Annotated in this window: 92 protein-coding genes and 2 riboswitches (2 of these 94 only partly in view); of the genes, 39 read left to right on the top strand and 53 right to left on the bottom strand. The window is 64.1% G+C overall.

The features are described 5' to 3' along the window. Nucleotides 1-1,278: the 3' portion of a glucose-6-phosphate isomerase gene (pgi, locus tag HV753_RS14190; RefSeq protein ID WP_175175122.1), read on the top strand. It extends 276 nt beyond the left edge of the window; the window shows 1,278 of its 1,554 coding nt (coding positions 277-1,554); its start codon lies beyond the left edge, outside the window; it ends in the stop codon at nt 1,276-1,278. 10 nt (nt 1,279-1,288) lie between these two features. On the opposite strand, the gene HV753_RS14185 is transcribed toward pgi, so the two are convergent. The 10 genes from HV753_RS14185 to coq7 form a co-directional block, all read right to left on the bottom strand. Beyond that, nucleotides 1,289-2,425 (bottom strand): glycosyltransferase family 4 protein, encoded by a 1,137-nt coding sequence (locus tag HV753_RS14185; protein ID WP_175175121.1) that lies wholly within the window; start codon nt 2,423-2,425, stop codon nt 1,289-1,291. Beyond that, nucleotides 2,422-3,579 (bottom strand): glycosyltransferase family 4 protein, encoded by a 1,158-nt coding sequence (locus tag HV753_RS14180; protein WP_175175120.1) that lies wholly within the window; start codon nt 3,577-3,579, stop codon nt 2,422-2,424. The genes HV753_RS14185 and HV753_RS14180 overlap by 4 nt, the downstream gene beginning before the upstream one ends. Continuing rightward, complete coding sequence (locus tag HV753_RS14175; protein WP_175175119.1) at nt 3,576-4,691, bottom strand: glycosyltransferase family 4 protein; 1,116 nt, start codon at nt 4,689-4,691, stop codon at nt 3,576-3,578. Before HV753_RS14175 ends, HV753_RS14180 begins: the two co-directional genes overlap by 4 nt. A gap of 3 nt (nt 4,692-4,694) precedes the next feature. Beyond that, a complete protein-coding gene (asnB, locus tag HV753_RS14170) occupies nt 4,695-6,626 on the bottom strand; it encodes an asparagine synthase (glutamine-hydrolyzing) (RefSeq protein WP_175175118.1) in 1,932 nt (643 codons plus the stop codon). A gap of 45 nt (nt 6,627-6,671) precedes the next feature. Beyond that, nucleotides 6,672-7,814, bottom strand: coding sequence for a glycosyltransferase family 4 protein (locus tag HV753_RS14165; RefSeq protein WP_175175117.1), 1,143 nt, complete (start codon nt 7,812-7,814; stop codon nt 6,672-6,674). Next, the gene (gene murJ / locus HV753_RS14160; protein WP_175175116.1) at nt 7,815-9,164 is read right to left on the bottom strand and encodes a murein biosynthesis integral membrane protein MurJ; all 1,350 of its coding nucleotides are present in this window, start codon (nt 9,162-9,164) and stop codon (nt 7,815-7,817) included. A gap of 1 nt (nt 9,165) precedes the next feature. Then, entirely contained in the window at nt 9,166-10,191 is a 1,026-nt protein-coding gene (locus HV753_RS14155; protein ID WP_175175115.1) for an SDR family oxidoreductase, read from the bottom strand. A 12-nt stretch (nt 10,192-10,203) separates the two neighbouring features. Beyond that, complete coding sequence (gene tviB, locus HV753_RS14150) at nt 10,204-11,481, bottom strand: Vi polysaccharide biosynthesis UDP-N-acetylglucosamine C-6 dehydrogenase TviB (RefSeq protein WP_175175114.1); 1,278 nt, start codon at nt 11,479-11,481, stop codon at nt 10,204-10,206. A 98-nt stretch (nt 11,482-11,579) separates the two neighbouring features. Continuing rightward, nucleotides 11,580-12,686 (bottom strand): MraY family glycosyltransferase, encoded by a 1,107-nt coding sequence (locus HV753_RS14145; RefSeq protein ID WP_175175113.1) that lies wholly within the window; start codon nt 12,684-12,686, stop codon nt 11,580-11,582. Between the two features lie 780 nt (nt 12,687-13,466). Next, nucleotides 13,467-14,144: a 2-polyprenyl-3-methyl-6-methoxy-1,4-benzoquinone monooxygenase gene (coq7, locus tag HV753_RS14140; RefSeq protein WP_175175112.1), complete on the bottom strand. Its 678-nt coding sequence runs from the start codon at nt 14,142-14,144 to the stop codon at nt 13,467-13,469. A gap of 123 nt (nt 14,145-14,267) precedes the next feature. On the opposite strand from coq7, the gene HV753_RS14135 reads away from it, so the two are divergent. From HV753_RS14135 to HV753_RS14120, 4 genes are all read left to right on the top strand, one after another. Beyond that, entirely contained in the window at nt 14,268-14,711 is a 444-nt protein-coding gene (locus HV753_RS14135; protein WP_175175111.1) for an OsmC family protein, read from the top strand. A 117-nt stretch (nt 14,712-14,828) separates the two neighbouring features. After that, complete coding sequence (locus HV753_RS14130; RefSeq protein ID WP_175175110.1) at nt 14,829-15,800, top strand: thymidylate synthase; 972 nt, start codon at nt 14,829-14,831, stop codon at nt 15,798-15,800. A 425-nt stretch (nt 15,801-16,225) separates the two neighbouring features. Then, the gene (locus HV753_RS14125; protein WP_175175109.1) at nt 16,226-18,289 is read left to right on the top strand and encodes a putative bifunctional diguanylate cyclase/phosphodiesterase; all 2,064 of its coding nucleotides are present in this window, start codon (nt 16,226-16,228) and stop codon (nt 18,287-18,289) included. Nucleotides 18,290-18,364: 75 nt separating this feature from the next. Beyond that, nucleotides 18,365-18,850 carry a dihydrofolate reductase gene (locus HV753_RS14120; RefSeq protein ID WP_175175108.1) on the top strand — a complete coding sequence of 162 codons (486 nt, stop codon included), beginning with the start codon at nt 18,365-18,367 and terminating at the stop codon, nt 18,848-18,850. 4 nt (nt 18,851-18,854) lie between these two features. On the opposite strand, the gene HV753_RS14115 is transcribed toward HV753_RS14120, so the two are convergent. Next, nucleotides 18,855-20,273 (bottom strand): aminotransferase-like domain-containing protein, encoded by a 1,419-nt coding sequence (locus HV753_RS14115; RefSeq protein WP_175175107.1) that lies wholly within the window; start codon nt 20,271-20,273, stop codon nt 18,855-18,857. Between the two features lie 159 nt (nt 20,274-20,432). Between HV753_RS14115 and aptA the strand changes: the two genes are divergently transcribed. The 10 genes from aptA to HV753_RS14065 all read left to right on the top strand — a co-directional run bounded on the left by aptA (nt 20,433) and on the right by HV753_RS14065 (nt 35,458). Next, nucleotides 20,433-21,758 carry an omega-aminotransferase AptA gene (gene aptA / locus HV753_RS14110; RefSeq protein ID WP_175175106.1) on the top strand — a complete coding sequence of 442 codons (1,326 nt, stop codon included), beginning with the start codon at nt 20,433-20,435 and terminating at the stop codon, nt 21,756-21,758. A gap of 117 nt (nt 21,759-21,875) precedes the next feature. Next, complete coding sequence (locus HV753_RS14105) at nt 21,876-23,369, top strand: CoA-acylating methylmalonate-semialdehyde dehydrogenase (RefSeq protein WP_175175105.1); 1,494 nt, start codon at nt 21,876-21,878, stop codon at nt 23,367-23,369. A 192-nt stretch (nt 23,370-23,561) separates the two neighbouring features. Then, entirely contained in the window at nt 23,562-25,070 is a 1,509-nt protein-coding gene (locus tag HV753_RS14100) for a M81 family metallopeptidase (protein WP_175175104.1), read from the top strand. An 81-nt stretch (nt 25,071-25,151) separates the two neighbouring features. Beyond that, nucleotides 25,152-26,717, top strand: a complete 1,566-nt coding sequence (locus HV753_RS14095) for an ABC transporter substrate-binding protein (RefSeq protein WP_175175103.1) — start codon at nt 25,152-25,154, stop codon at nt 26,715-26,717. 26 nt (nt 26,718-26,743) lie between these two features. Further along, nucleotides 26,744-27,685: an ABC transporter permease gene (locus HV753_RS14090; RefSeq protein WP_175175102.1), complete on the top strand. Its 942-nt coding sequence runs from the start codon at nt 26,744-26,746 to the stop codon at nt 27,683-27,685. 11 nt (nt 27,686-27,696) lie between these two features. Then, nucleotides 27,697-28,602, top strand: coding sequence for an ABC transporter permease (locus tag HV753_RS14085; RefSeq protein ID WP_175175101.1), 906 nt, complete (start codon nt 27,697-27,699; stop codon nt 28,600-28,602). Continuing rightward, complete coding sequence (locus tag HV753_RS14080; RefSeq protein ID WP_175175100.1) at nt 28,602-30,299, top strand: ABC transporter ATP-binding protein; 1,698 nt, start codon at nt 28,602-28,604, stop codon at nt 30,297-30,299. The genes HV753_RS14085 and HV753_RS14080 overlap by 1 nt, the downstream gene beginning before the upstream one ends. Before the next feature lie 36 nt (nt 30,300-30,335). Continuing rightward, on the top strand, nt 30,336-31,745 hold the full coding sequence (locus HV753_RS14075) for an amidase (RefSeq protein ID WP_175175099.1): 1,410 nt from the start codon (nt 30,336-30,338) through the stop codon (nt 31,743-31,745). Nucleotides 31,746-31,773: 28 nt separating this feature from the next. Next, entirely contained in the window at nt 31,774-33,249 is a 1,476-nt protein-coding gene (locus tag HV753_RS14070; protein WP_175175098.1) for a M81 family metallopeptidase, read from the top strand. 244 nt (nt 33,250-33,493) lie between these two features. Further along, nucleotides 33,494-35,458, top strand: coding sequence for a DUF945 family protein (locus tag HV753_RS14065; RefSeq protein WP_175175097.1), 1,965 nt, complete (start codon nt 33,494-33,496; stop codon nt 35,456-35,458). Nucleotides 35,459-35,576: 118 nt separating this feature from the next. Here the strand turns inward: HV753_RS14065 and gcvP are convergent, their stop codons facing one another. From gcvP to HV753_RS14025, 8 genes are all read right to left on the bottom strand, one after another. After that, complete coding sequence (gcvP, locus tag HV753_RS14060) at nt 35,577-38,450, bottom strand: aminomethyl-transferring glycine dehydrogenase (RefSeq protein WP_175175096.1); 2,874 nt, start codon at nt 38,448-38,450, stop codon at nt 35,577-35,579. Between the two features lie 99 nt (nt 38,451-38,549). Continuing rightward, on the bottom strand, nt 38,550-38,927 hold the full coding sequence (gene gcvH, locus HV753_RS14055) for a glycine cleavage system protein GcvH (RefSeq protein WP_175175095.1): 378 nt from the start codon (nt 38,925-38,927) through the stop codon (nt 38,550-38,552). A gap of 99 nt (nt 38,928-39,026) precedes the next feature. Next, nucleotides 39,027-40,127 (bottom strand): glycine cleavage system aminomethyltransferase GcvT, encoded by a 1,101-nt coding sequence (gene gcvT, locus HV753_RS14050; protein WP_175175094.1) that lies wholly within the window; start codon nt 40,125-40,127, stop codon nt 39,027-39,029. Between the two features lie 90 nt (nt 40,128-40,217). Then, nucleotides 40,218-40,342: riboswitch (glycine riboswitch) on the bottom strand. A gap of 35 nt (nt 40,343-40,377) precedes the next feature. Beyond that, nucleotides 40,378-40,474: riboswitch (glycine riboswitch) on the bottom strand. Nucleotides 40,475-40,561: 87 nt separating this feature from the next. Next, on the bottom strand, nt 40,562-41,455 hold the full coding sequence (locus HV753_RS14045; RefSeq protein ID WP_175175093.1) for a ZIP family metal transporter: 894 nt from the start codon (nt 41,453-41,455) through the stop codon (nt 40,562-40,564). Nucleotides 41,456-41,486: 31 nt separating this feature from the next. After that, on the bottom strand, nt 41,487-42,101 hold the full coding sequence (locus tag HV753_RS14040) for a superoxide dismutase (protein WP_175175092.1): 615 nt from the start codon (nt 42,099-42,101) through the stop codon (nt 41,487-41,489). 142 nt (nt 42,102-42,243) lie between these two features. Beyond that, complete coding sequence (locus HV753_RS14035; protein WP_175175091.1) at nt 42,244-43,446, bottom strand: BaiN/RdsA family NAD(P)/FAD-dependent oxidoreductase; 1,203 nt, start codon at nt 43,444-43,446, stop codon at nt 42,244-42,246. Nucleotides 43,447-43,469: 23 nt separating this feature from the next. Further along, a complete protein-coding gene (locus tag HV753_RS14030; protein WP_175175090.1) occupies nt 43,470-45,731 on the bottom strand; it encodes an arginine/lysine/ornithine decarboxylase in 2,262 nt (753 codons plus the stop codon). 241 nt (nt 45,732-45,972) lie between these two features. Beyond that, nucleotides 45,973-46,425, bottom strand: coding sequence for a hypothetical protein (locus HV753_RS14025; protein ID WP_175175089.1), 453 nt, complete (start codon nt 46,423-46,425; stop codon nt 45,973-45,975). Between the two features lie 113 nt (nt 46,426-46,538). Between HV753_RS14025 and HV753_RS14020 the strand changes: the two genes are divergently transcribed. Next, the gene (locus tag HV753_RS14020; RefSeq protein WP_175175088.1) at nt 46,539-47,057 is read left to right on the top strand and encodes a GNAT family N-acetyltransferase; all 519 of its coding nucleotides are present in this window, start codon (nt 46,539-46,541) and stop codon (nt 47,055-47,057) included. A 7-nt stretch (nt 47,058-47,064) separates the two neighbouring features. On the opposite strand, the gene HV753_RS14015 is transcribed toward HV753_RS14020, so the two are convergent. Next, complete coding sequence (locus HV753_RS14015) at nt 47,065-48,309, bottom strand: GGDEF domain-containing protein (protein WP_175175087.1); 1,245 nt, start codon at nt 48,307-48,309, stop codon at nt 47,065-47,067. A 172-nt stretch (nt 48,310-48,481) separates the two neighbouring features. Between HV753_RS14015 and HV753_RS14010 the strand changes: the two genes are divergently transcribed. Beyond that, nucleotides 48,482-49,333, top strand: coding sequence for a GNAT family N-acetyltransferase (locus HV753_RS14010; RefSeq protein ID WP_175175086.1), 852 nt, complete (start codon nt 48,482-48,484; stop codon nt 49,331-49,333). Nucleotides 49,334-49,337: 4 nt separating this feature from the next. Here the strand turns inward: HV753_RS14010 and dcd are convergent, their stop codons facing one another. From dcd to apbC, 4 genes are all read right to left on the bottom strand, one after another. Continuing rightward, nucleotides 49,338-49,901, bottom strand: a complete 564-nt coding sequence (gene dcd / locus HV753_RS14005; protein ID WP_175175085.1) for a dCTP deaminase — start codon at nt 49,899-49,901, stop codon at nt 49,338-49,340. A gap of 113 nt (nt 49,902-50,014) precedes the next feature. Beyond that, nucleotides 50,015-53,689 (bottom strand): translocation/assembly module TamB domain-containing protein, encoded by a 3,675-nt coding sequence (locus HV753_RS14000; RefSeq protein ID WP_425485893.1) that lies wholly within the window; start codon nt 53,687-53,689, stop codon nt 50,015-50,017. Then, on the bottom strand, nt 53,686-55,581 hold the full coding sequence (locus tag HV753_RS13995; RefSeq protein WP_175175084.1) for an autotransporter assembly complex protein TamA: 1,896 nt from the start codon (nt 55,579-55,581) through the stop codon (nt 53,686-53,688). The genes HV753_RS14000 and HV753_RS13995 overlap by 4 nt, the downstream gene beginning before the upstream one ends. A gap of 3 nt (nt 55,582-55,584) precedes the next feature. Further along, nucleotides 55,585-56,673: an iron-sulfur cluster carrier protein ApbC gene (gene apbC, locus HV753_RS13990; RefSeq protein ID WP_175175083.1), complete on the bottom strand. Its 1,089-nt coding sequence runs from the start codon at nt 56,671-56,673 to the stop codon at nt 55,585-55,587. A gap of 101 nt (nt 56,674-56,774) precedes the next feature. Between apbC and HV753_RS13985 the strand changes: the two genes are divergently transcribed. Both HV753_RS13985 and metG read left to right on the top strand, forming a co-directional pair. Beyond that, nucleotides 56,775-57,050: a hypothetical protein gene (locus HV753_RS13985; protein WP_175175082.1), complete on the top strand. Its 276-nt coding sequence runs from the start codon at nt 56,775-56,777 to the stop codon at nt 57,048-57,050. A 256-nt stretch (nt 57,051-57,306) separates the two neighbouring features. Next, on the top strand, nt 57,307-59,373 hold the full coding sequence (gene metG, locus HV753_RS13980; RefSeq protein ID WP_175175081.1) for a methionine--tRNA ligase: 2,067 nt from the start codon (nt 57,307-57,309) through the stop codon (nt 59,371-59,373). A 68-nt stretch (nt 59,374-59,441) separates the two neighbouring features. On the opposite strand, the gene HV753_RS13975 is transcribed toward metG, so the two are convergent. The 3 genes from HV753_RS13975 to HV753_RS13965 form a co-directional block, all read right to left on the bottom strand. Beyond that, nucleotides 59,442-60,179 (bottom strand): sulfurtransferase, encoded by a 738-nt coding sequence (locus HV753_RS13975; protein WP_175175080.1) that lies wholly within the window; start codon nt 60,177-60,179, stop codon nt 59,442-59,444. A gap of 85 nt (nt 60,180-60,264) precedes the next feature. After that, the gene (locus HV753_RS13970) at nt 60,265-61,062 is read right to left on the bottom strand and encodes an META and DUF4377 domain-containing protein (RefSeq protein WP_175175079.1); all 798 of its coding nucleotides are present in this window, start codon (nt 61,060-61,062) and stop codon (nt 60,265-60,267) included. A 135-nt stretch (nt 61,063-61,197) separates the two neighbouring features. Then, nucleotides 61,198-61,728, bottom strand: a complete 531-nt coding sequence (locus HV753_RS13965; protein ID WP_175175078.1) for an META domain-containing protein — start codon at nt 61,726-61,728, stop codon at nt 61,198-61,200. A 312-nt stretch (nt 61,729-62,040) separates the two neighbouring features. Between HV753_RS13965 and HV753_RS13960 the strand changes: the two genes are divergently transcribed. Further along, the gene (locus tag HV753_RS13960) at nt 62,041-63,189 is read left to right on the top strand and encodes an acyltransferase family protein (protein ID WP_175175077.1); all 1,149 of its coding nucleotides are present in this window, start codon (nt 62,041-62,043) and stop codon (nt 63,187-63,189) included. Here the strand turns inward: HV753_RS13960 and HV753_RS13955 are convergent. Then, nucleotides 63,170-63,565, bottom strand: coding sequence for a helix-turn-helix domain-containing protein (locus tag HV753_RS13955; protein ID WP_175175076.1), 396 nt, complete (start codon nt 63,563-63,565; stop codon nt 63,170-63,172). The genes HV753_RS13960 and HV753_RS13955 overlap by 20 nt on opposite strands. A gap of 727 nt (nt 63,566-64,292) precedes the next feature. Between HV753_RS13955 and HV753_RS13950 the strand changes: the two genes are divergently transcribed. Further along, complete coding sequence (locus tag HV753_RS13950) at nt 64,293-65,105, top strand: response regulator transcription factor (RefSeq protein WP_175175075.1); 813 nt, start codon at nt 64,293-64,295, stop codon at nt 65,103-65,105. Between the two features lie 456 nt (nt 65,106-65,561). Next, a complete protein-coding gene (gene kch, locus HV753_RS13945) occupies nt 65,562-66,773 on the top strand; it encodes a voltage-gated potassium channel protein (RefSeq protein ID WP_175175074.1) in 1,212 nt (403 codons plus the stop codon). Between the two features lie 3 nt (nt 66,774-66,776). On the opposite strand, the gene HV753_RS13940 is transcribed toward kch, so the two are convergent. Beyond that, nucleotides 66,777-68,345 (bottom strand): EAL domain-containing protein, encoded by a 1,569-nt coding sequence (locus HV753_RS13940; protein ID WP_175175073.1) that lies wholly within the window; start codon nt 68,343-68,345, stop codon nt 66,777-66,779. An 88-nt stretch (nt 68,346-68,433) separates the two neighbouring features. Next, nucleotides 68,434-69,072: a TetR/AcrR family transcriptional regulator gene (locus tag HV753_RS13935; protein ID WP_175175072.1), complete on the bottom strand. Its 639-nt coding sequence runs from the start codon at nt 69,070-69,072 to the stop codon at nt 68,434-68,436. Between the two features lie 190 nt (nt 69,073-69,262). Here HV753_RS13935 and HV753_RS13930 point away from each other — a divergent pair, with 190 nt between their 5' ends. Genes HV753_RS13930 through phbB form a run of 6 tightly spaced genes read left to right on the top strand, consistent with a single transcriptional unit; the run spans nt 69,263 to nt 76,909 of the window. Continuing rightward, entirely contained in the window at nt 69,263-70,720 is a 1,458-nt protein-coding gene (locus HV753_RS13930) for an efflux transporter outer membrane subunit (protein WP_175175071.1), read from the top strand. Nucleotides 70,721-70,736: 16 nt separating this feature from the next. Next, nucleotides 70,737-71,804, top strand: a complete 1,068-nt coding sequence (locus HV753_RS13925) for an HlyD family secretion protein (RefSeq protein ID WP_175175070.1) — start codon at nt 70,737-70,739, stop codon at nt 71,802-71,804. Next, nucleotides 71,804-74,539 carry a ribosome-associated ATPase/putative transporter RbbA gene (gene rbbA, locus HV753_RS13920; protein ID WP_175175069.1) on the top strand — a complete coding sequence of 912 codons (2,736 nt, stop codon included), beginning with the start codon at nt 71,804-71,806 and terminating at the stop codon, nt 74,537-74,539. Before HV753_RS13925 ends, rbbA begins: the two co-directional genes overlap by 1 nt. Next, nucleotides 74,540-75,664, top strand: coding sequence for an ABC transporter permease (locus HV753_RS13915; RefSeq protein ID WP_175175068.1), 1,125 nt, complete (start codon nt 74,540-74,542; stop codon nt 75,662-75,664). Between the two features lie 44 nt (nt 75,665-75,708). After that, the gene (locus HV753_RS13910) at nt 75,709-76,176 is read left to right on the top strand and encodes a hypothetical protein (RefSeq protein WP_343056503.1); all 468 of its coding nucleotides are present in this window, start codon (nt 75,709-75,711) and stop codon (nt 76,174-76,176) included. Then, the gene (phbB, locus tag HV753_RS13905; protein ID WP_175175066.1) at nt 76,166-76,909 is read left to right on the top strand and encodes an acetoacetyl-CoA reductase; all 744 of its coding nucleotides are present in this window, start codon (nt 76,166-76,168) and stop codon (nt 76,907-76,909) included. The genes HV753_RS13910 and phbB overlap by 11 nt, the downstream gene beginning before the upstream one ends. Before the next feature lie 28 nt (nt 76,910-76,937). Here phbB and HV753_RS13900 read toward each other — a convergent pair whose 3' ends face one another. Then, a complete protein-coding gene (locus HV753_RS13900; RefSeq protein WP_175175065.1) occupies nt 76,938-77,834 on the bottom strand; it encodes a LysR family transcriptional regulator in 897 nt (298 codons plus the stop codon). Between the two features lie 141 nt (nt 77,835-77,975). On the opposite strand from HV753_RS13900, the gene HV753_RS13895 reads away from it, so the two are divergent. Then, entirely contained in the window at nt 77,976-78,593 is a 618-nt protein-coding gene (locus HV753_RS13895) for a nitroreductase family protein (protein ID WP_175175064.1), read from the top strand. A gap of 19 nt (nt 78,594-78,612) precedes the next feature. Continuing rightward, nucleotides 78,613-79,491 carry an EamA family transporter gene (locus HV753_RS13890; RefSeq protein WP_175175063.1) on the top strand — a complete coding sequence of 293 codons (879 nt, stop codon included), beginning with the start codon at nt 78,613-78,615 and terminating at the stop codon, nt 79,489-79,491. Nucleotides 79,492-79,576: 85 nt separating this feature from the next. Here HV753_RS13890 and HV753_RS13885 read toward each other — a convergent pair whose 3' ends face one another. After that, on the bottom strand, nt 79,577-80,251 hold the full coding sequence (locus HV753_RS13885) for a GntR family transcriptional regulator (RefSeq protein WP_175175062.1): 675 nt from the start codon (nt 80,249-80,251) through the stop codon (nt 79,577-79,579). A 207-nt stretch (nt 80,252-80,458) separates the two neighbouring features. Between HV753_RS13885 and HV753_RS13880 the strand changes: the two genes are divergently transcribed. The 6 genes from HV753_RS13880 (at nt 80,459) to HV753_RS13855 (ending at nt 86,385) form a co-directional block, all read left to right on the top strand. Continuing rightward, nucleotides 80,459-81,154: an alpha/beta hydrolase gene (locus HV753_RS13880; RefSeq protein WP_175175061.1), complete on the top strand. Its 696-nt coding sequence runs from the start codon at nt 80,459-80,461 to the stop codon at nt 81,152-81,154. A gap of 299 nt (nt 81,155-81,453) precedes the next feature. Next, nucleotides 81,454-82,890: a cytochrome ubiquinol oxidase subunit I gene (locus HV753_RS13875; protein ID WP_175175060.1), complete on the top strand. Its 1,437-nt coding sequence runs from the start codon at nt 81,454-81,456 to the stop codon at nt 82,888-82,890. Between the two features lie 4 nt (nt 82,891-82,894). Continuing rightward, the gene (gene cydB / locus HV753_RS13870) at nt 82,895-83,902 is read left to right on the top strand and encodes a cytochrome d ubiquinol oxidase subunit II (RefSeq protein WP_175175059.1); all 1,008 of its coding nucleotides are present in this window, start codon (nt 82,895-82,897) and stop codon (nt 83,900-83,902) included. Between the two features lie 8 nt (nt 83,903-83,910). Next, nucleotides 83,911-84,054 carry a DUF2474 domain-containing protein gene (locus HV753_RS13865; protein ID WP_175175450.1) on the top strand — a complete coding sequence of 48 codons (144 nt, stop codon included), beginning with the start codon at nt 83,911-83,913 and terminating at the stop codon, nt 84,052-84,054. A gap of 37 nt (nt 84,055-84,091) precedes the next feature. After that, nucleotides 84,092-85,504: an aminotransferase-like domain-containing protein gene (locus HV753_RS13860; protein ID WP_175175058.1), complete on the top strand. Its 1,413-nt coding sequence runs from the start codon at nt 84,092-84,094 to the stop codon at nt 85,502-85,504. Nucleotides 85,505-85,638: 134 nt separating this feature from the next. After that, complete coding sequence (locus HV753_RS13855; protein WP_246288271.1) at nt 85,639-86,385, top strand: lysozyme inhibitor LprI family protein; 747 nt, start codon at nt 85,639-85,641, stop codon at nt 86,383-86,385. Nucleotides 86,386-86,668: 283 nt separating this feature from the next. Here HV753_RS13855 and HV753_RS13850 read toward each other — a convergent pair whose 3' ends face one another. From HV753_RS13850 to HV753_RS13810, 9 genes are all read right to left on the bottom strand, one after another. Next, the gene (locus tag HV753_RS13850; protein ID WP_175175057.1) at nt 86,669-87,259 is read right to left on the bottom strand and encodes a WG repeat-containing protein; all 591 of its coding nucleotides are present in this window, start codon (nt 87,257-87,259) and stop codon (nt 86,669-86,671) included. A 33-nt stretch (nt 87,260-87,292) separates the two neighbouring features. Beyond that, nucleotides 87,293-88,270 carry a Bug family tripartite tricarboxylate transporter substrate binding protein gene (locus tag HV753_RS13845; protein ID WP_175175056.1) on the bottom strand — a complete coding sequence of 326 codons (978 nt, stop codon included), beginning with the start codon at nt 88,268-88,270 and terminating at the stop codon, nt 87,293-87,295. Nucleotides 88,271-88,344: 74 nt separating this feature from the next. Further along, entirely contained in the window at nt 88,345-89,574 is a 1,230-nt protein-coding gene (tcuB, locus tag HV753_RS13840; protein WP_281370979.1) for a tricarballylate utilization 4Fe-4S protein TcuB, read from the bottom strand. Further along, the gene (gene tcuA / locus HV753_RS13835) at nt 89,571-90,977 is read right to left on the bottom strand and encodes an FAD-dependent tricarballylate dehydrogenase TcuA (protein WP_175175055.1); all 1,407 of its coding nucleotides are present in this window, start codon (nt 90,975-90,977) and stop codon (nt 89,571-89,573) included. The genes tcuB and tcuA overlap by 4 nt, the downstream gene beginning before the upstream one ends. A gap of 77 nt (nt 90,978-91,054) precedes the next feature. Then, nucleotides 91,055-91,981: a LysR family transcriptional regulator gene (locus HV753_RS13830; protein ID WP_175175054.1), complete on the bottom strand. Its 927-nt coding sequence runs from the start codon at nt 91,979-91,981 to the stop codon at nt 91,055-91,057. 46 nt (nt 91,982-92,027) lie between these two features. After that, a complete protein-coding gene (locus tag HV753_RS13825; protein WP_175175053.1) occupies nt 92,028-92,948 on the bottom strand; it encodes a c-type cytochrome in 921 nt (306 codons plus the stop codon). Next, nucleotides 92,941-94,290, bottom strand: coding sequence for a c-type cytochrome (locus tag HV753_RS13820; RefSeq protein ID WP_175175052.1), 1,350 nt, complete (start codon nt 94,288-94,290; stop codon nt 92,941-92,943). Before HV753_RS13820 ends, HV753_RS13825 begins: the two co-directional genes overlap by 8 nt. Before the next feature lie 248 nt (nt 94,291-94,538). Further along, nucleotides 94,539-95,243: a glutathione S-transferase N-terminal domain-containing protein gene (locus tag HV753_RS13815; RefSeq protein ID WP_175175051.1), complete on the bottom strand. Its 705-nt coding sequence runs from the start codon at nt 95,241-95,243 to the stop codon at nt 94,539-94,541. 124 nt (nt 95,244-95,367) lie between these two features. Further along, nucleotides 95,368-95,811, bottom strand: a complete 444-nt coding sequence (locus HV753_RS13810; RefSeq protein WP_175175050.1) for a hypothetical protein — start codon at nt 95,809-95,811, stop codon at nt 95,368-95,370. Between the two features lie 134 nt (nt 95,812-95,945). On the opposite strand from HV753_RS13810, the gene HV753_RS13805 reads away from it, so the two are divergent. Then, entirely contained in the window at nt 95,946-96,773 is an 828-nt protein-coding gene (locus HV753_RS13805) for an alpha/beta hydrolase (protein ID WP_175175049.1), read from the top strand. On the opposite strand, the gene HV753_RS13800 is transcribed toward HV753_RS13805, so the two are convergent. The 12 genes from HV753_RS13800 to HV753_RS13745 all read right to left on the bottom strand — a co-directional run bounded on the left by HV753_RS13800 (nt 96,770) and on the right by HV753_RS13745 (nt 113,423). Next, nucleotides 96,770-97,699, bottom strand: a complete 930-nt coding sequence (locus tag HV753_RS13800) for a DUF6708 domain-containing protein (protein ID WP_175175048.1) — start codon at nt 97,697-97,699, stop codon at nt 96,770-96,772. The genes HV753_RS13805 and HV753_RS13800 overlap by 4 nt on opposite strands. After that, the gene (locus tag HV753_RS13795; protein WP_175175047.1) at nt 97,699-100,323 is read right to left on the bottom strand and encodes a T6SS effector BTH_I2691 family protein; all 2,625 of its coding nucleotides are present in this window, start codon (nt 100,321-100,323) and stop codon (nt 97,699-97,701) included. The genes HV753_RS13800 and HV753_RS13795 overlap by 1 nt, the downstream gene beginning before the upstream one ends. Continuing rightward, the gene (locus HV753_RS13790; RefSeq protein WP_175175046.1) at nt 100,316-101,158 is read right to left on the bottom strand and encodes a DUF4123 domain-containing protein; all 843 of its coding nucleotides are present in this window, start codon (nt 101,156-101,158) and stop codon (nt 100,316-100,318) included. The genes HV753_RS13795 and HV753_RS13790 overlap by 8 nt, the downstream gene beginning before the upstream one ends. A gap of 7 nt (nt 101,159-101,165) precedes the next feature. After that, nucleotides 101,166-103,850 carry a type VI secretion system Vgr family protein gene (locus HV753_RS13785; RefSeq protein WP_175175045.1) on the bottom strand — a complete coding sequence of 895 codons (2,685 nt, stop codon included), beginning with the start codon at nt 103,848-103,850 and terminating at the stop codon, nt 101,166-101,168. A 16-nt stretch (nt 103,851-103,866) separates the two neighbouring features. Beyond that, nucleotides 103,867-106,563 (bottom strand): type VI secretion system ATPase TssH, encoded by a 2,697-nt coding sequence (gene tssH / locus HV753_RS13780; protein WP_175175044.1) that lies wholly within the window; start codon nt 106,561-106,563, stop codon nt 103,867-103,869. A gap of 19 nt (nt 106,564-106,582) precedes the next feature. Then, on the bottom strand, nt 106,583-107,680 hold the full coding sequence (gene tssG, locus HV753_RS13775) for a type VI secretion system baseplate subunit TssG (protein WP_175175043.1): 1,098 nt from the start codon (nt 107,678-107,680) through the stop codon (nt 106,583-106,585). Beyond that, nucleotides 107,644-109,482 (bottom strand): type VI secretion system baseplate subunit TssF, encoded by a 1,839-nt coding sequence (gene tssF, locus HV753_RS13770; protein ID WP_175175042.1) that lies wholly within the window; start codon nt 109,480-109,482, stop codon nt 107,644-107,646. The genes tssG and tssF overlap by 37 nt, the downstream gene beginning before the upstream one ends. Before the next feature lie 54 nt (nt 109,483-109,536). Then, nucleotides 109,537-110,022, bottom strand: a complete 486-nt coding sequence (gene tssE / locus HV753_RS13765) for a type VI secretion system baseplate subunit TssE (protein WP_175175041.1) — start codon at nt 110,020-110,022, stop codon at nt 109,537-109,539. Between the two features lie 72 nt (nt 110,023-110,094). Beyond that, nucleotides 110,095-110,598 carry an Hcp family type VI secretion system effector gene (locus HV753_RS13760; RefSeq protein ID WP_006395404.1) on the bottom strand — a complete coding sequence of 168 codons (504 nt, stop codon included), beginning with the start codon at nt 110,596-110,598 and terminating at the stop codon, nt 110,095-110,097. A 41-nt stretch (nt 110,599-110,639) separates the two neighbouring features. Beyond that, a complete protein-coding gene (gene tssC, locus HV753_RS13755; RefSeq protein ID WP_175175040.1) occupies nt 110,640-112,133 on the bottom strand; it encodes a type VI secretion system contractile sheath large subunit in 1,494 nt (497 codons plus the stop codon). Then, complete coding sequence (tssB, locus tag HV753_RS13750; RefSeq protein ID WP_105557015.1) at nt 112,126-112,650, bottom strand: type VI secretion system contractile sheath small subunit; 525 nt, start codon at nt 112,648-112,650, stop codon at nt 112,126-112,128. The genes tssC and tssB overlap by 8 nt, the downstream gene beginning before the upstream one ends. 68 nt (nt 112,651-112,718) lie before the next feature. Then, a complete protein-coding gene (locus tag HV753_RS13745; RefSeq protein WP_246288270.1) occupies nt 112,719-113,423 on the bottom strand; it encodes a tetratricopeptide repeat protein in 705 nt (234 codons plus the stop codon). Between the two features lie 153 nt (nt 113,424-113,576). Between HV753_RS13745 and tssJ the strand changes: the two genes are divergently transcribed. After that, a complete protein-coding gene (tssJ, locus tag HV753_RS13740; RefSeq protein ID WP_246288269.1) occupies nt 113,577-114,194 on the top strand; it encodes a type VI secretion system lipoprotein TssJ in 618 nt (205 codons plus the stop codon). Between the two features lie 64 nt (nt 114,195-114,258). Then, a protein-coding gene (gene tssK / locus HV753_RS13735) for a type VI secretion system baseplate subunit TssK (RefSeq protein WP_175175039.1) crosses the window boundary here: on the top strand, nt 114,259-115,343 show its 5' portion. Its footprint extends 262 nt past the window's final position; the window shows 1,085 of its 1,347 coding nt (coding positions 1-1,085); it begins with the start codon at nt 114,259-114,261; the stop codon falls past the right edge of the window.

The raw sequence follows: 115,343 nt of genomic DNA, 5'->3' as shown, positions 1-115,343 counted from the left end.
GCAGCGGTCGCCGGCGCAGTGCTGGCCGAACGCGAACGCCTGCGAGAATTCGTGCGCGAGGCCGATGCAGCAGATCGCTACGGCTACGTACTGCACCTGGGCATCGGCGGCAGCGACTGGGGGCCACGCCTGGTGACGCGCGCCCTGCGGCACGGCGGCGCGCGGCGGGAAGTACGTTTTGCCTCCAATGTGGATTCGCATTCCGTCGCCGATGCCATGAGCCGGCTGGATCCGCACGACACGCTGGTCATCGTCGCCTCAAAATCATTCACCACGACCGAACCGCTGGCCAATGCGGAAGTCGCGATGAACTGGCTGCGCGAAGCGGGCGTGGCCGATCCCATCAAGCAGGTCGTGGCGATCACCTCCAACGTCGAGGCCGCGCTGAATCTGGGCATCTTGCCCGACCATATTTTCCAGATCTGGGATTGGGTGGGCGGCCGCTACTCGTTGTGGTCGGCGATCGGCCTGCCGATCGCGCTGGCGCTGGGCAATGACGCATTCGACCAGTTGCTGGCTGGCGCCGCCGCCATGGACGAGCATTTCCGTACCGCGCCGATCACCGAGAACGCGCCGGTGCAACTCGCACTTGCCGGCGTGGTCAACCGCAGCGTGCTGGGCTATGACTCGCTGGTGATCGCGCCCTACGATTCTCGGCTGTACCACATCGTGCCCTGGGCGCAGCAGCTGGAAATGGAATCGCTGGGCAAGGTTGCCACCGCCGACGGCAGCCCGGCGGGCGTGCCGACAGGAGCCGCGATCTGGGGCATGTCGGGCACCGACTGCCAACACACGTTCTTCCAATGGCTGCATCAGGACACCATGGGAGCGCCCGTGGACTTCATCCTGTGCGAACAGCCTGATCACGCCTATGCGCGCCACCATGAATTGCTGATCGCCAATTGTCTGGCGCAGCGTTCCGCGCTGCTGCGTGGCAAATCCTTTGATGAGGCACTGGCGGAGACCTCCGCCACCGAACGCGATCCGGCGCGCGCGCGCCTGTTGGCGCAGCATCGGGTGCATCCGGGCGGACGCCCGTCATCGCTGATCGTGCTGCCGCGCCTGGAAGCCTACACGCTGGGCGCGTTGCTGGCGCTGTATGAGCACAAAGTGTTCGTGCAAGGCGTGATCTGGGGCATCAACCCGTTTGACCAATGGGGCGTGGAGTTTGGCAAGGTGCTGGCCAAGAACATCATGCGCGAATTGGACTCCCCGCAGACCAGCCAGCAAGACCCCTCCACCCGTTTCTGGATCGACGCGATCGCGCGCCGCCACTAGACACTGGGCGCTAGGCAGCGCTCAGTGCGTCGTACAGCGCCACATGAATGCGGGCGACGCGGGCAATATCGAATTCGCGCTCGGCCAGCACCCGGCCAGCGTTGCCCATGGATAGCCGCAACGCCGTGTCGTCCACCAGGCGAGCGATGGCATCAGCCAACGCCTGGGCATCGCGCACGGGCACCAGCAGGCCTGTTTCATTGGGTTCGATCGCGTCACGGCAGCCCGGCACATCGGTCGTCACCACGGCCCTCCCGCATGCCGCTGCCTCGATCAGCGATTTGGGCAGGCCTTCGCGGTACGAGGGCAACACGGCGATGTGGCTGGCCGCGTACAGATCGGCGATATCGGAACGCTCGCCCAGCACCTGCACGGCGCCATCGCGCTTCCAGGCATCAACCTCATCCTGTGTGGCCGACGCCGGATTACCCGCATCCACGCCGCCCACTAATTGCATCGTCACCGGCACGTCGCGCTGGCGCAGCATTTGCGCGGCCTGCACGAATTCCTGCACGCCTTTGTCGCGCAGCAGCCGCGCCACCATGGTGACCACGACGGGTGGCGACGACGGTTCGGGCAGCGCGCGATAGGAGGTCAGGTCCACGCCCGAGCCGCGGATCATGACGACCTGCTCGTCACGCACCGCACCCAGCGATTTGAGCATGTCGCGGTCATTGGCGTTCTGAAAGATCACGCGGCTGTTGGGATGCCCCAGCGCAATCCGGTACAGCCGGGCCACAACCGAACGCACCAGCCGCATCTTCAGCGAATTGGACAGAAATACGAAGCCCAGCCCCGATATCGCAGCGACGACGCCTGGCACCCGGGCAAGGCGGGCGGCGATGCCGCCGTAAAGCACAGGCTTGATGGTGACCAGATGCACCACGTCCGGACGCACGCGGCGGAACAGGCGCAGCAGGGCCAACAACGTACCCAGTTCCTGCAAGGGATGCTTGCCGCTGCGCGTCATGGGAATCGCGTGATGCGTCATGCCCAAGGCCTGGATGTCGGCCACGGCGGGCCCGTCCATCGTGGCCACATGCACGTCGTAGCCCGCCTGTTGGGCAGCTTGCGCCACCGGCACGCGGTGCGACATGAAGAATGCCGGGTTATTGACGACAAACATCAAACGGCGGCCGGCGCTCATGCCTGGACTCCCGAAATGCGGCGCCAGACGGCGAGGTAGCGTTGCACCATCCGGGCAAGGTCAAAATGCTCCAGCACGCGGGCACGTCCGGCTTCGCCCGCACGGCCGCTGCCACGCGCGGCCACGTCGCACAACGCGGTCTCGATGCCTCGCGCCAGCGCCTCGGCTTGTTCTGGCGGCACCACGATGCCCGTATCCCCGACGATATAGGCCGCGTCGCCCACGTCCGTCACCACGCAATAGACGCCGCAAGCCATCGCTTCAGCGACCACATTGGGAAAGCCCTCCGCGCAACTGGACAGCACATGCAAGTCCAACCCGTTCATCACCGCAGGCACGTCGTCGCTAGGCCCCGCCAGGATCAGGCGGTCGCGCAGATTCAGCTTGTCGATCAAGGCTGCCAGCTCGGCATTGTCCGGCGTCATGCCGCGCCCCACCAATACGCAGCGCAGCCCGCCATCCCGGCCATCGCGCACCAGTGCGGCCACGGCGCGCATCAGGTTGGCGTGGTCCTTGAGCGGATCCCAGCGGGCCACGCACCCGATCACAGGCGCGTCTTCGGACAAGCCCCATTGCGCGCGAACGCGCGCGCGGGCTTGAGCGTCGGGCGCATAGCGCGACAAGTCGTAGCCGTTCGAGATCACCACCATGCGATCGCGCCGGTAGCCTTTTTCCGCATGGCGTTCAGCGGCGTTCTGCGCGGCGCATACGATCGCACGGGGAACCACGCCCGACAGCAACGCGCAAGCGCGCAGCACCAGACGCGCCGAACGGCTGCTGCGTTCCAGATGCGCACCGGAATTGCGGATGCCCCAGGCGATGGCGCGCACGCCCGCCAACCGGGCAGCCAGCCCGCCGATCAGGTCGGCGTGATACATCCAGGTCTGCACGGCATCGGGACGCGCGTCGGCGATCAACCGGCGCAAGGCCAGGAACCCGCCCAGGCTGACGCGCCCGCGCTTCATGCCCAGCGCCTGCACCGTTACGCCTGCGGCCCGCAGCCGTTCCCCATAGATACCTTCGTCGGTCAGCGACACAACGATGTGTTCCACGCCCGGTTCCGGATAAGTGGCCAGGCGCAGCAGCACGGATTCCGCGCCGCCCTGCCCCAGGCCGGTAATGACATGCAGGATGCGCAGCGCCGGAGTGCTCATCGCCCCTCCCGCACCGCTTCAAACAATTCGTCCCACTCCGACAACACGCTGGCCAGCGCATAGCGGTGGCGCACCGCCGTTGCGCCGCGCAGACCCAACTGCCGGCGCAGGGCCACGTCGCTCATCACACGCTGCAAGGCGTCCCGCAGGGCGTCACGATTGCCCGCGGGCACCAACAGGGCGTCCTGGCCATCGCGCGTCATCTCGCGCGGACCGCTGGGGCAATCAAACGCCACGCAGGGCAATCCCAGCGACATGGCTTCCAACAGGACATTGGGAAAACCTTCGACCAGCGAGCTCAGCACAAAGGCCTGACCGCGTGCCAACTCGTCCCACGGCGCTTCCGTGCGGCCAGGCAGGCTGACTCGCGATTGCAGACCCAGCCGGGCAACCTGCGCCTCCAGCGCGGCGCGCTCGGGACCTTCGCCCCAAATGCGCAAGTTCCAATCGGGATGCAACGGCGCCAATTGCGCAAACACGTCGATCAGCAGATCGAACTGTTTATCGGTCACCAGCCGGCCCATTGCCAGCAATTCGCGCGGGCCGTCCTCGTCGCGCTGCGGCACGCGCGGCGCGTCCAGCAACGGGGCGGGCAAGGGATTGGGAATGACGGCCAGACGCTTGATGCCAGGCACCTGACGAGAGAACGGGCCAGCGGTGTCTTCCGCCTGCACCGTCACCATGTCGGCGCGCGGATACAGCAGACGCCGCAGACGGCGCCACACCGTTCCCGTGGTCGTCTCGGCCACCGGATTGGTGCGTTCGCAGACGATAAGCGGCACGCCCAGGCCTCGCGTGGCGAGAATGGCGGCCACATTGACGTTGGTCAGAAAGGACACCACCACGTCGGGCTTGGTGTCGCGGATGTGCTTGCGCAACGCCATCAGGCGCTTGAACGCGGCCATCGGACCCGATACGCGCGTACCCGCCAAGTCCGCCAGCCAGGCAAGATCCACCTTATCCGACAAGGGATAAAAGCAGGTGCCTTTGGACGAGTAGGTGGGAGTCAAGGTGACGGAATCCCCGCGTTCGGCCCATGCGTTCACCAGCGTGGCCGCGACCCGTTCGGCGCCGCCCGCATGCATGGAACTGACCAGCATCAATATTCTCATTCGTCAAAGACTCCCAATAGATCCCCCTTGATCCTGTCCTGAGCGATAACGGTCCAGCCAGGCCTGCATCATCAGAACGCCCCACAGATGGCTGTCCCAATTGCGATGACCCGACGTGTGCTCACGCCACTTGCGCAGGATGGGTTCGGGTTCAAACCAGCCCTCCTGGCGCAATCGCGTGGGGTCCAGCAGCGCATCCGCCCATTCACGCAACGGGCCGCGCAGCCAGGCGGCCAGCGGCACGGCGAAGCCGCGCTTGGGGCGGTCCACCAGCGCCTGCGGCACGTGGCGGTGCAGCACCTGGCGCAGCAACCACTTGCCCGTATTGCCGCGCACCTTGTATTGGTGCGGCAGGCTCCAGGCGAATTCATACACGCGGTGATCTATCAGCGGCACCCGCGTTTCCAGGCTGACCGCCATCGCAGCGCGGTCCACCTTGACCAGGATGTCGTCGGGCAGGTAGGTCACCGTGTCCAGCTTCATCATGGATTCAAAAGTGGAGCCTTGCATGGCCCGCGCAAACTCCGATACCGGTTCCACGCCGCCCTTGACCACCGCGGACGGATCGGCCCAGTACGACACGAAGTGGCGGTAGAACTCGCCGCGCGTATCGGCGCGCAGCAGCTCACCCAGCTTTCCGACCTTGCCCCGCCAGGCACCGCGGCCAGGCAGATGGGTGGATGCGCTAAGCAGCGCACCCGCCGGCTTGCGCAACAGCGCAGGGAAGCGTTCGCATTGCTGCCACCAGTTGTTCACGCGGAAATAACGCGAATAGCCGCCGAAGAGCTCGTCACCGCCATCGCCCGACAAGGCAACGGTAACGTGCTGACGCGCCATTTTCGTGACAAGCGAGGTTGGGATCTGCGACGAATCCGCGAACGGTTCGTCGTACATATCCGCCAGAGACGGCACCACCGCCAGGGCGTCCGCCGCAGTCACATAGAGCTCCGTGTGATCGGTGCCCAGATGCGTGGCGACGGCCTTGGCGTGCTGCGCCTCGTCATAGCCCTTCTCGTGAAACCCGATCGCAAAGGTGCGCACCGGCTTGGTGCTCTGCGCCTGCATCAAGGCCACGATGGTGGACGAGTCGATGCCGCCCGACAGGAAGGCGCCCAGACTCACATCCGCCAACATCTGGCCGCCAACGGCTTTGGACAGCACGCCTTCCAGCGCTTCGGTGGCCTGTACGTCGGTGTCGAATGTCAGCAGCGATTTGGCGGCGGTGTCGGCGGCGTCGCGCGCCGACCAGTACACCCGAGGCTCGGGCATGCGGCGGCTGCGGGTATCGTCGGCGGTGAATTCCACCCAGGTGCCCGGCGGCAGCTTGGCGATGCCTTCATAAATGGATTGCGGCGCCGGAATGTAGTTGTGCCGCATGTACGACGCCAGCGCGTTGCGGTTCAGGTCGCGGCCGAATCCGGGAATGGGCATCAGCCCCTTCAACTCGGAGGCGAACACCAGTTCGGCACCCGAGTAACCGTAGTACAGCGGCTTTTCGCCCATGCGGTCGCGCGCCAGCATCAGCTTGCGCGACGCGCGATCCCACAACGCAATCGCGAACATGCCGACAGCGGCTTGCAAGGTCGCCTCGATGCCCAGCGCGGTGAAGCCGGCCAGCAAGGTTTCCGTGTCGGAGTGCCCACGCCAGGACGGTGCCAGCGCGGATTGCTCCAGCTGCTTGCGGATGTCCAGGTGGTTGTAGATCTCGCCGTTGAACACCATCACATACCGCCCGCAGGCGGACGTCATGGGCTGGTGGCCGGCTTCGGTCAGGTCCAGGATTGCCAGGCGCACGTGCGCCAGGGCCAGCTCGGCCTCGGTATCTTCCCAGAACCCGTTGCTGTCCGGCCCGCGATGGCGGATGCGGCGGCAGCTTTCAGCCAGCACGCGCTCCTTGTTCCCGATGGGGCCCCAAATTCCGACTATTCCACACATGATGAAGTTCTCGTGGTCACCGTAGCAACAGCATGCCGCGCGGGCCTAACGGCCCTGTCCGCGCACGCCATCAAAAAGTTCTTGCCATTGTTGCAGCACGCGCGTGGCCGAAAAGCGGTCGCGCACGTCAGTCGCCGCTTGCGCCATTCGCTGACGCGCGACGTCATTGCCCATGACGTCCGCCAGCGCCTTGCTCAGCGCGGACACATCGCCATTGGGCCGGACCAACACACCGTCGATACCTTCGCGCACGATCTCACGCGGGCCGGTGTCGCAATCGAAAGACACGGCGGCAAGGCCGCTGGCCATCGATTCCAGCAAGGTGTTGGACAGGCCTTCAAAGCGCGACGTCAGTACATATAGATCAGCGCTGTCGTACCAATCACCGACATTGCCGGCGCGGCCCGGCATCGAAATGCGCGTCGCCATCCCGGCCTCGGCGACTTGCGCCGTCAGCGCCCCGCGTTCATCGCCTTCTCCGAGAATAACCAGATCCCAATCCGGATGCGACGGCGCCAGCAGCACGAACGCCTGGATAAGCAGGTCGAAGCCCTTGTCCGCATGAAGCCGGCCAACCGCCAGCAGGCGCTTGCGCCCATCGCCGGACACCGGCGTCAGAATCGGTTCGGCGCGCGGCAACGGCCAGTGCACGGGGTTGGGGATGACCGCCAGCCGGGAGCCGGGCACATATTGTTCGAGCCAGTCCGCCGTGCCGCGAGTCAACGCAACGACGCGCGCGGCGCGCGGATACGTCAGACGGCGCAAGCGCAACCACAGACCTGACAGCGTCTGCGACGGTGGATGCGTGTGTTCGGTCGCGATCACGCGGCAACCCAGGCCCGCGCTTGCCAGCACGGAAAGCACGGAGGCCGTGGTCATCATGCCCAGCACGATGTCCGGCCGAAACGCCTTGATCACTCGTCGCAACGCGCGCACGCGCTGCACATTGCTCCAGATGCCACGCAGGCCGCCGCCCTCGCCCGCCGTATGCAGGACTTCACGGCGCACTTTGGGATGCAAGGCGTAGACATCGCCGTCGGCACTGGCCTGCGTCACCACCATCACGTCACGCCCCATCTCGGCCCAGTGGGCACTCAGGTCCGCGGCGACGCGCTCTGCCCCGCCGCCATGCAGCGAATGGATGAACAGCAGGACGCGCAATGCACGGCCGGATTCAGCTTGCGACATTCAATCGGCCTCTTTGGGTTCGGCCTTGCGCATGGCCACCACCAGGTAGCAAGCGAAGGACAGCACATACATGAGGCTGGTTGCCAGCATGATGCCAGCCGCGCCCATCTTGGGCGCCAACACGGTGTTCAACACCGCCTTCAGTGCAAAGTTGGCCACCGCGATGGCGGCCATGATGCGGTAGCGATTCTGGCTGGCCAGCAGTTGCACCAGGATCAGCACGCCAAAATAGAAAGGCAGCTGTAAAAGGCCCCAACGCAGCACATGCGCAACCGCCTCGGTGTTTTCCGCGGTGAACGCGCCACGCTGGAACAGCACCGACACGCCCCACGGCGCCAGCACCCAGCCGACCACGACCGCCGCCGCGCCCGCCACCACCATCAGCACGGACCATTTCAGCGCCATGCTGCGTGCCCGCCCGGTATCGCCCCGGGCCTGCACGTCGGCCAACACCGGCAGTGCGGCGCGGCCCACCGACACCGCTCCGATGCCCAGCAACAAAGACAGCAAGCGGCTGGCGTAACCCAGCGTCGCGTTCGCGTTGGCGCCCAGATTGGCGGCAGCGTATTGATCCAGCGGGCCGACGAAGCTCATGGCCACCTGGCCGATCAGCATCACGCCGGCGGCGGCCATCAGCTCAGGCCAATGCGGCGATCGGAACCTCAGGCGTGGAGCGCCCCAGAAGCCTCCATCCGCGCGCGCCGCCAGCCAGGCCAGCCACACCGTCTGGATGGCATAGCCCACCAACGTGCCCCACAACAGCGGGCCCACGCCATCGGCGCTGACCGCCAGCATGACCCAGGCCAGCGTCGCCACGGCGGGCACGCTATCCAGCAAGGTATTGACGTGGCGTTCGTGCGAACGCAAGCGGGCGGCGCTGATGCCGGCCACCAACAACAAGGCGGATACCGGTGCGAAGGCAACCAGCAGGTCGCCCGTCATGCCGCGCACCCGGTCGGGCAAGCCCTTGCCCAATGTGTCCAGCACGTAGGGCCACGCGAACCAGGTCGCAATGGCCAACGCAATACCGGCGGCGGCTACCCAGCCCTGGAGCTCACTGATGAATTGGTCGCGTTCGGCGTCATCCGCGCGGCGTAGCCGCACCAGCACCGGGATCAGCACCACTGACAAGACGCCCACGATCGTGACCGGCAGCCAGGTGGCCATGGTCATCGTGAATTGGTAGGCATCCACGGCGTCGCTGACGCCGTACCGGTAAGCCACCGCCATCTCTTTGATGGCGCCGGCGGCCTTGCCCAGCAGCAGGAACACCGCCACCCGGAAAGCGCCTTTGAAGATGCGCTGATGGTCCGGGTGGATGTTGCCGAGTTTGCGGATGAGTGCTTTCAAATCAACGCAGGAATTGCGTGTACCAGGGCATGGCCACTTCCAGGCCTTGCAGCACCGTATGCGAAGGCGCGTAGCCCAGCAGACGACCCGCCTTGCTGACGTCGGCCTGCGAGTGGCGCACGTCGCCGGCGCGGAAGTCGGCATACACCGGCTTCTTGCCGTAGTTCACGTTCTGGTTATCCAGGGCCTTCACCAGGAAACCGAACAGATCGTTCAACGTGCTGCGTCCGCTGACGGCCACGTTGTAGACCTGATTACGGGCTTCCGGCGGGGCCATCGCGGCCAGCAGGTTGGCTTGCACCGCATTTTCCACAAAGCAGAAATCGCGGCTGGTCTCGCCGTCGCCGTTGATCGTGACGTCGTCGCCCTTGATCATCGCAGCGGTCCACTTCGGAATCACGGCGGCGTAGGCGCCGTCCGGGTCCTGGCGCTTGCCGAACACGTTGAAGTAGCGCAGGCCCACGGTCTCGAAGCCGTAGGAACGCGCGAAGACGTCCGCATACAGTTCGTTCACGTACTTGGTCACGGCGTAAGGCGACAACGGCTTGCCGATGTTCTCTTCCACCTTGGGCAGTGCCGGATGATCGCCATAGGTCGAGCTGGACGCCGCGTAGACGAACGACTTCACTTCAGCGTCGCGCGCGGCGACCAGCATGTTCAGGAAGCCGCCGATGTTCACCTCGTTGGTGGTGATCGGGTCTTTCAGCGAACGCGGCACGGAACCCAGCGCGGCCTGATGCAGCACGAAGTCCACGCCCTGGGCCGCACGGCGGCAAGCATCCAGGTCGCGGATATCGCCTTCCACAAACGAGAAACGCGCCCATTGCTCGGCCGAGACCGATTCACGGACCTCATCCAGGTTGCGTTGGTGGCCCGTCGCGAAGTTGTCCAGACCGGTTACGGTCTGGTTCAGCTTCAACAGCGTTTCCAGCAGGTTCGAGCCGATGAAGCCGGCGCAGCCGGTCACAAGCCATTTGCGCGGCGCGGCCGAGAGTTCCTGCTTGATGGTTTCAAAGCGTGTTGTCATAGAGAGAAGTCCTTACAGGCGCAGATCAGATTCGTCGGCCGACAACACATACTTCAAGTCATACAGAATGTGTTGTGCCTTGCCCAGTTTGCGGATGCCTTCCGCGCCCAGAGCCTTGAACTGGTTGTGCGCAACCGCCAGGATCACGGCGTCGTACTTGCCCTCTTCCAGCTTGGCGACCGGCGTCAGCCCGTATTCATGCACGGCTTCCTCGGTGTCAACCCACGGGTCATAGACGTCCACTTCGACGTTGTAGTCGCCCAATTCGCGCACGATGTCCACAATGCGGGTGTTGCGCAGGTCGGGGCAGTTTTCCTTGAAGGCCAAACCCATGACCAGCACGCGCGCGCCCTGCACGTGAATGCGCTGCTTGGTCATCGCCTTGACCAGTTGCGACACCACGTAGCCGCCCATCGAATCGTTCAGGCGACGGCCCGCCAGGATGATCTCGGGGTGATAGCCGATCGATTGCGCCTTGTGCGTCAGGTAGTAGGGGTCCACGCCGATGCAATGGCCGCCGACCAGGCCCGGACGGAACGGCAGGAAGTTCCACTTGGTGCCGGCGGCTTGCAGCACGGCTTCGGTGTCGATGCCCATCTTGTTGAAGATCAGGGCCAGTTCGTTGATCAGCGCGATGTTGACGTCACGCTGCGTGTTCTCGATCACCTTGGCGGCTTCGGCCACGCGGATGCTGGATGCCTTGTGGGTGCCGGCGGTGATGATCTGCTTGTACAGCTGATCGACCAGTTCGGCGACTTCCGGCGTGGAACCCGACGTGACCTTCTTGATCGTGCTGACGCGGTGATCCTTGTCGCCCGGGTTGATGCGCTCGGGGCTGTAGCCGGCGTAGAAGTCCTCGTTGAACTTCAGGCCCGACACACGCTCCAGCACCGGCACGCAGTCTTCTTCCGTGGCGCCCGGATATACGGTGGATTCATAGATGACGATGTCGCCGCGCTTGAGCACCGCGCCGATCGTCTCGCTGGCCTTGACCAGCGGAGTCAGGTCCGGTTGCTTGTATTCGTCGATGGGCGTCGGCACGGTCACGATGAACACGTTGGCCTGGCCCAGTTCGGCGCGGTCAGCGGTGTAGGTCAACTGAGCGGCTTCAGCCAGCTCGTCGTCGTTGACTTCCAGCGTGTGATCGTGACCAGCCTTCAAGGCGTCGATGCGGCGCGTATTGATATCGAACCCGATGACCGAGCGCTTCTTGCCGAACTCCACCGCCAGGGGCAGACCGACGTAGCCCAGGCCGACGACAGCAAGTTTCACATCCTGAATTCGCAACATAACTCTCCCTTCACCGTAGAACGATTACGGCATTTAAATATGGTCGGGTGATCGATGAATAACCGAGCCCCCGGCGGCAATCGCCGGGGCACTCAACACTAATCCGAGGTCTTCAAAACAGACGGCAGCAGCAGCCAGCCCGGACGGCGCCAGGACACCAGGCGCGCATACAGCCAGATATAGACGCTGGCGAACACCACGAGGCTGGCGCTGAGGGCCCAAGCGTTGTCCCACCAGATCGTGGCCGGCACCAAGCCGATCAACGCCAGCACCCACATGTAGGGCGAGGCCATCGCGTTGCACAGCGCCGGCACGGCATGGCGCCGGCCTCGGCTGAACGTGACCCGGACCAGGCGGCGGAATACCAGCTGGTGCAAGTGCAGGGCATCCGGTTGATCGACAGGCACGCCACGCTTGAAGCGCCGGCGCCAGATCGAGAATCCGGTTTCAAATACGGGGTAGAACAACACGGCCAGCGCGTAGAACGGCGACACCGACGGATTGCGCACCACCAGCAACACCGCCAGCTCAGCCAGCATGAAGCCCAGGAAATACGCGCCGCCATCGCCCAGGAAGACGCGGCCGAACGGGAAGTTCCAGACCAGGAAACCCAGCGTCGCGGATGCCAACGCGGCGGAAATCAGGAAGATCGGCACATCGCCCACTTGCATCGCCACCAGGCTGATCGACACTGCCATCAGCGTGGCCACCATGCCGGCCAGGCCGTTCATGCCGTCCACGATGTTCAGCGCATGCGTACAGCCACCCACCGCGAACATGGTGAACAACAGGGATACCGGCCAGAACGACAGCACGTAATCCACTGGCGCCATGCCGACACGGCTGACGCCGCCCAGCAACCACCAGGCAATCGCCGCCGACAGAAACGCCGCCAGCAAACGCTTGCTGGCGCCGATGTCTTTCGTAATGTCTTCCAGCAGGCCGGCCACGAACACCGGCAAGGCGGCGACGAACAGCGCGGGCCACAGCCAGGTCAGCGTCATATTGGCGGGGCCCAAGACCAGCAGGCCCAACAGCGTGCCCGCAAGCACGGCCAGCCCGCCAACGCGGGGCGTCGCGCGGGAATGGTTTGCTTGTGGCTTATTAAGGTCGCTGTCGCCGGTAAAGCGCCCATGCCAGCGCTCCGACCACACGATGAGTCCGCCCACCATGAACGCGACCACGCAGATATACAGCCAGGTCACAGAATCACCTCTGGTTGGTCTATCGAGACAGGCCCGCCATTATCGGAGGCAGGTGTAACGCCCATATATGGGAGGGATAAGGAAGTGCAATTCACGGGCACGAAACGTAACACCCGGGATCGAACCGTTCGCCCACCCACTGACCGTCGGTTGAAGGGGGCTGGCGTCACAACACCGCGAAGGCGCGGAAATACAGATTTCATGCGCTGATTGTAGAGCTTTCCGCCCGGCAACACGCGAAATATCCAAGGGAAAACGCGGATGCCTCCATAGGGAGGATATGCCGCCCGCCAGCCTGGCCAGACAAGCTTCCTCAAAAAATAGGGACGTATTGACGGGAGATAAAAAAAAGCCCGAGATCGTAAGATCTCGGGCTAAATCCACCAAAGGAGGAGGGTGGAGGAGACAACCGTGGCATGTTGGGAGCTGGCTTTCTGCTCACTACGCATTCGGGGTTTGGCACCGCGCCGACTGCGTTTCAACATCCGATGACTGAATAGTACCGAGGTTTTTTGTGCGATGCAAGAATTTTTTTAACCTCTTTGGAAGACCTGTTTTCGCGTTGCGTTTTTGCAGCAAATTCCTGCGCCACCCTCTGGAAACCCGCAGCAATGCGTGACCTTACAAAAAAAAGGGTTTTTGCCGAACGGGTAAACCCGCCGGGGGCTAACCCTAGACAATGCCGGGTAATCCCACCCTGTTATTTGCACCAGAACGGTGCGTCTTGCACCAGCATGCGGCGAAATTTGCGCACTGCAACATTTTGGCCACAGCCAGGCTTCAGATCCAATACGCGGTTGTCGTCATCACCTTGGACATCGCCCGCATCGCCGCCTTCACAGGGCCCGGCAATGGCACGCCACCCGCCCGTTCGGCGCTGGCGCGATGCTCTGCCTCGTCGTCCTTCATCTTCCGCACGATCTCGCGCGAACGCTCGTCCTGCACCGGCAAGGTGCGTAAATGTTCTTCCAGATGCGCCTCGACCTGCCGTTCGGTCTCTGCCATGAAACCCAGATTGCGCGGCACGCCCGCATAACTTGCCAGCACGCCCAACGCAAACGATCCGGCATACCAGACCGGGTTAAGCAGGCTGGGCCGGCTACCCAGCTCCGTCAGCCTCTCGTTGCACCAGACCAGATGATCGACTTCCTCGGAAGCGGCATTCAGCAGCAGCGCCCGCGGCGCGGGTTCTCGGCAGACCGATGCCTGCCCACGATACAGCGCCTGCGCGCAGACCTCTCCCACATGATTCACGCGCATCAAGCCCGCCGAATGGCGTTTTTCCTGCGCGCTCATCGCATCTGGCGCTTCCTCGGTCTTGGCTGGGTACGGCCGGCCGGCGGTGGCGTTGTTGGACAGCACCCGCAACGCGCGATCCGCTTCGGCCAGCAAGGCATCGAGGGGGCTGACCCGACGCAGGAAAGAAACGGGGCCGGGCTGGGACAGGGCGGTGGACATGGACAACTCCTAGGCAAAACTGGGGCACACACCCCTGATGCGGGGTGGGACTCTCGTGCCTGGAATTGTACGCAACAGGTATCATCAATCATTGACTGCGCTCAAAGCTCAAGGACACACAAAATGGAATGCACGATCGACTGGGGCGGCCCCAATGGCATGCTCTTTACCGCCAGCACCGGCAGCGGCCACGTGGCCGTGATGGATGGCGCGGTGGATGGCGGCGGACACAACCTGGCGCCCCGCCCGATGGAAATGCTGCTGGCCGGCACCGGCGGCTGCACCGCCTACGACGTCGTGCTGATCCTCAAGCGCGGCCGCCATGCGGTCTCGGGTTGCAGCGTCAAGCTCCAGGCCGATCGCGCAGACGCCGACCCCAAGGTCTTTACCCGCATCCATTTCGCCTTCACGGTCACCGGCCGCAACCTGCCGCAAGCCGCGGTCGAACGCGCCGTACAGCTGTCGCACGAAAAATACTGCTCGGCCTCGGCCATGCTGGAGAAGACCGCCGCGCTGACGTTCTCGGTCGAAATCGTCGACACGCAGGAAGCGCCCGCCACCGCGTAAGCCGCGGCCGCGTGGTGTAATTCGCCCTATTCTCTTCCCTATCTTGATAAGCGCCGCCGCGTCGCACGCGGCGGCCAATTTGCGTCACCCGCGGGGCGGGCGAACACAAGGACCGCCATGAAACAATACCTGGACCTCGTTCAATCCATCCTGGACACCGGCGCGTGGCAGGACAACCGGACGGGCATACGCACCATCAGCATGCCGGGCGCGTCGTTGCGATTCGACCTGCAAAAGGGCTTTCCCGCCGTCACCACCAAGAAACTGGCGTTCAAGTCCGCCATCGGCGAAATGGTGGGTTTCATGCGCGCGTCGCGCAATGCCGCGGAATTCCGCGAACTGGGCTGCAAGGTCTGGGATCAAAACGCCAACGAAAACAGCCAGTGGCTGGCCAACCCGTACCGCGAAGGCCCCGATGACCTGGGCCCGGTCTATGGCGTGCAATGGCGCCAGTGGCCGGCCTACAAGCTGCTGGATGCCAGCCGCCCGGCGCAAATCGAAGACGCCCTGTCTCGCGGCTACGCCAAGGTGTCCGAGCTTGAGGAAGGCGGCGTGCCGAAGGTGCTGCTGTACAAGGCAGTGGACCAATTGCGCCAATGCCTGGACACCATCCACGAGCGTCCGGGCGACCGCCGCATCCTGTTCCACGGCTGGAACTGGGCCCAGATCGAAGAAATGGCCTTGCCGCCCTGCCATCTGCTCTACCAATTCCTGCCCAACGCGACCACCCGCGAAATCTCGCTTTGCCTGTACATCCGTTCCAACGATGTCGGCCTGGGCACGCCCTTCAACCTGACGGAAGGCGCCGCGCTGCTGCATCTGGTGGGACGCCTGACCGGCTACACCCCGCGCTGGTTCACGTATTTCATCGGCGACGCGCACATCTACGAAAACCATCTGCCGATGCTGCGCGAGCAACTGACCCGCGAGCCCTACGAATCGCCCAAGCTGGTGCTGTCCGACCGCATCCCCGATTTCGCCGTGACAGGCCGCTACGAACCGGAATGGCTCGAAAAGGTTGAGCCCGGCGACTTCTCACTGACCGGCTACACGCACCACGCCCCGCTCACGGCCCCCATGGCCGTGTAAGATCGCGCCCGGCGAGCCGGCACCGGCCGCCTGGGACGCGGGCAAGCGGCCGCCGCCGGCCCCGCCCGGTGGTGGATCTGCCGCGCCTGTCGGCCATAAGTGAAGATTGGTGAGCTTCTGGAAGCGCGTTTTCGGTATAACCCATCCCTTAGCCTCGGACGCTTGTCCAGAATGCGTTGCGCGCCGCGGCTTCCGACCGGCCCATGCCGCGCCGCGCCTGTCGCTTGCCGCGAGACCGCGCAGCCCGCCCGGCAGCGCCGACCGCAGGCATTGCCCGCCCCATCCCCCTTCCCGACAAGAGAGTACGTAAATCGCCAGCGTCGACAGCAGGAATTTCCTTGCGACTCAATTGCAACTGTTGACTACTAATTGATTTGATTTGAGGCCGGCGCGACCGTAGTAAGCGCTCAGGACAGGACCCACAAATGCTCGTTGGAACTTATAACCCTTCGCTCGTCCTCGTATCTCTAGGGGTCGCCATCCTGGCGTCATACACGGCGTTGGGCATGGCCAATCGCGTACGGGCCTCGAACGGGCTGCCGGCCGCGCGCTACTGGCTGGCGGGTGGCGCGTTCGCCATGGGCATCGGCATCTGGTCCATGCACTTTGTCGGCATGCTGGCCTTCAGCCTGCCCATCCCCATGGGCTACGACCTGCCGCTGACGGTGCTGTCGCTGGCCATCGCCATCGGCTGCTCGGCCTTTGCCCTGTGGATCGTATGTAAAGACGAGCTCCCCAAGCGCAGGCTGATCGCCGGCGCCTTGCTCATGGGCGTGGGCATCGCCACGATGCACTACCTGGGCATGGCCGCGATGCGCATGGCGCCTGGCATCGTCTACGACACAAAATGGTTCGCGCTGTCCATCGTGATCGCCGTGGTCGCCTCTGGCGCGGCGCTATGGATCACCTATCACTTGCGCCATGATGGGCCCCGCGTGGCCTTCTCCCGGCCGCTCGCATCGGTCGTCATGGGCATCGCCATCGTCGGCATGCACTATTCGGGCATGGAGGCTGCGGGCTTCCCAGCCGGCAGCATCTGCATGGCCGCCGACGGCGGCATCTCGGCCGGTTGGCTGGCCATTGCCGTGACCGCCGTGACGCTGAGCGTCCTGGCCATCGCCCTGGTGGTCGCCGTGCTGGACAACCGATTGGAAGCCCGCACGTCCGCGCTGGCGTCGTCCTTGGCCGAAGCCAACGAAGAATTGGTGCAGCTCGCGCTGCACGACACCCTGACCAAACTGCCGAACCGCATCCTGCTTGAAGACCGGATGGAACAGGCCATCGAAAGCGCCAGCCGCCGCAAGGGTTATTTCGCCGTACTGTTCTTCGACCTGGACGGCTTCAAGGCGGTCAATGACGCCTACGGCCACCACACCGGCGATGCCCTGCTGATCGACCTGGCCCAGCGCATCCGTCAGACGCTGCGCACGCAGGATACCGTCGCGCGCCTGGGCGGCGACGAATTCATCGTGCTGAGCGAAGTGATCGAACCGACCGACGCCGCCAATGTGGCAGACCGGTTGATCGAAGCCATTGCCCGTCCCGTCATGGTCTACGGGCACGAAGTGCTGGTCACGTCCAGCGTGGGCATCGCCATCTATCCCAACGATGGCGAGGACACGCACAGCCTGCTGACCAACGCCGACGCCGCCATGTACCACGCCAAGCGCCTGGGCGGCACCGGATACAGCTTCTTCGAGCCGTCCATGAACGCCGACGCGCACGAACAGATCGAACTGCTGCACGACTTGCGCCTGGCGCAGGAGCGCAATCAATTCGTGCTGCACTACCAACCCAAGTATGAGGCGCCCGCCGGCCCCATCATGGGAGCCGAAGCGCTGCTGCGCTGGAACCATCCGACGCGCGGTCTGGTCGGCCCGGACCAGTTCATTCCCACTGCCGAAAAGACGGGCTTGATCCTGTCCATCGGGGAATGGGTGATCAACGAAGCCTGCCGGCAGATGCGCGAATGGATCAACGCCGGCCAAGGCCACTGGACCATCGCCGTCAACATTTCGGCCCTGCAATTCGCGCACGCCAGCCTGGTTGAAACGGTGCGCTCCGCTCTGGCCAAGCACGATGTCCCGCCCGCCTGCCTGACGCTGGAAGTGACGGAATCCACCGCCATGCGGGATGCCGAGGCCAGCCTGGCCGTGCTCAAGCGCCTGTCGGGCCTGGGCGTGACCATCTCGATCGACGACTTCGGCACCGGCTATTCCAGCCTGCTGTATCTGAAACGCCTGCCCGCCACGGAACTGAAGATCGACCGAGGGTTCGTGAACCAGCTGGAACACGACAACGAAGACGCCGCGATTGTGTCGGCCATCGTCGCGCTGGCGCAGCAACTGAATCTGCGCATCGTCGCCGAAGGCGTGGAAACGGCGGCGCAACAGAAATTCCTGACTGGCCTGGGTTGCGATTCCTTGCAGGGCTTCCTGCTGGGCCGCCCGATGCCCGCGACGGAGTTCCTGGAGCACGCGGCCGGCTAAGACAGGGCGGAATTTGCTACGCTTACGCCGTCTGATTGGCCGAACCCCGGCCGATCCCATCTTTTGCCCGCCCGCATGCCTGCCAGCCTTACCCTGATCGTTGCCTATTCCGACAACCGCGTCATCGGACGCGACAACACCCTGCCCTGGAAATTGCCGGCCGATCTGGCGCATTTCAAGCGCAGTACGCTGGGCCATCCCATCATCATGGGCCGCAAGACCTGGGATTCGCTGGGCCGCCCGCTGCCCGGCCGCAGCAACATCGTGATCAGCCGCAACCCCGCGTTCAGCGCCACGGGCGCGATCGTCACGCCGACCCTGGAAGCCGCCATTGCCGCCTGCGGCGATGTGGCGCAGGCCTACGTGATCGGAGGCGCGCAAATCTACGCGCAGGCACTGCCGCTGGCGCGACGGGTGCTGGCCACCGAAGTCCACGCTCAAGTCGACGGCGACGCCTTCTTCCCGCTGCTGCCAGCCTTCGAATGGAAGGAAACCGCGCGGGAACCGCAGCCCGCCGAAAACGGCTACGACTTCGACTTCGTCACCTACGAGCGCGCCTGATCCGTCAAGCCGCGCCCGCGTTGCGCATGAAGCGCCATAGCGCGGGGGCTTCGGAGTACGCCACGTTGAAGCGCACCCAGGGCGTATCGGCCTCGTCCACCTCGAAGTAAGAACCGGGCGCCAGCCAGATACCGTCCTTCAGTGCCAATTCCGCCAGGCCATTGGCGCCGCGTTCGCGCCACTGGCCGGCGACTTTCGCCCACAGGAACAAGCCGCCTTGCGGCCGCCCATGGATCTCAAAGCCGTGCTGCCGCATCTGTTCGGCCACGACGCCGTGCGCGCTGGCCAGCCGCTCGCGGGTGCGTGCGATGTGCGCGCGGTAACGCCCTTCGCGGATGACCTGGTGGACGATGCGCTCCATGATTTCCGGCGAAGTCAGGCCAACCGCCATCTTGGTGCGCGCGATATCCCGGGTCAGGTCGCGGTGCGCCACCACGTAGCCCACCCGCACCGACGGGCTGATGACTTTGGAATAGCCCCCCAGATAGACCACCCGCCGCGCACCGTCCAGCGCGGCCAGCATCGGCGTCACGCCCGGCGCCAGCTCGCGGGAAATGTCGTCCTCGATCACCCACAGCCCATGCCGCTCGGCCGTTTGCAGGATACGGAAGGCGTTGGCCATGCCGATGCTGGCGCCGGACGGATTCTGCAACGCCGTGTTGATGAACAGCGCCCGTGGCCGGTGCTGGGCCGCCACGCGCTCCAGCGCATCGCAATCCAGTCCGTCGACGGTTCGCGGCACCGACACCACGCGCAATCCCGCCAGCCGCAGCATCTGCAATAGATTGGCGTAGGCGGGCTGCTCGACCACCACGGTATCCCCTGGCCGCAGCAGCGTGCGTATCACCATGTCCAGCCCGTGCGTGACGCCCTGGGTCAGCAGCACCTGCGAAACCTCCACCTCCATGCCCTGCGCACTGAGGCTGGCCGCGATGGTCTCGCGCAGCGGCGCGTAGCCGTACGGATGCCCATAGTTGGCGATGCGCATCGCCGGCACGCGCCCCACGTGGCGCAACGCCACGTGCATGCCTTCTTCGTTCAGCCACTCGCCGGGCAACCAGCCACATCCTGATTTGATCGGGATGGAATGGTCGGCAAAGATATCCGACAGCAGCCAACCCGCATTCAGCCGTGGCGGCTCCCAGGACAGCGGCTCGCCCCGACGCGCGGGCGCGTCCGGCGAGGACACCCGGTAGCCCGCGCCCGGCCGCGCGGCCAACCAGCCCAGCGACACCAACCGGCTATACGCGCTGGCCACCGTGAACGTGCTGATACCGTACTGGCGCGCGAACTCACGCACCGAGGGTAGGGACATACCCGGACGCAGTGTCTGCGCCTCGATGGCTTGCAGGATGGCCGTCACCAGCTGCTCGACCAAGGTCGGCGCAAGTCCACGGGCACGGTTGGGTTGGAAATCGATCACGGGGAAACTGTACAGTTAAGCCACCCCTAACTATACAGTTAGCGGCATTTGCGCAGATCGTATATTTTCATTCCCTGCGGGACGTACCAGAATCATTTGAATCCCGGCGGCTGCACCCTTCCCAAGCAGATCCGCCGGCTGTCTTTCCCTGGAGCCGCCATGAATGCCCCCGCCGAGTTGCCCGATCTGTCCCATCTCTGGATGCCCTTCACTGCCAATAAGCAGTTCAAGGCGCACCCGCGCATGCTGGCAACGGCCAAAGGCATGTACTACACCTCGACCGACGGCCGTCAGGTCCTGGATGGCACCGCCGGCCTGTGGTGCGTCAACGCCGGCCACGGCCGCCAGGAAATCGTCGACGCGATTTCCCGCCAGGCCGGCATCATGGATTACGCCCCCGGCTTCCAATTGGGCCATCCGCTGGCCTTCGAGGCCGCCACCGCCGTCGCGGGCCTGATGCCTCAAGGCCTGGACCGGGTCTTCTTCACGAATTCCGGCTCCGAATCCGTCGACACATCGCTGAAAATCGCCCTGGCCTACCACCGCGCCCGCGGCGAAGGCCAGCGCACCCGCCTGATCGGCCGCGAACGCGGTTATCACGGCGTGGGCTTCGGCGGCATCTCGGTCGGCGGCATCTCGACCAACCGCAAGACCTTCTCCGGCGCGCTGCTACCCGCCGTGGACCACCTGCCCCACACGCACAACCTGGAACAGAACGCCTATTCCAAGGGCCAGCCCGCCTGGGGCGCGAACCTGGCCGACGAACTGGAACGCATCGTCGCGCTGCATGACGCCTCCACCATCGCCGCGGTCATCGTCGAACCGATGGCAGGTTCGACGGGCGTGCTGATCCCGCCCAAGGGCTACCTGGAAAAGCTGCGCGAAATCACGTCCAAGCACGGCATCCTGCTGATTTTTGACGAAGTCATCACCGCCTACGGCCGCCTGGGCGCCGCCACCGCCTCCGAGTTCTTCGGCGTCACGCCCGACATCATCGCCATGGCCAAGGGGGTCAGCAACGCCGCCGTGCCGGCCGGTGCGGTCGCGGTCAAGCGTGAAGTCCACGACGCCATCGTCAACGGCCCGGCGGGCGGCATCGAATTCTTCCACGGCTACACCTATTCGGCGCACCCGTTGGCCGCCGCCGCCATCCTGGCGACGCTGGACATCTATCGTCGCGAAAACCTGTTCGCCCGTGCCCGCAAACTGTCGGGCGTCTTCCAGGAAGCCGTGCACGGCCTGAAGGGTGCGCCGCACGTCATCGACGTGCGCAACCTGGGCCTGGTGGCCGGCATTGAATTGTCGCCACGCGCAGGCGCTCCGGGCGCCCGCGCAAACGAGGTCTTCCAGAAGTGCTTCGACAGCGGCCTGATGGTGCGCTATACCGGCGACATCATCGCCGTCTCGCCCCCCCTGATTATCGAAGAGGCCCAGATCGGCCAGATCTTTGAACAGATCGGGAAGGTCCTGAAAGAGGTTGCGTGAACGAAATGACTCGCCGCCGCCCGCGGCGATGCCGCACGTATTGACACCCTCCCGCGGGCGGCCGATGGCCGCCCTCGGGCGTTTTTGAAGAATCCCGCTTTTCGAGCTTCCACACCCATGAAGAAGATCCCCCATTTCATCAACGGCCAGCACTACGAAGGCCGCAGCAGCCGCTACGCCGACGGCTTCAACCCCGCCACGGGCGAAATCAGCTCGTCGGTTCCCCTGGCCTCCTCCGAGGACGTGGCGCTGGCCGTGGCCGCCGCACGCGACGCATTCCCCGCGTGGTCCGAAACGCCGGCGCTCAAGCGCGCCCGCATCCTGTTCAATTTCAAGGCGCTGCTGGACCAGCACCAGGACGAACTGGCCGAACTGATCACCCGCGAACATGGCAAGGTCTTCTCCGATGCCAAGGGCGAGGTGATGCGCGGGATTGAAATCGTTGAATTCGCCTGCGGCATTCCCCAGTTGCTCAAGGGCCAGTACTCCGACCAGATCGGCGGCGGCATCGACAACTGGAGCATGCGCCAGCCCTTGGGCGTGGTGGCGGGTGTCACGCCCTTCAACTTCCCGATGATGGTGCCGTGCTGGATGTTCCCCGTGGCCATCGCCTGCGGCAACACCTTCGTGCTCAAGCCCTCTGAACGCGATCCCTCGGCATCGCTGCGCCTGGCCGAACTGCTGACCGAAGCCGGCCTGCCCGCCGGCGTCTTCAACGTGGTGCATGGCGACAAGCAGGCGGTCGATGCGCTGATCGCGCATCCCGACGTTGAAGCGCTGTCGTTCGTGGGATCAACGCCGATCGCCGAATACATCTATTCGGAAGGCACCAAGCGCGGCAAGCGCGTGCAGGCCCTGGGCGGCGCCAAGAACCACCTGGTGGTCATGCCCGACGCCGATCTGGACCAAGTCACCGATGCGCTGATGGGCGCGGCCTATGGCTCCGCGGGCGAACGCTGCATGGCGATTTCCGTTGCCGTGGTGGTGGGCGACGTGGCCGACAAGGTCGTCGAACGCCTGATCCCCCGCGTGAAGACGCTGATCGTCAAGGACGGCATGCAATCGGATGCCGAAATGGGGCCCTTGGTCACCGCGCAGCATCGCAACAAGGTCCTGGGTTACATCGAGGACGGTATCGCCTCGGGCGCCGATCTGATCGTGGACGGCCGCGGCCTGAAAGTCCCCGGTAACGAAAAGGGTTTCTTCCTGGGCGGCACGTTGTTCGACAACGTCCGCGCCACCATGAACATCTATCGCGAAGAGATCTTCGGCCCCGTGCTGTGCATCGTGCGCGTGCCCGACTTCGCCAGCGCGGTCGCATTGATCAACGCGCATGAGTTCGGCAATGGCGTGGCGTGCTTCACGTCCGATGGCGGTGTGGCCCGCGCCTTTGCACGCCAGATCAAGGTGGGCATGGTCGGCATCAACGTGCCGATCCCCGTGCCCATGGCGTGGCATTCGTTCGGCGGCTGGAAGCGTTCGCTGTTCGGCGACCACCACGCCTACGGCGAAGAAGGCATCCGCTTCTATTCCCGTTACAAGAGCGTGATGCAGCGTTGGCCGGACAGCATCGCCAAGGGTGCCGAGTTCACCATGCCTGTAGCGAAGTGAACCCACCCCCGAAGCGCTACGCGCTTCCCCCTCAAGGGGGCGTCGCTACGAACCGGCAAAGCCGGTTCCGCGCGACCCCGCTTGGGAGAGTTTCACCGGATTGTGGTGCTGTGCCAGTTTTCTGCGGGAAATAACAGGGGCGCGGCGTAATCCCCGCGCCTTCCGAACATCAGTACGACAAGGGGATCCCTGATGCGGATCGGGATAGGCGGCTTTCAGCACGAAACCAATACGTTCGCGCCTTCGCGCGCCACGTGGGAAGACTTTGCCGAGAAGGGCGGCGGCTGGCCGAAGCTGGTCAGCGGGCCCGCGATGTTCGCCGCCGTCGCAGGCGCGAACATTCCGGTGGCGGGCTTCATCGAAGCCATGGGGCAACACACCCTTGTGCCGACCACCTGGGCCGCGGCCAGCCCATCGGGCCTGGTCACCAAGGATGCGTTTGAACGCATCACTGCCATGATCCTTCAAGGCCTGTCCGCGGCCATGCCGCTGGACGGGGTGTACCTGGATCTGCACGGCGCGATGGTCACCGAGCACCTGGACGACGGCGAAGGCGAATTGCTCAAGCGCGTGCGCGAACTGGTGGGACCCGACGTTCCCGTCGTCGCCAGCCTGGACCTGCACGCCAACGTCACGCGCGCCATGGTGCGGCACGCCGACGCTTTGGTCTGCTACCGCACTTATCCCCACATCGACATGGCCGAGACCGGGCAGCGCGCGGCGGCCCTGCTGTCCTTGCGGCTGGCCGGCGTGCCGCGCCCCTATGCGTCATTGCGCGCGCTGCCCTATCTGATTTCATTGTGCTGGCAATCCACCGATATCGAGCCCTCGCGCAGCCTGTACGGATTGGTGGGCGAGATCGAATCGCGCGGTGCGACCAGCCTGTCGTTCGCCACGGGATTCCCCGCCGCCGACTTCCCTGAATGCGCGCCCACGGTATGGGCCTATGGCGTGACGCAAGCCGACGCCGACGCGGCCGCCGCAGAAATGGCGCGCGCCGTGCTGAATGCGGAACGCGACTTCGGCGGCAGGCTGTACAGCGCCGACGAAGCGGTGCAGGAAGCCATGCGGCTTGCGCGCGATGCCAACAAGCCGGTTGTCATCGCCGACGCACAGGACAACCCCGGCGCGGGCGGCAGCTCAGATACCACCGGCGTGCTGCGTGCGTTGATTCGTCACGATGCCCGCGATGCGGCCATTGGCCTGATCGTGGATCCTGCCGCCGCGCTGGCCGCGCATCGTGCCGGCGTCGGTAACAAGGTCCGGATTGCACTGGGTGGACACTCGGGTATTCCCGACGACGAACCGCTGGACAGCGAATTCATCGTAGAGAAAACATCGGACGGACGCTTCGATACGCATGGCGCGTTCTACCGCGGATTCCACATGGATCTGGGGCCCAGCGCCTGCCTGCGCATCGGCGGCGTCCGCATCATCGTCGCCTCCAACAAGGTACAGATGGCGGACCAGGAGATGTTCCGCTTCGCGGGCGTCGAACCCACGCGCGCCGCGATTCTGGTGGTGAAGAGTTCCGCGCACTTTCGCGCGGATTTCACCTCCGTCGCGCAGACGATCCTGGTGTGCGCGGCCCCTGGTTCCATGCTGATGGATGCGGCAAAACAACCATGGACACGGTTGCGTCCCGGCATCAGAATGGCGCCTTGTGGACCGGTGTTTTCCGGCCGGCCCGCGATAGCCTGACCCTCGCACGCCGACCTTGCGCGGCGCGTTAACGACGTAGCGGCCGACAGTGCCGCTCACTACGCTTCAAGGGGAACCTTCATGCTCAAGTTTGTCCGAGCGGCCACGCTGGCCGGTGCCACGCTGCTGATGGCTCACGGCGCTTACGCCGAAACCGTCATCAAGTCCGTCATGCACTCGCCGCTGCGTCTGACCGATCCGCATGCCACCACCGCGTACATCACGACGTGGCACGGCTACATGATCTACGACACCTTGCTGGCCACCGACGCCGACAACAAGATCCAACCCCAGATGCTTGAAAAGTGGGAAGTCTCGCCCGACGGCAAGACCTACACGATGACGTTGCGCGCGGGTCAAAAGTGGCATGACGGCAAACCCGTGACGTCCGAAGACTGCGTGGCCTCGATCAAGCGCTGGGCTGCCGGCGACGGCATGGGCCGCACCTTGTTGAAGTTCACCGACAAGATCGAAGTCATCGACGACAACAGCTTTCGCATCGTCATGAAGGAACCCACGGACCTGGCGCTGCGCGCCCTGTCCAAGCCCACCGGCACGGCGCCGTTCATGATGCCCAAGCGCATCGCGGATCAAGCCATCGGCCAGCCCATCACCGACATGACGGGTTCGGGCCCGTTCAAGGTCGTGGAATTCAAGCCGGGCGTGAAGACCGTCTACGCCAAGAACACCGACTACGTGCCGCGCAAGGAACCCGCAAGCGCCCTGGCCGGCGGCAAGGTCGTGAACGTGGACAAGGTCGAATGGGACGTCATGCCTGACGCCCTGACGACCGCCAACGCGCTGTTGGGCGGCGAAATCGATTTCGTCGAGCAATTCCCGTATGACCTGCTGCCGATGATCGAAGGCAACAAGGATCTGAAGGAAGAGTCGCTCAGCCCGGTTGGCTACTTCACGATGTACCGCTTCAACTTCAAGTACCCGCCCTTCAACAACAAGAAGATCCGCCAGGCCGCGATGTACGCCATCGGCCAGGAAGATGTGATGAAGGCGCTGGTCGGCAATCCCAAGTACTGGAAGACCTGCGCGTCGCTGTGGGGTTGCGGCACGCCGATGGAAAGCGATATCGGCAAGGACGTCGTGGTCCCGTCGAACATCGAAAAGGCCCGCGCCCTGCTGAAGGAAGCCGGTTACGACAACACGCCCATCCTGGTCATGCATGCGACCGACGTGGGCACCTTGTCCGCCCAACCCGTGGTGATGGCCCAAGCCCTGCGCAAAGCCGGTTTCAACGTCAACCTGGCCGCGATGGACTGGCAGAGCGTGGCCACTCGCCGCGCTTCCAAGGCCGCGCCGGCGGAAGGCGGCTGGAACATCCACAACACCAACTGGTACGCCACGGACGTGATGGACCCGGTGCGCTCCGCGCCCGCCGCCGCCAATGGCGACAACGCCTGGTTCGGCTGGCCCGACTTCCCGCAGGTGGAAGAGCTGCGCACCAAGTTCGCGTTGACCTCCGACCCGGCTGAACAGAAGAAGATCGCCGACGAATTGCAGCGCATCGGCATCGACGAAGGCCTGTACGTGCCGCTGGGTCAGATGTCCGTGCCGACCGTCTATTCGACCAAGCTCTCCGGCCTGGTGCACGCACCGGTCTTTGCGTTCTGGAACGTCAAAAAAGCCCCTTAAAGGGCGGGTAGTTCAGGGGGAAATACATGCTGGCATTTGTCTCACGCCGGCTCCTCGCGACCATCCCCGTTCTGGTGATGGTCGCGGTGGTGGTCTTCGCGATATTGCGTTTCAGCCCGGGAGATCCGGCCATCATCATGGCGGGCGATGGCGCCACGCCTGAACGTATCGTCCAGATACGGCAGACGATGGGCCTGGACCAACCGGTCATCAAGCAGTTCTTCATCTGGGGCGGCAAGCTCCTGCAAGGCGATCTGGGCACCTCTCTGATGTCTGGCGTGCCGGTCACCAAACTGATCGCGCAACGCCTCGAACCGTCGATGAGCCTGGCGGTGCTGACTTTGTTGTTCACTCTGATCGTCGCCATTCCGCTGGGCATTCTGGCGGCATGGCGTCAGGGAAAACTGCTGGATCGCGCCGTGATGGGCTTTTCGGTGCTGGGCTTCTCGGTGCCGGTCTTCGTCACGGGCTATCTGCTGATCTGGCTGTTCGCCATCAAGCTGGGCTGGTTCAATGTGCAGGGTTATACGCCGCTGGACAAGGGTTTCTGGCCCTATCTGCACCGGCTCATCCTGCCGTCGCTGGCCTTGTCCACGGTCTATGTGGCGTTGATTGCGCGCATCACGCGCACCAGCGTCATCGAGGTCATGGGCGAAGACTTCATCCGCACCGCCCGATCCAAGGGCCTGGGTGAAACCGGCGTGCTGCTTGGCCATGCCCTGCGCAATGCCGCCGTGCCCATCGCCACCGTGGTGGGCCTGGGCATCGCACTGCTGATCAGCGGCGTGGTCGTGACCGAATCAGTATTCAACATCCCCGGCCTGGGCCGCTTGGTGGTGGAAGCCGTGCTGGCACGCGACTACCCCGTCATTCAGGGCCTGACGCTGTTCTTCGCGTTCGTCTACGTGTTCATCAATCTTATTGTCGATTGCGCCTACACGGTGTTCGACCCGCGGATCAGGTACTAGGGGCCCCACGCATGCACACGCCAACCGATGCCGCCGCGCAAGCGGCCGCCGACCTTCCCGGAGGCGGCAACCCTCAAGTCACTGCCTGGCGGCAAGTCCGCCAGGGCCTGAAAAGCTGGCCGGTCATGCTGGCGCTGGTGGTGCTGGTCGCCATCATCGCCATCGCCCTGTTCGCGCCGCTGCTGGGCACGGTCGACCCCACCTTCATCAACCCGGGCGCGCGCCTCAAGCAGCCCTTCACCGACTATCTGTTCGGCACCGATGCCTTCGGCCGCGACGTCTGGTCGCGCGTGGCCTACGGCGCGCGCATCTCGCTGATCGCGGGCCTGGGCGCCGCAGTCGTCAGCGTCACCATCGGGCTTTTCATCGGCGTCATCGCCGGCTGGTTTCGTTCGCTCGATGGGTTCATCATGCGCACCATGGACGCCATCATGGCCATCCCCGGCATCCTGCTGGCGATCGCCCTGGTGTCGGTCGCCGGCGCCAGCATCACGACCGTGCTGGTGGCCATCACCATCCCCGAGATTCCCCGGGTGGTGCGACTGGTACGCGGCCAGATCCTGACCGTGCGCGGTGAACCCTATGTCGAAGCCGCGTTGGCGTTGGGCACGCCGCTGCCGCTGCTGCTATGGCGTCACATGGTGCCCAGCACCATCGCGCCGCTGACGGTGCAAGGTACGTATGTGTTCGCATCCGCCATGCTGACCGAGGCCATCCTGAGCTTCCTTGGCGCGGGCATCCCCCCCGAGATCGCGTCATGGGGCAACATCATGTCCGAAGGCCGCATGTACTTCCGCATGCTGCCCGGGCTGATTCTCTTTCCCGGTCTGTTCCTGTCGCTGACGGTGCTCAGCGTGAACATCCTGGGCGACGCCCTGCGCGATGCGCTGGACCCCAAAATGGTGCGCAGGATCTGATGCCGACAACCTACTCCCCTACTCCCCCCGCGGGCGATACCTCGTCCGCCATCCTGGCCATCCGCAACTTGTCGGTGGAAGTCGCGGGCGCGGGCAACCGCGTCGTGCGCAACTTGAGCCTGGACGTGCACGCTGGCGAAACGGTGTGCGTGGTCGGCGAATCCGGCTCAGGCAAGTCCGTCACGTCGCTAGCGGTCATGGGCCTGCTGCCGCCGGGCATCTTGTCGATCAGCGCGGGCTCCTTGCGCGTCGAAGGTGAAGATGTCGCCACCGCCACACCCCGCCGGCTGCGCGAAATGCGCGCCACGCGCATGGCAATGGTGTTCCAGGAACCCATGACGGCGCTGAACCCCGTGCATACGGTGGGCAAGCAGGTCGATGAAGTGCTGCGGCTGCATCGCAAGAACATGACTGCGGCGGAACGCCGCGCCAAGGTGCTGGACATGTTCCAGTCGGTGCACCTGCCGGATGTCGAACGCATCTTCGATGCCTACCCGCATCAATTGTCGGGCGGCCAGCGTCAGCGCATCGTGATTGCGATGGCGCTGATCCTGGAACCCAAGCTATTGATTGCCGACGAACCGACGACGGCGCTGGACGTGACGACACAAAAGCAGATCCTGGCGTTGATCAAGGAACTGCAAGTCAAGCACCAGACCGCGGTGCTGTTCATCACCCACGATTTCGGCGTGGTCGCCGAGATCGCGGATCGCATCGTGGTGATGAACCGGGGCGACCTGATCGAAAGCGGCACCCGCAACGAGATCCTGGCCGAACCCAAACAGTCCTATACCCGGCGACTGGTGTCATCGGTGCCCAGCCTGGTGCCCACCCGCCGCGACGCGCCTGCCGGCCAGCCGGTGCTGCACGTCAAGGGCCTGGGCCGTACCTATGCTGGCAAGAGTTCCCTGTTCTCCCGCAAGACGGCGCAGAACGTCATTGCCGCCACGGATGTGAACCTGACGCTGCGCAAAGGCGAGATCCTGGGCATCGTGGGCGAATCGGGTTCGGGCAAGTCCACGGTGGCGCGCTGCATCGTGCGGCTGATCGAACCCACCGCCGGTCACATGATGATGGGTGGGGAAGATCTGAGCACCCTGTCCGGTTCCGCGCTGCGTCCCGTGCGCCGCCGCATCCAGATCGTGTTCCAGGACCCCTACCGCTCATTGAACCCGCGCCGCACGGTCGGTGAATCCATCATTGAAGGTCTGCTTAACTTCGGCATGCCGCGCGACCAGGCGTTGAAACGCGCCGGCGAAACCCTGACTGTCGTCGGACTGAGCCCGGACGCGATGCGGCGCTACCCGCACCAGTTCTCCGGCGGACAACGACAGCGCATCTGCATCGCGCGCGCGCTCGTCATGGATCCGGAAATCCTGGTGGCCGACGAAGCCGTGTCCGCACTGGACGTATCGGTGCAGGCGCAAGTGCTGGAGCTCCTGGAGCAAGTGCGTCAGCGCACGGGTGTGGGCGTGCTGTTCATCACCCACGATCTGCGCGTGGCCGCGCAGATCTGCGACACCATCATGGTCATGCAGCGCGGCAAGGTCGTCGAGACCGGCTCCGCCGAAACCGTGCTGACCGAGCCTCGCCACGAATACACCCGCGCCCTGATCGACGCGGCCCCGGGACGCGACTGGGATTTCCGCAACTTCCGCCCCGTTGCGGCCCCCCTGGCGCACGCCCCCCGGCCTTGATGCTCTGATTGCCCGCATCCACACACTGGAACCGAGATGCCACAACCGCATGAATTGTCCGCCCAGGAACTGCTGCACGCCTACCGCAACAAGACACTTTCGCCCGTTGAAGCGACGCGCTCCGTGCTGGAGCACATCGAACGCTGGGAACTGCACCTGAAGGCGACCTACGCGCTGGACCCGGAAGGCGCAATGGCAATGGCCCGCGCATCGGAAGCCCGCTGGATGAAAGGCGAACCGCAGTCCACGGGCGGCTATTCGCTGGACGGCGTACCGGCCACCATCAAGGAGAACATCGCCACCCGCGGCACGCCCATTCCACTGGGCACTGCCGCCACCGAGCTGACCCCGGCCGCCGCCGATGCGCCCCCCGCGGCCCGCATGCGCGAAGCCGGCGCCGTGCTGCTGGGCAAGACCACCATGCCCGACTACGGCATGCTGTCCTCGGGCTTGTCCAGTTTCCATGAATTGACGCGCAACCCGTGGGACTTGTCCAAGAACCCCGGCGGCTCCAGCGCGGGTGCGGGCGCCGCTGCCGCCGCCGGCTATGGCCCGCTGCATATTGGCACCGACATCGGCGGCTCGGTTCGCCTGCCGGCCGCCTGGTGCGGCATCGCCACGTTAAAGCCCAGCCTGGGCCGCATACCGATCGACCCGCCGTTCATGGGACGTTGCGCCGGCCCCATGACGCGCACGATCACCGACGCCGCGCTGATGATGGGCGTCCTGTCGCAACCCGACGCGCGCGACCACATGAGCCTGCCATTCCAGGACTTTGATTGGCTGAACCTGGCGCAAGACGTTCGCGGCCTGCGCATTGGCCTGCAAATGGACGCGGGCTGCGGCCTGCCGCTGGACCCCGAGGTACGCGACGCCGTGCAGGCTGCCGCACAGGCCTTCGAGGCGGCCGGCGCCATCGTCACCCCCATGTTGCCCTGGATGACGCCAGAGATGCTGGACGGCGTGGACCGTTTCTGGCGCACCCGTTCTGCGATCGACCTGGCCGCACTGCCTGAAGCCCGCCGCGCGAAGATCCTGCCGTTCATCCGCGCCTGGGCCGAAAGCGGCGGCGGGCAATCCGGCGAAGCCGTTTTCCGCAGCTACTACGAAACGCTGAACGTACGCGCCAGGACGATTGCCGCCTGCGCCCCGTTTGACTACGTGTTGTCTCCCGTGGCGCCCGTGGTGGCCTACAACGCCGAATGGCCGTCGCCCACCAATGACGTCGCCACCACCATGCACCACATCGGCTTCACGCTGCCCTTCAACATGAGCGAACAGCCCGCCGCCTCCGTCAATTGCGGATATACGCGAGCGGGCCTGCCCATCGGGCTGCAAATCGCCGGCGCCCGCTTCGACGATCTGGGCGTGCTGCGCGTGGCGCGCGCCTGGGAGCAGATGCGCCCGGCCCAGCACCCCTGGCCCCAGCCGCCCAAGACGATCTGACTTTCCACAGCAACCCACAGGAATTCCCATGCGTTGGCTTTTGGCAATGATCAAGCACGAGACGAACACCTATTCGCCTGTGCCGACCCCGCTAGAACGTTTTTTCCGCGGCAACCCTGAAATCCTGGCTGGCGAACGCGCCATCAAGGCTTACGAAAACACCGACAGCGGCCTGGGCGGCTATATCGAAGTCGCGCGCCGAGAAGGCGCCGAGATCGTGGTGCCCGTGGCGGCAGAATCCTGGCCCAGCGGCCCTGCCAGCGCCGAGACCCATGAACGGCTATGCAATCTGGTGCTGGATCAGGTCAAGCGGGGCGGCTTCGACGCGATCCTGCTGGACTTGCATGGCGCGATGGTCGCCGAAGGCGTGGAAGACGCGGAAGGCGACCTGTTGCGCCGTCTGCACGACATCGATCCCAAGACGCCGGTGGCCGTCACGCTGGACATGCACGCCAACATCTATGACGACATCGTGAACAACGCCACCGTCATCAGCGGTTTCCACACCTATCCGCACGTGGATATCCGCGAAGCCGGCGTGCGCGCCGCCAATGTGATCGTGCGCACGCTCAAGGGCGAGATCAACCCGGTCATGAGCTGGGCCAACAAGCCCATGCTGCCCCACATCATGTGCCAGGGCACGCACGCCGCCCCCAACAAGCCCTTGCAGGAACGCTGCAAGGAACTGGAGGCCAACGGCGTGCTGGCGGCTTCCGTGTTCGTGGGATTTCCCCACGCCGACATCCGCGAAGCCGGACTGAGCGCGGTCGTCTGTACGGACGGCAAGCCGGAAGAGGCCCGACAGTACCGCGATGAACTGCTGGAACGCGCCTGGACCGGCCGCGCCGACTGGGTGTTCCATCCCGAACCCCTGGCGCCCACCATCGCGCGGGCCAAATTGATCGAACAAGGCCCCGTCGTCTTGCTGGACCACTTCGACAACACCGGCTCCGGCGGCACCATGGACACCACCGCCGTGCTGGCTGAAGTGTTGCGCCAGGAACTGGACAACGTGGTCTTCTACGCCATCTGCGACCCACAGGCTGCCCTGGAAGCCGCCGCAGCGGGGGTGGGCAACACCATCACCTTGAAACTGGGCGGCAAGCTGCCCATGCCTGCCATCAAGGAAGCCAGCGAACCGCTGACGGTGACCGGACGGGTCAAACTGGTGTTCGATGGCGTCTACCTGAACCGCGGCCCCATGTACCGGGGCGTGCGCAACGACACCGGGTTGACTGTCGTCATCGACACGGGCCGGGTCGAGATCGTGGTGGTGTCGCGCCACCAGGAACCCTTCGACATCAACTGCCTGCTGTCAGCCGGCATCGATCCGCTGCAAAAGCGCTACGTGGTGCTGAAAAGCCGCGTGCATTGGCGGGCGGGCTTCTCGGACATGGCCACCCATGTGATCGAATGCACGGGGGTGGGTGTCACCACGTCTGACTACAGCCAGCTGGATTTCAAGCACGTGCGCCGTCCGATTTATCCGCTGGACCCGCTGTAGCAAGCGGGAAATCACGGAATTGTCGACAAAAAGGCCGATGCCCAAGCATCGGCCTTTCATTTTGAAATCTTCGGTAACTGCGCGCACGGTCAGGTGACGGCGTGCCTCGGTATACTCGCCGCCGGGCCCTTACAGGCCGATGAATACGTGTATGCCGACAAGCAGCGCCCTGTTACCGGGGCGCAATGGCGCCAAGCGCCTTGCCTGCCGGATATGACTCGATAATCAACGAAAAAGCAGAACGATGAAAAAGAGCGTAGCGATCACCCTGGGCGTGGTCATAGTGGGAGCGGGAAGCTGGGTCGGCGCCACGTGGTACACCGGCAAGCGCATTGAGGAAAGCTCGCAGCGCCATCTGGCGGAAGCCAATGAAAAACTGGCCAAACTGACGCCTTTGTTCGGTCTGCGCATTGATCAGCTCAAGTACGAGCGCGGTCTGTTCTCGACCCAGGCTCGCTACGGCCTGTCGCTCGTCAAGAACGACAAGAGCCCGGAAGACATCCCCTCCGGCATGGTTGAGTTCGACGCGGTCGTCGAGCACGGCCCCTTCCCCAAGAGCGCATTGGCGCGTGGCGCGATTGCTCCCAAACTGGGGTTCGTCCATGCCGAAATGGCCAAGACGGACAACCTCAAGGAAGTGTTTGAGCTGACCAAGGGCGTGTCGCCCCTGATCAGCGACGCCACGATCAGCTATGGCGGCACCACCGACTCCACGTCCAAGATCGCTCCGGTCACGGTCGACCACGACGGCAACTCGGTCGCTTTCAGCGGCATGACCATCACCGGCTCGTTCGACCGCGCCCTGCAAGGCGTGGTTGCGCACGGCGTGATGGACTCGCTGGCGGTCGACGGCACCAAGAGCAGCGATCCCGTCAAGATCTCCCTGAACGGCCTGACGATCGACGCCAACAGCCGCATGGGCAAGTTCGGCGTGTCGATGGGGGATTCCAATCTGAAGATCAAGCGCATCGACGTCTCCCGGCCCGATGACGAACTCAAGGTCTCGCTGGACAACTTCGGCTACGGCGTGAAGCTGTCGGAAGACGACAAGTCGATCAACGTGCAAGCCGCCTACCAGACGGGCGACCTCACCGTGAACGACGTGGTGCTGGGCAACGGCCAAGCGGTCATCAAGCTGGCCAAGCTTGACGGCCAGGCCGTCAAGCAGTTGTCGGACACCTACAACCAGCTGATGCGCCAATACATGGCGCAAACCGAAGACGAAGGACTGAAGGACGAACAGTTCCAGGTCCTGCTGGACAACGCCGGCAAGCTGCTGGCCGGCAACCCGTCGTTCAGCATCGATCCGCTCAGCTGGAAGACCGCCAAGGGCGAAAGCAAGCTGAACTTCACGCTGGACCTGGCCAATCCGTCTGACGTCAAGAACCTGACGCCGCAGGAAATCGCGGTTCAAGCCATCAAGCGCATCGACGCCACGCTGATCATCTCCAAGCCGATGGTCCAGGACCTGATGACGCAATACGCCGTCAAGAAGGAAGGCCTGGCTGCCGACAAGGCCGCCGAGGAAGCGGAACAGAACGTGCGCCAGATGTCCGGCATGGCCGAAATGTTCAACGTGGGCAAGAACGAAGGCGACAACATCGTCGGCAAGTTCACCTTCGCTGACGGCATGGGCGACCTGAATGGCAAGAAGATCCCGGCCGAGGAACTCTTCTCCGGCCTGCTGGACGCCGCTGGCATGCATCCTTCGGTTGAAGAAGACGACGAAGAATCCATGCCCAGCATGGGCCAGGAAGAACCGGCCGCCAACACCGACGTGGCTGCCGCCGGCGTGATGCAGGATTTCAGCCTGGATACCGTCAGCAGCATGCTGGACGACATGGGCTACACCGTGAAGAAGAGCGACGGTGACGAAGGCCCCGTGCTGGTGCTGGACGCCGGTACCACCGGCGCCAACGACCTGCGCCTGGAATTCCTGTGCAGCGACTTCACCGAGAAGTGCCTGGACCTGGTTGTGACGGCCACGTACAACCCGAAGAAGCCGATGACCCTGAAGGCCATCAACAAGTGGAACCAGGAATACCGCTGGACACGTGCCTACCTGGACGATAAGAACCAGGCTGTGTTGCAGATGGACATGAATGCGGAAGGCGGACTTGGCAAGGAAAACCTGCAAATCCTGCTGAACACCTTCATCAGCATCGCTGAAGACTTCGGCACGCTGAGCAAGGGCGCCGCGGCCAAGTAAGCCCTGCGCACCCCAGCACCAAAAAAAACCCCCATCGGAAGATGGGGGTTTTTTATTGGGGGTTCGGCATCAGGCTGAACCAGCGCCCGGCTTGCGCCGAGCCCCTTGCGTCACGCCATCAAGCGTAGGCTTCGATCGGCAGGCAAGCGCAGACCAGGTTGCGGTCGCCGTAGGCGTTGTCCACCCGGGCAACCGGCGGCCAGTACTTCGCATCGCGCAGCGACGCCACCGGATAGGCCGCCTGCTGGCGCGGGTAGTCGTGCAGCCATTCTTCAGCCAGCAGCATCTGCGCGGTATGCGGCGCATTCTTCAGGACGTTGTCCTCGCGATCACGCTCGCCGCGTTCGACCTGGGCGATCTCTTCACGGATCGAGATCATCGCGTCGATGAAGCGGTCCAGTTCAGCCACGCCTTCGGATTCCGTCGGCTCGACCATCAGCGTGCCGGCCACCGGGAAGCTCATCGTCGGCGCGTGGAAACCGTAGTCCATCAGGCGCTTGGCGATATCCTCGGCGCTGATGCCGCTGGTTTCCTTCAGCGGACGCACGTCCAGGATGCACTCGTGCGCCACGCGGCCATTGCGGCCCGCGTACAAGACCGGGTAGTGGTCGCGCAGACGGGTGGCGATGTAGTTGGCGTTCAGGATGGCGACTTCGGTCGCGCGGCGCAGGCCATCGGCGCCCATCAGCGAGATGTACACGAAGGGGATCGGCAGGATGCCCGCAGAGCCGAACGGCGCGGCCGATACCGGGCCGACCTTCGCGTCGCCGGGCAGCTTGCCCTGTTCATTGACCACGCCCGGCAGGTACGGCGCCAGGTGGGCGCGCACGGCCACCGGACCCACGCCGGGGCCGCCACCGCCGTGCGGGATGCAGAACGTCTTGTGCAGGTTCAAGTGGGACACGTCCGAACCGAACTTGCCCGGCTGGGCCACGCCGACCATGGCGTTCATGTTGGCGCCGTCCAGGTAGACCTGGCCGCCAGCCTGGTGGACCAGATCGCAGATCTCGGTCACGGCTTCTTCAAACACGCCGTGCGTGGACGGATAGGTGATCATCAGCGCGGCCAGCTTGTCGCCAACCTGTTCGATCTTGGCGCGCAGGTCGGCCAAGTCCACGTTGCCGTTGGCATCAGAGGCCACCACCACCACGTCCATGCCGGCCAACTGCGCCGAAGCCGGGTTGGTGCCGTGCGCCGACGACGGGATCAAGCAGATGTTGCGTTGATGCTGGCCATTGGCCTGGTGATAGCCACGGATGGCCAGCAGGCCGGCGTACTCACCCTGCGCGCCCGAATTGGGCTGTAGGCTGATGTTGTCGTAGCCGGTGATCTCGCACAGCGCGGCCGACAGGCGGTCAATCAGCTCGTTGTAGCCCTGGCTTTGCGAGGCCGGCGCGAACGGATGGATGAGCGCAAATTCGGGCCAGGTGATCGGGATCATCTCGGCGGTGGCGTTCAGCTTCATGGTGCACGAACCCAGCGGGATCATCGTGCGGTCCAGCGCCAGGTCCTTGTCGGCCAACTTGCGCAAGTAGCGCAGCATGTCGGTTTCGGATTGCACGCTGGAGAAGACCGGATGCGTCAGGATGGCGCTTTCGCGGGCCACCGATGCGGGAATGCCGCTCGCGGCTGCTGCGTCCAGGGCGTCGATGTCCAGTTCGACATCATCATGCTCCAGGCCGGCGGCAAATACGTTGACCAGCGCTTGCAGGTCTTCAACGGTTACGGTCTCGTCCAGCGACACCGCCAGACGGGCGCCGTCAACGCGGCGCAGGTTGATGTGCTCGCACTCGGCGGCCGTCAGGATGGCCGGGGTGGTCGCGCCGGTTTCCAGCAACAGGGTGTCAAAGAACGTGTCGTTGACGACCTTCACGCCCAGCTTGATCAGTTCGCCGCGCAGGATCGCGGTGCTGCGCTGCACGCGCTGGGCAATGCGGCGGATGCCCGCCGGGCCGTGCCACACGGCGTACATGCCGGCCATCACGGCCAGCAGGACTTGCGCCGTGCAGATGTTGGACGTGGCCTTCTCGCGGCGGATGTGCTGTTCGCGCGTTTGCAGCGCCAGACGCATCGCCGGATTGCCTTGCGCGTCCTTGGACACGCCGACCAGGCGGCCAGCCATGTTGCGCTTGAAGGCATCCTTGCAAGCCATGAAACCGGCGTGCGGGCCGCCGAAACCGAACGGCACGCCAAAGCGCTGCGCCGAGCCGATGGCGATGTCCGCACCCCATTCGCCAGGGGCGGCCAAGACAGCCAGCGCCAGCAGGTCGGTGGCGCATGCCACCACGGCGCCTTGCGCGTGGGCGGCTTCCGCCAGCTTGCGGTAGTCGGCGACGGAACCCGTGCTGTGCGGGTATTGCAGCAGCACGCCAAAGCACTCAGGCAGGCCTTCTGCTTCGTCACCCACCGTGATCTCGATGCCCAAGCCCTCGGCGCGCGTACGCACGACTTCGAGGGTCTGCGGATGCACATGGCGCGAGATGAAGAACACCGGGCTCTTGGACTTGGCGCCGCGGCGGGCCAGCGTCATGGCTTCGGCGGCGGCGGTGCTTTCGTCCAGCAACGAGGCGTTGGAAATGTCCAACCCGGTCAGATCGGCGACCATGGTCTGGTAGTTCAGCAGGGCTTCAAGGCGGCCCTGCGAGATTTCCGGCTGGTAAGGCGTGTAGGCCGTGTACCAGGCAGGATTCTCAAGAATATTGCGCAGCACGACGTTCGGCGTCTGCGTGCCGTAGTAACCCTGGCCAATGTAATTGCGGTAGACCTTGTTGCGGCCCGCGATCTGCTTCAGCTCGGCCAGCACGTCGGTTTCGCTGCGCGAAGGCGGCAGCGCCAGCGGGGCCTGGCTGCGGATCTTGGGAGGCACGACTTCTTCGATCAGGGCGTCCAGACTCGGGCTGCCGATCACGTTGAGCATGGCGGCCTGGTCGGCGTCGGAGGGGCCGATGTGGCGGGGAATGAAGTCGGTATGAGTGTCTAGGGCGCGCGACATTGGGAGGATCTCGGGGTAGCGGGTGTCCGTCCACGGACGGACGGTAGTGCGTCATGCAAAGCGGGCGCGGCGCCTGGGCCGCACCCGCCTTGAACCGGCTTAGCCGTTGGCGACGGCTTCGTAGCCGGCAGCGTCCAGCAGCTTGTCGGCATCGGCGGCGTTGACCGGCTTGATCTTGAAGATCCAGGCGGTGAAGGCCGATTCGTTGATCAGGTTGGGGTTGTTTTCCAGCTCTTCGTTGAAGGCGACGATTTCGCCGTCCACGGGTGCGTAGATGTCGGACGCGGCCTTGACCGATTCGACCACGCCAGCGGTTTCACCCGCGTTCAGCTTGGCGCCGACCTTCACGTCGCCAACGAAAACCAGATCGCCCAATTGATCCTGGGCGGTATCGGTGATGCCAACGACGAACACGTCGCCTTCGGCTTTGACCCATTCATGGGACTGGGTGTACTTGCGATCGGTGGGCAGACTCATGGGAACTCCTGAGGGAATGCGGGTAGATGAATGGTGTTGCGCGCCTCGCGCGGGCGGCGCTTGCCCAGGCTGGGCGGGCGCTCGCGCGAAGCTTCGAGTTTACGAGTGTTCGACGGCTTTGCCGTTACGGACAAACGGCAGTTTGCAGGCCAGGGCGGGCACCCATTTGCCACGGATGTCGACTTCGACCGCGTCGCCCGGACGCACGCCTTGCGGCAGGCGGGCAAAACCGATCGACACGCCAAGCGTGGGCGACATCGTGCCGCTGGTGAGTTCGCCCAAGCCTTCTTTCGTGCGCACCGCCATGTGGGCGCGCATCACGCCGCGCTCTTGCAGCTTCAGGCCGATGAAGGTGGCGGGGGTCGCGAATTGCTCCAGCGCGTCGCGGCCGATGAAACGGCGCTCGGCGTTCTTCAGGGACACGGTCCAGGTCAGGCCGGCCTGATCGGGCTGGGTCAGTTCGTCCATGTCCTGGCCATACAGGTTCATGCCGGCTTCCAGGCGCAGCGTATCGCGCGCGCCCAAGCCGGCCGGACGCACGCCCTGCGCAACCAGATCGCGCCACAGCTGCACGACTTCAGTCGCGGGCAGGACAATTTCAAAGCCGTCTTCGCCGGTGTAGCCAGTACGGGCCACCAGTGTCTCGTCGCCCACAAGGGCAGCCACGAAGGGAGTCAGCGGTTCAGTCGCGGCCTGCCAAGCCGGGCGAGCCGCCCAGACCTTGGCGCGGGCATTGGGCCCTTGCACGGCCACCATGGCCAGATCGCGGCGCGGGGTGATGGCGACATCGAAATTGCCGGCCTGCTTCACGCGCTGCATCCAGGCGATGTCTTTGTCGGCCGTGCCGGCGTTGACCACCACGCGCCATTCGTCGACCGCGAAGAAGTAGACGATCAGGTCGTCGATCACGCCGCCTTGCGGGTTCAGCATGCAGGAGTAGAGCGCTTTGCCGGGCACCGTCAACTTGGCCACGTCATTGGCGATGAGGCGTTGCAGGAAGGCAAAGGCGTCGGGGCCCATGACGTCGACGTTCAGCATGTGCGAGACGTCGAACATGCCGGCGTCCTGGCGCACTGCGTGATGCTCCTCGAGCTGCGAGCCGTAGGCCAAGGGCATGTCCCACCCGCCGAAATCGACCATTCGGGCGCCGGAGGCGATATGTTCTTCGGCCAGCGGGGTGCGTTTGAGGGTTGCGGACATGCGCGGAAACTCCGGGACGGCAGTAATGCCAGGGTTACGGAATGCCGGGTCGCGACAAGCGGACTACGCCTGTACGGCCACGGCTGAATCTTCCGCCCCTCTGTCCTTTTGCCTGAGAGTTGCCCCGCGCAGGGCGGGTTTGCACCTTCGGCGCCTGGGCTGCTCGCTATGTCCCTAGTTCAGGGGCGGCGCCAGGTCTCTCCAGAGTACTGTTTTGCCGCGTCCACACGGTGAGAAAACCGGGACGGGGCAAGCATGTGCGATATCGGTTACCTGAGCGATTCTGGGCGAATTGCGCCTTCGGCGGCGGCCCGGAACAAAAGGCCGCTCTCTCCCGCAAACATGCGTGACAGCGGCGCCAAGCATACAACGAAAACCAGCAGTGGAAAAGCGCGATTTCCCGGGGTGAAATGCCCCGGGAAACGACGCCTGGCCTAGCCCAGCGCCGTATCCAGCAACATCATCAGCACAAAGCCCAGCATCAATCCGCAGGTCGCATAAACCTCATGCCCCTTGCGGTGTGACTCGGGAATGATCTCGTGGCTGATGACAAACAGCATGGCTCCCGCCGCGAATCCAAGTCCCCAGGGCAACAATGGCGCGGACCAGCCGACGATGGCGGCGCCCAGCACAGCGCCCAGCGGTTCCACCAGGCCGGAGAGCATGCCCAGCGCCACGGCGAACGCACGCTTGTAACCCGCGGCCAACAGGGCCACGGCCACCACCAGCCCTTCCGGGATGTCCTGGATGGCGATGCCTGTTGCCAGCGCCGTGCCGCGCACCGGGTCGCTGCCCGCGTAGCCCACGCCGATGGCCAGGCCTTCGGGCAGGTTGTGCAAGGTGATGGCGAACACGAACAGCCAGGTGCGGCGCAGGCGGTGCGCCTCGATGCCTTCGCGGCCTTTGATGAAATGCTCGTGCGGCAGGGTGCGGTCCATGACGAGCAGGACCGCGGCGCCCAACAGAATCGCCGCCCCCACCGTCAAGCCCGCGCCCCACGGGCCCATGCCCTGGGATTCGGCCGCCGAGATGCCCGGCGCCACGAGCGAAAACGCGCTGGCCGCCAGCATCACGCCCGCGCCGAACCCGAACATGCTGTCCTGGACTTTCTGCGGGATGGTGCGTGCGAACAGGATGGGCAAGGTACCCAGCGCGGTGGCGGCGGCGGCCACCAGACCGCCCAGCAGCGCGTCGGCGACGTGCGGCGCGCGCACATCCAGATACGCCCAGAGCTGATGCAGCGCCAGGCAGGACACCATGACGGCGAGCGTCCACACGCTGATGCTGGTGGCCGCGGGCCGCACGCGATGACGGCTGAAGGTGTTCATAGGGCCGCTACCCTCCTTGAGAGAGATGGGCTTAGCCCTTCGCGGCCGCATAGCGGCGAGCCACTTCGGGCCAGTTCACGACATTGTAGAAGGCGCCAATGTATTCCGGACGGCGGTTCTGGTACTTCAGATAGTAGGCGTGCTCCCAGACGTCCAGGCCCAGGATCGGGGTGTTGCCCTGCATCAGCGGGCTGTCCTGGTTGGCGCTGCTTTCGACCACCAGTTTGCCAGCCGGCGTCACGGACAGCCAGGCCCAGCCGCTGCCGAAGCGGGTCAGAGCGGCCTTGGTGAAGGCGTCGCGGAAAGCAGCCAGGCCGCCCAGTTCGGATTCAATGCCCGCTGCCAGCGCGCCATCGGGCTCACCGCCGCCTTCGGGCGACATGACGGACCAGAACAGGCTGTGGTTGGCGTGGCCGCCGCCATGGTTGCGCACCGCGCCCCGGATGGCTTCGGGCAGTTGGTCCAGGCGGGCCACCAGGGCTTCGACCGGTTCGTCCGTGCTGATCCCGGCGCCGTCCAGCGCCGCGTTCAGACTGGTGACATAGGTTTGATGATGCTTGCTGTAGTGGATCTCCATCGTCATTGCGTCGATGTGAGGCTCCAGGGCGTCATAGGCGTACGGCAGGGTCGGAAGGGTGTAGGCCATGCATGTCTCCGGTGGACCCGCCTTCCCGTTGGAAGGCGCAAGTCAATATCGAAAACATAAATGATATGTATTTTTATTTGATATCACAATGGTATTGTGCCAATTCGAGCAATAGCACCCGGCTATGCGCCGGGCGCCAGGCCTACAACGCCTTGCCGCAGGCCACGCCCGAGGCCCAGGCCCACTGGAAGTTGTAGCCCCCCAGCCAGCCGGTCACGTCCACGGCTTCGCCGATGAAGAACAGCCCCGGGGTGGTCTTGGCCTGCATGGACTTCTGGTCCAACCCGCGTGTGTCCACGCCACCGCGCATGACTTCGGCTTTCTTGTAGCCGGCGGTGCCACTGGGCACGAGCGCCCATTGATGAATGTCCTGCGCCAGCGCGCGCAGCGTCTTGTCAGGCGCATCCGCCAGGCGTAGCGCCGCCAGGCCGGGCTTGCCGCCCTGCTCCGCCAGATGCAGCCAACGATCGGCCAGCCGCTTGGGCCACAGGCCCGCCAGGACGGTATGCAGTTGCTGCCGGTTGCCCGACTTGGACGCCAGCAGTTCTTCCGCCAGGTCTCGCCCCGGCGCCAGGTCGATCACAATGGGTTCGCCGGGCTTCCAGTAGCTGGATATCTGTAGGATCGCCGGCCCCGACAGGCCCCTGTGCGTGAACAGCAAGTCTTCCAGGAATTCGCCGCGGGTCTTGCCCTGCCCCGTGTGCAGGTTGACTTCCAGCGCCACGCCCGACAATTCGGACAACGGCTGCCATTGGGCGGAGTCGAAGGTCAACGGCACCAGCGCGGGCCGGGGCTCGACCACCTTCAGGCCAAACTGGCGCGCGATCTTCAAGCCGAAGTCGGTGGCGCCCAGTTGCGGAATCGCCATGCCCCCTGTCGCCACGACCAACTTGGCCGCACGGATCGTGCCCTGGCCCGTGCGCAACTCGAAGCCCTGTTCGCCATGGCCGATCTCGGACACCGGGCAGCCCATGCGCCACTGCACATTGCCCGCGTCGCACTCGGCGCGCAGCATGTCGATGATGGATTCGCTGGAATCGTTGCAGAACAACTGGCCGCGATGCTTCTCGTGCCAGGCGATCTGGTGGCGCTTCATCAGCGCCAGAAAATCCTGCGGCGTATAGGCCGACAGGGCTGACCGGCAAAAATGCGGATTGTCGGACAGGAAATTGGCGGGTCCGGCCCCGATGTTGGTGAAGTTGCAGCGGCCACCGCCGGAAATGCGGATTTTCTCCGCCAGGCGCTCGGCATGGTCGACCAGGACCACGCGCAAGCCGCGCTGGCCGGCTACCGCTGCACACATCATGCCAGCGGCGCCGGCGCCGAGTACGGCTACATCAAACATCAGAACTCCAGACCCGCCGGGCCTCAATCTTCGATCAGGCAATCAACGTAGTAGCGCTTTTCGCCATCCGGACCCACTTCATCGGCCAAGCCGTGAATATAGGTCTCGAAGCCCGGGAAGCGCTCGTTGAATTCGCGCGCGAATTGCAGGTACTGCACGATGGTGCGGTTGAAGCGTTCGCCCGGAATCAGCAGCGGGATGCCCGGCGGGTACGGCGTCAACAGCACGCCGGTCACGCGGCCTTCCAGCTTGTCGATGTCCACACGCTCGACCTCGCGGTGCGCCATGCGGGCGAAGGCGTCGGACGGCTTCAGCGCCGGCACCATGTCGCTCAGGTACATCTCGGTGGTCAGGCGGGCCACGTCGCGCGCGCGGTAGGCTTCGTGGATTTCCTGGCACAGATCACGCAGGCCCATGCGCTCGTAGCGACGGTGAACCTTGCAGAAGTCCGGCAGGATGCGCCACAACGGCTGGTTGCGATCGTAGTCGTCCTTGAACTGCTGCAACGCGGTCAGGAGCGTGTTCCAGCGGCCCTTGGTGATGCCGATGGTGAACAGGATGAAGAACGAGTACAGACCGGTCTTCTCGACCACCACGCCGTGCTCGGTCAGGTACTTGGAGACCAGGGCGGCGGGAATGCCCGTTTCGCCAAAGCTGCCCGACATGTCCAGCCCCGGCGTGATCACCGTGGCCTTGATCGGGTCCAGCATGTTGAAGCCTTCGGCCATCTCGCCAAAGCCGTGCCAGTGGTCGTTGGCTTCCAGGATCCATTCGTCGCGGTTGCCGATGCCTTCGGACACCAGGCGATTCGGGCCCCAGACCTTGAACCACCAGTCGTTCTTGCCGAACTCGGATTCCACCTTGCGCATGGCGCGGCGGAAATCCAGGGCTTCGCGGATGCTCTCCTCGACCAGCGCGGTGCCTCCAGGCGGTTCCATCATGGCGGCAGCCACGTCGCACGACGCGATGATCGCGTACTGCGGGGACGTGGACGTGTGCATCAGGTACGCCTCGTTGAAGACGTTGCGGTCCAGCTTGCGGGTCTCGGACTCCTGCACGATGATCTGCGAGGCTTGCGAAATACCAGCCAGCAGCTTGTGCGTGGAGTGCGTGGCGAAGACCATCGCGTCCTGGCTGCGCGGACGGTTCTGGCCGATGGCGTGCATGTCCTCGTAGAACTCGTGGAACGAGGCGTGCGGCAGCCAGGCTTCATCGAAGTGCAGCGTGTCGACATAGCTGCCGAGCTGCTCTTTGATCATTTCCACGTTGTAGATGACGCCGTCGTACGTGCTTTGCGTCAAGGTCAGGATGCGCGGGTTCTTGTTCACCGCTTCACGCGCAAAAGGATTCGCCTCGATCTTCTTGCGGATGTTGTCCGGATGGAACTCTTCCAGCGGAATCGGGCCGATGATCCCCAGGTGGTTGCGCGTCGGGCGCAGGAACACCGGAATCGCGCCCGTCATCGTGATGGCGTGCAGGATCGACTTGTGACAGTTGCGGTCCACCACCACCACGTCGCCCGCGGCAACGTTGGCATGCCACACGACCTTGTTCGAGGTCGAGGTGCCATTGGTGACGAAGAAGCAATGGTCCGCGTGGAAAATACGCGCGGCGTTCAGCTCGGACTCGGCGATGGGGCCGGTGTGGTCCAGCAGTTGGCCCAGTTCGTCCACGGCGTTGCAGACGTCGGCGCGCAGCATGTTCTCGCCGAAGAATTGGTGGAACATCCGCCCCACCGGGCTCTTCAGGAACGCCACGCCGCCCGAGTGGCCAGGGCAGTGCCAGGAATACGAACCGTCTTGCGCGTACTTCACCAGTTCGCGGAAGAACGGCGGCGGCAGCGAATCCACATAGCTGCGGGCTTCGCGAATGATGTGACGCGCCACGAATTCGGGGGTGTCCTCGAACATGTGGATGAAACCGTGCAGTTCGCGCAGGATGTCGTTCGGGATGTGCTCGGACGTGCGCGTCTCGCCATACAAATAGATGGGGATGTCGGCGTTGCGGAACCGCAGTTCACCGATGAACATGCGCAGGTTCTTGATCGCGCCGGCCACGTCTTCAGGCGAGTCCACGTCGAACTCTTCATCGTCGATGGACAGGATGAAGGCGCTGGCGCGGCTTTGCTGTTGCGCGAACGAACTCAGGTCGCCATAACTGGTCACCCCGATCACCTCGACGCCCTCGGCCTCGATGGCTTCAGATAAGGCACGGATACCCAAACCGGACGCATTCTCGGAACGGTAGTCTTCGTCGATGATGAAGATGGGGAAGCGGAATTTCATGCAGGCGCTCCTGGGGCAAGGCGGGATCGGACGCTTATCGCGGCGCGAGTGTACTTCTAGTAAAAATCCGCCTGATGACAGACGGCGCGAGCACCCACCGGGGAGGCGGGAATGGCGGAATTGTAGGGCTGTTTTTCTTACAGTCCTAAGGGAAATCCCCAGAAGGCCCGCGCAGCCGTTGTCATCGCGCCAAAAGCGGGGGCTTTCAGCACAGGAACAGCGGCGGCAAGGGGGAGCAGACCTAGCGGATGGTGCGGGCTTCGCCCGTCTGCAAGGCGGCCGTGAACTGGTCGAAGTAGGCGGGGATCGCTTCGGTGACGCCGTAGCGGATGCGCCGTTCGACCTTGGCAATGGCGCCAAAACAGATTTCGGAGCCGGGTTCGCCGCATACCAGCACGACCGGATCTTCATCGTCGCAGACCTCGTACAGGCCGCCGTGCGCACGGCGCCCGACCTCGTAGAGGTAAGCGGCGGCACCAACGGTCTGCATGGGGGTAAGAGGCAAAGTCCCGACGTGGGCGGCCTCAAGCGCATCATCCAGCGCGTGGACGCTGGACAGGGAGTAGTCCAGTACGGCGCCCGTGGAACTGGCGGCTTGTACAAAGTCTTGCGCGGCATCCGCCACACGAGCGACGAACTCTTCCTGCACTTCGTCGCGCTTGGCGTCCTGGTTTATCTTGAGGAAACCGAACATCAGTGGCTCCTTTGTGAAAACCGCAAGCGGCAATGAACCCATTATAGGCAGCCGGCCCGCCTATACTGCCCAAAACACCCCCCGACCGTTCCGTATTCCCAACACTTGTACCCATGCCCGATACGCTTGTCAGACGTCTGACCGCCTCCGATGCCCCGTCCCTGCGCCAATTGCGCCTGGAAGCCCTGGTCGAAACGCCGGAATCGTTCGGATCAAGTTACGAAGAGGAACACACGCTGACACTAGAGGACATCCGGGGCTGGATCACACCGCTGGATGATGGCGCGATGTTCGGCTTGTTCGTGGATGACACGCTTGCCGGCATCGTCGGCGTAGGCCGGCAGCGCAAGCTGAAGACCCGCCACAAGGCGCACATCTGGAGCATGTACGTGGCCCCTGCACAGCGTCGGCGCGGCCTGGGCCGCTTGCTGATGCATGCGGCGATCGCGCATGCGCAGACCATGCGCGGCATCCGGCAAGTGCAGTTGAGCGTGACCGCCAACAACGCCGCCGCCGCAACGCTGTACGCCGGCCTGGGCTTCACGGAATACGGCAGGGAACGCGAAGCGCTATGCGTGAACGGCAAGCTCTACGACGAGACCCTGATGGCGCTGGCGCTGTCCGGAAAATAAGTCCGGCTCAGGCGCCGGCTCCGGCCTTGCGCCGCGAACCATACGCGCACACCTGATTGCGGCCGCTGTCCTTGGCTTTGTACAAGGCCTGGTCGGCCGCCTTGATCACCGCGTCGGGCGCTCGCAGGGCGTCGCCGCGTTCGGCCACCCCGATACTGACCGTCACCCGCAACGGGCGCGAACCGCGTGCGCCGCGAGACCCGCGCCGGCGCTGGCCGATCTGGTCCGCCTTGGGCCGTGCCGGCTTGTCACGCAGGCGCATCTGATAGGCCTCGATGGCCCGCCTGACGGTTTCCAGGTGCGGCATGCTTTCCACCGCGGTCTTACCCGGGAACACCAGCGTGAACTCCTCGCCCCCGTACCGGTACGCCTGTCCGCCGCCGGGGACGCGCCGCAATTGCGATGCCACCATGCGCAGCACCTGGTCGCCCACGTCGTGTCCGTGCGTATCGTTGAATATCTTGAAGTGGTCCACATCGGCCATCGCCAACGTGTAGACGCGGCCCATGCGTTGCAGGCGCTCGTTCAACGCACGCCGGCCCGGCAAGCCGGTCAGCTCGTCGCGAAACGCCATGTGAAAGCCTTCATGCGCCAACGAAATGCATAGTGCCGTCAGCGCCGCGGCCGACATCAGAGCCAGTTCAATGGGATGTTCCGCGCCGCGCGGCAAGGCCCATGCCATGCAGACGAAGCCCAGCCACTGCCCGGCCTGCTGCGGACGCCCGTAGCGCAGCAGCAGCAAGGTCAGCGTCAGCCCCGTCAGCAGCAGCGCGACCAACGCCTCGACGGGCACGCCCAATCGCGCCAGCTTGCCCTGCACGGCCAGCGTGCCGAAGACACCGGCCAGGCCATCCTTGCCGATCAACGCAATCACCGCCACGCCAATGGCCATCAACCCAATGCGCGCGGCCATGTCCCACAGCATGCGGGATCGTTCGGACCACAGCGCATTGATCGTGTAGGCCACCGACCACCAGGCCAGCACGGGCCCCAGCGCCCAGGGTGCCTCTCGGACCAACGTCGGCCAGACAGCGGTGGCGGCCAGCACGCACAGCATCAGCGCCATGGTTTGCGATCGCTGGTACATCAGGCAAATCGCCGCGCCGATCAGCGCCATCACCCACGGCACGAACGGTACGATCAGAGTCAGCGCTGGCGGCCAATCCCGCCATAGCAACAGGCCCACCGCAGCCAGGACTGGCAGCGCGGGATAGAACAACAGGGGCAGCCAAGGGATATGGGGGTAACGCACAGGTCGGGCCTTGCTCAGCTTGCAGAGATGACGTCGCCAAATCGGCAAACACATATACCCTTTTTACGGCCGCGGCGCCCTGTTTCTTTAGCGCAAGCCGCGGGCGCAACCGCCCAGCACGCCGTGTCGGGCCCGTGATAAGGTTTCCGGGCCACCTCACTGGAAAACCCCTATGCAGATCCTGGTCAATATCGATGTCCCCGATCTTGAGCACGCCATCAGCTTCTACCAACGCGCATTCGGCTTGACCCTGCACCGGCGGCTAGGGCCGAAGGCAGCGGAAATGCTGGGCGCCAATGCCCCCATCTATCTGCTGGAGAAAGCCGCCGGAACGCCAGCGGCAAGCTCGATACAGCGGGCGCGCGACTACGCGCGGCATTGGACCCCGGTGCATCTGGACGTGGTGGTGGACAACGTGGACCACGCGGTCGAACAAGCCGTGGCGGCCGGCGCCAGCCTTGAAGACCCGGCCGTATCGCACGCTTGGGGCCGCATCGCGCACCTTAGCGATCCTTACGGCCACGGCATCTGCATTTTGCAGTTCCTGGGCCGGGGCTATGACGCGCTGAGCGACGACACGCTGCGGTATCTGCCGGTATCGGAAGCCGACTTCGACGCGCTATCGGCCATTCGCATCGACGCGATGCGCGACAGCCTGGAGCGGCTGGGCCGCTTCGACCCCGACCGGGCACGCGCGCGCCTGCGCAATACGTTCCATCCGGAACATACGTGGGCAATCGAGCACAACGGGCAACGGGTGGGGTTCTACGCCCTGCGTCCGGACGGAGCAGGCTTGCGGCTGGACCACTTGTATCTGGTGCCAGCCGCGCAGCGGCTGGGCCTGGGCGGCCAGGTCATGCGGCGGATCTTGCTGGATGCCGACAGCCAGGGGCTGCCGGTATCCGTGGGCGCGCTGCGCGACAGCGATTCCAACCGTTTCTATCGCCGGCACGGATTCGTCCAGACCGGCGAGAGCGAATGGGACATCGACTACCTGCGCCCTGCACCCGGGCCAGTCGGCTAAGGGATCAGGTACGCGGCAGCGTGACGCCGCGCTGGCCCTGATACTTGCCGCCACGGTCGGCGTACGAGGTCTCGCACACTTCATCGCTTTCCAGGAACAGCATCTGCGCGCAGCCTTCGCCAGCGTAGATCTTGGCGGGCAGCGGCGTGGTGTTCGAGAACTCCAGCGTGACGTGGCCTTCCCATTCGGGTTCCAGCGGCGTCACGTTGACGATGATGCCGCAGCGCGCATAGGTGCTCTTGCCCAGGCAGATCGTCAGGACGCTGCGCGGAATGCGGAAGTATTCGACCGTGCGGGCCAGGGCGAATGAGTTCGGCGGGATGATGCAGACATCTCCCTTGAAGTCCACGAACGAGCCTTCGTCGAAATTCTTCGGATCGACGATGGTGGAATTGATGTTCGTGAAAATCTTGAATTCGTCGGCGCAGCGGACGTCGTAGCCGTAGCTGCTGGTGCCGTAACTGACGATACGCCCGCCATTGGCCGTGCGGACCTGACCCGCTTCAAAGGGTTCGATCATGCCGGTTTCGGCCTGGCGGCGGATCCAGCGGTCGCTTTTGATGCTCATGGTGGGAAGGGTGCTAAAGGGGATGAAATGGGCTTCATTTTATCCCGAGCGCGGCTGGGCTGCCCGCGGGCGGGGCGAGACGCCTTTGTCCCGCCCTGCCCGCGGACCCGCGTTCAGTTCCCCCAGAGGGTCCGATACACCAGCGCGATGCCGTTGACGGACCCGCCCTTCAGGTCCACGGACAGGCCTCGCGCCAGCCGGTAACTGGCCCGCCCAACCGTGTCGCTACCCGCCAGCGCCTGTTCGACGCTCAGGGTGATACCGTTGGCGAACGACTTGCTGGCCACCAGGAACTGCGTCGCCAACTGGCTATCGCTGTCCCGGTTGACGTCGCCCGCGACGGTGCGGTCGGGCAGGATGCTGCCAGAACTGCCAATGTTGCCGGTGCGCACGCTGACGTCGTCCAGCCCGAATTGCTTGTAGAACGGCTGCCCGCCCCCCAGCAGCGCGGTACCCACCGACACAAGCAAGGCCGCGTCGCTGCCGCTTTCATCAGGTCCGCGTCCCAGCAACAGCCACGAGAGCTTCTCCACATCGCTGACGTCAGGGTAGGACACCAGATCGATCCGGGGACGCTGCGCCGTGCCCACGACCTTCACGCCAGCCTCGACTTGCTCGCCGGTGCGCAGGGCCTCGATGTCCAGCAGCGGATTGTCCAGCCGGCCCTGGAAGGTCAGCGTGCCGCGGCTCAGCCGCAGCTTCTGGCCATAGGCCTCGATGCCGCCGCCCCGGGTGCGCAGTTGGCCCACGCCGGTCAGACGGCCCTCGTTGAGCAGGATCTGGATGGAGCCCAGCAAGCCGGCATCCAACCCCATGCCGGTGATGTAGAAACGCGGCCCCATGTCGAACTTCAGGTTCATGCTGGTTTGCAGCGGCGTTGACGCCGCCGTTGGATCCTGGCCGGCCCGGATCACCTTCACATCATCGTCCAGCGAGGGCACGCCTTGCAGGATCTCCAGGCTGAACCAGCCCGCGTCCGCCTTCAGGTCACCCACGATCTCGATCCGGGGCATGGCCGCCTTCAATTCGATGACGCCGGACACCATGGCGTAGCGGTCAGAGCGCTGCAAGGCCGGGAATCGATACAGGGTCAGCTTGATGTCCCCGCCGCCGTCCATGATGTTCCATTGGCCCTTGGCTTCGGCATAGCCGCCTTTGGCCTCGGGGTTGGTCGTGATCCATTCCTTGGTGCGCCATTCCGCCGGCATCACCCGCAGCGACGCCGGAAAGCGCAAGCTGTCCAGCACCAGCCGGTCGCCGTCCAGGCGCGCGCTCAAGGTGCCGTCGATCAGGCGCACGCCGTCATCGATGCGCACCACGCGCAGCTTGTCGCCCCGGATCGTGCCGCTGGCGGACCATTTCCCGGCCAGCGTGCCCTGAGCCTCCAGATTGGCCTTGACGGCGCCGCCGACTTCCATCGAATCGCCCACGAACAGGCTGACCCAGGTCAGGTCCGTGATGTCGGCGTCCAGCTTGGCGCGCAGGGGCTGGCGTTCATCCAGCGCCATGCCGCCCTTGGCATCCACCACCAGCACGGCCGAGCCGGTGCCGTTGACGGCGCCCATCTTGTTGGTGGCCAGGTTGATCTTGGCGTCCAGGCGGCTGGCGTTGGCCGAGGTGGGCGTGGCGGTCACGTCCAGCACCAGCGCCTTCAAGCCCAGCGGAATGGGCGGATCACCAGGAATCAACAAATCGCCTTCGCGCCGCGCGATCCGGGCCTTGCCGGCCAGTCGCCCATCGAATTTCAAGTCCCACAGCACGTCCAGCGCGATACGCCGCTGGCCTTCGGGAACCATTGCGTTCACGCGGCTGGGCCCCTTGCCCAGTTTGGCCGCCGCCTCGGGATCGACGGCGCTGATCACCTGGCGGGCCATGGCCGCCGTGATGACCAGATTGTCGGCCTGGCCAGCAGTCTCCCAGCGCTTGCCACCGCCACGCGAGCCCTGGTGCGCCAGCGTCACCCGTTCCTTGCCAGGCAGCGTCAGGCTCAAGGCGGTCTGCCCAACCTGCCATTGCCACTGCGGCGCCACGGCGGACGGCAGATAGGCCAGCGTGACCGGCCGGTCCACCGTCACGGCAAAGCCCGCGCTGTCGGCCGTCAGCTTGGAAAACGCACCCCGCCAGCCCAGCAACGCTGCCTCTGGCTGACCGGCGGCGCCCTTGCCCCAGGCGCCGGTGAACACAATATTGGCCTTGGCCGGGGCTTGCCCCAGCACACCCGGGCGCGGCTTGGCGGGCGTGTAGCCGGCCGTCAGCTCGCCTCGATGCGCAGCCACGGTGCCCGCAAACTTGCCTTTCAGTTCCGCGCCACCCGGAATGCCGGGCCAGAAGGCATCCAGCTGCGGTGCTTGGGCGTCCAGGGTCAGGGAACCTTCCTTGGCATCCAGTTCGCCGGCCGCCTGAACCCGGTTGCGGCCCAGCTTCAAGTCCACGTCCAAGCCATGGATGCGCAGGCCCGCCAACGGATCGACGGCGGGATCGATGGGCTGTGCGGCGGCATCGGACGCCGCAATGTCCACCTGCACCTTCAACCCGCCCGTCAGCGGCTGCTTGTTCCAGCGCGTGCCGTCCTCGAAACGCAGATCGACTGCGGCATGGCGCAGTTGACTCAGATTTTCGATATCCGCCTGCACATCGCCGCGCACCGTCAACATGGCAGGCGGAATCGCATCGCCCAACCAGGGCGCCAGATCCAGGCGCTGGGCGCTGATGCTACCCACGATACGATCGCGGCCCGTGCCTTGGCTGGCGTCCGATTGCAGGTCGAACTGCGCGGTCAACGTCGATTTATCGGGCAATTGCGCATTGGCTCGGGCGCTGCGCAACACCAGCGCGGTGCGAGGCGCCAGATCGGCAACCACGTCCAGCAGCAAGCCGGAACCCGCGCCGTCCAGTTTGGCCTGGATGCCATCCATGGATCCTGCCGCATCCGCGTGCAAGACCACCTGGCAGGCCGGCGCGGGCGGCCCTGCGAGCTCGGTCGGCTTGGCCTCTGGTTTCGCCTTGGGATCCGGCTTGGCCGCTTTAGGGTTCAGTTTCGACTTGGGATCCGGCTTGGGATCCGGCTTGGCCGGACGGGTGTCGAACACCCCGCTCAGTTTGTCAGCCTGGCACAAGGGGGAATCCGGGCCGGTTCCGCGCGCCGTCACGTCCAGCCGCGCCGCGAACGGCCAGGGATCGGCCATGCCTTGCAGTTCGGCCAGACCCGACACGTCCGCCTGCCCCACTTCGTGGCCCACCCGCAGGCTGGCAATGCGCAATTGCGCTCCCTGCTTGCCTGCCGCGAACGTCGCATTCAGATTGCCTAGCGTCACCGGCAGCGGTTGGCCATCCTGTTCCAATTGGAAGTCGCCCAGCGCCACGCGGTCCACGGCAATATCCACCGGCAGCGATGGCAGCGCGAACGGTGTCCCGTCGTCTTCCTCTGGCGCCGCGTCGGGAGAAGCCGTCAGCGCCACGCGCACCGATCCCGCCGACACATCGCGCACATGCAGCAAGCGGTCGCCCAAAGCGCGCCAATTCACGTCCAGATGCAGATCGCTGATATCAATGCGCGTGCCGCCAACGTCAAGGTTCAGTTGGCCGACCGACACCCCGCGTAGCAGCGAACCGTTCACGTCCACCGCTTGTCCATCCAATTGCTGGGCAGCCGTCGTCAACAGCAGCCGCGTGCCGTTCTGCGACCCCACCAGCCAGAACACGAATCCGCCGGCCAGCACGGCCAGCATCGCCAGGCCGGGCAACCACCACACCAGCACTTGGCGCAGGATTTTGCGCAATACCTTCAAAACGCGATCCCCAACGAAAAGTGCAGACGCAGGTCGCGCTCACGCTGGCCGTAGGCCAGGTCCAGGAACAGCGGTCCTGCCGGCGTACGCACTCGGGCACCCACGCCGTAGCCCACCGCCAGCGACATGTCGCCGAACGACTCCGCGGCGTCGCCCGCGTCAACGAACACCCCCATGCCCCAGCGCTCATTGAAATAGTGGTCATATTCCACGCTGCCCACCACCAGGGTGGGCGCACCGACGACGGCGTTGTCGCGCTGCAAGCCGATGCTTTGGTATTTGTAGCCCCGGATCGAGCGCGCGCCGCCCGTGCGGAAACCGAAATCGTCCGGTACCTGGACTTTGCTGCTGGACCATACGCGGCCCACCTCGCCGCGCACCGTCAGCACGTCCAGCTTGCCGATCGGCCACCATTTCTGGGCCCGCACCCGGGCGCGGGTATAAGGTTCGCCGGTATCCAACGTGACGCCCACGCCGCCGCCCACCGCGATCAGGTTGCCTTCACGCGGGTCGTACTTGTTGTCCACATCGCGGCGCAGCCACTCGGCCGTCGCGGTCAGCGTCGGCAAGGTGTATTCGTCGCCGCCATCGATCTTCACGTGATCCTGCGCCAGCAGCAGGCCCCAGCGAGTTTCGTATTCCACCCGGCTGTCGCCCGCGCCCTTGCGCTCTTGCAGGCGCGTGGCACCCAAGGCGTAGCGGGTCACGTCCAGGCCCTGGATATCGGAATGGTCCGCCAGCACACCGATGGAATCCTTGTAGCCACGCTCGGTCGGGGGCAGCAGGAAGTCGGCATAGGCGCGTTGGCGCAGCCGGTCCACGCTGAAGCCCGTCTCCATCGTCAGCGGCTGACCGAACACCACGTTCTGCCGATACAGCGATTCCACGCGCACGCCGGCTTCATCATCCACGCCTAGTGACGCCGTGAAGCGCTTGGGCGGTGCCTCAACCACCCGCACCTGCACAGGCAAGGTCACTTCACCGTCGGAATCGTAGACAGCCGCTGGCGGCGGCACCGCTCCCGACACGGAGGGATCGCCCGCCGGGGTCGCGGCGGCCAGGTCGGTCGAGCCGGGCGCGCGGGCGCGGTCGGATTTCGGATCCTGGACCTGTTGCTGCACCGCGCCGGGTTGTTCCAGCGACACGAAAGCGCCCCGGAAGAACGCGGTGGACTGCAAGTCTTGCTGCCAGGTGTCCAGCCGATTCTGGTCATAGGCCGAGCCGACGGAATAGCGCACATAGCGCTGCACCAGCTTGTCCGGCACGCGCTTCAAGCCTTCCGTGTTCAGCTCGCCCATGCGCACCTGCGGCCCGCTGTCGATCGTGACGTGCAGCACGGCCGACGCCGTATCGGCCTGGATATCGGCCTGCGAGGCCGTCATGCGCGCCAGCATGAAGTCGCGCGTGGAAATCTCGTCCAACAAGGTCGATTTGGCCTTGTTCCAATCGCTATTGATGAAAGGCTGCCCTGGCTTGAGCTGCCAGTCATCCCGCAGCTTCTGCACGCGCTGCGCATATTCGGGGCGGGTGATGCGGCCCGTGAACTTCAAGTCCACGTCCGACACAGTGGTGCGCTTGCCGGACACGATGCCGATATCCCAGGTTTCCCCGCCGATATCGGTGCCGGCCTCGAGTGTCACCGTGGGCGAGAAATAGCCCTGCGTGGCCAGGGCCGCCAGCGTCGCGTCACGCGCGCGCCGGCGCAGCCGGCTGATTTCACCGCCGTCCTGGTCCTCGGCCAAGCGCGCAATCGCGTCCACCGCCTCGGTAATCGCCTGCAGCGCGGCGGGTGGCACGCCACCCGGGTCCACAATGATCTCCGGGCGTTTGGCCAGCGCCTCGCCCGATACTACGCAAAGTCCAGCCAAGAAGGCTCGGGCTGCCCACCGCATGCGTCAGGTCGGCGACTGCACGACGATGGACGGGAATTTCCCGGCCATGTCGCGCGGTAGCGCCGCGACGCCCGCTGCCAGCTTCCGTGCAATGCCGCGATAGAGCGCGGCGGCTTCGCTGCCTGCGTCCGACACGACGGTCGGCGTGCCGGCATCCGTCTGTTCGCGGATGGCGAGCGTCAACGGCAGGCTGCCCAGCCAGGGGGTTTGATACTGCTCGGCCATGCGCTGGCCACCGCCCTCGCCAAAGATGTGCTCGGCGTGCCCGCATTGCGAGCAGATATGGATCGCCATGTTCTCGACCACGCCCAGGATCGGCACGTCCACCTTCTGGAACATGCGCAAGCCTTTGCGCGCATCCAGCAACGCCACGTCCTGCGGCGTGGTGACGATGACAGCGCCCACCACCGGCACTTTCTGCGCCAGGGTCAGGGCCACGTCGCCCGTGCCCGGGGGCATGTCGACGATCAGGTAGTCCAGGTCGCGCCAATTGGTCTGGCGCAGCAATTGCTCCAGCGCCTGGGTGACCATCGGGCCACGCCAGATGGCCGGCGAATCGGCGTCGATCAGGAAACCGATGGAATTGGCTTGCAGGCCGTGGCCCGTCAGCGGCTCCATGCTTTTGTTGTCCAGGCTTTCCGGGCGGCCGGAAATGCCCAGCATCGTCGGCACGCTGGGGCCGTAGATATCGGCGTCCAGCAGACCCACCTTGGCGCCTTCGGCGGACAGGGCCAATGCCAGGTTCACGGCGGTGGTGCTTTTACCCACGCCGCCCTTGCCCGAGGCCACTGCAATAATGTTGCGCACGTTCGGCAGCGGCTTCAGGCCCTTCTGCACGGCGTGGGCCGCCACTTTCCAGGTAATGGTGACTTGCGCATCCGGGGCGCCGGCGCTCGCCAGCGCGGCAGCGGCAATTTCGCGGATCTGTTCGCGGACGCCTTCGGCCGGATAGCCTAGTTCCAGCGTCAGGGCGACGCGGCCGCCGGTTAATTGAATGTCACGATCTTTTACAGAAACGCCTAGGTCCAATCCGGTGTTCGGGTCGTGCGCGGCGCGCAAAGCGGCGCGGATGTGTTCTATCGTTATACTCATGTCACTATGGTTCCGTAGGCAGCGCGGCTTCTGCGGGCCGCCATCCCCTAAAGGATAGCGGATACACGGGAACCTTTCGCTGCGTTTTGCATCCGACCTTCATGACCAACACACTTATCCGCTTCTTTCGTGCCGTCCTTTTCGCCGCCCTGGCCTTGATCGGTATGGCGATGGCGCTGGTCTTCATGCTGTCCACGGCGATCGCCGTGGCGATCCTGTACGTGGTCGCCAAGGTGCGCGGCAAACCTTTCGGCGTTCGCGCCTATTGGAGCCAGCGCCAAGGCGTCCGACCGGGTCCGTTCCAGTCCGCCACCGCCCCCTTCGCCACGCAGCCGCGTGGTGACGTGATCGACGTCGAAGCGCGCGAAATCCGTTAACGGCGGCTTTCCGTAACCGCTTGCGCCGCCTGCGGCGCAAGCTGGCAGCCGTTTCGCATGCCACCGGGGCGTAGCCGCCCTGACGGCCTGCATCCGGCGCCCGGACGCCTCCCCCATCAACCCGCCTCCTTCGCAGCCTTGCGATGGGCGGGTTGCGTCGTTATCGGTCACCCGAGGCCCCCGGCGCGGGCAAGTCTTCGCCGTTGCCCTAAAATGGCCGACCAACCCCTTTTCCCCTCAACCTCTATTGACAACCATGTCTCGCACCCTATTTGTCACCACTGCGCTGCCCTACGCCAACGGATCTTTCCACATCGGCCACATCATGGAGTACATCCAGGCTGATATCTGGGTTCGTTCGATGCGAATGGCGGGCCACACGGTGCACTTTGTAGGTGCGGATGACGCGCACGGTGCGCCCATCATGTTGAAGGCGGAAAAAGAAGGCATCACGCCGCAGGCGCTGGTCGCCCGCTACGCTGCCGAACGGCCGCAATACCTGAACGGCTTCCACATCCGCTTTGACCACTGGCATTCCACGGATTCCGCCGAGAACGTCGCGCTGTCGCACGACATCTATCGCGCGCTGAAGGCCCAGGGCCTGATCGAAACGCGCTCCATCGAGCAGTTCTACGATCCGGTCAAGGGCATGTTCCTGGCCGACCGCTACATCAAGGGCGAATGCCCCAAGTGCCATGCCAAGGACCAGTACGGCGATTCGTGCGAAGTCTGTGGCGCCGTCTACGCGCCCACCGAGCTGATCAATCCGTACTCGGCGCTGACCGGCGCCACGCCCGTGTTGAAGTCGTCGGACCATTTCTTCTTCAAGCTGTCCGACCCGCGCTGCGTGGAGTTCCTGCAACAATGGACCACCGGCTCGAACGCCAACGGCGGCAAGCACCTGCAACCGGAAATGCTGGCCAAGACCCGCGAATGGCTGGGCGCCGAAGACGGCGAGGCCAAGCTGGGCGACTGGGACATTTCGCGCGATTCGCCCTACTTCGGCATCGAGATCCCTGACGCGCCGGGCAAGTATTTCTACGTGTGGCTGGACGCGCCGGTCGGCTATCTGGCGTCGTTGAAGTCTTACTGCGAGGTCAAGGGCCTGGATTTCGACGCCCTGCTCGATCCCAACGGCACCACCGAACAAGTCCACTTCATCGGCAAGGACATCGTGTATTTCCACGCGCTGTTCTGGCCCGCGATGCTGAAGTTCGCCGGCCGCAAGACGCCGGACGCTGTGAACGTGCACGGTTTCATCACCGTCAGCGGTGAAAAAATGTCCAAGAGCCGCGGCACCGGCATCTCGCCGCTGCGCTATCTGGAAATCGGCATGAACGCCGAATGGATGCGCTACTACATCGCCGCCAAGCTGAACGCCCGGGTCGAAGACATGGACTTCAACCCCGAAGATTTCATCGCCCGCGTCAACAGCGATTTGGTCGGCAAGTACGTCAACATCGCCAGCCGCGCCGCCAGCTTCATTACCAAGCACTTCGACGGCGTGCTGGGTTATTCGGGCGATACCGCCGCGTTGTCCGCGGAGTACGCCGCCCAGGCGGAATCCATTCGCGCCGCATTCGAGGCCCGCGAATACAACCGCGCCATCCGCGAAATCATGGCCTACGCCGACGGCATCAACCAGGCGTTCGACACGGCTCAGCCGTGGGTGCTGGCCAAGGGCATCGCCACCGCGGACGACGCACAGAAGGCCGCGCTGCAAGACATCTGCTCGCGTTCGCTGGCAGGCTTCAAGGCCCTGTCCGTGATGCTGGCCCCCGTGCTGCCTTCGCTGGCCGAGCGCGTGGCGCTGGAGCTCTTCGGCGCCCAGGCCCCGTTCACCTGGGCCGACGCTGCCGTGCTGCCGCAGCGCGTCGCACCGTTCAAACACCTGATGCAGCGCGTTGAACCGCAAATGCTGGAAGACCTGTTCGAGCCGCCCGCCGCCCCGGTGGTGGTCCCTGGCGGCGAACCCCTGGCCGAAACGATTTCCATCGACGACTTCGCCCGCGTCGACCTGCGCATCGCGCAGATCGTCAATTGCGAACAAGTCGAAGGCTCGACCAAGCTGCTGCGCCTGACGCTCGACGTGGGCGAAGGCCGCCACCGCAACGTGTTCTCGGGCATCAAGTCGGCCTACAAGCCGGAAGACCTGATCGGCAAGCTGACCGTCATGGTGGCCAACCTGGCCCCCCGCAAGATGAAGTTCGGCGTGTCCGAAGGCATGGTGCTGGCCGCCAGCCACGCGGACGAAGCCGTGGACACCGGCATCTACGTGCTGGAACCGTTCCCCGGCGCCAAGCCCGGCATGCGCGTGCGCTGATCGCCTCACACCTTGCCCCATGAAAAGAGCCCGCCAATCGGCGGGCTCTTTTCATGGGTAAATCGGCACTACGTGTTACTAGGCGCCAGCTCCGGGTCCAGCGAACGGCGCTCGTCGAACACGAAGCACTTGCCTTCGTAACCCGGGCCGCCGGTTTCCTCGAAGTACTTGAGAATGCCGCCATCCAGCTGGTAGACATTCGAGATGCCGGCTTCGTTCATATAGATGGCGGCCTTCTCGCAGCGGATGCCGCCCGTGCAGAAGCTGACGACGGTCTTGCCTTCGAGTTCGGCGCGATGCGCCTGGACGGCGGCGGGGAATTGCGTGAAACGGTCAATGCGCCAGTCGATGGCGTTCTTGAACGTGCCTTCGTCCACTTCAAACGCATTGCGGGTGTCCAGCATGACGACGGGCCGTCCGGCGTCATCCACGCCCTGCGCCAGCCAGCGCGCCAGCGTCTGCGCGTCCACGCCCGGCGCGCGGCCGGATTCGGGACGGATGGCCGGGTGATCCATGCGGATGATCTCGCGCTTGATCTTCACCAGCAGCTTGCGGAACGGCACGCCGTCGCTGTGGCTGAACTTGACTTCCAGGTCCGCGAAACGTGCATCCACGCGCAGCGTTTGCAGAAAGGCGTCGATGCCCTCGGCCGGGCCCGCCAGGAAAAGGTTGATGCCTTCTTCGGCCAGCAGGATGGTGCCCTTGAGCAAAGCGTCGCCGGCTTGGGCCAGCAGATGGGCGCGTAGCTCGGGCAAGGCATCCAGCGAAACGAATTTGTAGGCGGCGATATTGACGACGGAAGTCATGGCAAAGCGAAGGAAAACGGACGGCGAAGCCCGTAATAGTAATCGCTGGGCGGGTTGGCCCGCCCGCCGCCCACCTTGATCCGGCTCAACGATTGACGATTTCCTGCTCGATCACGGCGTCCAGCACCCAGCGCACGGTCGAGGCGTCGGCCGGCGGATTCGGGTCGGTGACCTCGACCACGCGCAGGCGATAGCGAATGCCCGGTTGGAAATTGAAGCCGGTGATGTCCCCATACCAGAACTGCCAGGGCTGGGAGGCGCTGTCGCGTACCTGGTAGCACATGGCTCGCCCTGCCCCGGCGGTGCAAGGCACCCGTTCCGAATTCACGTAGACCAGCTTGGTCGGCCCCGTCTGGCCACCGGCCACGGGGTCGACGCGACGGCCGAAGTCCAGCGTATCGCCAGAGCTAAGCACCCAGGTCATGCGCTGCGGATTGTTGGTGTTGTCCAGCGACGTGGCGGTGATGCGGGTCAGCCCGGCCAGGAAATCGCGTTCCAGCGCCATGTTCTGCGGGGCGCAGGCCATCATCGTCGCCACCGGATTCGCCTGCACGATCAATTGACCGTTGGCGACCGTATACGGCGCGTTGTACTGGTTGCAGCCCGCAAAGCCCGACATGCGGGGAGAACCCCGATCATGGATGAAGCTGACCGTGATCGGCCGGGAATTCGTGGACGGATGCGGGATGGTGCGCAGGCCGCCGCCCGGCTGGGTCCAGCGTGCCAGGTCCCAGCCGGTTTGCGCCAGGATGTCAGACGCCGACGCAGGTTGGAAGCGGGGATCCTGCCCGTCCGCGGCCCGCGGCGGCGGCGACGCGCAAGCGGCCAGACCGACGGACAAGATGCACGGCGCCACCCAGCGCAAGGAAGCGGAAAAGGACATGAGGGTCTCCCGGAATCGGCAAGGAATGCCTCGCCCCGCGCACGTCGCCGGGGTCGGGCAACGCCATTGTAGGCCTGCCCTGCCCCCGTTTTCATGCGGAAAACCGTCTGAAACGGATATCCGCGATGTCGCGCATTACGGCGTCGGCGGATCCTGGCGGCGCTCGAATTCCAGGACGTCGCCCCCGCGCAGATTGAATGTCAGATGCCGCGGAGCGCCACCGTTATCCAGCGTGAACGTCTCGATGATGGTCAGGCCACGCAAGTAATCCGCTTCCAGGGCGGCGCGCGCGGGCGCCCCGCAGGCCATGCGGGTCGTGGCGGGCGCGTCGATGAAGAGCTTGCCGCTTTCCAGTTTGTACGAACCCATGTACCGGTTGCAGCCCGAAAACCCGTTCACGCGATATTGCTTGCCTTGTGCCAGGAACGTCAGCCGCACGGGTTCGCCGTTGTCGCCATGCGGAATGTCGCGCAACGCGCCACCCGGCTGCGTCCAGCGCACCAATTCCCAACTGGTCTGAGCCAGCGAATCAGCGCTGCTGGCGGCGTTGGCCGCAGCGGCGCCCGAGGCGCGAGCGCCACCGGTGGACCCCGCACAACCCGCCAATGTCACGGCCAAGAGGCTCAGGCAAAGCAGCCGGCAACGCGAGGACAAATGGGTAAGCATGGATGGCACTCCTAAGAAATACATACCCCCCGACTGTAACCGCCACTGGGCCAGAACGTCCTTTCCTCCTCCTACAGCCGTATCCAAAAGCAGCAATCCCAGCCTGGGCTCTCACACCGATGGCGCAGGAAGCTGCATCGAATGCCGCATGGCGGCCGCCTGGGAGGGCGCGCAGAATCGTTGCAGGCCATTTTTTCCGGCCCTCCCGGGCGACACGGGGAAGTGCCGGGAAATGCCACCGATCACAGCGGTACCACGGACGCAAGTGTCCGGCCCCAGGGGCCAACAAAAAGACTACCGGGAGACACGGCGATGGGATTTTTAAGAACCTTACTGGCGCTGTCAGTGGTGCTGGACCACCTGGGCGGCGGCTACGCCGATCATCTGGTCGGAGGCCGGCTGGCAGTACAGCTGTTCTATGTGATTTCGGGTTTCCTGATTTCCTTTGTCTTGACGTCCACGGACAACTACCAGGGCGCAACGGGCAAGTTCTACGCCAACCGCTTCCTACGGCTGTTCCCCATTTATCTGGCGGTGGCCGCCCTGACATTGGTGGCGCATGCGCTGAGCGGCGGTGCATTCTTCCGCTTCTACGACGCGCTGCCCTTTTCCGCTGACCTGTTCCTGGTGCTGTCGAATCTGTTCATTCTGGGCCAGGACTGGCTGATGTTCTTCGGTATTGAGCATTCCGCCCTGGCCTTCACGGGAAGCTTCGCGCACAGCGAAGTGCCTCTGTATCAGGGACTGCTGGTGCCGCAGGCCTGGACGCTGGGCGTGGAGATGAGTTTCTATCTGGTGGCGCCATTCGTGCTGGGCTCCCCCCGCCGGCTGGTCGCGCTGCTGCTGGCGTCGCTGGCCTTGCGCGGCGTGCTCATCATGACCGGCATCGGGCTGACCGACCCATGGACCTACCGTTTCTTCCCCACGGAATTGGCGTTGTTCCTGATCGGATCGCTGTCCCATCAAGTGTTGCTGCCACGGTGCAAGGCCTGGACCCGCCGCTTCAATCGCTTGCCGGAACTGGGCAGCGCCGTGCTGTTCGTCTATTGCCTGCTTCATTTTTCGATCGGCCTGAACCACAACGTGCGCGATGCGCTGGCGGTCCTGCTGTTCGCGGCACTGCTGCCCCTGGCCTTCTTGTTCCAATCGCGGCACCGGCTGGACAAGGCGATCGGAGAACTGAGCTATCCGATCTATATCTGTCATTCGCTGGTGATCATGTTCTTTAGCTGGCTGCTGAACGAAGTCGAGATGCACCAACCCATGCTCTTCGCGGCATTGGTGATCACGGGCTGTATCGGGTTTTCAGCGCTGCTCAACGGCCTGATCGCCGATCCGGTGGAACGCCTGCGCAGCCGGTTGCGCAGTACGCCAGAGGCTCGTGGACCGGCACAAGCGGCGGACACGCGGCGACCGGCGCAACCAGCCCAAGCATTGGGGTCTATTCGCCGCGCGCCTTGATATAGGCGGCAAGCACCAGTTCGATCTGCCGCTTTTCCTGTGAGCTCAGGCGCGAATAAGTCGCGTACGACACCGATTCAAAGGGCCATGCGGGCGGCTGCGCGATACCGCCGCCATTGACGGGCGGCTCTGCGTAGCCCGAATTCAGCATTGGCCCCTCTCCCGTGCTGAGCCACATCGGACTGACCCGCAACGCGCGGGTCAATTTGATGAGGGCATCGCTGGAGGGTTGCAGGCGTTGCCCACTTTCGTAGTTGCCGATGGCGCTTTGCGACAGGTTGCTTGCGACCGCCAAGTCCTTTTGAGTCCATCCCTGAAGCATTCTTGCGTTGCGCAGACGATGGCTAAACGTGTCCAATCGATCAACCTGAGACATTAATATGAATTTATTTATTTGATTAAAACATCTCAATACAGCTGCCAAATAAACGGATTACACCCCAATTGCCGGGCTAATCCGTAAATCGCAACTTTCGTCTGCTTGCTCGCTGATTCCCTTGGCCGCGCCGGGCGGTGCCGCTCTGGCCTGATTCAAAAAAACCTCATTCTTGTCATTGACTTACCGCTCACCCCAGAGAGGTTCACAGCGACGAGGAAGCGGGCATGCAGCGAGCAGGAGCGTCGAAAAAACCAGACCGAGTTTATGGGCATTCCTGCATTAAAAATAGAAAATAATGTATCGGCAATACTTAATAATTTACGGTCTCAAATGCAAAAACAAACACCGTTTCAATCGCTTCCATAGGACATCACCCCGCCGCGAAGTTACCATCAGAAACTAGAGATACGTATCTTCACAAAAAAACACGCCCGTGTTTAAATGAAACACGGGCGTGACTTCCATGCAGGATCGGGTCATCGGCGGCCAGCAGACAAGCGCTACGGCCACGCGCAGGCAAGATCCCGGGCCCGGCCACCGACTGGCCGCTACCACATAGAACCTGGGCAGTAGCCCTGGCCTCTCGCCCACATTCAAACAACACCGCCAGGCGGCCTCGTCATGGCGCGCAGCTTAGAAGGGGGGGTATGCCACCACTGCCGGCGCCGAGGCGCTTCCTCTTCAAGCGCCGCCCCCATGCCGCGCCACCTCATTGGAAGCATCAATGAACAACACGCTGGATGTCATTTTCCTCGGACAGGACGATGCCAGGCACGCCAGGCTTGTGGATGCCTTGTCCCACCTGGGTTTCAGCGTACGCCGCTGCTACGACCTGGTGGACGTCTATGACCGCTATTCGCGCCGGTCCAGTCCGCTTGTGGTGTTGGAGGCCCCGCTTCCCGACATCCATAACGCCGCCGTCCGGTTGCGCGCCGTGGACCGGGGCTTGGGCATTGTGGCAATTGCCACGTTCACGGATACGGAAAGCCGCATCCGCACGCTGCTTTGCGGCGCGGACGCTTGCCTGCCTGCCGACGTCAGCGGGCTGGAGCTCGCCGCGGTACTGCAAGCGCTGGTGCGACGCGCGGTGGGACTGGACGGCATGGATACGATGCCCGACGCGCAAGCCGAAGAGCCCGTGCAGGAAACGTGGAGACTGGCGAATAAAGGCTGGACCCTGGTCAGCCCCTCGGGCCGCACGCTGGGCTTGACCACCGGCGAACGTGACTTCCTGTCCCGCCTGGTGACCGCGCCTGATCGCAAGGTCAGCCGCGACGCCTTCTACGCCGACGGCGCCGACGAGGCAGACAGCGGCATTACGCGCCGCCGATTCGTGGATGTCATGATCAGCCGCCTACGGCGCAAGGCGACCACCAATCAGATGACATTGCCGATCCGCGCGGTACATGGCTGGGGCTATATGTTCGCCGCCGACATTACGCTGGATCTGGACTATCGGGATTCTGGGGATGACAACCGCGTGGACGCGCAGGAAGATTGGCGCCGCGAGACGATGGACGCAAGCGCGTCAAATTGATGGGTGGGTCCGGCTGAAGGCCGGACGAATCGGCCTGCCGTGCAAAGCGGCAGGCGAAAAAAACGCGGCGCTGCCCTCGAGAGGTAAGACGCCGCGCTAAAACAACACGTGAACCCGGAGTCATCAGCCGGCACTGATGCCTTCTACCTGGATCACGCGATTCCAACATTCGTGCCTCATACTACTCACGCACGGTCACGACCGTGAGCCCGAGCGGGGTCTCTAGTCCCCCCACAAGCTGCAACGTGATCAACGCCCGGGGTATGAACTCGCCTGGACTGCTGGCGCGCTTATCGCCCGTATCAGCGGTTTTCCTCTTGGATAGCCGCGTGATGGAAGAAGTTTAGGACTTCGGGCCTGAATCCAGTAATTCTTTGTTGATAGCCTTCTATACATAATAGGTATAGCAGCGCGTTGCGGCCGCTGTCCTAAAATGGCGGCAAAGGACACGCCCCCATGCCCATCAGCCCCCCCTCTCTACGACATCGTTTCAGAAGAGTCCTGGCGTTTTTTCCACCCAACTGGTGCCTGGCCATTCTGGTGGCGCTGGACGGCTATGCCTTCATGCATCCGGTGCTGCGTGAGGTGCGCGCCCGCGAATATTCATTCTGGCTGGCGCTGGACAACTGGCACGAAGTGATGCGCGTGGTGGGACTGCTGGAGATTCCGCGCCTGGTGCTGGGGGTGGGCCTGCAAGTCATTGCGCTGGGCCTGATCCTCAAGGCGCGCATCGCGTGGGCGTTCTCGCTGGTCTTGCTGATCGGCATCGGCACCTTTGCCATCCTGGGAGACGGCGGGCGCGCAGGGCTGGGTATCTACACACTAGTGCTGGTGATCGCGCTGATCGCCTATTGGCGGCGCTTTGATCGCGCAAGCGTCACCGCGGGCTCGCTGTTCGCGGTGGTCAGCGTGCTGTCGCTGCTGATCTACGCCGTCTTCGGCACCCTGTATCTAGGCAGCGAATTCAATCCGCCGATTCTTGACGCCGGCACCGCGCTCTACTTTTCGATCGTGTCCATGTCCACGGTGGGCTATGGCGACATCACGCCGCACAGCACCACCGCCCGACTGTTTACCGCGTCGATTATCATTCTTGGCATCACTGTATTCGCCACTTCCATCAGCGCGATCGCCGGCCCGGTGATCGGCGGCAATCTGAAGCGTCTGGTCAAAGGCAGGTTCTCCACCGCAATGCGTAAAAATCACATCATCATTGCAGGCGCGACCCCGCTGGCGCTGAGCGTCTACGATGGCTTGCGCCGCCGTGGCGACGAAGTGACGGTCATCGTGCCCACCGGGACGCCACAGGAATATCCTGCCGCGACGGACTTGATCGAAGGCGATCCCTCCAGCGTCGAGGTATTGCGCGCCGCCGGTGTGTCGCACGCCCGTTATGTGCTGGCCTTGCGCGCCGACGATGCCGAGAATGCGTTCATCGTGCTGGCCGCCAAGGAAGCCACTGGCGACAATGGCGCCAAGACGGTGGCGCTGGTCAACACCAGCAAGCATCTGGAGAAGATCCGGCGCGTGCAGCCGGACATGGTGTTCTCGGTGCAATTGCTGGGCGCGGAACTGTTGGCGCGCGCGATCAACGGCGAACCCATGGACAGCCAGGCGATCACGGATCTGTTCTTCGCCAAGGCATCGACGCAGACCAAACCGTCCTGAACGTCAGGCAGCATTCGCGCCCGGGCGTGAGTGCTCGGCATGCCAGGGAACGAATTCCGCGGACGACATCGGCCGCGCGAACAGATAGCCCTGAATGAACGTCACTCCGCGCGAGGTCAGATAGTCGAACTGCGCCTGCGTTTCCACGCCTTCCGCCACTACCGCCAGATTCAGCCGGTGTGCCAGCGTGATGATCACATCCAGCACCGGCGCCTCTTCCCCCGTGGGCTGGATGGCGTGCACGAAACCCTTGTCGACCTTCAGGTAATCCACGGGAAACTTCTGCAAGTACGACAGCGAGCAATGGCCGGTGCCGAAATCGTCTATCGCCACCCGCACGCCCTCTGCTCGCAACGCATCGATATTGCGACGCGCCTGCCCATTGTCCGAAATCAGGCTGCGCTCGGTGATCTCAAGCACGATCAACGGACTTCGCTCCGCGATCTTCGCTTTGAAGGCCTGGATGTCGGGCAACAGCTCAGTGCTGGATAGATGTTCAGGCGCGATGTTCACCCCGATGTGGAAGCCGGGCGGCACATTCCAAGTTTGCACGTCGCGTTCGATCAGCCGCAGCAGATGCTGCGTCAGCGGGATGATCATGCCCTCGGCCTCGGCCGCCGCGATGAAGATGTCTGGCCGCACGAGACCCACGCCGGGCCGGTTCCAGCGCATCAATGCTTCGACGCCCTCGCATTGGCCGGTATGCTGGCCATAGACCGGCTGGTAGTACACCTGGAATTCGTTGGCGCGCATGGCGCGGCGCAACTGCTCCTTGAACGACAGCCGGTTCACCTGCAAGCGATAGGCGGCAAACGCCAACCCAGCGCCAATCAGCAACGCCGCAGGCAGGTATGCCAGCATCAGTTTTTGCCAGGCGGCCACCAGGCTCTCCGACGGCGCCAGCACGTTGATGGACAGCGCGACGAGACCGTTATTGCGAGTGATTCCCCGGTACACGAGCTCTGAGAGCCCATTTGACGCATTCCAGGAATCACTGCGGATGGGCGCCCCGTCGCCCACCGTCAGCTCCAGCCGGTAATCGCCGAGCGTGGCCACGGCATTCAACAGATCCAGGATGTAGCGGCCGTCCACCGCCACCGCGCCGCTATACCCCGGCACACCCGGCCTGCCCAGCAGGATCGCCGGGCGATCTGGCGCCAGCGGCGTGCCTGCCACCGAAAACAACCAACGATCAGGCGAGACATCGATGGACCATCTACGGAACTCGCCGACATTGAAATCCACCTCGCCCAGCACCGACGAACAATAGATGTGATCGTCATTGGCCAGGATCAGTGAGCGGAAGTATGGATTGAGCGCTCCCCAGCGTTGCAACACCGGCAGCACCTCGGCACAGGGCTTGGGCGTGAGTTCCGCCACCCGGTCCAACAGGGACCAGGCCTGGGTGAGCACGTTCTCGACCTGGATGCGGACAATCTTCGCGGCGGCCTCAGCCGCGCCACGCTGTTCGCTCTTGGCATGCAACCAGGTCCAGCCCACGCAGAGCAGAACGGGAAACACCAAGGCAAATGCCACCGGCAAATAGCGCCAAGATGGCACACGAACCGTCATTCCTGATGTCGACAAAGCTGCCCCGTTGGAAATTCCGTCAATGTGCAATAGGCCCAGAAAGGGATAGGACACCAAGCAAGCCGCAGCGTCAAGAAACTTGATCGATGCATGCCGACGCATTCGGCTCCAACAATCGGCCGATCAACGCCACGTGCGCCCGCTGTCGTGCCGGCAGGTTCATCTGTTCCCGTGGGCCCAGCAGTGCCGCCATGACGATCGTGTGGATGATGGGAGCCAGCAGCAGCCAAGGGTGCTCCAGCGCCAGGCAATCGCCACACAGCCCGCGAGTCCGGGCGCGCTCAAGCGCCCGACCCATGTCCGCCTGATGCGCTTCAGCGGTGTCCCGCCGCCAGCGGGCCGCCAGATGCGGCACGCGCCCGCTTTCGGCCAGCAGCAGCCGCATCATGCAGATCATCGCCGGGTCTGCCAGGCTGGCATACAGGTGGTCCACAAGACGTTCGGCCAGATCACGCGGCGAGGCCGCACCGTCCACCACGGCATCGACATCCAGCGGCGCCGGGTTCAGATGCCGCGCCAGCAGCGCTTCAAACACGGCCTCCTTGCTGGGGAAATGCGCATAGAGCCCACCCTTGGACAGCCCCGCCCGCAAGGCGATGTCGTCCATCCTGGCGCCAGCATAGCCAGCGTGTGAGAACACCTGCAACGCCGCGTCCAGAATCTGCCCGACGCGCACGGCAGGAGGTAGACGATGGCGTTGCGCACCCATTGCGGCTCCTCTTGCAAGTTTCCGCCATTACAAACCGACTAGTCAGTCGCTAGCTTGACCCGGATCAAGGAAAACGCCGAGCACCATGGGCACAATGAATGCATGCCCCTGGTATCGGGTTCATCCCGGCGCCGGGCCACAAGCCCGCCAGCCGCGGATGCACCCGGTCCCCCATGCTGGAGACCCTTGCATGACTCGCGTTCCGCTTCCGGCCAAGACCGCTCTGCGCATCGCCCCCGCCGTTCTGACCCTGTTGCTGGTGACGGGTTGCGTGTCCATGGCGCCGCCCTACAGCCGGCCTGCCCTGCCCGTACCCGCGACCTATGACGCACCGAATGCCCGCCCGGCCAGTCTGGCGGCATCCGGCATCAGTTGGCGCACCTACTTTTCAGACCCCACGCTGCACCAACTGATCGATACCGCGCTGGTCAACAACCGCGACCTGCGCACCGCCTTGCTGCGCGTGCAGGAAGCACGCGCCCTGTACGGCATCCAGCGTGCCGACCAATTCCCCACCCTGGGCGTGCAGGCCGACGGCACCCGCGGCCGCGTGCCCGGGGACCTGAACCTGACGGGTCAGCCCCAGACAAGCAGCCAGTATCAAGTGGGCGTGGGCCTTGCCAGCTGGGAACTGGACTTCTGGGGCCGTGTGCGCAGCCTGAAGGACGCTGCCCTGCAAAATTACCTGGCCACCGACGCCGCGGCCCAAGCCGCCACGCTCAGCCTGATCACACAAGTGGCCGACAGCTATCTGACGCTGCGTGAATTGGATGAACGACTGGCGCTGACCCAGGAGACCATCGCGTCCCGCGCCGAATCCCTGCGCATTTTTCGCCGCCGGTTTGAAGTGGGTGCGATATCCAAGCTGGACCTGACCCAAGTCGAAACCTTGTGGCAGCAAGCGCGGGCACTGGGCGCCGACCTTGAACGCATTCGCGCCGAACAGGCGCATGCGCTGGCGCTGCTGGTGGGTGCTCCCCTTGACCTGCCAACGCAATCCGTGCGGCTGGAAGACGCGGCCGTGATGCACGAGCTGCCGGCCGGACTTCCATCGGATCTGCTGGTCAACCGCCCCGATATCGTGGCGGCGGAACACCAGTTGCAAGCCGCCAACGCCAACATCGGCGCGGCCCGCGCGGCGTTCCTGCCCAGCATCACGCTGACAGGCGCCTTCGGCACGGCCAGCGCTGAACTCGATGGCCTGTTCTCGGGCGGCAGTCGCGCCTGGAACTTCGCGCCCAGCATCAACCTGCCGATCTTCGACGCTGGCCGCCGTCAGTCCGCGCTGGACCTGGCCGAGGCACGACGCGACCAAGCCGTGGCGGGCTACGAGAAGACCATCCAGACCGCTTTCCGCGACGTATCCGACGCGCTATCGGCGCGGCATTGCCTGGCTGAACAAGTGGAGGTGCTGCGCGCCACCGTCGCCGCGCAAAGCGAGCGCGCCCGCCTGGCGCAACTGCGCTACGACCACGGCGCCTCGCCCTACCTGGAGGTGCTGGATGCCCAGCGCGACCTGTTGGCCGCGCAGCAAACGTTGGTGCAAACGCGCCGCGCCCTGCTGTCTAGCCGGGTCGGTCTGTACGCCGCGCTGGGCGGTGGCACGCAAGTGCAAGCCGACGTCGCGCCCGGCGGCGCCATCCAATAATTCAAGGATCCTCACCATGCGCCTGCCCACCCGAAAACTGATTCCCGCCCTGATCGTCCTGGCCGTGGCCGCCGCCGGCTATGCCGGCTGGCGCATGCTCACGGACACCGGTCCCGGCGAAGGATTCATCAGCGGCAATGGCCGCATCGAAGCCACCGAGATCGATGTGGCCACCAAACTCGCCGGCCGTGTGCAGGACGTGCTGGCGATCGAAGGCGATTTCGTGGCCGCCGGCCAGCCGCTGGCGCGCATGCAGATCGATACGCTGAACGCCCAGCGCGAAGAAGCGCGCGCACAGCATCAGCAAGCCATCAACAGCGCCGCCAGCGCGGCCGCGCAAGTCGCCCAACGCGAAAGCGACAAGCTGGCTGCCGAGGCCGTCGTGGCGCAGCGCGAGAGCGAAGCGGACGCCGCGCGCCGCCGCCTGGCGCGTTCCGAAACCTTGTCCAAGGAAGGCGCATCATCGATTCAGGAACTGGATGACGACCGCGCCCGCGTGCGCAGCGCGCAAGCCGCTGTCAACGCGGCGCGCGCCCAGGTGACCGCCGCCGCCGCCGCGATCGACGCCGCCCGTGCCGCGCAGGTTGGCGCGCAATCCGCCATCACCGCCGCGTTGGCCACCATCGCTCGCATCGAAGCCGACATCGCCGACAGCGAACTGCGCGCTCCGCGCGACGGCCGCGTGCAATATCGCGTGGCGCAGCCGGGCGAAGTGCTGGGCGCCGGCGGGAAAGTGCTGAACATGGTGGACCTGTCCGACGTCTACATGACCTTCTTCCTGCCCGAGCAGGCCGCGGGCCAAGTTGCCCTGGGCCAGGACGTGCGCATCATCCTGGACGCCGCCCCGCAGTATGTCATTCCCGCCAAGGTCTCGTTCGTGGCCAGCACTGCGCAGTTCACGCCGAAGACCGTGGAGACTGCCAGCGAACGGCAGAAACTGATGTTCCGCGTCAAGGCGCAGATCAGCCCGGACTTGCTGCAAAAGCATCTGAAACAGGTCAAGACCGGATTGCCCGGCGTGGCCTGGTTGAAGCTGGACGCCAATGCGTCGTGGCCCGCCAACCTTGAAGTCAAGGTGCCCTGATGGACGCTGCCGCCCCGGTCGTCACGCTACAGGATGTGCGCCTGCGCTATGGCAAGACCGTGGCGCTGGACGGCATCACGCTGGACATTCCTGCCGGGCGCATGGTGGGCTTGATCGGCCCCGACGGCGTGGGCAAGTCCAGCCTGCTGGCGCTGGTGGCGGGTGCGCGCGCCGTGCAGGAAGGCCGCGTCAGCGTGCTGGGTGGCGACATGGCCAACAAGCGGCACCGCGATGACGTCTGCCCCCGTATCGCCTATATGCCACAGGGCCTGGGCAAGAACCTGTATCCCACCCTGTCGGTGGAAGAAAACCTGCAATTCTTCGGCCGCCTGTTCGGCCACGACGACGCCGAACGCCGCCGCCGCATCGACAGCCTGACCCGCAGCACGGGGATGTCGGCCTTCCTGTCGCGCCCTGCCGGCAAGCTGTCTGGCGGCATGAAGCAGAAGTTGGGCTTGTGCTGCGCACTGATCCACGACCCCGACCTGTTGATCCTGGACGAACCGACGACCGGCGTGGACCCCTTGGCTCGCGCGCAGTTCTGGGACTTGATCAACGACATCCGCCAAGATCGACCGAACATGAGCGTGATCGTCGCCACGGCCTACATGGACGAGGCACAGCGTTTCGACTGGCTGATCGCCATGGACGACGGCCGCGTGCTGGCCACCGGCACGCCCGCTGACCTGACGCAGCGCACGGGCACGGATTCCTTGGAGGCCGCCTTCATCGCGTTGCTGCCGCAGGCCAAGCGCCAAGGCCACAAACCCGTGGAAATCGTGCCGCTGGACGTCGATGAGCATGCCGAGATCGCCATTGAAGCCCGCGACCTGACCATGCGCTTTGGCGATTTCGTCGCCGTTGACCACGTCAACTTCCGTATCCGCCGTGGCGAGATATTCGGCTTTCTGGGATCGAACGGCTGCGGCAAATCCACCACCATGAAAATGCTGACCGGCCTGTTGCCCGCCAGCGAAGGGCAGGCGTGGTTGTTCGGCCAGGAGGTCGACCCGAAGAACATCGACACGCGCCGCCGCGTCGGCTACATGTCGCAGGCCTTCTCGCTGTACGGCGAACTGACCGTACGGCAGAACCTGGTGTTGCACGCCCGCCTGTTCCATGTGCCCGAGGCCCACATCACCGACCGCGTGGACGAAATGGTGGCGCGCTTTGAATTGCGCGACGTGCTGGACGCCTTGCCCGAAAACCTGCCGATGGGCGTGCGTCAACGCCTGTCGTTGGCCGTGGCGATGGTGCACAAGCCCGACCTGCTGATCCTGGACGAACCCACCTCCGGCGTGGACCCGATCGCCCGCGACAACTTCTGGCGGCTACTGATTACGCTGGCGCGGCAGGACCAGGTCACCATCTTCATTTCGACGCACTTCATGAACGAAGCGCAGCGCTGTGACCGCATGTCGCTGATGCACGCGGGGAAAGTGCTGGTCAGCGCGTCGCCCGCCGAGATCACGCAGATGCGCGGCGCGAAGACGCTGGAAGAAGCGTTCATCGCGTATCTGATCGATGCCGGCGCCGGCACGCAGCCACAAGACGAAGCGGCGCCTGCCGGCGAAACGTCTGAACCTGAACCCGTCACCGCGCCGCATCGCGGCTTCAGTCTTCAGCGCGCGTTGAGCTATATGTGGCGCGAATCACTGGAACTGCGGCGCGACCCCGTTCGCGCCACGCTGGCGCTGGTGGGATCCCTGCTGCTGATGTTCGTCATGGGCTACGGCATCAGCCTGGACGTGGAAGACTTGCGCTACGCGGTCATGGACCGCGACCAGACCACGCTTAGCCACAACTACAGCCTGAATCTGTCGGGCTCGCGGTACTTCGTCGAACAACCGCCCATCCAGGACTACAACGACATGGACGCCCGCATGCGCAGTGGCGAACTGTCGTTGGCCATCGAGATTCCGCAGGGCTTCGCACGCGACGTGCAGCGCGGCAAGAACGCGCAGATTGGCGTGTGGATTGATGGCGCCATGCCGCAACGCGCCGAAACCATCCGCGGCTATGTGTTGGGCATGCACCAGGGATGGCTGATGCAGCAGGCGCGCGAACAGCTAGGCGCCAGCGCCACGCCGCCCGTCAGCATTGAAACGCGCTTTCGCTACAACCCTGACGTGCGCAGCCTGCCTGCGATGGTGCCGGCGGTGATCCCGCTGCTGCTTTTGATGATGCCCGCAATGCTGACCGCGCTGGCCGTCGTGCGCGAGAAAGAACTGGGGTCCATCATCAATCTGTACGTCACGCCGGTGACGCGGCTGGAATTCCTGCTGGGCAAACAGGCGCCGTACGTGGCGCTGGCGATGCTGAACTTCCTGTTGATGACCTTGCTGGCCGTGACGCTTTTCGGGGTGCCCATCACCGGCAGTTTCGCGACCTTGCTGGCGGCCGCGCTGATCTACAACGTCGTGGCCACGGCGATCGGCCTGCTGGCCTCGACCTTCACGCGCAGCCAGATCGCAGCGCTGTTCTTCACCATGATCGGCACGCTGGTGCCCGCCGTGCAATTCGCGGGCCTGCTCAATCCGGTGTCGTCGCTGGAAGGCGCCGGACGACTGATCGGGCAGATCTATCCCGCCACGCACATGCTGACGATCAGCCGCGGCGTGTTCAGCAAGGCATTGGACTTCCCCGCGCTGCAAGGGTCGTTCTGGCCCTTGCTGGCCGCGATTCCCATCATCCTGGGCGCCTCGGTGTTCCTGCTGAAGAAACAGGAGACCTGAATGAGACACCTGGCCAACATCTTCCGCCTGGGCGTCAAAGAGCTATGGAGTCTGGCGCGCGACCCCATGATGCTGATCCTGATCGCCGTGTCCTTCACGCTGATGATCTACACGGCGGCGACGGCGGTGCCCGAGACGCTGCACAACGCCCCCATCGCGGTGGTCGACGAAGATGTCTCGCCCTTGTCGGCGCGCATCGCGTCGGCCTTTTATCCCCCCCATTTCACGCCCCCGGCCCTGATCACCTCCGCCGAGGCGGACGCGGGCATGGATGCGGGGCGTTACACGTTTTCCGTGAACATCCCGCCCAACTTCCAGCGCGACGTGCTGGCGGGCCGTCCGGCGGAGATCCAGCTGAACGTGGACGCCACCCGGATGAGCCAGGCGTTCACCGGCAGCAGCTACATCCAGCAAATCGTCACCGACGAGATCAACGAGTTCGTCAAGCGCTACCGCGCCCCGACGACGTTGCCGGTGGACCTGGCGGTACGCATGCGCTTCAACCCCAATCTGACGCAGGCGTGGTTTGGCGCGATGATGGAGATCATTAACAACGTCACGATGTTGTCCATCATCCTGACCGGCGCCGCGCTGATCCGCGAGCGCGAACACGGCACCATTGAGCACCTGCTGGTCATGCCCGTCACCCCCACGGAGATCATGGTGGCGAAGGTGTGGTCGATGGGGCTGGTCGTACTGGCCTCGGCTGGGCTATCGTTGACGTTCGTAGTGCGTGGCCTGTTGCACGTGCCGATCGAAGGATCGGTGGCGTTGTTCCTGCTGGGGGCAGCGCTGCATCTATTCGCTACGACCTCCATGGGTATCTTCATGGCCACGCTTGCACGCAGCATGCCGCAATTCGGGATGCTGCTGGTACTAGTGCTGCTGCCTCTGCAAATGCTGTCCGGCGGCACGACGCCGCGCGAGAGCATGCCGGAATTTGTCCAACACATCATGCTGGCCGCCCCCACCACGCACTTCGTGGAACTCGGCCAAGCCATCCTCTACCGCGGCGCGGGATTCAGCGTCGTGTGGCAACCGTTCCTGGCGCTGGCACTGATCGGCACGGCCCTATTCGCGTTCTCTCTGGCGCGCTTTCGCAAGACCCTGAGCCAGATGGCTTAAGGGCTGATTCGTTACCCCTTACCACTCTCTTAAAAGGACGGATGATGAAGAAGACTACTGCCCCCACGACCCAAGGCATCGCCGGCGCCAACGCCGCCTATTGCCAACGGCTGGCCCAGCTTGCGCAAGAAAGCCAACAACGCTGGATGGAACTCGGCCGCCGCCTGGCTGACGACAACGCCGCCCGCTACCTGTCCACCCTTGGCCCGTTGCAACATGGCGGCGACTGGAAGGAGATTGCCCCGGCCCTGGGCGAGATCACGCGCAAGCAATGGCAATGCCAGTTGGAAGCCAGCCAGGCCATCACCCACGCCGCGCTGGAAGAGCAAGCGGCGCTGGCCGCCGGCCTGGGCGAGGCCATGAGCGGCTGGTTCAAGAGCGCCACCGGTGCCGGCATGGCCGTCGACGCCTCGCCCATGACGCAGTTGTGGTCCACGATGTCCAACCAGATGGCTGCGGCCTGCTCGGCCCTGCGCGACGCCAGCCAGCCGGGTGAGCGCCATGACGGCTAAGCGCACGGCGCTGGTCACCGGCGGCGGCGGCCTGGGGCGGGCCATCGCCCTGGCGCTGTGCGACGCCGGCCATGACGTCATCGTCACGTACCACGCCAGCGAGGACGCCACGCGGGCCTGGGTCGACGAAGAAGTCGCCAAGGGCCATCCGATCGCCCTCTACCAAGTGGACGTGAGTGACTATGCCTCGTGCCAGGCGCTGATGGGACGGCTGGAGCGTGACGGCCGTCAGATCGACATCCTGATCAACAATGCCGGCATCACACGCGACGCCCGCCTGCGCAAGATGAGTTTCCAGAACTGGTCCGAAGTCATGCACAGCAATCTGGATTCCATGTTCAACATGACGCAGCCGCTATGCGGCGGCATGGCGGATCGCGGATGGGGCCGCATCGTGAACATCTCGTCCGTGAACGGCAGCAAGGGCGCCTTCGGCCAGACCAATTACGCGGCATCGAAGGCCGGCATCCATGGTTTCACCAAATCCCTGGCGCTGGAACTGGCCAGCAAGGGCGTCACGGTCAATACCGTGTCGCCCGGCTACCTGGACACGCGCATGGTGCAGGTGGTTCCCGAGGAGGTCCTGAAGGAAAAGATATTGCCGCAAATCCCTGTCGGCCGTCTGGGCCAGCCCGAGGAAGTCGCGGCGCTGGTGGCCTTTATTTGCAGCGACGCGGCGGGTTTCATGACCGGTAGCAATGTGGCCATGAACGGCGGCCAGCACATGTATTGATCGCTTTGGTCCGGGCGGCGCGCGGTGGTCAGGCCTGCTGCGCGCCCAACTCTTCCAACAGGAAATCCACAAACGCACGCACCTTCGCCACCATGTGGCGGCGCGATGGATACACCGCGTAGACATAGGTCTCGACGGGAAGCCAATCAGGCAGCACCGCTTGCAGCGCACCGCTGGCCAGATCGTCCTGGACATACACGCGCGGCACCAGGCTGACGCCAAAACCCGCCCGCAGCGCGTCACGCACCGCCAGGCTGGAACTGACCTTGTAGCGCCCTTTTACTGGCACGCGCTGCGTCTGCCCCGCTTGCGTGAACACCCATTCATCCGCATGACCAGACAAGGTGAACTGCACGCATTCCATGCCGCGCACGGCCTCCGGCGATGTCGGCACGCCTGCCCGCCGAAAGTACGCTGGCGCACCACATAGCACGTGATCCAGCGTCATCAGCTGACGCGCCACCAGGCTGGAGTCTTCCAGGCGGTCTGTTCCGCGGATCGCCAGATCGAAACCTTCCTTCACGATATCAACGCGCCGGTCTTCCAGGTTCAGGTCCAGCGACACCCGCGGATAACGTTCCAGGAAGGCAGGAATGGCCGGGCAAATGCGAAGCAGGCTCAAGGACATGGGTGCGCTGACACGCAAGATGCCCGATGGCTCACTTTGCATGGGCCCCAGCGACTGCTCGGCCTCTTGCAGATCGTCCAGGATACGGGCGACCTGCTCGTAATAGCGCGTACCCGCCTCGGTCAGGCTCATGCGGCGGGTCGTGCGATTCAGCAGCCGCGCCGCGACGTGGCGTTCAAGTTCGGCAATGTTCTTGCTGACCGCCGCCGGCGACAAACTCAGTTGGCGTGCCGCTGGGGCGAACCCACCCTGCTCCACCACCTGCCTGAACACTTTCAGCGCCGTCAGATGATCCATTGATTATTCACCCACAGTGAATGATGTTGCGAACAAAATGGATATTATCGTATCCGGACGATTGAATTAGCCTGTGGGCATGGATCCCCGGCAACGTGCAATACCGCCGGCCACGCCCCCGACTGATTGAATGAGACCACCATGAATCACCCCCTGACCGACGCCATCGCCGCCCGCACTTCCGTCAACTTCTTCGACCCGGCCCGCACGCTGGAAGACGATCAGCTGCACACCCTGATCGCGTGGGCCACCCGCGCGCCCACCGCCTTCAACTTGCAGAACTGGCGCTTCATCGCCGTGCGCAGCGACGCTGGCAAGCGCCGCCTGCGCGAACTGGCCTGGAACCAGCCCAAAGTCACCGACGCCGCGGTGACCTTCATTGTGGTGGGCGTGCTGCCGCAAGCCGCCTGGACGGCCGATCGCCTGCAACCGTCGGTGGCGGCCGGCTTCATGCCCGCCGGCATGGTCCCGTCATGGGAGACCGCCGCCAGCCAGCTCTACACAGACGCCCCGCAGACGCAACGTGACGAAGCGGTGCGCAGCGCCACGTTCGGCGCGTCGACGCTGATGCTGGCCGGTCAGGCGCAAGGGCTGTCGGCCAGCCCCATGACGGGCTTCGATCCCGTGGGTGTCGCCGACGCCTTCGGCTTGCGACCCGATGAGGTACCGGTGATGCTGGTCGCCATGGGTTATGCCAAGCCCGGCAATTGGCCGCAGAAGCCTCGCCGTCCCGTCACTGACGTGCTAGAGCTGGCCTGAGCCCACCAGGAGCCACACCATGAGCCGCAGTTCTGATCTTCTGTTGACCGCGCTGGCGCCCGCCATCTGGGGCAGCACCTATGTCGTCACGACGCTGATGCTGCCGGCGGACTATCCGCTGACCGTTGCCATGCTGCGCGCGCTGCCTGCCGGCATCCTATTGCTGCTGGCGGTGCGTCAGTTGCCGCAGGGCATCTGGTGGTTGCGCACGTTCATCCTGGGCGCGCTGAATTTCTCGGTGTTCTGGGCCTTGCTGTTTGTCGCGGCCTATCGCCTGCCGGGCGGCGTGGCCGCCACCTTGGGCGCGATTCAGCCGCTGGTGGTGATTCTGCTTGCCCGCGTGCTGCTGGGTTCTCCTATCCGCAGCCTGTCCGTCGTGGCGGCGATAAGCGGCCTGGCCGGTGTGGCACTGCTGGTGTTGACGCCCAAAGCGACGCTGGATCCGGTGGGCATCGCCGCCGGGCTGGCAAGCGCGGCTTCCATGGGTTTGGGCACCGTGCTCAGCCGACGCTGGCAGCCGCCCGTGTCGGCGTTGACCTTCACGTCGTGGCAGCTGACCGCGGGCGGCATCCTGCTGCTGCCCGTGGCGTTGCTGGCCGAACCCGCCTTGCCGCCGCTGACGGCATTGAATGTGACGGGTCTGGCGTATCTGGGCCTGATCGGCGCTGCGCTGACCTACGTGCTGTGGTTTCGGGGCGTGGCAAGGCTGGAACCCGCCGTGGTGTCATCCCTGGGCTTTCTTAGCCCGATCTCGGCGGTGCTGTTGGGGTGGGGAGTGCTGGGCCAAAGCCTGAGCGCCGCGCAAATGATGGGCATGGCAATCGTGGTGGCCAGCGTGTGGCTGAGCCAACGCGCCCAACGGCTGCCGGCGGCGCCCCTGGCTGGCCGGACGGCTTAGGGTCCGGTTTCTGTACCGCTTCGATCCCTGTCTTCAGCGCCTCCTCTGAAGGCCTGCCCCCCCGACTGAAGGCCCGACCCGGCCTTCAGCCGTCTTGCTGCATGCGATGCATCGCAACCAGGTTCTTCTTGGTTTCCAGAATGTGCGCTTCGACCAGGCGTGCGGCCAGATCGCCGTCCTGATTGCGGCAGGCGTCCAGGATGCGGTGATAGTCCGCCTGCGGGCCATCCTGGCCTGTCGCCTGCAACCGCGCTTCGTCCGTGTAGCGAGCGGTGCTCAAGCCGTATTCTTCGATCAAGCGGCGCAGCCGCGTATTGTTTGCCGGGGCGCACGGGGCCAGATGGAACCGGCGATTCAACTCCGTCCGCTCGGGCACGGAAGCCGCATCGTCATAGGCACGCAGAATGGCATCGAGCGCATCCAGATCCGCCCGCGCCATGTTCGGCACGCCCGCGCGTACCGCATGGCCTTCCAACGCCATCCGGATGTCGAGCAATTCGCAGATCTGCTCCACATCCATGCGGATGACCACAGCGCCACGGTTCAGGGGATAAGCCACCAGACCTTCGGTTTCCAGCTGGCGCAGCGCCTCTCGCACGGGAATGCGGCTGGCCTGGAAACGCGCGGCCAAGGCGTCTTGCTTAAGGGGTGTCCCCGCGGGCAAGGCGCCCGTGAGGATGTCGTGACGCAGCTGATCGCGAATGCGGTGTGGCAAGGCCTGGGCTTGACGGGACGAGCCCTTCGTTTGGGTAATGCTCATGACGATCGGGTATCTCTGAAGCGAAGGACGGCGGCCTGCGAAAAAGCACCATGCAGGTTGATCCGGCGGGCCTCATCGTAGCCCAATGGACCGATGGCGAGAAACGCGCGCAATCGCGAGCCCACGCCTGTCCCGATAGTGAAATTTGATCGTGTGACACGCCCATCCGAGGCATGATCGTTGCTCCTACACCCGTGGAGTCACACCATGAGCAGCAAACCAAGCATCATCCTGGTCCATGGATTCTGGGGCGGCGCCGCCCATTGGGCCCGCGTCATCGTGGAACTGTCGCGCAAAGGCTACCAGGACCTGCATGCCGTTGAAGTGCCGCTGACCTCGCTGGCGGAAGACGCGGAACGCACGCGCAAGATGATTGCCCAGCAAAAGGGGCCCGTCCTGTTGGTGGGCCATTCGTATGGCGGCGCAGTGATCACCGAGGCCGGCAACCAGCCCAATGTGGCCGGCCTGGTTTACATCGCGGCGTTTGCCCCGGATGCGGGTGAAAGCCCCGGCGGGATCACGCAAGAACACCCGCCCGTCGCCGCCCCCAATCTGGCCCCCGATAGCGACGGCTACCTGTGGCTGCGGGCTGACAAGTTCCACGAGAGCTTCTGCCAGGACCTGCCCGCCGACGAAGGGCTGGTCATGAGCGTCACCCAGAAGGCACCGCTGGCCAGCACATTCGGCGATACGGTATCCACGCCCGCATGGCGCAACAAACCGTCGTGGTATCAGATCTCCAGCCAGGACCGCATGATCGCCCCCGAAAACCAAACGCGGATGGCGAGTCGGATGAACACCCGCAAGACCCTCACACTTGATGCCAGCCATGCATCGCTGGCGTCTCGCTCGGCAGACGTCGCCGGCTTGATCGACGAGGCTGCAAAGGCCTGCGCAGCCTAAGCCCAGGGGGAAGACCCGTCTTCCCCAAAAGCACCGTATCAGGGGACGCAGTGCCGTCCTCTGTACTGCCTTTTTTGTAACGGCAGCAACCCGCAAAATTCTGATATGCCTGCATTTTCCCTATGAAGCATTGAGATAAAGGCGGAATTCAAGTCAAACTGATCCGCTTTTTTTTCCATTTTCTGAATCTGTACTAATCAGTGCCCGCGCCCTAACTTCGTTCTGTAGGTTCAACACCCGTCTGCGCATGCCGTCTTGTGACGGTTTCCCGTGCCGGCGACGAAGTCAGGAAGACCGCTATGGATAGCGACGCGCTATTGCTTGCCCGAATACAGTTCGGCTTCACCATCTCGTTTCACATCATTTTCCCCGCCATCACCATCGGCCTGGCCAGCTATCTGGCCGTACTGGAAGGCCTGTGGTTGCGAACGCAAAAAACCGTCTATCGCGACCTCTACCATTTCTGGACCAAGATCTTCGCCGTCAATTTCGGCATGGGCGTCGTGTCCGGCCTGGTGATGGCCTATCAATTCGGCACCAATTGGAGCTTCTTCTCCGATTTCGCGGGCAGTGTGACGGGTCCGCTGCTGGCCTATGAAGTGCTGACCGCCTTCTTCCTGGAAGCCGGCTTCCTGGGCGTGATGCTGTTTGGCTGGTCGCGCGTGGGCCCCGGCCTGCACTTCTTCTCGACCATCATGGTGGCGCTCGGCACGCTGGTGTCGGCCACCTGGATCCTGGCGTCCAACAGCTGGATGCAAACGCCGGCCGGCTACGAAATCCTGGACGGCCGTGTCGTGCCCACCGACTGGCTGGCCGTGATCTTCAACCCATCGTTCCCCTACCGCCTGGCGCACATGGGCATTGCCGCCTTCCTGGCCACCGCGCTGTTGGTGGGAGCCTCCGGCGCCTGGCACCTGTTGCGTGGGGATCGGACCCCGGCCGTGAAGAAAATGTTCGCGATGGCAATGGGCATGCTGCTGCTGGTCGCGCCGCTGCAAGCGGTGGTCGGCGACATCCATGGTTTGAACACGCTGAAGCACCAACCCGCCAAGATCGCCGCCATCGAAGGCCACTGGGAAAACGAGCCGGGCGCAGGCGTGCCGTTGACGCTCTTCGGCATTCCCGACATGGAACGCGAGGAAACCCGCTTTGCGCTGAACGTGCCGCGCCTGGGCAGCCTGATCCTCACGCATAGCTGGGACGGCCAGTTTCCCGGGCTGAAGTCGTACCCGCCCGAAGACCGGCCCAACGCCACCGTCGTGTTCTGGTCCTTCCGCGTCATGGCGGGGCTGGGCATGCTGATGATTCTGCTGGCTGGGTGGGCGCTGTGGACGCGCTGGCGCGGCCGCCTGTATGAATCGCGCGCGCTACAGCGCTTTGCCCTGTGGATGGGACCGTCGGGTCTGGTGGCGATGCTGGCTGGCTGGTATGTGACCGAAATCGGCCGCCAGCCCTGGATCGTCTACGGCGTGATGCGCACGGCGGATGCGGCCACGCCGCACGGGTTGGGCGAACTGACCCTGACGCTGGCGCTGTTCGTCATCGTGTATCTGTTTGTCTTCGGCGCTGGCGTGTCTTACATGTTGCGGTTGATCCGCATGGGTCCCAGCCCGGCACCAGGCCATGCGCCCCTGTCCGGAGGCCCGGGAGAACCCCGGCAACCATCACGCCCGTTGTCCGCCGCATCCACGCAGGCGGGCGTCGACACCGCGCAACACAAGCATTCAGGAGCCTGATGCCATGGGTATCGATCTTGCACTGATATGGGCCGTCATCATCCTGTTTGGCGTGATGATGTATGTGATCATGGATGGTTTCGATCTGGGCATCGGCATCCTCTTTCCGCTGATCCGCGACCGCGAGGAACGCGACGTCATGGTCAACACCGTGGCGCCCGTCTGGGACGGCAACGAGACCTGGCTGGTGCTGGGCGGCGCGGGGCTGATGGCGGCGTTTCCGCTGGCCTATTCCGTCATTCTCAGCGCCTTGCACCTGCCGCTGGTCTTCATGCTGCTGGGACTGATTTTCCGGGGGGTCGCGTTCGAGTTCCGCTTCAAGGCGGACGAGCACCACCGCCCCTTGTGGGATCGCGCCTTCGTGTTCGGGTCGGTGTGCGCCACCTTCTTCCAGGGCGTCACGCTAGGCGCCTACATCGAAGGCATCCCGGTGGTGAACCGCGCTTACCAAGGCGGGGCGTGGGATTGGATCAGTCCGTTCTCGATGTTCACGGGTCTGGGTTTGGTGGCGGGCTATGCGCTGCTGGGCTGCACCTGGCTGATCATGAAGACCGAAGGCCGGCTGCACCGTCACATGTGCGCCATCGCACGGCCGCTGACCCTGACGCTGCTGGCCGTCATCGCGGCGCTTAGCATCTGGACGCCGCTGGCGCAGCCGCAGATCGCGCAGCGCTGGTTCAGCTTGCCCAACATGTTCTGGTTTTTCCCGGTGCCCGTGCTGGTGGCGACGGCCGGCTTCGACCTGATCCGCCGCGTGCGGGGCGCCCCCGTCGCCGGCCCCTTCATGCTGTCGCTGTGCCTGGTGTTCCTGGCCTACAGCGGCCTGGGCATCAGCATCTGGCCCGCGATCATCCCGCCGGATGTGTCTATCTGGACCGCGGCTGCGCCACCGCAAAGCCTGGGCTTCGCATTGGTGGGAGCCTTGCTGATCATTCCCATTATCCTGATGTACACCGCTTGGTCGTACTACGTATTCCGCGGCAAGGTCCGCACCGGCGAGGAGTTCCACTGATGAACGCCATGAACCGACCCTCCCCCGCGCCATCCTCATGGCGCAGCCGCCTGCTATGGCTGGCACTGATCTGGGCAAGCAGCGTTGCCGCGCTGGGTGTGGCGGCGTATGCGCTGCGCCTGGTCATGAGAACCCTGGGCATGTCGACCTGACGCGCACGCCCCACCGGACTACAAAAACGGACACGCCATGAAGCGCTACGAAAAGCTGACAGAAGACATCACCGCCTCGATCCGATCAGGCCTGCTGCAAGTAGGCGACCGCCTTCCCTCGGTACGGCAGACGAGCACCAGCCGCGGTGTCAGTCCGTCCACGGTGTTCAAGGCCTATTACCTGCTGGAGGCTCGCGGGCTGATCCGCGCCCGCGACCGCTCAGGCTATTACGTGCTGCGCGCACCACACGCTGCCTTGCCTGAACTGGACGGGCTGTCCAGCGCCAGCGCGGGCCGCCACCCGGTCGACGTCAGCGACAACGTGCTGCAAGTGCTCAACGCCACCTTGCGCCGCGACATGGTGCCGTTTGGCTCCGCCTTCCCCAGCCCGTCGCTGCTGCCTTATGGGCGGTTGGCCAAGTTCATGGCGTCCACCGTGCAACGGCTGGATCCCTGGGGCTCCATCGACGATCTCAGCCCCGGCGACGCAGCCTTGCGCCGGGCCATCGCGCTGCGCTACCTGGCCGACGGCCTATCCGTGCCGGTGGACGACATCATCATCACCAATGGCGCGCTGGATGCGCTGAACCTGAGCCTGGCGGCGGTCACGAACCCGGGCGACGCCGTGATCGTTGAGTCCCCCACGTTCTACGCCGCGCTGCAATCGCTGGAACGCAATCAGCTGCACGCCATCGAAGTGGCGACGCACCCGCGTGAAGGCATCGACCTGCAAGCGCTGGAGCAAGCCATCTTGCAGCACCGCCCGCGCGCCTGCTGGCTGATGACCACCTTCCAGAATCCGCTGGGCAGCCTGATGCCTGACAGCAAGAAGGAAGCGCTGGTCAAGCTGCTGACCAAACATGGCGTGGCGCTGATTGAAGACGACGTTTACGGCGAACTCTATTTCGGCGAAACCCGGCCCCGCCCCGCCAAGGCCTTCGACACCGAGGGCATCGTGATGCACTGCTCGTCGTTTTCCAAGACGCTGGCGCCGGGCTATCGCGTGGGCTGGGTGGCGGCCGGACGCTATACGCGCAAGATCATGCGCAACAAGCTGACCACCAGCCTGGCGACCGCCGCACCCACGCAGGCCGCCATCGCGGCGTATCTGGAAAAAGGCGGCTTCGACCGTCACCTGCGCCAGTTCCGCCAGGCGCTGGCCTTGCAGCAAGGCGAACTGCTGCAAGCCGTGGCCCGCTACTTCCCCAAGGGCACGCGCGCCACGCGGCCGGCGGGCGGCTATTTCGTCTGGGTGGAACTGCCCGCGCACATCGACACACTGAAGGTGCACCGCGCCGCACTGGACCACGGCATCAGCGTCGCGCCAGGGCCGTTGTTCTCATCGTCCGGCGCGTTCGGGAATTTCCTGCGGCTGAATCACGGCCATCCGTGGAGCGTGGAGCTGGAACAAGGGATGGCAACGTTGGGCAAGCTGCTGGCAAGCGCATAGCCGTGATTGTCTTGGGCGGCGTTCCAAGCGATAAATGAGCGTTATTCCTATTAAACTCATTTGACGTGTCACGAGGGAAATGTGTTGTGCTGTACGCAAGACATCATCGACATACAACTTGAGAAGATAGGATCATGACCCAGCCGCATTCAACACGCCCACCCGCTCACGCACTGAAGGTACGGTACACACCTGCGATGAAGCTTCTCTTTACGTTGGGCCTTGCAACGCTATGGGCTGGCGCCCAAGCCGCCAGTTTTGATTGCAACAAGGCCGCGGGCACTACGGAAAGGTTGATCTGTAGCGATGCCGAGACATCCGCGCTGGATGGAAAATTGCAAGGGGCCTATGAAACAGCGCTAGCCGCAACCAATGCCTATGGCAAGAAAGAATTGACCAAAGAACAGCGCAACTGGATTAAATACGCTCGTGACATTTGTCAAGACAGCGCCTGCTTGCAGCAAGCATACACAACCCGCATCGCCATGCTGGCGCGTAATGAGGAACACATTGCCAATGGCGAGGTGTACTCAGACTGCAAGCTGCCGGGCAACCAAACCGCTAGTGGCGAATGCGTGAATGTTGTGTCGATTCGTGATCCCAACTCCCGTGTTGAATCGTTCAACCAATCGTTGGCGCATCAGAAGCAAAACGGCCGAATCATCGGTTGTAGCCGGCTGATTGATCTACCGGTTGGCGTCGCTGGGAGTAATCACAGTTTTGGCGGCTCCTGCGTATTGCAGGAAGGTACGCAGCGCAAGAACGTGAGGATCTGCAACGACGATATGTTCGGGCATTTCCAAGTAGAGCCGTCCACGCCACAGGATGCCTCAGACAAGCGCTTGGTCGACTTTACTTACGCGCAATGCTATGGCGGTTGATGGTAAGCGCCCGGGCCTATCCGTGATTTTGTGTGCGAGGCATATCATGAGGACTAAGGATCATGGATATGCCGATGAAGAAGAGACGCACAGCAGCCGCCCAGGCGGCGGCCCGTGGGCTGCTGCCTGAAGTGCCGGCCGAGGCTGCTTGAGCAAACACCGGCTTGGGGTAAATAGTCTGCTGGACAGGCACTATTACTCGGGCATGGGCAACAACAACCCGGTCTTCTATGGGGCGCCGCGCAACGTATTTGCGCAGCTGCGGTACAAGTTCTAGCCGGGTCTATCCTGCCGTGGACGGGGCGGCCGCGCGTGCCGCCTCGACCTCGCGCAGCAGCGATGCCGCGTCCGGCCGCAGCGGCAACACAAGCGTGCCCTGGCGGTCGATCGCGCCCCATTCGCCGCCCGACATGAAGCTGTGTTCGCCGTCCGGCGTGAGCATCTTGCGGCAGCCTTCACACACGACGGCCAGGCCCCCGCTGAACCGGTCGACCCATTCATAGGGCGTGGCCAGCACGCGATTCAGTTGGGTGTCGTAATAGGCCATGCCCCCGGACCAGGGGCCGCGTGTCAGCCCCGCTTCAAAGTCGTCGGCGAAATTGTCGTAGGTCAGCACCGCCGCCGACTTGCCGTCGGGCCGGACCCAATGCCAGGAGCGGTTGACGAACACCGGCGACAAGCCATCGGCGTTGTAGTCCATCAAGCGCAACACCTCGGGCCGAAACACCAAGGTGTCCTCGGCCAGGCGCGCGCAATGCTCAGCGGGTTCCATCATTCCGCCTTCGTCCTTCTGGGCGTAATGACAGTTCAAGTCGAATGCGGCGGTGCCCGCAGGCACGGCCGCCAGCAGTGAAAACAGCAAGGTAGAAAGCATGCCGGGAATCCTAGCATGCAGGGGCGGCGCGTCTCAGTTGGCGGTCGCGCCCGAATCCTTGACGGCCTGCGCCCACGTCGCGATTTCCGACTGGATGAACTTGCCGAATTCGGCGGTATTCACGCTGGACGCCTGCGCCCCCTCTTCCATCAGGCGTTGCTTGACGGCAGGCGCCGCCAGCGCCCCGCTAAGAGCCGAATTCAGCGCGGCGACGACCGCATCCGGCGTGCCTGCGGGTGCGACGATGCCGTGCCAGGACACGGCCTGGAAGCCGGGCAAACCCGATTCAGCCATCGTCGGCACGTCAGGCATGGCCGACGAGCGTTGGGGCGAGGTCACGGCCAGCGCGCGCAGGGTGCCCGCCTTCACGTGCGGCAACACGCCTGGGATGGTGGTGAACATGAAATCAATCTGGCCGCCGATCAGATCGGTGATGGCTGGGCTGCCGCCCTTGTAGGGCACATGCGTGAATTGCAGCTTGGCTGCGCTCTTGAACATTTCGCCCGCCAGATGCCCCGGCGTGCCCGCGCCCGCCGACCCCATGTTCGTCTTGTCGCCGCGCGACCGGATGTAGGCGATCAACTCCTGAACGCTCGCGGCCTTCACATTGGGGCCAACGACCAGCACATTCGGCACCGTCGCCAGCAGCGTGACGGGCGTGAAGTCCTTCACTGCGTCGTAGGAAATACGCGAGTACAGCGACGGATTGATGCCGTGCGTGCTGGCGGTGGCCAGCAGCAACATGTAGCCGTCAGGCGCGGATGAGGCGACCTGCTTGGCCGCGATGGTGCCGTTGGCTCCGCCCTTGTTGTCGATGACGATGGTCTGGCCCAAGGTCTTGGCGGCTTCCGCCGCAACGGTGCGGGCCAGGATATCCGAGGTGCCACCGGCCGAATGCGGCACCACCAGCGTGATCGGTTTGGTGGGAAAGGTTTGCGCGTATGCCGCCGGCAGCGCCGGCGACAGACAGGCAGCCAGCGCAACGCGCGCCAGCAGTCGGGTACGGAACATGGAAGTCTCCTGGTTTGTCATTGAATGCGGCGTCTTCAAGGGGCGCCGTCATGTCCACATGGGACGGGGGCCGATCAGTCGGACCCCAGTTGCAGCTTGTTGGGTTGGCGCTTTTCAATGGACCACTTCAGCAGCGCGGCGGATCGATAGATGCCGTGGGCGAACTTGCCGTAAGGCAGCGTCAGGAACAGCGCCATCACCACGCCCAGGTGGATCGCCAAGAGCAACGCCATTGCGCTGCCGTCACGTCCCGCCAGCAACGCCAGGCCCGTGGCGCTGGTCAGGAACAGCAGCATGATGAAGCCGCGGTCCATTGGCTTTTGCGCCGCGTCACCCTGTTGCGGATGGCGCTTGATGTTCAACCAGAGCAATCCCGCCGGTCCAATCAGCAAGCCAATGCCACCCGTGGTGCCCAACAGCACCGGTGCGCTCCAGAACGGATACGGTGCCTGCTGGCCCAACAGATAGTGGTACAGCGTCGCCACGCAGGTGGCGGCAAAACACAGCATGAAGCCATAGAACGTGAAGTGGTGGAACCGGCGTCGCCACAGCGTGAATGCATCGTCCGCGTTGTTGCAGCCCTTGCCATGTCCGCCATCCAGATAGCGCAGCCGCAGCGCGTCATGCGCCGCTTCGGCCACCGCAGCGCCGGAAGCCGCCCCCGGGCTGATGTTGCGCCAGAAGCGCGTCACGCCCACGCCCAACGCCAGCATCGAGAAGCCGAACACCACACCGAACATCAGCGCCAGCGTGTTGTGCGGGAACACGGCATAGAAATTTCCAGCCATCGGCTCGTGGAACAAGCCGCCCGCCATCAACACCGCCAGCACCAGGAACAGCGCCAGGCCGGCAGCGGTAGCCAACGACAACGCCAGGCCATTGCGCTTGTACAGCGTGCCCAGCGCCGCCGGCCAGGCGTAATCGGTATAGGTCTGCACCCGGACCTTGGCCATGGCCTGCGGCACGTTCACCGCGAACTCGTGCGGCGGCGCGTATTGGCACGCATGCAAACAGGCGCCGCAGTTGTGGCACAGGTTGGCCAGGTAGTTCAAATCGGCTTTGCCAAACTCCAGACGGCGGGTCATGGCGGGGAACACCGCGCAGAACCCTTCGCAATAGCGGCAGGCATTGCAGATCTGCATGACGCGGGCCACTTCGGTTTCATCGCCGGTCAGAAGATCCGCCTGCGGCTTGGCCTGTTTGCCAAGCCAGCGTACGGGCTGCTCGGCCATCACGGGCGCGGCCTCGGCATGCGGAGTGGAAAAGGACTGCGCCTCGCGGGCCAGGGCTTCAAGCGGTTTCATGTGGTGCTCTTCGCAAGGGTCTGGGTGCACGCGGCAGCGGCAGCCTGGGTGCCGGCAATGCGGCCGAACGCGGTGCCGATGGACATACCCACCCCCGCCGTATAGCCCTTGCCCAGCACGTTGCCGGCCATCATCTCGCCGGCCACGAACAGGTTGTCGCTAGGCACGCCGTTGAATCGGACTGCGGCGGTGTCGTCCACCTTCAGGCCCAGATAGGTGAAGGTGATGCCCGGGCGCAGCGCATAGCCGTAAAACGGCGCGGTGTCGATCGGCCGCGCCCAATGCGTCTTGGCGGGCGTGACGCCTTCAGTATGGCAATCGTCCAGCGCGGTGTGGTCAAACGTGCCAACCCGACAGGAGGCGTTGTAGTCGCGCAGGGTCTGCTCGAAGGTGGCCGGATCCAAGCCCAGCTTCTCGGCCAGTTCAGGCAGCGTATCGGCCTTGACCCCCGGGAACACCGGCGGCATGAAGCGGCCGATGGCCTTCGCGTCAATGATGGAATAGGCGATCTGCCCCGGCTGCATCGCGGTCAGACGGCCCCAGATGGCGTAGCGCTTGGGCCAGAAGTCCTCGCCTTCGTCGTAGAAGCGCACCGCGTCGCGGTTGACCACCACCCCCAGCGACACGCAGTCGATGCGCGTGCAGATGCCGCCGTCATAGAGGGGCGCGCGCGCATCGATGGCCACGCAATGCGATTGGGAGGGGTCGCCGATGGCATCGGCGCCGGCATCCAGCATGAATTTCAGCAGCACGCCCATGTTGAAGCGCGTGCCGCGGATCAGGAAATTGTCGGCCGGCCATTCTCCGCGTTCGTTCTGACCCCAGGCCTCGCGCAACCATTCCCGGTTGGACTCAAAGCCACCGGCAGCCAGCACACAGGCGCGCGCTTCGATGCGTTCGTCGCCGATGTACGCCGCCTTGAAACGGCCGTCTTCCAGCTCCAGCGAATCCACCGGGGCGTTGTAGCGAATCTGCACGCCCAGCGCTTCCGCGCTGCGGTAATAGGCATTCACCAAGGCTTTGCCGCCGCCCATGAAGAAGGCGTTGGTGCGCGCCACGTGCAGCGCCCCCGACAGTGGCGGCTGGAAGTTCACGCCATGGCGGCGCATCCAGTCACGACACGTCGAGGATTCACGAATGACCAGCCGCGCCAGATGTTCGTCGGTCTGCCCGCCCGTGACCTTCAGCAAGTCTTGCCAATATTCTTCTTCGGGATACGCCTCGATCAAGACGTCCTGCGGCGCATCATGCATGCAGCGCAGGTTGCGCGTGTGTTGCGAATTGCCCCCGCGCCATTCGCGCGGCGCCGCTTCCAGCAGCATCACGCTGGCGCCGGCCTCGCGCGCCATCAGGGCCGCGCACAATGCCGCGTTGCCCCCACCCACCACCAAGACGTCCACCATGCCATCGTCCCCGAATCAAGAGGCCGACTGTACCTAGCGGGTGGCGGTTGCGATATCAGGCAGGCGTCAACAGGTATTCACGAATCGTGAAGAGCCACCACCGCCCACTTTCCGTCCCGCGCCAGCGTGCGAGACACGTCGGCCAGCACCAGCCGGGCCGCCAGCGCGGCGGGCGACAGTTCGTCGTCGGACAGGCTGGCCAACAGATTGGAACGAAACAGATGGGTGTCTTCGATGCGCGCCATGTGCAATTGGCCGGGTGCGATGCGCGCCGTGGCCGAGCTGGGTTGGATGGTGGCCGCGTTGCCCAGCTGCACCACGTCCATCAGCAGCGACAGACCATCCACTTCGGCCACCACGCGCGGCGTCTGCCCCAATTGCTGGAAAGCGTTATTGACCAGCGCCCGCAAGCCGTGGCGGCCGCTGGGCAACACCAGCGGCAGGTGGGCAATGGCTTCCAGCCGCGTCGTGTCGCTGTCGGGCACGCCGGGCATGTCACGCCGGGCGCAAAGAAACAAGGGTTCGTCCAAGAGCGGCATGATGCTCCAGCGCCGTGCGGACTCCGCGTGAAACACGATGGCCAGGTCCAGCAGGCGGCCATTGAGCATGTCGCTCAAGTGGCCCGACAGCGCTTCGACCAGATGCAGGCGGATGTCGGGATAGCGCTCGTTCATGGCCTGCAAGAACGGCGCCCCAAGAATGGCCGCCGTGGTGGACGGCAAGCCCACGCTGACGTGGCCGGCCAGCCGCGCCTGCTGGGCAGCCTGCACCGCGTCATCCGCATGGCGCAGGGCAAGCTGCGCTTGACGGAAAAACGCCAGACCGGCATCGGTAGGCACCACGCCGCTGGCGCTGCGCTGCAACAGACGGGTGGAGAGCTCGCCTTCCAGCCGGCTGATCTGCTGGCTGAGGGCAGAGGTGACCATGCCGATCGACATGGCCGCCCGGCCAATGCTACCCGCTTCGACGACGCGGACGAAGTAACGCAACTGGCGAAGTTCCATGGCGGCCCTGGGATTCTGAAGGAATGACAGGGCCGATTGTAGAAGCTCAGTAGCGCGAGTCCTTGGGTTTCTTGCCGTTGGGGAAGTCTTTGTCCTTGCCAGCGAAGTCCGGACGGGGCATGTGGGTGAAGTATTCCGCCACGTCCACCGCGTCCTGATCGGACAGCACATCGCCTTCACCCCAGTTGCCGTGCGTGTTCACCCCCATCGGCATGCTGTTGCGGATGAACGCGGCGGCCTTGTAGGTGCGCGCCAGTCCCGCGCCGATGTTGAAGGACTCATCCCCCCACAATGGCGGAAACACGATGTCGCCCGCGCGGTCCTTCTTGCCTTCGCCGTTGGCGCCATGGCAGGACGCACATTGCGCGGCATACAGGCCCTTGCCGCGCACCGGGTCGGGCACAAGCTTGGTGTCGATCGGCCAGGCGTTTTGGATCTGCACCTTGGCGCCATGCGGCACGTCCTGCGCCAGCCACTTCATGTAGGCAATCATCGCCTTCATTTCCGCTGAGTCCTTTTCCAGCGGCTTGCCGTTCATCGAACGCATGAAGCAGCCGTTGATGCGGTCCTCCAGCGACACCACGCGGTTCGCGCGCGGGTTGAACTGCGGAAAGGTGTTGACCGTGTTGATGTACGGCGCCCCCATCGGCTTCTTGCCTTCCTGTACGTGGCAGCTATTGCAATTCATGCTGGCACCGGTGTTCTGCGGCAGCAGGCGGCGCGTTTCGTTCAACAGGCGTTTGCCGTAGTTGATCTGGTCCGCATTCGGTTCCTTGGCAATCTGCGTATCCGACGGGATCGTGTAGTCGGGCAAGCGTTTTCCGTCCTTGTCGATCACGGCAAAGGTATTGCGGCTATCCACCGGCGCGCTTGACGCCGGCGTATCGGGCGCCGCGGAGGCGGCGATCCAGCCGCCACCGGCAATCGCAAGCGCCAGCAACGTGGCGATCCTGGTGTGCTTACTCATGCTTGCCTCCGGCGACGATGTTCGGCTTCTTGCTGGCCAGGAAATCGCGAATGTGCGCGACGTCGTTCTCGCCAATCGGCGGAGCCTGGTTCGTCCATGCCGTGCGGATGAAGTTGATGACGTCGGTGACGTCCTGATTGCTCAGGTGCTTGAAGCCCGGCATGGCAAAGGCCATCACGTCCGTGTCGTTGGCCGGCATCTTGCCGCCTTCCAACGTGATTTGAATGATGGACTGCGGGTTCTGGGCGAACACCGCCGAATTGCCCGCCAGCGCGGGGAAAATACGCGGCATGCCTTGCCCGTCCGCCCGGTGGCAGACGACGCACTGCTCCATGTAGATCACGGCGCCGCGTGCATCGTAGCGGCCGTCCCGCAAGGCGGCCGTGGTGGTGTCGGCCTTCGGCGGGAAGGTCGCAAGCTTGCCATTGACGGCGGGCAGCTGCTTCAGGTAGGCCGCGATGCTGGCGATATCGCCATCCGTGAAATAGCGGGTGCTGTGCTCAACCACATCCGCCATCGCGCCAAACGCCGCCACCTTGTCGGTGCGCCCTGTCTTCAGGAACAGGCCGATCTCTTCCGCGCTCCATGACTGCAAGCCCTGGGCCTCGCCGCGCAGGCTCTTGGCCCGCCAGCCATCGATGACGGCGCCTGACAGGAAAGCATCGCCGTCCGCCAGCGACAGCGCCTTTTCCTGATACGCCAGGCCGCGTGGCGTGTGGCAGGCGCCGCAGTGGCCCGGGCCTTCCACCAGATACGCCCCGCGCGTCAGCTTTTCATCCGCTCCTGCTGGCGCCGCAAAATCGCGCTGGCCCGCGAACAGCAACTGCCACCACGCCATGGGCCAGCGCATGTTCAGCGGCCATGGAATCGTGGAATCGGCGCTGGGCTGGCTGACGGGTTCAACCTGCGACATGAAGTACGCATACAGCGCCTGGATATCGGTATCCGGCATGATGGCGTATGACGGATACGGCATGGCCGGGTACAAGGGCGTGCCGTCCTTGCGGATGCCATGCTGCACCGCGTTCTTGAAATCGGCGTAGCTGTAGCTGCCGATGCCCGACTGCTGGTCGGGCGTGATGTTCGACGAATAGATCGTGCCCACCGGCGTCTGCATCGCCAGGCCGCCCGCGAAGGGCTTGCCATTGGGCACGCTGTGACAGGCCACGCAGTCACCGGTGCGCGCAATATAGGCGCCGGCCTCGATCAGCCGCCTGTCATGGATGTCGACGGATGCCGTCGTGTCTGTCTTGCGATTCGCGGTCAGCAGCTGCGCGCCACCGATTGCCAGGCCCGCTGCAATCAGCAGGCCGGCCACCGCCTTGATCCCGAACTTCCTCATTACTACCCTCCGTATCCGCTGGGCAGCGTGCACGTCGGGGAGTTCGTACGGCCTGTCCAGCTTTTGGAGGAAGCTTACGCCTTTCAGTAATAAGCTTATGACTGAAAAACATAACTTCTGCGGGCTTGTTTGATCTCTCGCAAACCCTTAGTGGGTGGCTCGAAAGCCACGCTTGCCGCCACCGCCGGCCACGGCGGCGGCAAGGCCCAGCCTGCTCCTATGCAGCGGCGGCTAGGCCCAGCCTGCCGTTATGCGGCGGCGGGAATCGTCAAGCCCCTGTCCACGGCCGGACGGGCCACGAAGGCTGCCAGCACGCGGGCGATGTTCTTGAACTTCGAGAACTCGACCAGATCACCAGCGTCATAGAAGCCAACCAGGTTGCGCACCCACGGCAGGATGGCGATGTCGGCAATGGTGTATTCATCGCCCATGACCCAATCGCGGCCTTCCAGGCGCTGGTCCAGCACGTTCAGCAAGCGCTTGGACTCGGCCGCGTAGCGGTCGCGCGGGCGCTTGTCTTCGTATTCCTTGCCGGCGAATTTATGAAAGAAGCCCAACTGGCCGAACATTGGGCCGATGCCGCCCATCTGGAACATGATCCATTGCAGCGTCTCGTAGCGGCCCGCGGTATCGGCCGGAATCAACTTGCCCGTCTTGCTGGCCAGATAGACCAGGATGGCGCCGGACTCGAACAGCGCCAACGGCTTGCCGTCCGGACCATTGGGATCCAGGATGGCCGGAATCTTGTTGTTCGGGCTAAGCGACAGGAACTCAGGCGAAAACTGGTCCTGCGTATCAAAACTGACGCGGTGCGCCTCGTAGGGCAAACCCAGTTCTTCCAGCAGGATCGACACCTTCACGCCATTGGGCGTGGGCAAGGAATACAGCTGGATACGGTCGGGATGCTGAGCGGGCCACTTCTTGGTGATGGCAAACGAATCAAGGGAAGTCATGCGAGGGGGGCTCCAGGGAAGGCGGGAAGGTGCAGGCGGTATTTGCGCCGATAATCCTAGCGCAAATCCCGGGCATTTCAATGAAATCCCGGATGGCCGACCTGGCTGAATGGAGGCTGTCCGCCTAGCCTCCACGCCAGGCGGAAAGCCGCCAGACCGCGCCTCTAAGCACCACCGCGACCAGCGCGATGGGCAGCACCATCTGCCACTGCGCCAGGAACAATTCCCGCAGGGCCTCGCCCGGCGCCCAGGTATTGCCAAATACCAGGGGCGCGGGCGGCGCGAGGGCCAGGGCGACCAACGCCGCAGCCAATGTTGCCCCCATCCGCCAACCGGTAGATCGCCGCACCGCCGGAATGCGTTCGGCCAGCGTCAGCAACAGCAGGCCCGCCAGTCCTGCGAGGGCGGCATCCACGAAAAAGTCGCGTGGCTCGTACAGATAGGGCGCATTCGGAACCACCCAGCCGTAGGCGCCCGTCGTCAGTAACGAAGTCAGGCAGGCGCCGAATAGCGCGGCAGCGGCGGAAAGCAGCAGGAAGTCAAAAAAACGAAGCAGGAAGGTAGGCATTGCAACGTGGCGGGGCGCACGCGGAAGAAGCAGATCGGCCGCAGCATGCCACAGCTTGGCGCCGGGCGCAGGCCGCGCCGAGAACGTCTGACACGGGCTACAGTAACGGGCATCCCTCTTACCTCCGGACGTCCATGCGCGCCCCTCGCCTGCTGCCTGCCCTGCTTCTGACCGCCGCGCTGCATGGGGCGGCGTCCGCCGCTCCGCTGATGGACCAGCGCTACGGGCCGGACGCCGCCCAGATCGCCGACGTCTACCTGCCCGCCACCCTCACCCCAGCGCCCGCTCCCGTTCTGGTCATCGTCCACGGCGGGTCATGGAAAAACGGCGACAAGGCCGCGCCGGAAGTCGTCCAGAACAAGCTGGCCCACTGGCTGCCGCAGGGCTTTGTGGTCGTGTCGGTCAACACGCGCTTGCTGCCGCAAGCAAGACCCGAAGCGCAGGCCGAGGACCTGGGCCGCGCCCTGGCCTGGGTCGGCCGACAGGCCGGGGCGTGGAATGCCGACCCCGACCGCCTCGTCGTCATGGGCCATTCATCGGGCGGCCACCTGCTGGCGCTGTTGGCCGCGGATGCCTCGATGCGCCAACGTACCGGCGCACAACTCTGGCGCGTCAGCATCATCCTGGACGGCGCCGGCTTCGACCTGCTGGACGTCATGCCCCGCCCTCACGCCGCATTCTATGACGATGCGTTCGGCGCCGACCCGGCGCAATGGGCGGCGGCGTCGCCCGCCGCGCAGCTACGCGGCAGGCAGCCACCCGCCTTGTTCGTGTGCTCAACGCTGCGCCCAGACCCTTGCCGCCGGTCGCAGGGCTATGCCGACCAATTGGCGGCGCAGGGCGGCATGGCCGAACTGCTGGGCGTCGCCCGCAACCACGCGCAGATCAATGCGGACGTGGGCGCCGACAACGATGAAACGCGCGCGATCAGCGCATTCATCGATGCCAGGCTGGCGCGTTAGCGCAAGTCCTCGGGGTTGATCGACGCATCGCGCACGTACATGTCGCTCGGATCCGGTTTCAGCGACGCCTCGATCGCGGCCGGAAAGGCCGGAATCTTGCTGGTCCGCATCACCATCCACCGCATCAGGGTGTGCAGGTAGTTGAACGGAATCATGGTGATGTACATCAGACCCGGGCTTTGCGCGTCGTTGGCGAAGACCCGTTCCTTGCTGAACGCGAAGGTCTCGCGCCGGCCGTCGACCGGCATGCAGAACTTGACCTCCTGGATCACCGCTTGCGGCCCTTCCTCCATGTAGCGGCGCAGGAACTCCCAATGCGAATAGGCGTTCTCGACCCGGCTCGTGGCAATGCAGAAGGCGAAAGTCTCGCGAACCGTCTGGCCATCGTCATCCAGGATCAGCCCGCGGATGTCCCAATTGAACGAGCCGAACAGCCCTTTGCCGTGGCCCAATGTGAAGTAGATCTTGTCCCAGGGGGCTGACAGCACCGTGCCATCCAGACGGAACACATGTACTTGCCGATGCTTGCGGTCCAGCATGATGGGGTAGTAGGTCCAGCGGAACATTTCCTTGCAGGCCAGCCATGCGCCAAACGCGCCTAACGCGACGAACATGGCGATGCAGGCATAGACGGCTTCCCAGAGGCCGTTCTCGTCGGGAAGGCCGCCCCCGATCAGCAGCCACGAAAAATAAACGACGCCCCAGACCGCAAAGCCAATGGGAATGGCGCCCATCAGCGCCACGAAGCCGCGCCATCCATACCAGCGGTCCACCGAGACCAAGCGCTGCGAGTCCATCTTGACCACGCACAACTGGGCAAGCAACGGCACATCAAGACGCTTTTTTTGCGACAAGCGGTGCTGACGCTCAGCATCCGTCAACGGACGGTTGTTCTGAAACTTCGGCACCAATCCCGTGAAATCCATCAATCCCCTCCCAGGGCCAAGCGCAGATTGTTCATTTCGTCTTGCAGGCCATAGTAATAGTCCGTGCCAGACTGGCCCTGGAACTTGCCCCACAGGCAACGCTTGAGCCATTCCTTGATCTTATCGTCCTTGAAGTACTCGATCAGAATGGCCACGATGATCAAGGCCACCGCGAAAACGATGCCGACGATCGTGGAAGACATCGCGAACGCGGCGATCAGCACCAGGCTGAAGATGCCTGATGCGATGTACAGGCCGCCCATCAGGCCATTGCGCTCGACCGTGATCTGCTGCGCGCCACTCTTGAAATCGAAGATGGCCATGATGACGCCCGTCACGACGCCAACCCGCCCTCCCCACCGCGCCAGCAACGCGCCGGTGGACTCCAGGCCGATGCCCGCCCCCAGCCGCATGCCTGCCGCGCCCTGCGCCTTCAGCGCGACGCCCAGGACTTCCGCGAACGAACCGCCCGCGCCTGCAATGCCCACCACGAACTTCCAGCTGGCGTCCTTGCGCTCATGCAGCATCGCCGTGTCCAGGTCGCTCCATAGCTTGTACAGCGTCACGGCCTGGAACAGGCAACTGACCGCTCCCACCCGCACATCGGTATTGATCGCCGTCCGCCAGCGGGACATTTCCCTGGCTTCGTATTCTTCGATCGTCATGGTGGACTGGGCCAGGCGCCGCGCCTGTTCATTTCCTCGCAGATCCGTCGGCACACTGGAAGCCGCCTCGCGGTCCACCACCATGAACCACTGCTTCTTGTCAGTGCCATCCAAGCGTTCGCCTTTGACCTCCAGGCGACGCAATTCGTCCGAGACGGCGCGCTCCATTTGCCGTACGTTCACCTGTGAACCATGCTGACGCAGGACCTCGCGGATCAGCGCGGCGCGGAACGCCTTTTTACTGCCGACGACGTCAACGATCACCACGGGCTTCTCCGTCACGATCCCCAGCAGCAGCGCGATCTTTCGCGCCATCTGATGATCCACGCCCAGACGCAGCAAGCCCACGATCGGCCCCATCAGTTGCTCCATCAGCCGGGCCGTCTTGTCCAGACGCCCCTTGCCTAGCGATTGCAACGCGGTCTTGTAGGTTTCGTGCAGATTGCCCCACGGAACCGCCTTCCAATCGACGATCGCGTCATGCGCCTCCACGACCTTCTCCGCAACCAGATCCTGGTTGTGGACCATGGCGCGCAGCAGCAGGTTGCCGGTGTCCACCGGGGCCCCCTGCAACCACTGCGTATACAGGTCGAAGCAGGCTCGCTTGTCCTGGGTGCCGTCGATGCACAATGAGAAAACAGTCTGGAAGACCTCGCCGCTGTCCACGTTCTTGACGTCGTAATTGCAGCGGAACGACGAGACCGTGTGATCGCAGGTCATCCATGCCACGTGCGCCTTGGCCATGGGCACGATGACCTCTTGGTCAAACTTGCCCAATCGGCCATCAAATTCCTTTTGCCAATCGGCCCGCGCCTTTTCGTCGTAGGCATCCAGATAGTCCTTCCATTCTTCCCACTTGACCGTCCAGCGCTCCTGCTCCGTGGGATATCGGTAACGATCCGCCTCTGCCTCGCGCTGCTCGCGATGCCCATCGATCAACAAGTCAGCCAATTGCTGGCCAAGCGCGGCGCCACCGCCGCCGGTCCCCATCATGTTCGGCGTGGTCGTACCGTAGACGGATTGGTTGGTCGCATCGGTCGCGCGCCGGTTGAGAAATCGTGTTTCAGCGGACTGCATCACGATCTCGCGCAGCGACTCGATGGACTTGGATACGGTCAACTGGCGAATATCACTGCGGTTCGACACGAATTCGTCAAAGCGGTGGCGCATCAGACGCGCCAGGTCCTGCAACACACCGGTTCCGTCGGGAAGCGCCAGCATCAGACCGTTGCCGGGCGAAAACGCCTCGGCGGCCTCTTCGATCATGCCGCCCATCCACCCCTTGACGTCCATGTAGTTGACGGTGCTCCATCCCGTAAGCTGGTTCTTTTCGCTATGGCTCAGATCCCGCTTGCGCTCCACCACATAGTCCGCCACGGTGTCTTTCAGCGTGTTGATCCGCTTGGCGTTCGGATGCTGCTTGCTGTTCAGCCACGCCTGCACATCGAACTTGAACATGTGCCGCTCGCGCAATGCTGCGCCTGACTTTCCCTTGTGCGCCTTGCAGACATCCTTGGTCCATTGCACGTCCGAAAACGCCAGCCAGACGAACGTGGCGCGGCGTGCATTGGGAATGGTCAGCAGCGACGCCCTCGCCTCATGGTCCATGGTGCAGGTGAAGGCGCGGTCGCAAGCCTCGACCGGTTTATCCAGATCGAAGTTGTACAGCGTGGCGTTCTCATTGACGTAGTACCCCTTCAGCTCTCGGCGCGCTTCGTCGTACACGTAGAGGTAGCCCGTCCGCAACAGGCGTACCCCGTAGCGCGCCCCCTGCCCCAGCGGCTTGTCGACCAGTTCTATTCCCTCGAAGTCGCCCGTCAGCGGCGCGAACATGTCGTTGTTCGGCAGCACCGCATAGCGCAACGGCATGATGGGCAAGCCAACGCGATGGAACGGGCAGTCTTCCTCGCAGTTCAACGAAGACCGTTTTTTGCCGCAATTCTTGGGGTCATCAGCCATGCAGCTCTCCAGTTCGGCTCATATCGGTTTGAATCTGCAACCAATCCTCGTCGTCCAGCGCCTGGGTGGCGGCAACATAGGGATGGTCGTCTTGATCGTCCATCGCAAGCAAACAAGCCTGCACTTGATCGTGGCGGTGAAAATCGGGATGAACCGCCAGGGCGTGGCGCGCAAACGCCTTGCGGTCGGGCTGCGTCCGCAGGCCCAGTTCCCGGGCGGTGCGGAAATGACCGATGACCGTGCGGCCCAAGCGGACACGTTCGTCGATGTCCAGCCCATCCACGTCGGCCAGCACTTCATTCATCGGCTGCACGTGGGTCAGCGTGAATGACTGCTCTGGCGTCAGCGCCAGATGCAAAGACGCTTGCGTCGCCGGAAGCTCGATCGTGCGCCAGGTTTGATGCAGGCACACATGAAACGCCCGCACCGGGCCAAACAGCCAGGCCAACTGGGCCGGCGTCAGCATCCACGGCAATTGCACCAGCACACGCGGATCGAAAAAGCGGAAGAAGCACGCCCCCACGTCCGCAAGCTCGATCACCAGCCGGGACCGCAGATGCCTTGCCACCGTCTCTGCCGGCCTGTCGGATCGCAACAGCACCGCCAACCACGGGTCCTGGCCTTCCTGCACCTGTTGGTTCAAACCGCCCAGCGCTGCCACGATCTGCTGCCTATCCAGCCGCGATAGATCCACCAGGCGAGGCATCAGGGCGGGCATCTCGGCCAGCGCCGCCGGCACGATGGGCTCGGGCTCCAGGAAGTCCGGTACCTCTGGCGTCTGGGCATCCTGGATCAATCCCAGGTGAAATGCCTTCAGGGTTTGATAATCCAGCATGGCGCCCCTAACCCAACGGCACCACGGCGCCGCCCTGCTGGGCCGCACCACGCACCCGGGCCTCACAAAGCGGCGATCCGTCATTGAACGCCAGCTTCGCGTTGCTGGTCTGCGGCCCAATCCAGTTATGCACGCCCGCTTTCAGTTCCACCTTGCCCGGCGCATGCAGTTGGATATTGCCGCCTTCGACGCGCAGATAGGCCCCGCCTGCCGTGGCCAGCACGCGCTTGGCGGCTTGAACGGTCACGCTGGCGTCTGCCGACGCAATCGTCACGGCCTTCTCGCCCGTCAGCGTCATCTTGGCGTCCTGGCTATGCAACCGTAGCTTGCCGCCCGCCGCATGTAGCCGCAGGCCCGGATCCTTGACCGGACGGCCGCCAGACGCCGCCTGCCCCATCGTGTACAGCACGGCACCCGCAGCCACGCCTACCGCCAGGTTGGCGCTGCTGGCCCAGTTCACATCCGGCGCGACTTGCGCGAAAGTCTTGCCCGCCACCAGGAAGGCGTCGCCCGGCGTGTACTGGCCAATGCCGCTGGGTGCGCTGACCTGGATATGCGGTTCACGGTAGGCCGCCACTTTGGCTCCCGCCGTGTTCACGTCGTCCTGCGTGGATTCCACCACGTCAAGAATGTGGGTCAATGCCTCTTGCGCGGGCAGCGTCTCCGGGTCGCCCTCCAGAATGGCCTTCTGTCTGACGGCGGTGCCGGCCAGTTGCGTGGCGGCCTCCATGGCGCGCTTGATCTGTTTGGCGGCTTCAGCGCTGTCCAGCATCGCGCCGTCGGCGTTCTCGCGCAGGTCGGCGCTGATCAACAGGCCCGAACCTCCGCGCACCGCCACCGCTTCCTGGGTGGACAGTTCCGCGCCATGGCCCAGGTCTTCCAAGCGCTCGTTGTCGCGCTGCTGCTTGATATGGCCCAGGTTCAGACGGCTATCGGCCTGCGTGGTGGACGCCGTCAGCCGGGACTGGCCCGGCGTATCGTCCTGCACCAGCTGGTTGTAGCCCCCCGAGCCGGAACCGCTGTCTGCCAGCGCCTGCGTCTTGAACCCCGACATCACCACGTTGTGCGCGTGTCCCGCCTGCCCGCCCGCGAACCAGGCTGGCGCATTGCCAGTCGCGTTGGCGCCGCCTGCCTGCACCTGGTTGTGCGGCGCGTCTTCGGCGCCTTCGCCGTTGTACAGCGCTCCCACCACGACGGGGCGGTCGATGTCGCCATGCAGGAATTCCACCAGCACTTCCTGCCCGACCCGTGGCACGAAATGGCCGCCCCAGTCACCGCCCGCCACCGGCTCCGCCACTCGAACCCAGGTGCCCAGTTCGTCCTTGGCGGGCGCGTTCTCGTCACCCGACGGATGCGCCAGCCGGCTGCTGGAGGCCTTGCCGCGCTGCCAATGAAACTGCACTTTGATGCGGTGGTCACGGTCTGTCAGCACCGGGGCTTCCGCTCCCACCACCAGGGCCGTCTGCGCACCGAACACCGTGGGCTTCGGATGCAGGCGCGCACCATGGCCGTCGACCGTCGCCGCACGGAATTCAGTGTTGATGCCAATGCAGGTGAAGCGGTTGCGGTAGAAGTCTTCGTCGGCCGTGTCCTCGGCCTCGCTGACGGCGCGGCCCAGGTCCGCATCCAGGTTGTTGCGCGCCTGATGCGTCATCGCGATCACGACGTAGGCAGGCTGCCCATCTTGCTGATAATGGCCGGTCAATTCAAAACGCTGCCCCGGCGCCAGTGTGCGCACGGTGCCTGCGCCTTCCACGCAGTCCTGGCGCACCCGCAATGCGGCCAGCGCATTGTGCGCCAGGCGTTCGCCCTGAGCGCTGTCTTCATAGGCATACTGGCCGGGATAGTCGTTGTGGACCAGATCCCGGTCATTGGCCAGCTTGCCGGCGGCGGCCTGCGCGGAAACCGGACGCGCCTGCGCGCCGCGATAATCCCAGCTGGCCAGCCGCACGGCATTGGTCTGCCAGCGCTGCCGCTGGCTCCATGCTTGGATGGAGTCTTCGGTTTCGGTGACATCCGCGCGCGCAAAGCGCACGCTGGCTTGAGGACCGGGCTTGAACGCGCCGTTGTGATCGGCGATGACCAGGGTGTGGCCGTCGGCCTCGTGCTCGAACCAGTAGAACAAGCCCTCCTCGGCCAGCAAGCGGTCCACGAATGCGTAATCGGTCTCGCGATACTGGATGGTCAGACTGCGCTTGGCGTAGCTGGCGCGATCCCGCAGATCCCAACGCCACAACGGGGCCAGCACGCCGCTGGCCTTGTAGTCCGCAAAGATGCTCTCGACGATATCGAACACCGTCCGGTCCTGATAGGCAAAGCTATCGTGCCGTTGGCGCAGGAAGGCCAGCCAGGGCTCCACCGTCAAACCGTATCTGGCCATGCCGCCATTGGCGCCCTGATACGTAGCCTGGGTCACATGGCCGTGCCACAGACGCGGTTGATCGCGGCTTAGCGCCGTTTGCAGGCGCAAGGTCACCGGTTGTCCCAGCAGCGCCTTCAGCGGAATGTGGGCGTCATCGGACAACGCCGTCAGATCCAGGCGAAAGCCTCCGCCCGACAAGCTTTCGGCGCCTGTCAGGGTTTCAGCCACCAGCTTGTTCGTGCCTAGCGGCGTGCTCAGGTCAAGCAGCCGGTTGGCCTGATCGACGCCCGCGGCGGGCAAGCGGGAAAGCGATGTGGAATCGGGAGGCATGGTCGGTATTCCAGATTCAGGACAAGCGATATCGGAAATCGCCGTTCTTGGCCGCCGTCACGCGAATGCGCGCAATGGCCTCGCCCTGCGCCATGCGGCCCAGGACTTGTTCGGCGATCTGCGGCAACAGCGTGCCATTGAGAATGTGGTCGACGTTGCGCGCACCGGTATCAACCTCTGTGCAGCGAGCCAGAACCGCCTCGACCAAAGCGTCGTCCCAGTCGAACACGGCGCGGTGATTGGCCTGCACGCGCGCCGCGATGCGGCCCAGCTTCAGGCCGATGATGCGGACCAGTGCGTCGTCGTCCACCGGATAGTAGGGAACCGTCTTCATGCGGCCCAGGAACGCGGGCTTGAAGGCCTTGTACAACTGCGGGGCCAACAAGGCTTGCAGGGCCTCGGCGTCCGGTCGTTCTTGCGCGCTCTTGTTCAGGCAGGCCTGCATGATGGTGGGCGAGCCCACGTTGGACGTCAGAATGATGAGCGTGTTGCGGAAATCGATCTCGCGGCCTTCGGCATCGTCCATCACGCCCTTGTCGAATACCTGGAAGAACAGCTCCAGCACATCCGGGTGGGCCTTCTCGATTTCGTCCAGCAGTACCACGCTATAGGGCTGCCTGCGCACGGCCTCGGTCAGCACCCCGCCTTCCCCATATCCCACGTAGCCCGGCGGTGATCCTTTCAGACCCGACACGCTATGCGCTTCCTGGTATTCGCTCATGTTGATGGTGACCAGCTTGCGCTCGCCGCCGTACAGCACGTCCGCCACGGCCAGCGCGGTTTCGGTTTTCCCCACGCCCGACGGCCCCACGAACAAGAACACGCCCTTGGGCTTGTTCGGATCTTCCAGGCCCGCGCGCGCGGTTCGCACGCGCTGGGCGATGGCGTGCAGCGCATGGTCCTGCCCAATCACGCGCTCGGCCAGCAGCGGTTGCAGCTCCAGCACCGTACGGATTTCGTCGTTGACCATGCGGCCCAGCGGAATGCCAGTCCAGGCCGACACAATCTCGGCAATGACCTGTGCGTCGACAAAGGCCGGCACCAACGGAGCGTCGCCTTGCAGCGTGCGCAACTGCTGTTGCAGCGCCGCCAGTTGCGTCTGCCCTGGCGACGGTTCGCCCCCCTTGCCCGAGCGGCGCTTGGTCGGCGCTTCGGGCGGCACCGCGTCCCCAGCGGATTCCAGTTCTTCACGCAGCGCGTGAATCTGGCGCACCAGTTCGCTTTCCTGCGCCAGCCGCGATTCGGCTTCGGTCAAATCACCGCGCACGGCCGTCATTTCCTCATCCAGCTCACGCAGGCGTGCGGAGGGACCCGCCGCGCCTGCCGCGGCTTCGCGGCGCAATGCCGCGCGCTCGGTGTCCAGCCTGGCCAAGCGATGCCGCGCGTCATCGATCAGGGCAGGCGTGGCGCTACGACCCAGCGCCACTCTGGCGCATGCCGTATCCAGCACGCTGACCGCCTTGTCGGGCAGTTGCCGACCACTGATGTAGCGGTGCGACAAACGCGCCGCCGCCACGATTGCCTCGTCCAGGACGCGCACCCCAAAGTGCTCTTCCATCAGCGGAGCCATGCCGCGCAGCATGCTGGCGGCCAACGTTTCGCTCGGTTCTTCCACCTTGACCACCTGGAACCGCCGCGCCAGCGCCGCATCTTTCTCGAAGTACTTCTTGTATTCACTCCAGGTCGTGGCGGCAATGGTGCGCAGTTCGCCGCGCGCCAACGCCGGCTTCAGCAGGTTGGCCGCATCATTCTGGCCTGCCTGCCCGCCCGCGCCAATCATGGTGTGCGCTTCGTCGATAAACAGGATGACGGGCGTGGGGCTTTGCTTGACCTCGTCGATCACATGCTTCAGACGGTTCTCAAACTCGCCCTTCACACTGGCCCCGGCTTGCAGCAAGCCCAGGTCCAGCGTGCGCAACGCCACGCCGGCCAGCGCCGGGGGCACATCACCCGCCACGATCCGTAACGCCAGCCCTTCGACTACGGCCGTCTTGCCCACGCCGGCCTCGCCGGTCAGGATGGGATTGTTTTGGCGGCGGCGCGTCAGAATGTCGATCATCTGGCGGATTTCAGCATCGCGCCCGATCACCGGATCAATCTTGCCTTCGCGCGCACGCGCCGTCAGGTCAGCGGTGTATTGATCCAGCGCTGGCGTCTGGGACAGTCCGGCGGCAGGCGCCGCCGGGTCTTGTCTTGCCGTTGCGCCGGCATCATCGCCAAGAGCCACGGATTGGCCCGCCTCTTCCGAACCCGCCGTGACCTCTGCAAACTCATGCTTCAACGCATCCAGCCGGAACGACTCGAACAGGTGCGAACCGCGACGCGCCAACGCCGCCAGGTCCGGCTCCGTCAAGAGTGCCAACAACAAATGCCCTGAACGGATGCGCGTGGTTTGTGTATCCAGCGACGCAATCAGCCAAGCATGTTCAAACAAACGCGGCAGATGCGGCGAAAACACCGGTGTGCGGGTGTTGCCATTCTTGAAGCCGCGAATCTCCGCATTCAAATCGGCTTCCAGCACCGACGCCTGAATACCGCTGCGCCGCGCCACGATGCTGAAATCGCTGGCGGGCCGCTCCAGCAACGCCAGGAACAGGTGTTCAAGGTCCACTTCATAGTGCCCCTGCGCCATGCACAGGCTGGCAGCGCGTTCCGCGGCTTGGCGGCAGGTCTGGTTCAGCTTCGTGATCAGGGTTTTCAGCGGTGTGGCCATGGTCTCGTTCGTATTGTTCTTAATGAATGGTGTGCAATTCGTAGCTGGCGTCGTCGCGGTCGGCGGCGGCGGGTGCCGTGCAAAGAAAGGAATTCCAACCCAGTCGTGTGCCGCTATCGCCCGCGTCGCCCAGCACGCTGCCCGCGACGTCCGCCTGGGCCATCACCAGCCGCACTTCGTACTCGAAGCTCATGCCGCCAAACATGGTCAGCAGCTTCTCCAATGCCTGCGCACGCGCGCCGCCGGGCAGGAATTCCGTGAACGCCTCGCGCGACAAGGGGCCGATCCACAGGCGGATGCGCAGGTCGCGCTGCCAGATGCGGTCGCCTGCCATCGCGGACACGCCCAGCACCGCGCCCGGCATGCCCAGCTGCGTGCGATGTTCGGGAGGCACGTGATACCAGCGCCCCACAAACTGTTCGACGCGCATGTCCACCCGGAAGTAATCGCACAGAACCCGTTGTAGAAATGCGGCGGACACCGGTCGTTGCCTCGCCGCGGCCGCATAGTGCGCAAGCGATTCATCAAAAACCTGCCCGTCGCCCTCATGCAGGCGGTCCCGCAGCGCTGGGTGGCCGATGCCGCCCAGCGCCAGCAGCAGCGGCAGATAGTGGTGGTCTTGCTCGGTCTCGTGGCGCATCGGCATGCGGTACTTCTTCCATGCCTCGTAAAACAGCGCTGCCGCGCGGTTCGAGAAGATATCGAAGAAGGCACGCGCGCCGCGATCGCGTTTGGCGCTTTCACGATGGCTCAGAATTTCGGAGTAGTGCAGTGGCAACGCGCCCTGCGCGCCCAGCAGGCCGAAGAATGCGGGCTCGATTTCCACTCGCCCCAGTTGGCCGGCAGCCAACGCGGCCAGTCGTGATTCGGCATCGTCCAATGGTTGGCCATTCTTGTCATAGGCCGTCAGGGCCGCAATTTCGCTAGCCGGAAAGCCAAGTGACGATGAATTCAGGAAGCGCAGGTGGGCCGGCACGGCTTGCTTGGCGCGGGTCCCTTCCTGCCGTGCAAACCAAAGCTCCAGCACCCGAACGGCCTGGAAGAATTTGAATCGATGCGGCTCGGCCAGCAGCGATTCGATTACGCTAGGATCGCGTCGCCGTTGCATGGAGGACACCGTAGGATTTCTTCCGCGCCGCGGCGCGACAACACAACCAGCTGCACGAAGCTGTTGGCGTGCACGTACAGTCCAAAGAAGCGGTTGATCACCGCCACAAAGGCATGCAGGCTGGTACCCACGAAGTTATCTTCGTTGATCGTCAGCCGGATCTCGATACCTCGGACGAAGGTCGCGAACGGTTCGCCTGGCATCCAATGCGTGGCAGGTTTGTAGTCCAATCCCACCAGCCCTTCGATCTGACGAGCGGCCACGGCCGCATGCGACAGGTCGTACAGCCGCAACGTTTCCTTCAAGGCGGGCAATCCGCTTTGCACGAGCGACAAGTGGTTCAGCGCCAGATGCGAAATCAAGCGCCAATGCGCGGCCCGGCCCTGCTGAAAACGGTGGGTATGGGTGGGCCGGCGCAACAAGCGGATCTCACGCGCGACGGAACCGCCTTCCAGGAACAGGTCACCTCCTGGCTGACCCACCGCCAGATGCGCGGGCAAGTCCCGATTGGTGCACGTCAGTTCCAGGCTCAGGGTTTCGGTCTGCGGCACGGACGGATCGAAGTCGATGTCGACGATGGACATCTCCATCTCGTAGCCGGGGCTGCGCTCCGCCACCATCGCATCGCGTCGCGCCGTCCAATAGTGGCTCGCGCGATCAGGCGTTTCACCATGATGCAGGGAATAGAACGGACGGAACTCCACCACCGAATCGCCTTGCGCGTTCTGCCGGACCTGCCGCACGCGGTCGATCGAATAAACCTCGTAGCCATAGGCACGCCGCGCATCCGCCACCACCGGGTAGGACGCGGCGGCGTGCGTCACGCGAATGGGGTCCGCGCGTTGTGCGAACAGGTTGACGACCGGCGTGCAGCCCAGTCGGAAATGATCGGCCGACGCCGACTCCAGCAGGCGAGCCGTATTGGAATCGGCACGCAGGCCCTTGACGGGCAGATGCAAGGTGAATTCGCGCGCCGTCCCCACTGCGCGCCGCAGCGCCGCCAGGTCGATGTCCACGAAATTGAATTTTTCGGAGAATACGAAGTACTCGGCCAGCAAGCGATACGCCGGATGCGAACTGGCGGGAAAGTCGATCAGTGCGTCCTCTTCCGCCAGCCCGACCTGTGCAAGCGGCACGGCGTCCAGGCGATTCCAGCGGCCAGGCTGGGTTTCCACATAGGCGGCCGCGGTGCGCAGGAACAGGCAATCCCGCAACGCGGCGACAAACGACGGTTCCCCGTGCAGATAGACCCGCAGGGTATCGATGGCCAGGTTGGAGAAATTCTGGGTCTCGGCCAGGCAAGCCAGCGTCAGCGACATTCGCCCTGTCACGCCCGGTGGCAGAGACGTCGACGACGGCGCATTGGCGGTGGATGCAAAGCTGGCGTGGCGGATGGCCACGGGCGCCAGCGTCACGTCATAGGCCGTGCGAAAACGGCAGGACACGCCCCGCATGGGGTGCGATTTCAGTTCGGTTCCGCGCGGCATCCGTACCGGCGCCGTCAATTGCGCCGCGACGCCGCCGGTATCGAACTGCGCCACCGAACACGATGGAAACGGGCGCAGATAGTGCGGGTACATCACCTCGAACAAGGCTTCCGTGAATTCCGGATAGTCGTCGTCCAGCTTCTTGTTGATCCGCGCGCCCAGCAGGGCGAACGATTCGATCATCCGCTCGACATGCGGGTCTTCGCAGGTTTCCCCAGACAAGCCGAGACGCGCCGCGATCTTCGGATAGCGTTGTGCGAAATCGCGTGATGAACCGCGCAGGAATCCCAGCTCGCGTTCGTAATAGGGCAGCAGTTCTTCCATCGTTCCCTTCCTCGCTGGCGGTATGCCGCCCGCGCCCGCGCGCGTTGTTTTTTATCAGGCGACGGCCGCTGCCTTGGCCCATCCCTTGCTGACTGAATACTGCAAGGTGGATGGCTGCAACGTCGCGTCGAACGTCACCGGCTCGTGTGCCGGCCCGACATCCAGCATGGCGGTGATCGCGAAATACAAGACCGACGTCGCGCGGCTGTCCACTTGCAGCACGACCCTTACCTGCGTCAGTCGCGGCTCATGCCGCGCAATCGCTTGCTCAAGCGACCGGCAGATGAATTCGCGGTCGTAATGGCTGGCAAGGCTCAGGCCCGAAAAGTCCGACAGCCCATACGTCAGGATGGACCGCTGGCAATTGGGGTAGCGCTTCAGCGATTCCTCAGTGAAGACCATGCGGGTGTTCAGCAGGGCTTCGATGTCGCGCGCGACGGTTTCCTTGATTTCTTCCACCGACAAGCGCCGCAGGGCATGCGGTGCCTGCCCATCTCCGTCGAACAGCTTGTCGAACAGACTAGGCTCGAATCCTTTCATCACGGACCTCCGTTCAGCAAAGATCGCGCGCCCCGGCGTGGGGCGCGGCCTTTACTGCCTACGCGGTCACGTTCAGACCGAATACGTCTTGTCGTTCTTGGTCAGGCTCCAGGCGCCCTGGGCATTGCCGCCCTGGTTGCCGCCCACCTTCTGCTGCGTGTACTTCCACTGCACGGCGGCGTACTTCAGCGAGAAGGACTCGTGCGGCAGGCCTTCGCTGACGACTTCCGGCGCAACACGCGAAATGATCACGTACTTGAGCTTGATTTCCAGGTACTTGACGCGGTTGCCTTCCCCGTCGGCACGCAGAAAATCGATCGTCACTTCGTCGAAGGTGGTGCCGCCGGAGGCATGCTGATACAGCAGCGGGCTGACAACGTCCAGATCCTTGGTGAAGACCATTTCGCCGTGCTCGGTGCGCTCGGCGGTGTGACCGCCCGAGGTCGAGGCCGTGGCCGAACGCGGCTGGATGATCTCGTGGCGCCACGAACCGACTTCGATCCAGTCAGGGTGGTCCTTATCCTGGGACTCGCCCTTAAGCGCAGGATTGCCAAATTTGACGTAAATGTCCTTCATTCATAGCCTCTCAAGTTGAAAAACCGCTTATCGGACGGGCATCACGATTTCTGAGCCTGGGCGGGAAGTTCCGCGACCAGACGCAACGAAATCGAAAGCTCGTCGAGCTGAAAGTGAGGCCGCAAAAACGCCACGGCCCGGAACACGCCGGGGCGACCCGGCACTTCGGCGACTTGCACCGAGGCTTCCCGCAATGGGAACTGCGCTTTCTGTTCCTGGCCCGCGTTGTCGTCCAGCAGGACGTACTGCGAGACCCAGCGGTTCAGGAAACTTTCGACCGACTGCGCGGACGCAAAACTGCCGATCTTGTCGCGCATCATGGCCTTCAGGTAATGTGCCACGCGCGACACCGAAAATATGTACTGCAACTGGGCCGACAGCACCGCGTTCGCATTGGCGCTGTCAGTGTTGTATTTCTTCGCTTTCTGCACCGATTGCGCGCCGAAGAAGGCCGCGTAGTCGGAGTTCTTGCAGTGGACCAGCGGAATCAGCCCCAGATCGCTGAGTTCCTTTTCGCGCCGATCGGTAATGGCGATCTCAGTCGGGCATTTCAGCGCGATCTCACCGTCATCGGTCTTGAAGGTGTGGGTCGGCAGATTCTCAACCAGGCCGCCGCCTTCCACGCCACGGATGGCCGCGCACCAGCCGAAATCGGCGAATGCCGCCGTCAGGCGCGCACCGAAGGCCCACGCGGCGTTGCACCACAGATATTTGGAGTGATCCGTGCCGTCCACGTCCTCGACGAAGTTGAATCCCTCCACCGACGTGCCTTCCTTCGGGTCATACGGCAAGCGGCCCAGGAAGCGCGGCATGGTCAGGCCGACATAGCGGGAGTCTTCCGAATCGCGGAAGCTGCGCCACTTGGTGTATTCCACCGTGTCGAACACTTTGGCCAGATCGCGCGGGCGACCCAGGTCGGCAAAGCTGTCCAGGCCCAGCAGCTCAGGCGATGCCGATGCGATGAACGGCGCGTGCGAGGCCGCGGCCACATGCGACATCTGCTCGATGAAGTACATGTCCTCGGGCTGACGGGTGACCTCGAAGTTGCCCAGCAAGGCGCCAAAGGGCGAGCCGCCGAACGTGCCGAACTCTTCTTCGTAGACCTTCTTGAACATCAAGCTCTGATCGAAGTCGATGGCGGTCTGAAAATCGCGCACCAGATCGCGCTTGGTGACGTTCAGCACCTTGATCTTCAACATCGGCCCGGTGTTGCTCTCTTGGCACAGGTAGTGCAGGCCGCGCCAGGTGCTTTCCAGCTTCTGGAACTCGGCGCCGTGCATCACTTCACTTAACTGCGCGGAGATCAGCCGGTCGAGTTCGGCAACGCGAGCGTCCAGCATGGCCGACAGGTTGTCGGACACCACGACCGTGCCCTTCATGACTTCGCGGGCCAATTCGCCGATCAGGTCTTTGGCTCGGTCGTGCTCGGCGGTGGACTTGGCCACCCGGCTCTGCTCGACGATCTGGTCAAGCAGGCCCGAATCAGCGCTGGCGGCCGAAGCGGCCGAGGTCTGCGCGGCGGCGGAATTACTCATGGCTGCCTCCCTTGCCGTTCTTGCCGGCTTCGCTGGTCAGTTGCTGCAATTTTTCCGTGCTGCTGAGCACTTCGCCCAGCAGGTCTTCCAGCCTGTCGTTGCCCGCAAGCTTGTTGCGCAGGTCAGCCAGCTTGGTGCGGATGTCCAGCAGCTCTTTCAGCGGCTCGATCTGCTGCACCACGGCCTCGGGCCTGAAATCTTCCACTGACCGGAATTTCAGATCGACGCCGAAGGTGCCGCCTTCATCGGTCAGACGGTTCTTCACGCGATAGGCCGCGCGGGGCTCCAGTCCGCTCATCACGTCATCGAAGTTATCCACGTCGATGTTGACGAACTTGCGGTCCTTCAGGCGCGGCAGCTCGGCTTCGGACTGGGCGCTGAAATCCCCCACGACGCCCACCACGAAGGGAAGCTCTTTTTGCTCGATCGCGTCGCCCTTTTCAACGTCATAAGTCAGTTGAACGCGCGGCGGACGCACTTTCTGGAGTCGTTTCTGAACGCTTTCTTTCTTAGCCATGAGGGCTCCCAGCGAGGTGCTTGTCGATATGGCTGGCAGGGCCGGCGAAGCCGGCGCCCGCGAGCCGATCAGGGTTTGAGAAGATTGCCGAACGGATCTGGCGCACGTCCGCCAGAAGCTGCGGGCGTGGCCGGCGTTACCGACGGCGTAGCGGACGGCGCGGTGGGCGTCGGGTTCGTGGGGGCTGCGGTGGGTGAAGCGGTTCTGGCCGGCGTGGCCGTGGCGGGTGCCGCCGACGCGGGCGCGGCGGCCTCCGTTGCCCCCGGTTCCACGCGCCTGGCCGGCTGACGCGACCGGGCAGCAGGCTTGCGGCCTTCGGGGAACAACACGTCCTGGCCCAGGGTGTCGCGCATGGCGGCAGCAAGCGCCACGGCATCCGTGCGGGCATTGCCCGCCAGCAGCGCGTCTGCCCGCAAGTCGGCCAATGACTGCATGGCGACGCGCAACCCGCCCACGGCGCGCACCGTTTTCGCGGTGAAATCCTCTGGGTCGCGACTCAGCGCCTCGTCTGCTGCCACGATCGCTTCGCCGTATTTCTGCTCGTCAAAACGGATTTTCGCGATGTAAGACCAGGCCTCGCCACGCGAGGGATTGCGTTGTGCGATCTCTTGGAACTCAGCCACCGCCTGATCGCCTCCCTTGGAGGCAAGGCTCTGCGTGGCCTGTGTAATCGACTGCTTGTATTCAGCGTCAGTCTGGGGCTTGACGGTGGCTGCGCAGCCAGTCATCAAGGCCAGAATTCCGCCGATCAGGAAGAGACGGGAAAGTTGCATTTTTGGGCACATGTGGTTGTAACCAAGGCCGCGTATTTCAACAACTTTTTGTTAGTACACCACTACAGTGATTAACTCGATGTAACTCTGCACGAAACGTCGCCTAACGTGCAGCGATCTTCATGCCGCAGCAATGTTCCGGTATAAAGAGCCATGTCAAAACATCTCAATTTATCGCGATGCTTAGCGGCGTTTTTCCTTGCTGCGATGAGCTCGGTAATTAGCGGTTGTGCGGCCGTTTCGGCGATCGGAGCCGTGGCTGGAATGACGGGTAGCGCGCTCGACATCACGGGTCTGAAAAAGGACCCAAACGCGCCCGTCGACGTGAAATTAGCGATTCACGCCGGAGAAAATTTGAATGCGAGCAGTGGCCAACCCATGGCCATCGTTACGAAAACATACTATTTGAAGAATGCCGAGGCATTCCAGCGCGCACCGCTCACGCAATTGGTTGATACTGCGCAGGAAAAGGCGGCACTGGGCGATAGCCTCATCGCTTCCCGCGAGGTCATCCTGACTCCTGGACAGCGTTACGAGAACATGGAGAAAGTGCCTAAAGGCGCGACCTACATCGCGATTGCCGCCTTGTTCTACGCTCCGGCGCCACAGCGCTGGAAGTATGTCTTTGAAGTGAAGTCCGCCGAAGACACCGGCATTGTTCTAGGCGCCCACGCCTGCGCAATGACCGTCGCGACCGGGAAGATCACGCTGCCCCCAGGCGTGCCTGAGTTCGATCCGTCCCGGCTCGCTTCCGTGCAGTGCCCGAATTAACGGCGGTTGCAACCCACGTATTACGAAACGCCCTCTACTTAAATACAAATAAGAGCCAGCCAACGTGAGTTATTCAGCGAAGATCCTTTGGGGTGAGGGCCTGTTTCTGCGGCCCCAGCATTTTCAACGTCAAGATGCCTATCACGAGGCACGCCTCGCCGAAATGAGCCGTGCACTGCACCCCTACTCCTGGGGATTGCGCACGGTGCGATTTGACGCGGCAGCGCTTGCCAACGGCATGCTGCGCGCGACAGAACTGTCTGCCATTTTTCCTGACGGAGAAATCTATAACGCGCCCCACAACGACGATCTGCCGCCAGCCGTGGCGCTGGACGGATTGGATGGCGCGAGCGAAGCGGTGTTCTACCTGGCGCTGCATCCCATGAAGGACGTCGGCGGCAATTACCGCGCTGGCGCACAGACCCAGAGCTTTGATGCCCGTTACGCGCACCAGGACAGCCCGGCACCCGATCTCTATACCAACGCCAATACCGCCGAGCTGGCGTTCCTGCGCAAGAATGTGCGGTTGCTGTCCGAACACGAGCCGCGCGATGCGCTGCTGACCATCCCCGTCGCCCGCGTGCGCCGCACCGCCAGCGCAGGCTATGAACTGGACACCAGTTTCATTGCTCCCAGCCTGACGGTACAGGCTTGCGGCGCGCTCTTTGAACAGCTACGCCGGCTGCTGGACGCGCTGCAAGCCAAGGTCAATGCGCTGTACGGTTTTCATCGCGAGCCCAGCAAGAACATCATCGAATTCCGTTCGGGTGATGTCGCGTCCTTCTGGTTGCTGCACACGGCCAATGAAGCCTATTCCGCACTGTCGCATCTGTTCCACAACCCGCAACTGCATCCCGAGCGTCTCTTCCAGGAGATGCTGCGGCTGGCCGGCGCGCTGATGACGTTCTCGAAGGTACATACCCTGGCGGATCTGCCCGCGTATCGCCACGAACAGCCCGGCGCCGCGTTCGCCAAGTTGGACGAGATTCTGCGCGACTTGCTGGACACCGTCATTTCGACCCGCTATTTCTCCATCGTGCTGGACGAGCTGCGCCCGTCTTTCCACGTTGGCCGGCTGGATTCCGACAAGCTCGACGAAACCACCGCGCTCTACCTATGCGTTTCGGCCACCACGCCTGCAAGCGAACT

The sequence above is a fragment of the Achromobacter pestifer genome, from assembly GCF_902859625.1.
GTDB classification, from domain to species: Bacteria; Pseudomonadota; Gammaproteobacteria; order Burkholderiales; family Burkholderiaceae_B; genus Achromobacter; species Achromobacter pestifer.
The sequence above is the reverse complement of the archived record's forward strand: the minus strand, read 5'-3'. Positions and strand labels throughout refer to the sequence as shown.

Bases quoted from the DNA above. Each gene is read 5' to 3' on its own strand.
- HV753_RS13995 (WP_175175084.1), bottom strand. From the start codon at position 55,581: ATGCGGTGGGCAGCCCGAGCCTTCTTGGCTGGACTTTGCGTAGTATCG.
- rbbA (WP_175175069.1), top strand. From the start codon at position 71,804: ATGGACGCTGCCGCCCCGGTCGTCACGCTACAGGATGTGCGCCTGCGC.
- HV753_RS13940 (WP_175175073.1), bottom strand. From the start codon at position 68,345: ATGACGGTTCGTGTGCCATCTTGGCGCTATTTGCCGGTGGCATTTGCC.
- HV753_RS13960 (WP_175175077.1), top strand. From the start codon at position 62,041: ATGGGATTTTTAAGAACCTTACTGGCGCTGTCAGTGGTGCTGGACCAC.
- HV753_RS14065 (WP_175175097.1), top strand. From the start codon at position 33,494: ATGAAAAAGAGCGTAGCGATCACCCTGGGCGTGGTCATAGTGGGAGCG.
- HV753_RS13935 (WP_175175072.1), bottom strand. From the start codon at position 69,072: ATGGGTGCGCAACGCCATCGTCTACCTCCTGCCGTGCGCGTCGGGCAG.
- HV753_RS13890 (WP_175175063.1), top strand. From the start codon at position 78,613: ATGAGCCGCAGTTCTGATCTTCTGTTGACCGCGCTGGCGCCCGCCATC.
- HV753_RS13910 (WP_343056503.1), top strand. From the start codon at position 75,709: ATGAAGAAGACTACTGCCCCCACGACCCAAGGCATCGCCGGCGCCAAC.
- HV753_RS13785 (WP_175175045.1), bottom strand. From the start codon at position 103,850: ATGCCTCCCGATTCCACATCGCTTTCCCGCTTGCCCGCCGCGGGCGTC.
- HV753_RS13830 (WP_175175054.1), bottom strand. From the start codon at position 91,981: ATGGAACTTCGCCAGTTGCGTTACTTCGTCCGCGTCGTCGAAGCGGGT.
- tssH (WP_175175044.1), bottom strand. From the start codon at position 106,563: ATGGCCACACCGCTGAAAACCCTGATCACGAAGCTGAACCAGACCTGC.
- tssJ (WP_246288269.1), top strand. From the start codon at position 113,577: ATGTCAAAACATCTCAATTTATCGCGATGCTTAGCGGCGTTTTTCCTT.
- tssC (WP_175175040.1), bottom strand. From the start codon at position 112,133: ATGAGTAATTCCGCCGCCGCGCAGACCTCGGCCGCTTCGGCCGCCAGC.
- metG (WP_175175081.1), top strand. From the start codon at position 57,307: ATGTCTCGCACCCTATTTGTCACCACTGCGCTGCCCTACGCCAACGGA.
- gcvP (WP_175175096.1), bottom strand. From the start codon at position 38,450: ATGTCGCGCGCCCTAGACACTCATACCGACTTCATTCCCCGCCACATC.
- HV753_RS14075 (WP_175175099.1), top strand. From the start codon at position 30,336: ATGCCACAACCGCATGAATTGTCCGCCCAGGAACTGCTGCACGCCTAC.
- tssE (WP_175175041.1), bottom strand. From the start codon at position 110,022: ATGAAAGGATTCGAGCCTAGTCTGTTCGACAAGCTGTTCGACGGAGAT.
- gcvH (WP_175175095.1), bottom strand. From the start codon at position 38,927: ATGAGTCTGCCCACCGATCGCAAGTACACCCAGTCCCATGAATGGGTC.
- HV753_RS14100 (WP_175175104.1), top strand. From the start codon at position 23,562: ATGCGGATCGGGATAGGCGGCTTTCAGCACGAAACCAATACGTTCGCG.
- HV753_RS13865 (WP_175175450.1), top strand. From the start codon at position 83,911: ATGAACCGACCCTCCCCCGCGCCATCCTCATGGCGCAGCCGCCTGCTA.
- gcvT (WP_175175094.1), bottom strand. From the start codon at position 40,127: ATGTCCGCAACCCTCAAACGCACCCCGCTGGCCGAAGAACATATCGCC.
- HV753_RS13800 (WP_175175048.1), bottom strand. From the start codon at position 97,699: ATGGATTTCACGGGATTGGTGCCGAAGTTTCAGAACAACCGTCCGTTG.
- HV753_RS13925 (WP_175175070.1), top strand. From the start codon at position 70,737: ATGCGCCTGCCCACCCGAAAACTGATTCCCGCCCTGATCGTCCTGGCC.
- HV753_RS14070 (WP_175175098.1), top strand. From the start codon at position 31,774: ATGCGTTGGCTTTTGGCAATGATCAAGCACGAGACGAACACCTATTCG.
- HV753_RS13950 (WP_175175075.1), top strand. From the start codon at position 64,293: ATGAACAACACGCTGGATGTCATTTTCCTCGGACAGGACGATGCCAGG.
- dcd (WP_175175085.1), bottom strand. From the start codon at position 49,901: ATGAGCATCAAAAGCGACCGCTGGATCCGCCGCCAGGCCGAAACCGGC.
- asnB (WP_175175118.1), bottom strand. From the start codon at position 6,626: ATGTGTGGAATAGTCGGAATTTGGGGCCCCATCGGGAACAAGGAGCGC.
- HV753_RS13820 (WP_175175052.1), bottom strand. From the start codon at position 94,290: ATGAGGAAGTTCGGGATCAAGGCGGTGGCCGGCCTGCTGATTGCAGCG.
- HV753_RS14165 (WP_175175117.1), bottom strand. From the start codon at position 7,814: ATGTCGCAAGCTGAATCCGGCCGTGCATTGCGCGTCCTGCTGTTCATC.
- HV753_RS14020 (WP_175175088.1), top strand. From the start codon at position 46,539: ATGCCCGATACGCTTGTCAGACGTCTGACCGCCTCCGATGCCCCGTCC.
- HV753_RS13970 (WP_175175079.1), bottom strand. From the start codon at position 61,062: ATGTCCTTTTCCGCTTCCTTGCGCTGGGTGGCGCCGTGCATCTTGTCC.
- HV753_RS14045 (WP_175175093.1), bottom strand. From the start codon at position 41,455: ATGAACACCTTCAGCCGTCATCGCGTGCGGCCCGCGGCCACCAGCATC.
- tssF (WP_175175042.1), bottom strand. From the start codon at position 109,482: ATGGAAGAACTGCTGCCCTATTACGAACGCGAGCTGGGATTCCTGCGC.
- HV753_RS13850 (WP_175175057.1), bottom strand. From the start codon at position 87,259: ATGCTTTCTACCTTGCTGTTTTCACTGCTGGCGGCCGTGCCTGCGGGC.
- HV753_RS14105 (WP_175175105.1), top strand. From the start codon at position 21,876: ATGAAGAAGATCCCCCATTTCATCAACGGCCAGCACTACGAAGGCCGC.
- HV753_RS14180 (WP_175175120.1), bottom strand. From the start codon at position 3,579: ATGAGCACTCCGGCGCTGCGCATCCTGCATGTCATTACCGGCCTGGGG.
- HV753_RS14185 (WP_175175121.1), bottom strand. From the start codon at position 2,425: ATGAGCGCCGGCCGCCGTTTGATGTTTGTCGTCAATAACCCGGCATTC.
- HV753_RS13930 (WP_175175071.1), top strand. From the start codon at position 69,263: ATGACTCGCGTTCCGCTTCCGGCCAAGACCGCTCTGCGCATCGCCCCC.
- HV753_RS13810 (WP_175175050.1), bottom strand. From the start codon at position 95,811: ATGCCTACCTTCCTGCTTCGTTTTTTTGACTTCCTGCTGCTTTCCGCC.
- HV753_RS14040 (WP_175175092.1), bottom strand. From the start codon at position 42,101: ATGGCCTACACCCTTCCGACCCTGCCGTACGCCTATGACGCCCTGGAG.
- HV753_RS14155 (WP_175175115.1), bottom strand. From the start codon at position 10,191: ATGACAACACGCTTTGAAACCATCAAGCAGGAACTCTCGGCCGCGCCG.
- HV753_RS14095 (WP_175175103.1), top strand. From the start codon at position 25,152: ATGCTCAAGTTTGTCCGAGCGGCCACGCTGGCCGGTGCCACGCTGCTG.
- HV753_RS13815 (WP_175175051.1), bottom strand. From the start codon at position 95,243: ATGACTTCCCTTGATTCGTTTGCCATCACCAAGAAGTGGCCCGCTCAG.
- HV753_RS13900 (WP_175175065.1), bottom strand. From the start codon at position 77,834: ATGGATCATCTGACGGCGCTGAAAGTGTTCAGGCAGGTGGTGGAGCAG.
- cydB (WP_175175059.1), top strand. From the start codon at position 82,895: ATGGGTATCGATCTTGCACTGATATGGGCCGTCATCATCCTGTTTGGC.
- HV753_RS13790 (WP_175175046.1), bottom strand. From the start codon at position 101,158: ATGCTGGATTATCAAACCCTGAAGGCATTTCACCTGGGATTGATCCAG.
- HV753_RS14010 (WP_175175086.1), top strand. From the start codon at position 48,482: ATGCAGATCCTGGTCAATATCGATGTCCCCGATCTTGAGCACGCCATC.
- HV753_RS13855 (WP_246288271.1), top strand. From the start codon at position 85,639: ATGACCCAGCCGCATTCAACACGCCCACCCGCTCACGCACTGAAGGTA.
- HV753_RS14120 (WP_175175108.1), top strand. From the start codon at position 18,365: ATGCCTGCCAGCCTTACCCTGATCGTTGCCTATTCCGACAACCGCGTC.
- HV753_RS13825 (WP_175175053.1), bottom strand. From the start codon at position 92,948: ATGAGTAAGCACACCAGGATCGCCACGTTGCTGGCGCTTGCGATTGCC.
- HV753_RS14080 (WP_175175100.1), top strand. From the start codon at position 28,602: ATGCCGACAACCTACTCCCCTACTCCCCCCGCGGGCGATACCTCGTCC.
- HV753_RS13860 (WP_175175058.1), top strand. From the start codon at position 84,092: ATGAAGCGCTACGAAAAGCTGACAGAAGACATCACCGCCTCGATCCGA.
- kch (WP_175175074.1), top strand. From the start codon at position 65,562: ATGCCCATCAGCCCCCCCTCTCTACGACATCGTTTCAGAAGAGTCCTG.
- phbB (WP_175175066.1), top strand. From the start codon at position 76,166: ATGACGGCTAAGCGCACGGCGCTGGTCACCGGCGGCGGCGGCCTGGGG.
- tcuA (WP_175175055.1), bottom strand. From the start codon at position 90,977: ATGGTGGACGTCTTGGTGGTGGGTGGGGGCAACGCGGCATTGTGCGCG.
- HV753_RS14085 (WP_175175101.1), top strand. From the start codon at position 27,697: ATGCACACGCCAACCGATGCCGCCGCGCAAGCGGCCGCCGACCTTCCC.
- HV753_RS14135 (WP_175175111.1), top strand. From the start codon at position 14,268: ATGGAATGCACGATCGACTGGGGCGGCCCCAATGGCATGCTCTTTACC.
- HV753_RS13895 (WP_175175064.1), top strand. From the start codon at position 77,976: ATGAATCACCCCCTGACCGACGCCATCGCCGCCCGCACTTCCGTCAAC.
- HV753_RS14090 (WP_175175102.1), top strand. From the start codon at position 26,744: ATGCTGGCATTTGTCTCACGCCGGCTCCTCGCGACCATCCCCGTTCTG.
- HV753_RS14030 (WP_175175090.1), bottom strand. From the start codon at position 45,731: ATGAAATTCCGCTTCCCCATCTTCATCATCGACGAAGACTACCGTTCC.
- HV753_RS13965 (WP_175175078.1), bottom strand. From the start codon at position 61,728: ATGCTTACCCATTTGTCCTCGCGTTGCCGGCTGCTTTGCCTGAGCCTC.
- aptA (WP_175175106.1), top strand. From the start codon at position 20,433: ATGAATGCCCCCGCCGAGTTGCCCGATCTGTCCCATCTCTGGATGCCC.
- HV753_RS13845 (WP_175175056.1), bottom strand. From the start codon at position 88,270: ATGTTCCGTACCCGACTGCTGGCGCGCGTTGCGCTGGCTGCCTGTCTG.
- apbC (WP_175175083.1), bottom strand. From the start codon at position 56,673: ATGAGTATAACGATAGAACACATCCGCGCCGCTTTGCGCGCCGCGCAC.
- tcuB (WP_281370979.1), bottom strand. From the start codon at position 89,574: ATGAAACCGCTTGAAGCCCTGGCCCGCGAGGCGCAGTCCTTTTCCACT.
- HV753_RS14175 (WP_175175119.1), bottom strand. From the start codon at position 4,691: ATGAGAATATTGATGCTGGTCAGTTCCATGCATGCGGGCGGCGCCGAA.
- HV753_RS14035 (WP_175175091.1), bottom strand. From the start codon at position 43,446: ATGTTTGATGTAGCCGTACTCGGCGCCGGCGCCGCTGGCATGATGTGT.
- HV753_RS13795 (WP_175175047.1), bottom strand. From the start codon at position 100,323: ATGGCTGATGACCCCAAGAATTGCGGCAAAAAACGGTCTTCGTTGAAC.
- HV753_RS13915 (WP_175175068.1), top strand. From the start codon at position 74,540: ATGAGACACCTGGCCAACATCTTCCGCCTGGGCGTCAAAGAGCTATGG.
- HV753_RS13975 (WP_175175080.1), bottom strand. From the start codon at position 60,179: ATGACTTCCGTCGTCAATATCGCCGCCTACAAATTCGTTTCGCTGGAT.
- HV753_RS13760 (WP_006395404.1), bottom strand. From the start codon at position 110,598: ATGAAGGACATTTACGTCAAATTTGGCAATCCTGCGCTTAAGGGCGAG.
- HV753_RS13955 (WP_175175076.1), bottom strand. From the start codon at position 63,565: ATGTCTCAGGTTGATCGATTGGACACGTTTAGCCATCGTCTGCGCAAC.
- HV753_RS13985 (WP_175175082.1), top strand. From the start codon at position 56,775: ATGACCAACACACTTATCCGCTTCTTTCGTGCCGTCCTTTTCGCCGCC.
- coq7 (WP_175175112.1), bottom strand. From the start codon at position 14,144: ATGTCCACCGCCCTGTCCCAGCCCGGCCCCGTTTCTTTCCTGCGTCGG.
- HV753_RS14130 (WP_175175110.1), top strand. From the start codon at position 14,829: ATGAAACAATACCTGGACCTCGTTCAATCCATCCTGGACACCGGCGCG.
- HV753_RS13880 (WP_175175061.1), top strand. From the start codon at position 80,459: ATGAGCAGCAAACCAAGCATCATCCTGGTCCATGGATTCTGGGGCGGC.
- HV753_RS13745 (WP_246288270.1), bottom strand. From the start codon at position 113,423: ATGCAACTTTCCCGTCTCTTCCTGATCGGCGGAATTCTGGCCTTGATG.
- tssB (WP_105557015.1), bottom strand. From the start codon at position 112,650: ATGGCTAAGAAAGAAAGCGTTCAGAAACGACTCCAGAAAGTGCGTCCG.
- HV753_RS13885 (WP_175175062.1), bottom strand. From the start codon at position 80,251: ATGAGCATTACCCAAACGAAGGGCTCGTCCCGTCAAGCCCAGGCCTTG.
- HV753_RS14125 (WP_175175109.1), top strand. From the start codon at position 16,226: ATGCTCGTTGGAACTTATAACCCTTCGCTCGTCCTCGTATCTCTAGGG.
- HV753_RS13805 (WP_175175049.1), top strand. From the start codon at position 95,946: ATGCGCGCCCCTCGCCTGCTGCCTGCCCTGCTTCTGACCGCCGCGCTG.
- tviB (WP_175175114.1), bottom strand. From the start codon at position 11,481: ATGTTGCGAATTCAGGATGTGAAACTTGCTGTCGTCGGCCTGGGCTAC.
- HV753_RS14025 (WP_175175089.1), bottom strand. From the start codon at position 46,425: ATGTTCGGTTTCCTCAAGATAAACCAGGACGCCAAGCGCGACGAAGTG.
- HV753_RS13875 (WP_175175060.1), top strand. From the start codon at position 81,454: ATGGATAGCGACGCGCTATTGCTTGCCCGAATACAGTTCGGCTTCACC.